Raw genomic sequence first — 115343 nt, 5'->3', positions numbered from 1 at the left:
CGCTGGCGACAGCGAGGAATATCTCGATCGATGAAAGGTCCAATGAAAAGATCTCGTTTCCGGAATTAAGACGGTAGATAATTCTCTATATAAAAATCATTATGCCAACTCAAGCCGGTTTCGGCATTGGACGAAAAAAAGCAAGCCGGGGACCGGACAAGCAAGCGATTGCCGAAAAAAGGATCGCGACGCCGAGGAAATAGCCATGCAAGCGGCGACATGCCTCTGTCGGATGGGGATTTGCGGGTTTGGGGCTGGCATGAGGTTTGCATCCGCAAGGCCATCTGCAGATCGATCGGCGACGACCCCATGTTGCACCTTGTCTTGACCTGTCTTCTCCTGAGCGTCGCTTCGGGCTTGAGCATGCGGCGTTTTCTGCTGCCGTATTTTGCAGGCGGCGACCTCGCCGAGAAATCCGCCCCAGTGACAATCGTCGCAAGCGCCGTCTTTCTGGCGGCAATCGCTTTCACCGTCTCCGATCAGGATGTTTGGGCAAAATCCGTCATCCTGATACTCGGCCTCTCGCTGGCGGCGATGTTCGACGATGCGAGACCCAGGCTGACGATTGCCCTCTCCGCCATCAGTTTGGCAGCCTATCTCGGGCTGCGTTCGATTAGCTGAGCATCCGATCTTCACGCAAACAGATCCGTGGTGATTGAACACCGCAGCTCATCGCAGGTGTCGAAGCCCAATCGAGGCGTTGCATCTACCGACGAAATTATTCGTCAACAGAGCCACATCTTACAACCTGAAACATCCCCTACCGCGGACAAGAAAGACTTCGCGCAAAACGGGAAATGATCTCCATTGAAGAATATTCACTTGCTGTTATTCTCCATCGTAGAACATTTTCCGAGACACGCCGGGATCGCAGCGGCTCCCGTGCCGCACGAATGTTCGAGTTACGCCGATGATGAGGAGGCGAGTGGCGATCATGGAGAGCGACCCGGCAGGAAAAATCTGGTCGGAGTGGTATGCGTGGCATCCTGTCTTGCCGATCGATGACACAGTGTTCTGGCTCGAGACCGTGTACCGAAGGGAAAGCCCGGAAGGTCTCTGGCAATATCGTTCGTTCCGGCCCGAGGTTGAACGCCGGCAGGCTCTAACCGACATACCGGTCTGTCCCGGCGCTTAAAACCCGATATCGATCCCTAGGTAGGATTGCGTCAACCGAGCGCCTGGCTGACGAGTGCGTAGGTCTTCGGCTCCGGCGCCACCGCCCGTCCGGCAACAGGAAGCCAAGGGCCACCGAGCGACATGGTCGTCACGATATCGTAGACAGGAAGACCGCAGCGGGAGAGGAAATCGGAAAAGGCTCCGCCCTGCTCGCGTGTGTCGAGGCGCAGGAACGCTCCTGCGTGCTCGGCTGCATGCGGGCGGGCGACGGCGATCGCGTCTGCGTCACTGCGCGCCACAACGGGACCGATGACATGGCCACGCCCGAACCGCCGGCAAAGCGAGAATGCCTCAATCCGACCGGCGCGGCTCAACACGATGCCCTTGGAATTTGCCAGAAGCCGGGCCAGGAGCAGTTTGCGATCCGTGCCGAAAGCCACGCAATCCAATTCGGCGATCGCTTCAAGATCACCAGCCTCGACGGCCCGTATCACGGCGCCGGATGGCGGCGCCACATCCGGCGGCAAGATCGCTTCGCCTTGGCATTGAAAGACGAGCGCCTCCCGAACAAAATTCAGGGACCGATAAAGACGGCGCGCTGCGCGCGTCGCATTCAGCCCGAGGTTCCGCCCGGCGACCTGATTCAGCGCGTGTCCCATCAACCATTGCCCGGCGCCATTGGCTTGAAGACGCGGCGAGGTGATGACCATACCGACCGTGGCAAATTGCGCGTCATAGGGAAACCACATGGCAGAGCCCAGGATACGGCCGATTTCATCGATCGCCACGATGCCCTGTCCGAACTCCCGCAGGAACTGCCAGTCTTCACCGCGATGCGGCCAGGCGACGGTCATCGACAGTGCATGCAACTGGTCGAGGGCAACGCTGTCGATCCCGGCGATATGCGTCTCGAAACTATCGACGAACCTGGATTCGGACATCAGTTCACTCACTCCCGCCCCTGCTGCATTTTTTGGCCAAGTCTGCGCCCGGAAACTTATCCGCCCAGACTAGAACAGATCGTTCGATACAATTCACTGGTGAAGCCTGCGCAAACACAACAATCGACCAAATCCCGATGCGCTTTCGGCAAGTAACGCCTGCGCCTCCCTCTAGACTCATCAACAGATCCAGCGGCCGGAGTCGCTGTTCACTGTGAGAGCCCGGAAATGTCGCTTCCATCAGCCCAGTTGCAAACACCTCTAACATCGCGCTGGACCGAGTTGTCGTTTCCGTCGGCGGCATGGCCGCCGTCTCGGCAGGCAGGGCATGCTTGTGAGGCCGCCGATGCAGGCCATTGAAATTCTCGAAAGGCTCGTCGGCTTCCCCTCCGTCGTCGGCACGCCGAACGGCGAGATCGTCGCGTGGATCCGGCACTATCTGCAAAGCCACGGCGCCGTCGTCACCGAGCTTCCCGGCCCGGAGGGCGACCGGTCGAACCTGTTCGCCACGATCGGCCCGAAGGAAACGCCGGGCTATATCCTCTCAGGCCATATGGACGTGGTCCCCGCTGCCGAAAGCGGCTGGACCAGCGATCCGTTCCGCCTGCGGGCCGAAGCGGACCGCCTTTACGGTCGCGGCGCCACCGACATGAAGGGCTTCCTGGCCGCGGCTCTCGCGGCCGTTCCGGCGTTGGCGGCCTCACCGCTTCGCCGGCCCGTCCACCTCGCCTTTTCCTATGACGAGGAGGCCGGCTGCCGCGGCGTGCCGCACATGATCGCGCGCCTGCCGGAGCTCTGCGCAACTCCGTTTGGCGCAATCATCGGCGAGCCGAGCGGCATGCGGGCGATCCGCGCTCACAAGGGCAAGGCCGCCGCCCGGCTGACGGTCAAGGGCCGGTCCGGCCATTCCTCGCGTCCGGACCAGGGACTGAACGCAATCCATGCCATCACCGATGTTCTGGCCTGCGCTCGCGCCGAAGCCGAACGGCTCGCCTCCGGCCCATTCGAACCTGTCTTCGAACCGCCCTACTCCTCGCTTCAGGTCGGCACGTTGAAGGGCGGCCAGGCGGTCAACATCATTCCCGACACCTGCGAAGCCGAGTTCGAAGCGCGGGCCATTTCCGGCGTCGATCCGATCACGTTGCTTGCCCCACTGCGAGTAGCGGCCGAGGCGCTGTCGCCGCTCGGCTTTCAGGTGGAATGGCGCGAACTCAGCGCCTATCCGGCGCTTTCTCTGGCCGCCGATGCGCCGCTTGCGGCACTGCTTGGCGAACTGACCGGCATCGAGCCGCTCGCTGCCGTCAGCTACGGCTCGGAGGCCGGCCTTTTTCAGCGCGCCGGCATCGATGCGATCATCTGCGGACCGGGCGACATCGGCCGCGCCCACAAGCCGGACGAATTCATCCTCGCCGGCGAACTGCGCGCCTGCCAGGCGATGGTTGAGGCGCTTGGCCGCCGTTGCACCTGATGACATCGGATCAAGGAGCCGACGCCATGACCTTTCTCTTCAATTCGGATGCGAAACGCGGCGCCATATTCGCCGAAGCCTTCGCCCGCGAACTGCCCGACATTGCTTTTTCCATGGATCCCCAGTCGGTCGAACCGGACGCCGTGCGCTACCTGATCACCTGGACCGTGCCGGAGGATCTCGCGCGCTACCGCAATCTCGAAATCCTGTTTTCGATCGGCGCCGGCATTGACCAGTTCCGCATTGATGCGGTGCCGGCATCGGTGAAGGTGGTGCGCATGGTCGAGGACGGCATCGTCAGGATGATGCAGGAATATGTGACGCTGGCCGTACTTGCGCTGCATCGCGACCTGCCGGCCTATCTCGATCAGCAGCGGCGCCGAACCTGGCAGACGATCGCTCCTAGGCAAGGCTCGGACCGCCGCATCGGCGTGCTCGGGCTCGGCATGCTTGGAAGCGCCGCGCTCGAACGGTTACAGCCCTTCGGCTTTCCGCTTTCGGGCTGGAGCCGCAGCCCGCGCGAGATCGACGGCGTCCGATGCCTGAGCGGCCGGGACGGCCTCGATATTCTGCTTGCAACCACCGACATTCTCGTCTGCCTGCTGCCGCTGACGGACGAAACGCGCGGCTTCCTGAATGCCGAGCTTTTCGCCGGACTGCCGGCCGGCGCAGCACTCATCCATGTCGGCCGCGGCGCTCAACTCGACCATCAGGCGCTCATTGACGCGCTCGACGCCGTGCATCTCTCCGGCGCCGTCGTCGACGTTACCGATCCGGAGCCGCTGCCTGCGGACCACGCCTTCTGGAACCATCCGAAGATCCTGCTGACGCCGCACATTGCGAGCGTCACCCAGCCTGAAACCGCCGCGGCGGCCGTCATCGGCAACATCAAACGGCACCAAGCGGGCCTCGATCCGATCGGCTTGGTCGATCGCAACCGCGGCTACTGAGTTCTCAACCTAGGAAAGCAAAATCATGTCCCTCCTCAAGACGATCGACACCAATCCATCCTTCGCGCCGCGCGAATCCGGCCCCCTCCCCGAACGGCTGATCTCAGGCAATCCGGCCTTCAAGACCTGGGCACAGGACGTCGCCTGCGGCGAGACGGTTCATAGCGGCGTCTGGGAAGCGACACCCGGCGAGACGCGCTCGATCAAGGGGGAGACGTTCGAGTTCTGCCATATCCTGTCCGGCCTGGTCGAACTCACGCCGGAAGGTGGCGAACCGGTGGTCTACAAGGCCGGCGACAGCTTCGTCATGAAGCCGGGCTTCGTTGGCGTCTGGAAGACGATCGAGACGGTGCGCAAGATCTACGTCACCGTGTCGTGAAGCCGACGCCGTAGATTTGACTGCGGCGGCGGCGAAAACGCAATTTATCGCCGCTGCGGCATCACCGGTCGACGCATGCTGCTCGCGTTCTCCAGTTAGGCTTGTCTCAGCCCATCCCGAGGACATGCGATGACACTCAGCTTCGATCCGAACACGATTTCCCTGCCCGTCGGACATTTCATCGGCGGCCGGCTGGTTCCGGCCGAGGCCGTCATCGACATGCATCGCCCATCCGACGGCAGGGCCTATGCCGGCTGCCCGCTGGCCGACGAGGCGCTTGTCGACCAGGCCGTCGAAGCCGCCAGGACCGCATTGAAGACGAGCAATTGGGGCGGCATGCGGCCGCGCGAGCGCACCGTGGCGCTGCAGCGCTGGGCGGACCTGATCGAAGCCGAGGCGGAGACCCTCGCCAAGCTCGAGGCGCTTTCCTCGACACGGCCCGTCGGTCATCTCGTCGCCGGCGACATCGCCGTCACCGCCGAACAGATCCGCTTCTTTGCCGAATTCGCCGACAAGGAGGGCGGCGACCTCGTCCCGACCGACGATGCGAACTTCGGTATGATCATGACGGAACCCTATGGCGTCGTCGGCGCCATCACACCCTGGAATTTTCCCTTGTCCATGGCCGGCTGGAAGCTCGGCCCGGCGCTGGCGGCAGGCAATGCGGTGGTGCTGAAGCCATCGGAAATGACGCCGTTTTCGACGCTCTATCTCGCCGAACTTTCGGTGCGGGCCGGCCTGCCGGCAGGTCTCGTCAACATCGTGCTCGGCGACGGCCCGACCACCGGAAATGCGATCACCGGACATCCGGGCATCTCCAAGGTCAGCTTCACCGGTTCGACTGCGGCCGGCGCGGCAATAATGACCAACATCGCCCGCACCGGCGTGAAGCCGATGACGCTGGAACTCGGCGGCAAGAGCCCGCAACTGGTTTTCGCCGATGCCGATCTCGAGCTTGCAGCCGGCGCAATCGCCGGCAGCATTCTCTCCAACGCCGGTCAGGCCTGCGTTTGCGGATCCCGCCTGATCGTCGAAGCGAAGGTGGCGGACGCGCTTGCAGCCGCACTCATCGAGAAGCTGGCCGCCATCCGCCCCGGCCCCACCTGGGATGAAGCGACCGATTATTCGCCCGTCATCTCCGAACGACAGATCGCCCGCATGGACGGCATCATCCGTGCCGCGATCGACGGTGGCGCCGAGTGCCTCACCGGTGGCCGCCGCCTCGACCGCGACGGTTATTTCTACGCACCGACCCTGATTTCGGGCGTGACGGCAACATCGCCGGCGGTTCTTGAGGAAATTTTTGGACCGGTGCTGACCATTCAGACTTTCGAGGACGAGGAGGAAGCGTTGGGGCTCGCCGACCATCCGGCCTATGGGCTCGCCGCCGGCCTCTTCACCCGCGATCTCTCGCGTGCCATCCGCGTGACGCGCCGCCTGCAGGCCGGCACCGTCTGGGTCAACCGCTACGGCCGCTCGCGCGACCATATCCTGCCGACCGGCGGCTACAAGCAGTCCGGCATCGGCAAGGATCTCGGCCGCGACGCCTATCTCGCCAACCGCAAGAGCAAGAGTGTGCTCATCAGCCTGTGAGGATCTGCGATGAAAACCTACAAGATCGCCCTTCTGCCCGGAGACGGCATCGGCCGTGACGTGACGGCAGCAGCCTGGGCCGTGCTCGAAAAGGCAGCTCGCCTGAACGGATTTTCTCTTGACGCAACCAGCTATCCCTGGTCCTGCGACTACTATCTGGAGAACGGCAGCATGATGCCCGCCGATGGCATCGAAACGCTCAGATCCTTCGATGCCATCCTGCTCGGCGCCGTCGGCTGGCCTCGCAAAGTGCCGGATTCCGTGTCGCTGCATGGGCTGCTGCTGCCGATCCGCAAGGCCTTCGTGCAATACGCCAATATCCGTCCGCACCGGCTGCTGCCGGGTGTGCAGGGGCCGTTGCGGTCCGATGGCTTCGACATCCTCTGCATTCGTGAAAATACCGAGGGCGAATATTCTGGCGCCGGCGGCCGCGTCCACCAGGGCACCGATAATGAGGTGGCGGTCGAGACCTCGATTTTCACCCGCAAGGGGGTCGAGCGCATTCTGCGTTTCGGCTTTGAGCAAGCACGGGCGCGACGCGGCACGCTTGCCTCGGTGACGAAGTCCAATGCGCAGAAATATTCGATGGTCTTCTGGGACGAGATCACCCAGAGGCTTTCAGCGGAATATCCCGATGTCGAAGTGACCAGCTACCATATCGACGCCATGGCCGCCCGCATGGTCATGGCGCCTGATAGCCTCGACGTCGTGGTCGCCTCCAACCTGTTCGGCGATATCCTGACCGATCTCGGCGCCGCCATCCAGGGCGGGCTTGGCTTTGCCGCCTCCGCCAATATCAATCCCGATCGCTCGGCGCCGTCGATGTTCGAACCGGTCCACGGCTCGGCGCCCGATATCGCTGATCTCGGCATCGCCAATCCGATCGCCGCCATCTGGTCGGGCGCAATGATGCTGGAGCATCTCGGAGAAACGGCTGCCGCCGCAAGGGTGATGGCATCAATCGAGGCGACGACGGCACGCGGCATCGGCGCAATTCCCGGCAAGGACAAGACCGACGCGATCACGGCATCGGTGCTTTCGGCACTTGGCTGATCAATGGAGAACAGAATGAACGGATTAAGGGATAGCAGCCTGCTTCGTGAGCAAGGGCTGATCGACGGAGAATGGCGCGGGGCCGCGGCCGGACACACGATCGAGGTGATCGATCCGGCGACCCAGCATGTGCTGGGCACGGTACCCGACATGGATGGAGCCGATACGAGGGCGGCAATCGCCGCGGCGGAAAAGGCCTTTGGTCCATGGCGCGCAAAGACCAATGCCGAGCGCGGCGCATTGCTGGAAGCCTGGCACGATCTGATGCTCGACAATATCGAGGATCTGGCGCTGATCCTCACCCGTGAGCAGGGCAAGCCGCTGACGGAAGCGCGCGGCGAAATCCGCTATGGCGCCTCGTTCATCAAATGGTTTTCCGAGGAGGCGCGCCGCATCGGCGGAACGACCATTCCCTCGCCGACGGCAGATCGGCGGATCGTCGTTCTGAAGGAGCCCGTCGGCGTGTCGGCGATCATCACGCCGTGGAATTTTCCGAATGCGATGATCACCCGCAAGGTCGGGCCGGCGCTCGCCGCGGGCTGCACCGTCGTCGTCAAACCATCGGACCTCACCCCCTTTTCGGCGCTGGCGCTCGGCGTATTGGCGGAGCGCGCCGGCATCCCCAAGGGGGTGATCAATATCGTTACCGGCATGCCGGCCGGCATCGGCGACGAACTGATGGCAAACCACACCGTCCGCAAGATCTCTTTCACCGGCTCGACCCGCGTCGGCTCGCTGCTGATGCGCGGCGCGGCCGACAGCATCAAGCGGCTCAGCCTCGAACTCGGCGGCAACGCGCCCTTCATCGTCTTCGACGATGCCGATCTCGATCTTGCCGTGGAAGGCGCAATCGCCTCGAAATTCCGCAATGGCGGGCAGACTTGCGTCTGCGCCAACCGGCTTCTCGTCCAGTCCGGCGTCTACGAGGCCTTTGCCGCCAAACTTTCCGCGCGCGTATCGGCCATGAAGGTCGGGGCCGGCACGGATGCAGGCACGGATATTGGGCCGATGATCAACAGGGCGGCGATCGAGAAAATCAAGCGTCATGTCGACGATGCGGTGGAAAAGGGAGCGAAGATCCTTGCCACCGCGGGTTCCGTGCCTGAAGGCGATCAATATGCGGTGCCGATGGTGCTCGGCGATGCGACGACCGAAATGCAGCTTGCCAGCGAAGAGACCTTCGGACCCGTTGCCCCGCTTTTCCGTTTCGACCACGAGGACGAGGCGATCCGCATCGCCAACGCCACGCCCTTCGGCCTTGCGGCCTATTTCTACACCGAAAGCCTGAAACGCTCCTGGCGTGTCGCCGAAGCGCTCGAATTCGGGATGGTTGGCCTGAACACAGGGGCGATCTCGACGGAGGTCGCTCCCTTCGGCGGCGTCAAACAATCCGGTCTTGGCCGCGAGGGCGCGCAATGCGGCATGGAGGAATATCTCGAAATGAAGAGCTTTCACATCGGCGGGCTCGCCTAACTATAGGAAAACAAAAGAGCGTCGGGACATCATCCCGGCGCTGGATGATCGGAGCGACGGTCGATGCTCCTGCTGGAGCAACTCCGACACGTCGTTTTAAGTACTCCGCAACCTTTGGCGGATGCCTGCAAAATTACGGTGCCCAAACAACACTTCTTTGACGCTGCTTTGACGGCAGGATGCTACGGCCGGTTTGCGAAGTTACGCAGAGGGATTTCAACCGGTTATGCTTCAGTTCGATCATCGCCATAGCATAGATTTACATTTCGCCATCCCGGTTTCCCTTCCCGGTTGCTTGCCAGGAGCCGAAGTTGTGGCAGACTGGCCCCTGGATGCTAGGTTTTCCGGCCGCCAAACGAGCGTATCGGAGGCAGCGGGGGCGGGGCCGGTGGATCGCATGAACAAGGAGCAATATCCGTTTCGGATGTTCCTGCTTGGGCCTTTTGCCCTTGTGGACGCCGGGGGGCGGTCGGTTACTCCGAAATCCAAAAAGGCACAGGCTCTTCTGGCGATGCTTGCATTGTCCGCCCGGGGCTCGCGCTCGAGAATCTGGCTTAGGGACAAGTTATGGAGCGATCGCTCCGACGACCAGGCGGCAGCCAGTCTACGCCAGGCGCTTTTGGACATTCATAAGAGTCTGGGGCCGGCACGTGATCTCTTGATTGCGGATAAGAATACCGTTTGGCTGGATACGGACCGACTCGTGCTGGATACCGACCTGGTGGTTCGGGCGGAGCGGTCTCCGGATCAAGTCACCGACGAATTGCTCGAAGGCATCGACATCCGCGATCCCGAATTCGAGGACTGGTTGGCGCTGGAACGGCAAAACTGGTATCGCCGCCTCGATGAAGGACAAGTCCACGATGTATTCGAGCCGCGACAGCAGCCGAGCCGCGATATCGCCAAACAATCCGCCCTGCTGCCTTTAACGGGCGCCCCGGATACATCGAGAACAGGCAAGCCCGTGGACATCGCCAGCAGCGCCCCATATGGGCGGCGGGTTGGCGGTGACTGGCAATGGATGATGGCTCTTATGTCCCCCATCATAGTGGGTGCCGGAGAGGGCGGACAAATTGCTGCGACACGGTTCCAGAACCTCATTGCAAAAGCCATCATCGATGGGCTGGGCTTTGGCGTCACCGACCTCTCCTTCACCTTGCCGCATATTGAAGAGAACGAACAGCAGATCAGCCTTCCCATATGCCTACAGCTTCGCCTGACGTTTGATGGTGACATGGTGCTGATCGAGCTGGTGATGAAGCACCTGATCAACAACCGCATTCATTGGCTGGGCAGTCAGGCAATCAACCGCACGCAGTTCGAGCGTGGCGAGTTCGGCATCGCCGCTGCGCTGATCAGCCAGGCCGTCGATCAGCTGGCCTATTTCCAGGAGATCCAGGCAACCGACAGCCGATTGTCGCAAGACGGTCTCCTGATCGACGCCGTCAATGCGATCTTTCGGCTGTCGCGCGACGACCTCGATAACGCGGAACGGCGGCTGGAAGAACAGATCCAGTATCAGCCGCGATCATCGACTTTCGCCTGGCTGTCATTCATTCGGACTTTCCAGGTCGGTCAGCGTTTCAACGCGCTGGACGCGCATCTGATCGAGGAAGCCCAGGCCTATGCACGCAAGGCGCTGGAGCTCGATCCGCAGAATTCCGTGTCGCTCGCGCTCGTCGGCCACGTGCATTCGTTCCTGTTCGGCGAATACGACTACGCGGCCGACCTGTTCGAAAAATCGATCCGCCTGAATCCGGCCTTGCCGCTCAGTTGGGACCTTTACGCGATGCTTCACTGCTATGCAGGCCAGCCCGACAAGGCGGTGGCCATGGCGCGTTGGGTACAAGAGCTCGGCGTCTACAGCCCACATAAATATTACTTCGATACGACCAAATGCATTGCCGCAGCGCTTGCAGGCGATCATGCCGCAGCCATAGCTGCAGGCGAAGAAGCCCTGCGGACACGGCCGAATTTCAACAGCCTGCTGCGCTATCTTGCCTCCAGTCATGCCCATTCCAACGATCTCGTCGGCGCGCGGCACTACCTGCAGCGTCTTGAAGCGGTCGAGGGCGGCTTCTCCATCAACGCCTTCCGCGGCAGCGGTTATCCGCTGCTCGACACAGGCGGCGGCCAGATCTTGGTCGACGGTCTGCTCAAGGCCGGCGCCAAGCTGCGCTGAACCCCGGACAATTCTTCACATCATCGCGCAAGGAGGCTGCAATGGAAGCGGACACTGCCCACGAATCGCAATCAAAATTAGTTTTATTTCTAAACAGTTATAAATTTAGGATTGAGCCGGATACGGTCCTTCCATGCGAACCGAGGGACGATGCCGGTGCTGATCCTCTCGCCGGTGCGTCGCCGGCTGCACCTGATGCAGCCTCCGAACCTGCGCTTTTCCCCGGCACGGGTGAAGATGCATCGCCTCTAGCCAGGCCCATGATGGCGACGATGGCCGTAGCCTCGGTCCTCAACAAGAGCGTGGCGAACAAGTCGGTGCTCAACAAGGCGTCGCTGAACAAAAACAAGAACAAAAATAAGAATAAGAATAAGAACAAGTCGACGATGGATGGCGGTAGCCTCGGCGTATCGCAGCTTATCCCCTCCTTCGAGCTACGCAGGCTGCACCAGCAGCCGTCACGCAACGCCTATACCGCGGCGCGGCGCTTCACCTGGGAAATGCTGGATATACTTCCGCCGCCCGGCCCCGATTATACCCGCCTCGAAACGACGGTGCTGCTCTCTATGCAACGCCGCGACCGCGAACGTGTGCGGCGGCTGCCCGACATCCAAATCGAGTCGACGATCTCCGTGGGGGAATTTACCCGCGCATTGCATATCGAGGATCTCGGCGGTTTCGAGCAAACGGAAGGGCTTTTCCAGGCGATCCTGACGGCCTGCGAATATGTCGGACTGATCTACAAGAGCCAGTTCAATCGGCTGCGGCCAAACCAGTTTGAGCCCATGCTGCGGCCGTTGCTCGCCGTGCCGGCCCACGAGTCCTATCCCAGCAACCATTCGTTCCAGTGCTTTTCGATCGCCTTGGCGTTCTCGACGATCCTGCCGGAACATCCGGCCACCGACGAGCTTGCCCGCATCGCCCAGAACGTCGCCGAAAATCGCGAATGGGCCGGCCTGCACTATCCGAGCGACACGCAGGCAGGGCGAGATCTCGCCCGGCGCTTCGCTCCCTACCTCCACGACGCCTTCGGTCCTCTGTTCCAGGCCGTACACGACGAATGGGTCTGAATTCTCCAGCTGCTGCTCAACAGGGTTACAACCATGACGGATCAAATAAAAATGCCTGAGCCCGCGCCGATCAACTACTACTATCTCTGGCACCTGACTGCTCTTGGCGTAGTCGACGCGGAATACGGATCGGCTCCGCCGGCGCCTCCAGCGCTCGATGCGAGCGCCACACGCGCACTCCCCGATCCACTCATCACCGGCACGGTCTGGGATACCATAGCTTCCGCCAGCGCTTCCGCCGGCCCGCTGCGACCAGCACGGGTCGCGCTGATCGATGTCGGCGTATCTCCCGATCATCCCAATCTGGCAACCCGGCTTGACCGGGAAGCGTCAATCGATTTGACAACCCATCGTTACGGCGCCCGCGTGCTCGAAATTCTCGATACGACCACGTCCTTTGACCGCGAGGAAAGACATGCCTTCTTTGCCGGGCTCGACATCGCTCCGCTCGGCAATATGGGCCTTTCGAACGACGACCGAGACTATCTCGGTGATCTGGTTGCCGAATACGCCGCGTCGGAGGGTGTTATGCGGCGGCTCTACAATCCGGAATCGCTGTTTGCGTCGCATGGTACCTGCTGCGCTGGGCTGATCGTCGGCGAACCCGCCGTTGTTGCGGAAGAAGGCACGTCAAGCCTTCCGCCGGAAGGAGCCTTCTACGGGAATGACGACGAGCTGCGTACGAGCGGCAATCGCAATGTCATCCCCTATTTCGGCGTTGATCCTTTCTCAAGGCTCATCTCGATCAGAACATCGTTCGAAGACGATGTCAGGCAATTCATTGCGGCCTTCCTCTATGCCTATCTTCAGAAAGCAGACGTGATCGTCTTGCCGCGCGGTCTGCCTGACCCGAAACGCAGCATCGTTGAACCGAAGAACGAGCTGAAGGCCGACCTGGAATTATGGAAAAACCAGGATGCCGCCAACCTGTTCACGCGCATTGCTCTTACTGATCAAGGTGGGCCTGAACTGGAGCCGAAGGCTGCGCAGAAAGGCTCCAATCCGGATCGCCCGTGGCATGTCCTCAAACAACTCATCCTCGCCATCAGCCGGCACATCCCGATCGTCTGCGCCGCAGGAAACAGTGGCGAGAGCCAGCTGATCTATCCAGCAAGTCTTGCCGCCGACAACAACGGCGTCATTGCAGTTGGAGCCGTTACCGTCGAAGGTTTCCGTTCGGGCTACAGCAATTACGGCGAAGGGTTGACGGTTGTCTCGCCCTCCGACGACGGGGAGGTCTTCAACAGGCATCAGTTGCGCCTCGACCGGCTTTCTCCATTTGCCGCGCAGCACGACTACAGCGCATTTCGAACACGGGAATACTACTATTCGCACTACTCGCTGCTGACGACGGACCTATCGGGGATTTTCGGCAATGATCATGGCTCCGATCCGTGGTCGGCCATCGTGCCGTTCGGAACCAATCTCGGCATCGGGGGCGGATACTACACCACCTTCGGGGGCACATCAGGCGCGGCGGCGCAGGTGGGCGGGCTATGTGCCCTGATACAGCGGGCCTACAAAAGCCGCCACAATCCCGGTGACCGCCTCTCGGGGCCTCAAGTGAAATCAATTCTGAAGACCGCATCGCGCCTGGACGCCATTGTCGCGCCCGGAACGAGGAAATTGACGGCGGATTGCATGAACGCCGAAAGCGAGGACGCCGTCGAGATGGCCTATTTCTTTGGATCGGGACTGCCAAATGCGCGGGCGGCGGTGCAGGCAGCCCTGGCCATCTGAACGCCCGGGGGATGCTATTCCGAGATTCCAAGCCCCCTTTATCGAGGGGGCTTTTTCTTTGGTTACCCTCCTTTTTACGGATTTTTAACGCGGTACTGGCGGGCGAATGACGCCCTTGGGCAATAGTGCCTCTCAACGGACGGCACATACCGTTCCCATGCTCGACGAAGCCGGCCCGAACCGGGGCATCTTCGCCCGACATGCAACCTTGATCCACCAGAAGACAAACCCACGGAGGCCTCGATGTCCGCGTCTCGCATTCAACAATTGGCAGATGAGGCGCGCTACCTGCTCAGGTGCAATCCCCTGATGGCAAGCACCGCCTCCCTGCAGCGCATCGCAACTCGCAACCTGTTAAAGCGACGCTTCCAATATGGGTGCACGCTCGCAGCTGCTTCGAAGCTTACCGATTGTTCGGCCGGGGTGGAGACGCTGTCACGATATTTTCCCGACCTTGCAGATGGCGGATACACTCGCCTGCTGGAGCTTCCCCCAGCGATCGCCGAACCGGTCAGTTCCGACCCTTATCGTTCGTCCGTGCTCGCAGCCTGGATGAGTGGGCTCGCGCGGAGTCTGGAATGGCAGGCGGGAGGCCCCGATGCGCAGATCGTCAGCGGCTATCTGCAGTCGGATCTCATCGCATCGGATTTTGAACTCGAACGTCAGCCGGCGCGCCGGCTCTCTTGCGGCATCGGCCTCGTCCGCATCGAAAGCCTGGCGCGGAGCCGCGTCATGCAGCCCCTCCTCCGCCAATGCATGCCGAATTATCACGGTTCCAACTATCCCATCACTGACGACGCGGAATTGGATCACATCGCCAATCATCTAGAGAGAGCCTTCGCGCTAATCGCGGAATTGGACATGTACGGCTATCAGCGCCTGATCGCTGGCCTGCACACGCTTCACGTTGGCGTGCGACGCGAATCGCCGTGTTCGTTCTCGAGTTCGAACGAATTGCCGGGCAGCGCGATCATCGTCCTTTCCAGAGAAAGATTGCGCGACGGCGATCATGCCGCGACCGCGGCCCAACTGCTTCACCAAGAGGGGCATATCCTGCTGGGGTTTTATACGACCTCGGCGGCGGCATCCCTGCCTGGCGAATTCCAATATGTTTCCCCATACAAGGAGGATCTACAGACGCTCGAGAGTATCCTGCACGTGGTGTACACCATTCCCTGGGAGTGCGCCTTCGGCATGGCATGCCTATCCAACGAGGTGGATCCTGAGCGCCGCGCCTGGAAGACGGCATTCATAATTACCTATGCCGCGCGGCAGGTCCCGCTCATCGATATCGCTCGGAAAGGAATCGAACGTCTCGGCGGCGATGTCCTCCTCGACCTCCCAGACATCGCCGCCATTCCTTCCTGGAGTAGCCGGATCTTGTTCCTCGTGGGCCAGTTGCTTGCCGAAGAGCCTATTGCGCACCGCCAGGCGCACTTTGCCGAGCGCCAGCGAGTTCTCGATCGCCAAGCCTGGGATATCGGACAGATGCTGCTGCGCGGCAAAGAGCCGGTCGATCCTCGAATGGGCCGGCGAGAGATCGATGACAGCGGCGACAATGTCAACCTCTGGTACGACGGCAAATTCCACGTGATCGCGAAGGCCGCCGACCATGCGATGGGCAAGGACTACGGTCGCTATGCCGAGACCATCCGCGGATATGCGCCCAGCGAGATGGAGGCGATGTGATGGTCAATGATCGGTCCAAACGATTGTCAGCGACCGCCACGGCGTCCGTCGACTTCCCGAACCTCGTCACCCACAGCCTTGGGCGGGGCGGCCGGGGGGCTCTGTTCACCGGCAATAGTGCCGATTCTGTCGAGGAACAGAGCCCCTATGTTACCCGGTCTGCATTCGTCGTCTCGTTGAAGGCTTCCGATATGCCGGCGGAGGACGAATATGACTCCGCCGCAATCGATCACCACGACGCCATCCTGACGCCTCTTTGCCATCAACACGATGTCGCACGGTTTGGCGATATCGACTTCGTCATCATCGGATGCGGCGACTTGGGCTCGCAGATCGCCATCCAGCTTGCGGCCCTCGGCGCGCGCCATTTCCTTCTCATGGATGCGGATCGTATCGACGAGAAGGATTTGAACCGTCTGCCATGGGCAAGCGAGGCGAATCTCGGCTGGCTGAAGACGGACAGGCTGGCGACCCATCTGGCCGCGGGTTTCTCGGCCTATGTCTTCGCGCTGCCGGAATTTGCGGAAGGCGCCTCGGCGCTGCGGTTAATCGCAGACTACGCTAATAACCCGTTCTTCATTTTCGCCGGCGACGATTCTCGTCCAGCCCAAGATCTCCTGTCGGCCTGCCGAGCATTGGAAGCCGGCCTGCCGCCGCATCTGCATGTGGGCCGCTCTGCAAACTATTGCATGGCAGGTCCTTTGGTCTTGGTGCATGAGGACGCTTGTTCCGTCTGCCATTGCGCCACCCAAGTCGCAACCGACGGCAGCTTTCGCACCCTGCCGGCCACCGTCGACAACCCATTGGTCGCCGGCCTTGCCGTGTCGCAGATCGCCCAAAACTGCCGTTCGAGACACTCGGTCGCCCGGGGACGCCAATGGATATTGGACCTCAAAGGCGATCAAGCCGAGCTGCACTCTCTTAAAACACCCCGAATGTAAGGTATGTCCATGATCGCGCTATTTTCCTCGGAATATTGTTGCCCCGTTGGCGCAACTGCCGGAAAGAACGATGAGCTGACGATAACCGAAGCTCTTCGTGATCCACTGATCGCCATCGTGATGCGCGCGGATGGCGTGACCTCCGAAGAATTCAAGCGACTCCTTGAGGCGGCAGCCCGCGAGCTAAAAGCCAATCTAGCGAACTCCTCCTTCCCACCAACAGGAGGATAGGCACGTGATTGTCGAAACGACACGGGAGATGGTTGACGAGCATGTGTGGCCAATCCCGGTCCAAACCATGACTCGGCATTGGCCGTCCCGCGGAGTTCAGGGGCAATGAGATTCGATATGGTGAGAAAGTTCCCAACGATAATTCTTGTTTTTGCCGAAGGGAAAGACCGCAAGGTGATCCGTACCGTTCACGAGGCTGCCCAACTGTTGCTGAAGGAATGGCCCACCGACGATGGTGAGGAATTCCTCACGGCGGTGAGAATCTGTTTGGAGGTCCTTACCGGGGAGAGCGAACCCGAGCAATTGCATGAGGCAATCGTCCGCGCGGCATATGAAGCGGGTATTGCAGCGATCACGACTGATAACCGCCTTGGCATTCTCAGGATCTATCCAGTCAGCGAGGCCAGATAGTTGACCGCCGCGCAGGCGCTCATCGCAATCCTGCCCCCATCGAGCCGTTTCGGCTGCAATCGGACTGATCCGGTCCGTTACTGGAAGCGATCGAGGGTCTTGTAATAGAGCCCGACGAGCGGCAGGAACCAAGGCTTTCCAAAATGGCCGGGAACGGCCGGCCATTCGAGCCCCTTGATCGGATTACGGTCGACCTTGCCGAGGATGGCGTCGGCCATGATCATGCCGAGATGGGTGGAGAGCTGGGCGCCGTGGCCGGAATAGCCCATGGCATACCAGACACCATCGACATAGCCGGCGCGCGGATAGCGGTCTTTGGTCATGTCGACGAGCCCGCCCCAGCAATAGTCGATTTCGACGCCGGCAAGCTGCGGGAAGATCTCAGCCAGGCTGGCCCGCAGGATGTCGCCGCTCCTTGCGTCCGATTGTTGATCCGACGTGGCGGAAAACCGGGCGCGACCGCCGAAGATCAGCCGCTTCTCGGGCGACAGCCGGAAATAATTGCCGATGTTCATCGACGTGACACAGGTGCGGTTGCCCGGCATCGTAGCGGCGATTTCGGCGTCGGTCAGCGGACGGGTGGCGATGAGGAAGCTGCCGACGGAAATGATCCGGCGGCGGAAATAATTAAAGAGCGACGGCGTATAGGCGCCCGTCGCGACCAGCACGTGATCTGCGGTGATCGTGCCGCGGGCGGTCGTCAGGCTGTGGCGACCGTTGCCCTGCCGGTGCGCGGTCACCGCCGAGCTTTCAAAGATGACGGCGCCATGGCGGGCGGCCGCCGTGGCGAGCCCGGCGACATAACGGCCCATATGCATCATTGCACTCTTCTTCGAGAGCATTGCGCCATGGAAGGGCGAACCGACCTCGCTTTTCAGGTCACTCGCCGTCAGAAGTGCGGTGTCCGGATCGACCTCTCTATGAACCGCCTCGAAATTGCGGGCAATGGCATCTAAATGCTGCGGCTTGGAGGCAAGCTTCAGCTTTCCGGCGCGGCGGAAATTGCAGTCGATCCCCTCTTCGGCGATGATCGCCTCGATCGTGTCGATGGAATCGTCGAACGCCTTGTAGAGGGCGACGGCCCGCTCCACGCCGAGTGCGGATTTAGCTGACAGGAAACTGTGGGCGAGCCCGTTGTTGAGATGGCCGCCATTGCGCCCGGACGCCCCCCAGCCGACCCGTTCGGCCTCCAGCACGACAACCTTGACGCCGGCCTTTGCAAGCTGGCGCGCCGCGGCAAGCCCGGTGAAGCCGGCGCCAATGACGGCGACGTCATAATGTCCATCGACGGGGCCTTGAGCGCCGCCGGCAAAGGGCTGGGCCGTGTCGTGCCAGTAGGATTCGAACTGCATCCGCGTGTCTCCGTCAGAGCCCGACGACACCAGGAAGGCCCGAGATGTCAGGGATTTCGACATAACCATAATAGGGATTTGCCGGCTCGTGGCCACGATTGACCCAGACCTTGTTCTTGATGCCGAGATCGTGGGCCGACATCAGGTCGTAGCGGAAGGATGACGAGCAATGCAGCACGTCTTCCGGCCCGCAGCCCAGCATATCGAGCATATATTCAAAGCCCCTGAAGCGTGGCTTATAGGACTGCGCCTGCTCGGCGGTATAGACCGCGTGGAAGGGCGCTCCCAGTTTTTCGACGTTCGACATGATCTGCGAATTCATGGCGTTGGAGAGGATCACCAAGGGGATTTCCTCGGCGACTTTGGCGAGACCGGCCGGGACATCCGAATGCGGCCCCCAGGTCGGAACCCGCTCATAGATCATCCGGGCGGCTTCATCGCGAAAGGTCACGCCGTTGCGTTTGCATGTCCGCTCGAGCGAATTGTGCACCACCTCGGCATAGGGTTTCCAGTCGCCCAGGATCTCGTCGAGCCGATAGGCGGCGAAATTCTTGATGAACTCCGCCATGCGTGGCTCGTCGAGCTCTTCGCCGTAGAGGTCGCGCGCCGCCTCCGCCATCTGAAAGTTGGTCAGCGTGCCGTAGCAGTCGAAGGTGATGTATTTCGGACGGAACGTCGTCATCTGCGTATCCTTGAACAATCGGAACTATCACAATCATAGGCACCGCTTCACCCGCCGCTCACCTGAATTGCCGGTATCGGAAGCAGAATCTATCGTATCGAAAGCAGGGTTTGGCAGAAGGTTGCGCGCTTGCCCGCCGTCAACGGCCGGCGGAGTGACGCCTTCAATCGCCGTCGTGATCGTGATGCGACGGAAGGTCGAGGCCGAACGTGTTGACGAGATCGGCCACCTGCGCCGGGCTGAGGAAACGGGGATTGAGGTTACGCAACAGCAGATAGAGCTTCGCCGTTTCCTCCAGTTCCTCGGTCGCGAAGACCGCCGCTTCCAGGCTGTCGCCAGCGACAACGGGTCCGTGATTGGCCAGAAGCACCGACGAATACTTGCCCGCCAGTCCGCGGATCGCATCGGCCACCGCCGGATCGCCGGGACGATAATAGGGCACCAGCGCGGTTTCGCCGGCGCGCATCAGATAATATGGCGTCATCGGCGGCAGGGCGGCGCGCGGATCGATCTCAGGCAGCATGGTCAATGCCACCGCGTGGGTGGAGTGAAGATGGACGATGGCGCGGGCGCTACCGCGCGTATCGTAAAGGGCGGTGTGCAGCGGAATTTCCTTGGTCGGCTTGTCTCCGGACAGGAGCCGGCCTTCGGCATCGAGCCTGGAGATCCGTGCCGGGTCGAGAAAGCCGAGCGAAGCGTTGGTCGGCGTGACCAGCCAGCCGCCATCCTCCAGCCGCAACGAAATATTGCCCGACGAACCAGGCGTCAGCCCGCGCTCGAACAGCGAGCGGCCGTATCGGCAGATTTCCTCACGCAGGCGCGCGTCGGACATGACAGTTCCTCCAATATTAGGCGGTTGCCCCTTCGATCAGTTCAAAGCCGAGATCGACGGCCTGCGGCGGCGCATTAGCGACGACCAATTGCGCGGCGATCTCCCCGGTCGCGACTCGCGGCGTTCGGATGGTCGACAACGGCTGCGGTGTTGCCCGGCCGATATCGAGGCCGTTATAGCCGAAAATGGCGAGCTTCGAGGGGATCGCGATTCCCTCGGCCAGACAATGAAAATAGCCGCCCAGCGCCATGTCGTCGTTAGAGAAATAGACCGCATCGAGATCGGTCGTCCGGGCGAGAAGCCGCTCCAGCCCCAACCTGCCATTTTCCACGGACGAAGCGCCGGCGAGAATTTCGTGGGCGACGAGCGGGGTGTCATGCCCATCGAGCGTTTCGCAAAAGCTGGAAAACCGCTTGCCGGCACGGGTATCGCGGTTCAGGTCGTGACCGACATAGCCAATTCGGCGATAGCCCCGCTTCAGCAGGAAGGCAGCGCTCTCCCGCCCGGCCGCGCGGTTCGAGAAGCCGACCGCGATATCGAGAGCATCGCCGTCGAGATCGAGCAGCTCGACAACCCTGCACCCGCTGGCGCGCAGCATCTTCACCGTACCCTCGGTATGCTCGCATCCAGCCAGCATGACCGCCGCCGGCCGCCAGGCGAGCATCGCCGCGGCAAGCGCTTCCTCCTTGCCCGGATCATAATCGGTCACGGAAAAGACCGCCTGATACCGGTTTTCCTCCAGAACGGCACTGGCACCGCGCAGCACATCGGGAAAGACAATGTTGGACAGCGAGGGAATGACGAAGGCAACGAGACGCGAACCGGTAGAGGCAAGCGTTCCCGCGATCCGGTTCGGCACATAGCCCAGCCGCTCGACGGCGGCCATCACTCGCTCCCGCGTCTTGCCGGAAAACGAACCGTGGTTGCGCAGTACCCGCGACACCGTGCTCTCGCCAACACCGGCCGCTTCCGCGACCTCGGCAAGCGTTACCGTCGGTTGATGTTTGAATTCCATCGTTGCGTTTGAACCCGACTGTTGTGGTGGTTGCCCGGCCTGCCCGCCCGATGACCACCGCGTTGCCACCATTTTTCACCGCTGTCGCCAAGAAGCAAGGTTTTTTTGGCAGCGCTACCAATTTGCTGTTGGCAGCGCTGCCAAAATGATTTAATGAGAATGGCAGCGCTGCCAAAAAAGTGGCACGGCGTGCCGCGGGAGGACCTCAAGGAGACCGCGGCAACAATCCGAGGAGAAAATCATGACGCTGCAGACGCAAGCGCCAGTTGTTGGCATACATCCCGCCCAGACGCTCGAAGACCGCGCCTATGGCAAGGTATTCTGGCGCATCGTACCCTTTTTGATGCTGTGCTACGTGGTCGCCTATCTCGACCGCGTCAATGTCGGCTTCGCCAAGCTGCAGATGTCAAGCGAACTCGGCCTCTCGGAAGCCGCCTATGGCATCGGCGCAGGGATATTCTTCATCGGTTATTTTCTGTTTGAAGTGCCGAGCAACATCATCATGAACAAGGTTGGCGCACGGGTGTGGATCGCCCGCATCATGCTCACCTGGGGCATCATTTCCGCCGCCTTCATGTTCACCTCATCGGAAACCGTCTTCTATGTGCTGCGTTTCCTGCTGGGCGTGGCCGAAGCCGGATTTTTCCCTGGCATCATTCTTTATCTGACCGCCTGGTATCCGGCCCATCGCCGCGCCAGGATCATCACCACCTTCATGTCGGCGATCCCGATCTCCGCCATTTTCGGCAATCCGCTTTCGGGTCTCCTGATGGATAGTTTTCACGGCACGCACGGACTTTCCGGCTGGCAGTGGATGTTCCTGATCGAAGCCATTCCGGCCATTCTTTTCGGCGTCGCGACGTTCTTCTACCTTGATGATACGATCCAGGGCGCGAAATGGCTGAACGATGAGGAAAAGCGCGTGCTGACGGCCAATATCGAGGCGGAGAACCGGACCAAGACGGCAAGCCCGCACAGCATCGGTGCAACGCTGACCGACCGCCGCGTCTGGCTGATGTGCCTGATCTATTTCTGCTTCGTGCTCGGGCAATATGGCCTGAATTTCTGGATGCCGACCATCGTCAAGGCCTCGGGCGTCAACGGAAACCTCAATATCGGCCTGATTTCGGCGATCCCCTATATCTGCACATTCGTCGTGATGCTGGCGCTCGGACGTTCCTCCGACAGGCTGCGCGAACGCCGCTGGCACCTCGTCGTCCCGGCCGTCATCGCCGCCGGTGGTTTCGTCGCGGCGACGATGGCAACGAGCACGGCGGTCTCGATTGCCTGCCTCTCGCTGGCGGCTGCCGGCGCCATCAGCTGCGCGCCGCTGTTCTGGTCGCTTCCGACGGCTTTTCTTGCCGGTACGGGCGCTGCCGCCGGCATCGCCTGGATCAATTCGGTCGGCAATCTCGCCGGCTTTCTCGGGCCGTTTCTGGTAGGCTATCTCAAAGACTTCACCGGCACCAACAGCGCCGGCATGTATCTCTTGGCGGCTGCCTTGGTCATTGGTTCGCTGGCCGTGTTGACGGTTCCGGCGAAAAGCGTCAATCGCTGAGCTACAGCCCCTCCGGGATGATACCCGGAGGGGCGCAGATCTTTCTCAAGAGACTGGAGAACTTCCTCATGTCACCGCTTGCTGAAAACTCGGGCTCGGCCATTGTCGCAGCCGTCATCGGTCTTGGTTCCATGGGATTGGGAATGGCCCAGTCGATGAAGCGCGCAGGTCTCGACGTCGTTGGATATGATATCACGCCGGCGGCAGTGGACCGCTTCGTCGCCGATGGCGGACGTGGCGCGGCGACCCCTGCCGCTGCGGCAAAGGACGCCGACATTGTCGTCTCCGTGGTCGTCAACGGCGCGCAGACCGAGGCCGTATTGTTCGGGCCTGAAGGCGTTGCGCATGCGATGAAGCCCGGCGCCGTCTTCGTCTCGTCGGCCACCATGGATCCCGCCGTCGCACGCGATCTGGCACAGCGGGTGGAAGCTCTCGGCCTGCATTATCTCGACGCGCCGATTTCAGGCGGCGCGGCCAGGGCGGCGCGTGGCGAATTGACGGTCATGGCATCCGGCTCCGGCCGGGCCTTCGGCACGGCGCGCCCGGGTCTCGAGGCCATGGCCGCCAAGGTCTACGAACTCGGCGACGAGGCCGGAAAAGGCGCTGCCTTCAAGATGATCAACCAGCTTCTCGCCGGCGTGCACATCGCGGCCGCATGCGAGGCGATAACGTTCGCCGCCAAGCAGGGCCTCGACCTCGACAAGGTCTATGAGGTGATCACCGCTTCGGCCGGCAACTCGTGGATGTTCGAAAATCGCGTGCCGCATGTGCTGGCCGGAGACTATACGCCGCTCAGCAGCATCGAGATTTTCGTCAAGGATCTCGGTATCGTCCAAGACATGGCCCGCTCCGAGCGTTATCCCGTACCGCTCGCGGCAGCGGCCTTGCAGATGTATCTGGCCGCCTCCGGGGCCGGCATGGGCCGTGATGACGATTCCTCGCTGGCGCGGCTCTATGCCAAGCTTTCCGGCGCTGAATTGCCCAGCTCCACCAAAGAGCCGCAGAGCCTGTAAAAGGAACGCTAGACATGCCGGTTTTCGCCGCCAACCTGACGATGATGTTCAACGAATGGGCGTTCCTCGACCGCTTCGACGCCGCAGCCGATGCCGGCTTTGCCGCCGTCGAATACCTCTTTCCCTATGAAGCCACGCCCGAGGCAATCGCCGAACGGCTTGCCCGCAACAATCTGCAGCAGGCCTTGTTCAACCTGCCGCCGGGCGACTGGGCAGTAGGCGAACGTGGCATCGCCGCCCTTCCCGGACGGTTCGATGCGCTGAAAGCGGATGTCGAGCGGGCACTGGACTATGCGGCGGCGACGGGCGTCAGACGGTTGCACCTGATGGCCGGCATCGCCGACCGTCATGACGAAGACGCCTCCTCCGCTTATCGGCGCTCCGTCACCTATGCCGCCGAACGGCTTGCGGAAAAGGGCATCGATCTGCTGCTCGAGCCGATCAACGGCCGAAACATGCCAGGATATTTCCTCAGCGACTTCGCCGCCGCCGATCGGCTGATTGCCGAATGCAGCCTGCCGAACCTGAAGCTCCAGTTCGACATCTATCACCGCCAGATCATCCATGGCGACGTCACTATGGCGTTGCGACGCCTGCTGCCGATCACCGGCCATATCCAGATCGCCAGCGTGCCGTCACGCAACGAACCGGACGGGGAGGAGCTGAACTATCCCTATCTGTTCGGCGAAATCGATCGCCTGGCTTATGACGGTTTCATCGGCTGCGAATACATCCCGCGCGGCCACACATTGGACGGTCTTGGCTGGTTCAAACCTTTTGCACGGAGCTAGACGATGGCTATTTTTCTCGGATCAATCGCTGACGACTATACGGGTGCGTCCGACCTCGCCAACACGCTGACGAAGAACGGCCTGCGCACGGTGCAGACGGTCGGCATCCCTGATCCGGCGCTGGCGCTGCCGGATGTCGACGCCGTGGTCGTCTCCCTGAAGATCCGCTCCGTCCCGGCCTCGGACGCCGTGACGGCTGCCACCAGCGCCGAGCGATGGCTGCGTCAGCGGGGTGCCGGCCATGTGCTTTACAAGATCTGCTCGACCTTCGATTCCACCGATGCCGGCAATATCGGCCCGGTCGCCGAGGCCTTGAGCGAAGCAGCCGGTGGCGGCGTCGTGCTGGTGACGCCCGCCTTTCCGGAAACGGGACGCACCGTCTATTTTGGCCATCTCTTCGTCGGCGGGCAGCCGTTGAATGAAAGCCCGCTCAAGGACCACCCCCTTAATCCGATGCATGACGCCAATCTCGTGCGGGTTCTCACCCGACAATCGCGCAACGCTGTCGGACTGATCGATCTCACATGCATCGCGGCCGGAGCCGGCGCCGTCAAGGCGAGGCTTGACACGCTCAGCAAGGCAAGTGTCACTGCTGTTATTGCCGATGCAATTTTCGAACGGGATCTTGAAACGCTCGGCGAGATCGCACTGGAAACACCGGTATCCACCGGTGCGTCCGGCCTCGGCCTTGGCCTTGCTCGCGCGCTCGTCCGCTCCGGCCGGATATCCTCCGGCGGCGCGACAACGGCGGACGCCATTCGCCCGGTGGGCGGGCTTTCCGCGATCGTTGCCGGCAGTTGCTCCAAGGCTACGCTCCATCAGCTCGACATCGCCGAACGGTCGATGCCCGTCCTGCGGCTCGACCCGGAGCGGCTGCTTGCCGGTCCCGATGAGATCGCCGCGGCGATTTCCTGGGCCGGAGAGCGCATCTCCGCCGGCCCCGTCGTGGTCGCCGCAAGCGCTGCGCCTGAAACCGTGTCCCGGCTGCAATCGCTTTATGGACGAGAGGCCTCCGGCCACGCAATCGAGACCGCAACGTCGATCATCACAGCCGAACTGGTGGAGAGAGGCGTGCGCCGCCTTGTGATCGCAGGCGGCGAAACCTCGGGCGCGGCGGTCGACAGGCTCGCCATTCCGGCATTTCTGATCGGCCCGGAGATTGCGCCCGGCGTGCCGGTGCTGCGCACGATCGGCAATGCCCAGGGCGATATGCTTCTGGCGTTGAAATCCGGAAACTTCGGAGGTGAGGATTTCTTTACGGCCGCGCTGGCGGTGATGCGCTGACAGGGCCTCGTTTCGATGAATATCGGTGGGCTCCAGCATAAGATGCGGCGGCCCATAACAGCAGCGCCATAAGATACTGCTTCAACCATGGCCTTCAGACGATCTGCCCGCCGGTGCTCCGGCAGACTGGCGGGTACGATATGAAGGACGCCCCCATGCAAACAAGTCAGATCGAAATCGTCCCGTTCGGCCCGGATCATCTGGAAGCCGCCGTCGCGCTCTCAAGACAGGCGGGCTGGCCGCATCGGACGGAAGACTGGCAGCTGGCACTCGCCTTGAGCGACGGAATGGTCGCGGTCGAGGATGGCAGGGTCGTCGGCACAGTCCTCGTCACGCCGTACAAGTGGGATTGTGCGACGATCAATATGGTCATCGTCGACGAGACGATGCGTGGCAGGGGTCTCGGCCGAAAACTCATGGACGCCGCTTTGCTGACAGCGGGAGACCGGCCGTTGAGGCTGGTGGCGACGACGGAAGGTCTGCCGCTCTATCAGAAGCTTGGCTTCCACGAGACGGGAACCGTGCTACAGCACCAGGGCCTTGGCGGAGAAATTGTCGCGCCGGCGGAAACGGAAGCCGCCACCGATGCCGACCTCGCTGGCATCGCGGAGCTTGACCGACTTGCCTTCGGCGCCGACCGCGAAGGGCTGCTCTCCTATCTCGCCGGGATCGGCGAATTCGCCGTCACTCGCCGCGACGACCGCATTTCCGGGTTCGCTTGCCTGCGTCCTTTCGGCCGCGGCGAAGTGATCGGACCGGTGGTGGCCGCCGACGTCGGCGAGGCCAGGAAACTCATCGAACATTTCATCGCCAGACGGCCCGGGCGGTTCCTCAGGGTCGACACCACCGACGAGACCGGGCTTTCCCCATGGCTCGCCGACCATGGGCTCGCCCATGTCGGCGGCGGAATCACGATGAAAAAGCCCTTCGTCCACCACGCCGCCGAACCGGCCGTCACCACCTTTGCCCTCGCCAGCCAGGCACTCGGCTGATCCGGAGATCTCCATGTACAGCAATTCTCTCATCGAACTCGATCGCGCCCACCTCATTCATCCTGTCGCCTCCTATCGAGGCCATGAAAAGCTTGGCGTGCGGGTGCTGGCCTCGGCCAAGGGCGCGACGGTCACCGACGCCTCCGGCAAGCAGCTGATCGACGGCTTCGCCGGCCTCTGGTGCGTCAATGCCGGTTACGGCCACGAGAGCATCGTCGAGGCGGCGGCCCGGCAGATGCGCGAGCTTCCCTATGCGACGGCCTATTTCGGCCTCGGCTCAGAGCCCGCGATCCGACTTGCCAGCGAACTCGCCGACCGCGCACCGGGCGATCTCAACCACGTCTATTTTACGCTCGGCGGCTCCGATGCGGTAGACAGCACGATCCGCTTCATCCGCTACTACTGGCATGCCCGTGGACAGCCTCAGCGCGATCAGTTCATCTCCGTCGAACAGGGCTATCACGGTTCCTCGACGGTCGGCGCGGGTCTGACCGCGCTACCTGCCTTCCATGCCGGCTTCGGCGTTCCATTCGATTGGCAGCATAAGATTCCGTCTCACTACGCCTATCGCAACCCGGTGGGCGACAATCCGCAGGCGATCATCGACGCCTCGCTTGCGGCGCTGAAAAGCAAGGTCGAGGCGATCGGGCCGGAACGCGTCGCCGCTTTCTACGTCGAGCCGATCCAGGGATCGGGCGGCGTTCTGGTGCCGCCGAAAGGCTGGATGAAAGCCATGCGCGAATTCTGCCGCGCGCACGACATCCTTTTTGTCGCGGACGAGGTGATCACCGGCTTTGGCCGCACCGGCCCGCTTTTCGCCTGCATCGAGGATGAGGTCGTGCCCGACTTCATGACGACCGCCAAGGGCCTGACCTCGGGTTACGTTCCCATGGGTGCCGTCTTGATGGCCGATCACGTCTATCAAACGATCGCCGAGGGCGCGGGTGCTGCCGCCGTTGGCCATGGCTATACCTATTCGGCCCATCCCGTCAGCGCCGCGGTCGGCCTCGAAGTCCTGAAGCTCTACGAAAACGGGCTTCTCGAAAACGGCGTCAGGGCCGGCGCACGGCTGATGCGGGGCCTGGAATCGCTGAGGGATCATCCGCTCGTCGGCGATGTCCGCGGCCGCGGCATGCTGGCCGCCGTCGAGCTGGTGGTCGACAAGGTGAACAAAACGCCCTTGCCGGCATCTGCCGAACCCGCCCGCCGCATCTTCGATCGCGCCTGGGAAAACGGCCTCGTCATCCGCGCCTTCGGCAATGGTGCAATTGGCTATGCTCCGCCGCTTTGCTGCACAGACACGGAGATAGACGCGATCATCGAGCGCACCCGCATCACGCTGGACGAGACGCTGGAGGATCCGGATGTGCGTCGGGCGTTGCAGGCCTGAGAATATCGGGAAACCGTCAGATTCGGTATTTTGTGCCGCCTCATGGGGTCTATTCGGCGAATCCGGCGCAGTGCAGGTGACAAACTGAAGTCAACGAAAGGCCTGGATCCCGGCAGATGCGGGCCTTCCCATAAAAGAGCGGGACAATGACCCCGCCAGCGGAACAGAATTTTCTTCTTCGAGAAGCCGAGCTCCCATCGGGGCCGAACACTGGGGAATTCACGTGAGCAAGAGCCTTTCGGAATTCAAATACATGACCTTCGACGTCGTCGGCACGCTTATCGACTTCGAGGGCGGCCTCAAGACCTGCTTCGCCGAGATCGCGGCCGAAGTCGGAAGCACAGTCGACGGCGAGCAAGCGCTTAGCCTCTACCGCGCAGCCCGCTATTCCGACCATGCCGATCTCTTTCCGGACGACCTCGTGCGCGTCTACCTTGCGATCGCGCCGAAGCTCGGCCTGCCCACTGAGCAAAAACATCGCGAACGCCTGCGGGATTCGGCGAAGAGCTGGAAGGGCTTTGCAGACAGCGCCGCGGCGCTGGCAAGTCTTGCGAAGGATTACCGCCTCGTGGCGATGACCAATGCCCGCCGCTGGGCCTTCGATTTCTTCGAGAAGGAACTCGGCAACCCCTTTTATGCCGCCTTCACCGCAGATGATACCGGGACCGAGAAACCCGATCCCGCATTCTTCGAGAAGGTATTCGACTACGTCGCCTCGGAAGGACATTCGAAGGACGACATCCTGCATGTCGCCCAGAGCCAGTACCACGACATCGGGATTTCCAGGAAACTCGGGCTGACCAATTGCTGGATCGAGCGACGACATGCCGAGAAGGGTTACGGCGGCACGATCGAACCGGCTGAGTTCACCAAACCCGATTACCATTTCACCTCCATGGCCGGCCTTGCCGATGCCGTGGCCGCCGCGCGCGCCTGACTTTGAAAGCAGATCGGGCCTGCCCGCAACGGGCAGCCCGCCACAGAAGAAAAGGGGAATGAGATGAACGACAAGATCACCAATTGGACCAGATCGGACGATGCCATGGTCGAAAGCGCCATCCGTCGTGGCGCCACTCGTCGCGAGTTGCTGCATATGATGCTTGCGGGCGGTGTGGCGCTGTCTGCCGGCGGGCTCGTGCTTGGCCGTGCCGGCAAGGCGCTTGCCGCCACGCCCGTTTCCGGCGGCTCGCTCAAAGCGGCCGGCTGGTCGTCCTCGACGGCCGATACGCTCGACCCCGCCAAGGCGTCGCTCTCCACCGACTATGTCCGGTGCTGCTCCTTCTATAACCGCCTTACCTTCCTCGACAAATCAGGCACGCCGCAGATGGAGCTTGCCGAAGCAATCGAGTCCAAGGATGCGAAGACCTGGACGGTCAAGCTGAAGAACGGCGTTACTTTCCATGACGGCAAGCCGCTGACCGCCGATGACGTGGTTTTCTCGCTAAAGCGCCATCTCGACCCGTCCGTCGGCTCGAAAGTCGCCAAGATCGCCGCCCAGATGACCGGTTTCAAGGCGGTCGACAAACAAACCGTCGAGATCACGCTCGCCAGCCCGAATGCCGATCTGCCGACCATTCTGTCGATGCATCATTTCATGATCGTCGCCGACGGCACGACCGATTTCACCAAGGCCAACGGTACCGGCGCTTTCGTCAAGGAAGTCTTCGAGCCGGGTGTTCGGTCGGTCGGGATCAAGAACAAGAATTACTGGAAATCCGGCCCGAACGTCGAATCCTTCGAATATTTCGCCATCAGCGACGACAATGCCCGCGTCAACGCCCTGCTTGCGGGCGACATCCATCTCGCAGCCACGATCAATCCGCGTTCTATGCGCCTCGTCGAGGCCCAGGGCGACGGCTTCACCGTGTCGAAGACGACGTCCGGCAACTATACCAATCTCAACATGCGCTTGGATATGGAGCCCGGCAACAAGCGGGACTTCATCGAGGGTATGAAGTATCTCGTCAACCGCGAACAGATCGTCAAATCGGCGCTGCGCGGTCTCGGCGAGGTCGGCAACGATCAACCCGTTTCACCGGCGAACTTCTATCGTGACGCAGAGCTGAAAGCGCGGGCCTTCGATCCCGACAAGGCGAAGTTCCACTTCGACAAGGCCGGCGTGCTTGGCCAATCCATCCCGATCATCGCTTCCGACGCGGCGAGCTCGTCGATCGACATGGCCATGATCATCCAGGCGGCCGGCGCCGAAATCGGCATGAAGCTCGATGTGCAGAGAGTGCCATCTGATGGTTATTGGGACAATTACTGGCTCAAGGCGCCGATCCACTTCGGCAACATCAACCCGCGGCCGACCCCCGATATCCTCTTCTCCCTGCTCTACACCTCGGACGCTCCGTGGAACGAAAGCCACTACAAGTCGGAGAAGTTCGACAAGATGCTGATCGAGGCGCGCGGCTCTCTCGATCAAGACAAGCGCAAGACGATCTATAACGAGATGCAGGGCATGGTCGCCCAGGAAGCTGGTACAATCATTCCGGCCTACATCTCGAACGTCGATGCCACGACCGCCAAGCTCAAGGGCCTGGAAGCCAACCCGCTCGGCGGCCAGATGGGATACGCTTTCGCGGAATATGTCTGGCTTGAAGCCTGATTAAGCAAAGGAGACTGGGGCTGCAGCCCGCACCCCAGTTCCTCCATCTGCATTGATGGAACTTAACTCGAACGCAAAGGGAAGACGCCCGTGAACCGCCAGGTCTTATCCCTTGTACTGAGCAGATTGTTCGTCGCCGTGATCACCCTGGTGATCGTCTCCTTCGCCGTCTTCTTCGCGACAACGCTGTTGCCTGGAGATACGGCGACGATCCTGCTCGGCCAAGCCGCCACGCCGGAAGCCGTCGAAGGCCTGCGCAAGGCCATGCATCTCGACGAGCCGGCCCTCTTTCGTTTCCTGCGCTGGTTAGTCGGACTGCTGCAAGGCGACCTCGGCACGTCCTATGCCAACGACATGCCGATCGCCGCTCTCATCGCCGGCCGCTTCGTCAACACGCTGAAACTTGCCGGCGTCACCGCGCTTTTCTCCGTACCGATCGCGCTGACGCTCGGGATCACTGCGGCGATGCTGCGCGGCACCCTTTACGACCGGATCGTCACCGTGATCACCATCGGCGTCATCTCCGTGCCGGAGTTCATGGTCGCGACCTCCGCGGCGCTCATCTTCGCCGTCTATCTGAAATGGCTGCCGGCGCTGTCCTTCGCCAATGAAGTCCACAGTCTGGCCGACCTGTTGCGTGTCTATGCCATGCCGGTGATCACTCTCACCTTCGTCGTCTCGGCCCAGATGATCCGCATGACGCGGGCGGCTGTCATCGAGACGCTCAACACACCTTATGTCGAGATGGCATTGCTCAAGGGCGCCTCCCGGCCGCGCATCGTCTTTCGCCATGCGCTGCCCAATGCGCTGGGTCCGATCGTCAATGCCGTCGCGCTTTCGCTGTCCTATCTGCTCGGAGGCGTCATCATCGTCGAGACCATTTTCAACTATCCCGGTATCGCCAAGCTGATGCTGGATGCAGTCGCCACCCGCGATCTGCCGCTAATCCAGAGCTGCGCGATGATCTTCTGCCTGGGCTACCTGCTGCTGATCACCATAGCGGATATCATCGCCATCCTTTCCAATCCGAGGCTCCGATGACCATGACCAGTTCCGAAACCACCTCCGGCCGGCTGTCCGAAACCCGGTTTGGCTATCGCTTCAACATCGTCGGCGCGATCGGCTTCACCGTCATCTTCTTATGGGCGCTCGTCGCGATCTTCGCGCCATGGGTCATTCCCTACCCCGTCGGCGAGATTATCGATCTCGACTATTTCGGCCCGATGAGCCGGGAACTCTGGCTCGGCTCCGATTATCTCGGCCGCGACATGCTCTCGCGGATTCTGATGGGCGCGCGCTACACGGTCGGTATCTCGTTGGCTGCGGTCACGATCGCATGCTTCAGCGGCGTCGTGCTCGGCATGATCGCAGCTGTCGCCGGCGGCTGGCCGGACACGATCCTCAGCCGCTTCCTCGACGCCCTCAACTCCATCCCAAGCAAACTGTTCGGCCTGGTGGTCGTCGCTGCCGTCGGCTCCTCGGTCCCGGTGCTGATCATGACGCTGTCGGTGATCTACATCCCTGGCGCTTACCGTTTCGCCCGGGCGCTCGCCGTCAACATCAATGCGATGGATTTCATCACGGTCGCGCGCATTCGAGGGGAAAGCACCCTCTATCTTATCCGCTCGGAAATCCTGCCCAATATCGTCGGACCGGTGCTTGCCGATCTCGGCATCCGCTTCGTCTTCATCGTTCTGCTGCTCTCCGGGCTTTCCTTCCTCGGCCTCGGCGTCCAGCCGCCCTATGCCGATTGGGGCGCGCTCGTGCGCGAGAACATCGGCGGCCTGCCATTCGGTGCGCCGGCGGTGATGTTTCCCTCGTTTGCCATCGCCAGCCTGACGATCAGCGTCAACCTGCTGATCGACAACCTGCCGCAGAAAATCCGCGACCGGAGTGTGTCATGAGCAATTTCATCGAAATCCGTGACCTGAAGGTCGAGGCCACCACCGATTCCGGCCGGCGTGTCGAAATCATCAAAGGTGTCAGCCTCGATGTTGCCGAGGGCGAGATCGTCGCGCTGATCGGAGAGAGCGGCTCGGGCAAGACAACCATCGCCCTGACCCTGATGGGCCACACCCGTGCGGGCTGTCGTATCTCCGGCGGCAGCGTTTCGGTCGGCGGCAAGAACATGGTCACGCTCAGCGAGAAGCAGCGCGCCAAGGTGCGTGGCACCGAAGTCGCCTATGTCCCCCAATCGGCGGCTGCCGCCTTCAACCCGGCCACATCAATCATGGATCAGGTGATCGAAGTCACGCGTATTCACCAGCTGATGTCGCCGGACGAGGCGCGTGCCCGGGCCGTCGAGCTCTTCCGGGCGTTGTCCCTGCCGGAACCCGAGACGATCGGCAGCCGTTATCCGCACCAGGTTTCCGGCGGCCAGCTGCAGCGCCTGGCAGCCGCCATGGCGCTGATCGGCGACCCGACCCTCGTCATCTTCGACGAGCCGACGACGGCGCTCGACGTCACGACCCAGATTGAAGTGCTGCGTGCTTTCAAGTCGGTCATGAAGAAGGGCGGAATAGCAGGTGTTTATGTCTCACACGACCTTGCCGTCGTCGCGCAGATCGCCGACCGTATCGTTGTCTTGAAAGGCGGAGAGACTCAGGAAACCGGGGCCACCGACGAAATCCTCAACAACGCCAAGCACCCCTATACCAAGGAGCTGCTTGCAGCCTTCGAGCCGAAGCCGCGCGGCGCGGCAGGCCCGGCCAAACCCGCGACCGCTCCCCTGCTGAGCATCGAAGATCTCGTCGCAGGCTATGGACAGCCCCAGGCTGATGGCCTGCCGCTCGTTCGCGCGGTCGAGCATGTGAGCCTGAAGGTGGAAAAGGGCCGCAATCTCGGCATCATCGGCGAATCCGGTTGCGGCAAGTCGACACTCGCCCGTACCATCGCCGGCATCCTGCCGGCCGCGGTCGGCAAGATCACCTTCGACGGCACGGAACTGCATCGCAACGCGCGCAAGCGTTCGCGTGATGAGTTGCGCGAGATGCAGATCGTCTTCCAATATGCCGATACCGCACTCAATCCGGCAAAATCGGTCGAGGACATCCTCGACAGACCTTTGGTCTTTTACCACGCAATGGATCGAAAGGCGCGGAACGCCCGGATCGATCAACTGCTCGACATGGTACGCCTGCCCCGCAACCTGCGCCATCGCCGGCCGGGCGAACTCTCGGGCGGCCAAAAGCAGCGAGTCAACTTCGCCAGGGCCCTCGCCGCCGATCCGAAGCTGATCCTCTGCGACGAGATTACCTCGGCGCTCGACACGGTGGTTGCAGCCGCGGTGATCGACCTGCTCAAGGAATTGCAGCGCGAACTCGGCCTCTCCTACATCTTCATCAGCCACGACCTCTCGGTGGTGGAGGCGATCTGCGACGAGATCGTCGTGATGTATGGAGGCAGGAAGGTCGAGGAGATCACCTCATCGACGGTGAAGGCGCCGCAACATCCCTATTCGCAGCTGCTCTTCTCATCGGTGCCCACCCTCGATCCGGCCTGGCTCGACGGGCTGCAGCAGGATCCGGAACTGGTGCGGGCCTATTGCCGGCACTGAGCGCCGATTCCACCGCGAAATTTCGAGAGTTGGGCGCTTACAAGATCAAGCGCGCACCGGGTCAGGTCGTGCTGGAAAGCCTCGACTCCGCAGCAAGAGCCCAGCAAGTGGCAGCGAACATGGCTTTGGAAGGTAAGGCCGGAATTTTGTCGCAAGTCCTTCCAACCAGTAGAAGCTTATAGTTGTAGGGAGAACAATCTGCGACAGAGACCACCCGTATCCGCGCAGGACTGGTGAGAGACTCAAAAACCTCTACGCACTTGCTGGAGTAGCTCTAATGCGGAAACAAGGTGGTCAGCGGCATATGGGCCTTGATGATCGGCGATTTCAGGACGACGAAGCTGAAATATTTGTCGATGCCGACGTCCAGGTCAGTCAGCCGCTCCATGATCGTCTGGTATTCGTCGATCCCGGCGGTGACGAATTTCAGCAGATAATCGTATCCGCCGGAGACCAGATGGCATTCGATCACCTGGTCGACTTTTTCGATCGCCGCCAGGAAGCGGGCGAAATCGATCTGCCGATGGTTTTTCAGGGTGATCTCAGTGAATACAGTCAGCGTCTGCCCCAGTTTACTGACGTTGATCTGAGCCGAATAACCTTCGATGTAGCCCTCCGACTGCAGCTTCTTCACCCGCATCAGGCAGGGGCTCGGCGACAGATTGACCAGTTCGGCGAGTTCCACATTCGTGACGCGGCCATTCTTCTGCAGTTCGTAAAGGATTTTTACGTCGATCCGGTCGAGTTTCATCTTACACGCCCTCACTTGCTGGAATCGCCAATGACGCAGCAGATTATGCTGCTTGTTCCCGACGCCAACCTTAGCACATGACGTAGACCTGTCGATCGCGTTGCGAGACAGGCCGAAGCACAAACGGCTCTGGCATCCTCCCAACGCGGAATCTTCTGCTGCCACCAACCCATCTCCGGCAAAGCCGTGGCGTCGGATCCGCTACACTACGCTAAAACGGAGACTCTCCCATGCCCGCACCTCTCAATCGCGTCGACACCACGCCGGAACTGCCTTCCACCGCTGATGTCGTGGTCATCGGCGGCGGCATCGTCGGCGTTTTTGCAGCCTATTATCTCACTCGGCGCGGATTGAAGGTGGCCCTGGTCGAGAAGGGCCTGATCGGCGCCGAGCAATCGAGCCGCAACTGGGGCTGGTGCCGCCAGCAGAATCGCGATGCCCGTGAACTGCCGATGTCGACGAAGAGCCTCGATCTGTGGGAGCGTTTCGCCACTGAGACCGGTGAGGACACCGGGTTCCGTCGTTGCGGTCTTTTCTATCTCAGCAATAGCGACGCCGAACTGTCCGGCTGGGCGCGCTGGCGCGATTTCGCCCGCTCGGTCGGCGTCACGACGCATATGCTGAGCAGCACGGAGGCAACCGAACGCGGGCATGCCACCGGCACCTCTTGGAAAGGCGGGGTCTTTTCGCCGACCGACGGGACCGCCGATCCGGCAAGCGCTGCGCCCGCCGTCGCGCGTGCGATCCTGAAGCTCGGCGGCACGGTGCATCAATCCTGTACTGCCCGCGGCCTCGACGTCGAAGGCGGCAGGCTTTCGGGCGTCGTCACCGAGCATGGTACGATCCGGACAAAGATCGCGATCCTCGCCGGTGGCGCCTGGGCCTCCTCCTTCTGCCGCCAGCTCGGCATTCGATTTCCGCAAGCCTCGATACGCTCCTCGATCCTCTCCGTATCTCCAGGCGCAAGCGGCCTGCCGGATGCCTTGCATACATCAGCCGTTTCGGTGACACGTCGCGGCGATGGTGGCTACACGCTGGCGATCAGCGGCCGCGGCCGCGTCGATCCGACGCCGCAACAGCTCCGCTACGCCCGGCAGTTCCTGCCGATGTTCGCCCGGCGCTGGCGCAGTCTCGCACCCGGCGGGTTGGAAGGGTTTCGCTCCGGCCACGAATCTCTGGCCCGCTGGCGGCTCGACAGGCCGACACCGATGGAGCGCATGCGCATCCTCGATCCGACCGTCGACGAGGCCACCATTGCGCTTACGCATGCGCGGGCGCTCGAGCTTCTACCCGCCTTGAAGAAAACCGCCATCAGCGCGGCCTGGGCAGGCTATATCGACAGCACGCCTGACGGCGTGCCGGGGATCGGCGAGATCGCCACCCTCCCGGGTTTCATCGTCGCTGCCGGCTTCAGCGGGCACGGCTTCGGCATCGGGCCGGGCGCCGGTCATCTGATTGCCGATATCGTCACAGGCGATGAGCCGATCGTTGATCCCAGGCCCTACCACCCCGACCGCTTCGGTGGATCCGCCTGGGGCAAAGTGGCTGATTTCTAGGGAGCAGTCGGCCTTTGCGCAATGTCGGCAACACGGATCGGCACGGCTTGGTACCGGTCACAGGAGCTGAGCATCACGTTTCGATTGCCACGATCACGACAAATCGGCGATCAGAGGAAGACTGATCGCTTCGGTTCCTCGCCGGCATCATTGGCAATCAAGGCGCGCAATGCTGCCGCCACAGGTGTGCCGGCGACGGCGAGATCGCGTACCGTGCTCATGTGATTGCCGTCTGCGACCTGCGATGCCCGCACGTCAAGCCCTTGGTCGGCAAGAATGTCCCTGAACGCATTTGCCTGAATTTTGAACGGACTAGTTTCCTGTTCGCCGGTCATGATAGCGACACGCGTTGCAGCATCGTGCTCGTGACGCATGGGCGTAAACCGTCGCACCTCCTCGTCGCTCAAGGCAATCTCGTCGCGCAGGAAAGACCTCTGCAGGGGTTCGAGATCGTATAGCCCGCCAAGCAGGAAAGCAGCACCTACGCCCGAAGGCGCTGGCGAGCGATGGAAGAGAAAGGTTGCAAGATGTGCACCGGCGGAGTGGCCGCTGACGGAAAACCGCTTTGACGTGGCGCCAAAACGATCGGCATGGGCCAGCAGGAATGCCTTGGCTTTCAGGACCTGACCAACCAGGACGTCCATTCTCGCCGTGGGCATCAAGGAGTAATCGACGATAGCTGCGACCGCGCCAGCGCCGGTAATGGTCTCAGCGACGCAGGAGTAGTCCTCCTTGGAGAACATCCGCCAATAGCCGCCATGGATGAACATGTGGATCGGCAAGTCCGAGCCGGCGCTATCTGGCAGGAAGATGTCGAGCGTCTCGCCAGGTCCAGCCCCGTAGGCGATGTTGGCCTCCATGGCGAGAGTGCGCCGCGTTGCAAGGCTGCGAGCTCGGATATCGCCAACGATCGCGTCGAAATCTGCGACATGGTCACGAATGCGGAACGGATCGGCGGCCACAGGTTCCTCCCTCAGAAGCTTGTGGCAATGTACTTGGCTTCCATGAACTCCGCGATACCGTGATGCTGCCCTCCTTCACGTCCGAGGCCGCTTTGTTTCACACCGCCAAAGGGGGCCGCGGGATCGGAGACCAGTCCACGATTGAGCGCAATCATGCCGGCCTCGATCTTGGAGGCGACGCGCATGCCGCGGCCAATGTCGCGGGTATAGATGTAGGCGGCGAGGCCATATTCCGTATCGTTGGCGGCAGCGATGACCTCTGCCTCGCTCTCGAAACGGTAGAGCGGCGCCACGGGACCGAAAATCTCCTCGCAGCCCATGTCGGAGGCCGGGGAAACATCGACAAGCACCGTCGGCGGATAAAAAAAGCCGCGGCCTGCCAATGATCGTCCGCCGCAGAGGACACGCGCTCCCCGCGAAATGGCGTCGGTAACAAGGCGCTCGATCTTCTCCACCGCCTTGCGCGTGATCATCGGACCACATTCGGTATCCGGATCCACACCCGGGCCGACCCTGAGGGCGGCCATGCGTCTGGTGAATTTTTCCGCGAAGACATCGTGAATACCGGATTGGACATAAATGCGGTTTGCAGCCGTGCAGGCCTCACCCGCATTGCGCATTTTCGCGACCATCAGACCCTCGATCGCCGCGTCAATGTCCGCATCGTCGAAAACGACGAATGGCGCGTTGCCGCCGAGTTCCATGGAGCAGGAGATGACATTTTTTGCCGCTTCCGCCAGAAGCGTGCGGCCGACGCCGGTCGAACCTGTGAAGGAGAGTTTTCGCACGCGCGGGTCGTCCAGCATGGCGGTGATGACAGGGCCCGGCGTCGATGTTGTCATCACGTTCACGACGCCCGGCGGCACGCCAGCCTCCTCGTAGAGAGCCGCAAGCGCATAGGCCGTCAGCGGCGTCTCGCTCGCCGGCTTCAGGATGACGGTGCAGCCTGCGGCAAGGGCAGGCGCGATCTTGCGGGTCGCCATCGCAGCCGGGAAATTCCACGGTGTGATGAGAACGCAGACGCCGATCGGCTGGTAATCGACGACGATGCGGTTTCCGCCGGCCGGGGCAAGGCCGAACTCACCAGAGATCCGCACCGCCTCCTCGGCGTTCCAACGAAAGAACTCCGCCGCATAGGCCACCTCGCCGCGCGCGTCGCGCAACGCCTTCCCGTTCTCGAGCGAAATGAGCCTGGCAAGCGTTTCGGAGCGCTCCACCATAAGTTCGAAGCAGCGGCGCAGGATCTCGGAACGCTTTCTCGGCGGCATCTCGCGCCAGCCTTCCGCCGCACTTGCCGCAGCATCCACTGCCGCCGCCGCATCCGCGACCGTGGCATCGGGCACAGAGGCAATGACCGCCTCGGTCGAGGGATCGATCACCTCGATCCGTCCCTCGCCCGCCGCAGGCCGCCAGGCGCCGCCAATATAGAGGCCGTCGGAGAACGTGCTGAGCCCAAAGGGATCGTGGTCTGGATGCGAAGAATGCTGGTTGACGTTCATGATGATTTCCAAGTCAGAGGGCGGAAGCGGCCAGATCGCCGTCATAGGCGGCGCGCACCAAGCCACGCATGGCGGCCGCATCGAAGGAGCGGGGATTATTCTTGATCAGCCGGCCGATGCCGAGCGCCTGCTCTGCGGCCCAGTCGATCCGGTCTTCCGGCAGGCCGAGCCCGGCAAGTGTCGGCGCGATGCCGATCGCGGCGAAGAGACGGCTCACCTCGCCGATCGCGGCATCGGCAACCGTTTCGTCGTCCTCCACTCCGGTGGGATCAAGGCCGAGCGCCCTGCCGACAGTGGCGAATTCCGCCGTAGCGACGCGGCGATTATAGGTCATGACATAGGGCAGCATGGTCGCAACCCCGAGGCCGTGCGGCGTATGGGTCAAGGCACCAACCGGATATTGCACGGCATGGGCCGCAGCGGTGCCCGCCGTTCCGAAGGCGCAGCCGGCAGCGAGCGCGCCCATCATCACATCGGCGCGCGCATCGATGTCGGCACCGTCGACGAAGGCCTTTTCCAGGCTCCGGCTGAGGAGCCGGATGGCATGCAGCGCGAACTGGTCGGAGAGATCGCTCTTTCCGATGAAGACATGCCGCTGCGCGAGTTCAGGATCGCCGGGGCGGCGCATGGCCGTGAAGGCTTCGATGGCATGCGTCAACGCATCCGCACCGGCAATCGCCGTGAGCCCAGGCGGGCAGGATAAGGTCAGTTCCGGGTCGCAGATCGCCGCTGCGGCGATGAGATATGGGCTGGAAATGCCAACCTTCAGGATACGATCGGGATCGGAAACTACCGCAACCGGCGTCACCTCGGAGCCGGTCCCTGCCGTCGTCGGCACGGCGATGACCGGCAGGACGGGCGCCGGCACCTTGAACTCACCGTAATAATCGGCGAGCGCGCCTCCGTGAGCGAGCAGGAGCGAAGCGCATTTGGCCATGTCGAGACAGCTGCCTCCACCGATGCCGATCACCATATCAGGCTCAAAGCCGCGCGCGGCTTCAACGCAAACCGCGACCGTATCTTGCGGCACGTCCGGCAGCGTGCGGTCATGCACCAGGACGACGATGCCGGCCGCTTCAAGCGCGGCGATCATTTCCGCGAAGACGGGTGTTGCGGCAAAACGCGCATCCGTGCAGACGAGTGCGCGCCGGCCGGTCCTGCTGGCGACGCTCGCGAGCGCGTGGCGCTGGCCGACGCCGAACAGGATTTCCCGCGGCAACCTCAGGGCGGCAAACAGGCTCATGATCTTTGTCCCTCGAAGGCCAGAATGCGCGGGCGCGAAAGCGCATTGAGGTCTTCCCAGAGGCGCTGGTCGATCTCGAGCCCATTGCGGCTTGCCGCCGCTCGCCGCCCGCGGGCACGATCGCCCGGAACGAGAACCGGTTCGCCGGCGCTGGCGGGTGGTGAAGCGCGCACGGCATCGAGATAGGTCGACAGCCGCTCCTGCAGTCCCGGCGCCAGACTGGGTTCGATCAAGATGAAGACGTCGCCTTTGTTGCACGGCGACTGGCTGTCGAGCGTGCCGCGCGCATCCGGCGCGAGCGCCGAGCCGGCAAGAGCTGCCACCAGCAGCTCCAAAGCAATGCCGAGGCCGTAGCCCTTCGCGTCGCCAAAGGGCGCAATCGCGCCGGCCTTCGCACGCCCCGGATCGGTCGTCGGATTGCCGGCCGCATCGCGCGCCCATCCCTCGGGAATGGGCCTCCCGGTCGCCGCGTGATGATGAATCCTGCCCATCGGCACGAGGCTGGTGGCCAGGTCGAGCACGAGCGGTTCCTCGGCGGTTGGCACGGCGATGGCGATGGGGTTGGTGCCGAGCATCGCGCGGGTGCCGCCGAAGGGATGGACCAGCGCCTCGCTCGACGAGAGCGCGATGCCGACGAAGCCCAGTGCGGCGATGGCCTCCACATAATGCGCGAGCATGCCGAGATGGTTGGCATTGCGCACGGCGACAAGACCGATACCGAGATCCGGAATGTGAGGCGCCAGCCGCTCGATCGCGGCCATGGCGACGACGGGGCCAAACCCCGACGACCCCTCCACCTCCAGCACCGCATCCGCGCGCCAGCGCTGCGTGCCCTTCGTCTGCGGGTCAATGACCCCACGCTCGATCCGTTCGACCAGCCGCGGAAGCCGGTACAGGCCATGCGAGGGGTGCCCCTTCATCTCCGCCGTTACCAGGACACGAGCCTGCAGCGCCGCATGGTCACGCGGTGCGCCATGCTCTTCCAGCAGGCGGGTGGCAAGTGCAAGCGCTGAGGCTTCGGATATGCGCATGATTTTTCCTCCCTATATTAAATCGTATAGGATATAGGATTGTCTTGGCCGCAGCATCGTGCTAGCGATTGAACCTGTCAAGAGGCAAGGCAGCAGATGATTTCGACGAGACCGAAGGAACCCTCGACGGGCACAACCCAGATACCGCGCGCCAACAGCCTGGCGGGCGACGTCTATGAGGCAATCTTTAATCAGCTCATGTCGCTGAAGATCGCACCGGGGGCACGCATCACGGTCGACAACCTGGTGAGGGAATTTAACGTCTCACACACCCCTATCCGCGAAGCCCTCGGCCGGCTCGAAGGCGAAGGCCTCGTCGTCAAGCAGCATCTGGTCGGCTATCGTGCCGCGCCGCAAATCACGCGCCACCGCTTCGACGAACTCTATGAACTGCGCCTGCTGCTGGAACCTGCCGGCGCTGCGAAGGCGGCCGAGGCGATGAACGACGAAAAGCTGGCCATTCTGACGGAGGCCGCCGGCGTGATGACACGCAGCGACAACAGGGACGAACGAGCGAACTATTCGGCCTTCGCCCGCAAGGATGCTATTTTCCATGACCGCATCATGGAGTTTGCCGGCAACGAGTTGATCCGCGAGATGCTGACCTTCCAGCACACGCATTTCCATATCTTCCGCCTGATGTTTCATCGCCGTGTCACCGAGGAGGCACTCGGCGAGCATCAGACGCTGCTTGATGCCTTCGCGGCGCGCGACCCCGGCGCGGCTGCGAACGCAATGCGCATCCATATCGAACATTCGCGCGACCGGCTGTTACCGGCCTTCGACGAAATCTGAGCAACCCGGCAGGCAAGGTCGTGCCTGCCCGATCTGACAATGAGGAGGAGAAACCATGCCAGGCAAGAAAATCCTGATGCTCACCGGCGATTTCACCGAGGAGTACGAAATCTTCGTCTTTCAGCAGGCGATGGAGGCGGTCGGTCACACGGTGCATATCGTGTGCCCGGATAAGAAGGCCGGCGACATCCTCAGAACGTCGCTGCACGATTTCGAGGGAGACCAGACCTACACCGAAAAACTCGGGCACAACGTCACCATCAACAAGACGTTTTCCGAGGCCGAGAGCCAGCTCGATCAGTATCACGCCGTCTACTGCGCCGGCGGGCGCGGACCGGAATATATCCGCACCGACAAGCGGGTGCAGGCAATGGTGCGTCATTTCCACGAGCAGAAGAAGCCGATCTTCACCATCTGCCACGGGGTCCAGATCCTGATCGCGGTCGACGGTGTCGTTCGCGGCAAGAAGGTTGGTGCACTTGGGGCCTGCGAACCGGAGGTCACCCTGGCGGGCGGAACCTATATCGACCTGTCGCCAACCGAAGCCTATGTCGATGGCACGATGGTTTCGGCCAAGGGCTGGACGGCGCTCGCCGCCTTTATGCGCGAATGCCTGAAGGTGCTGGGAACAGAGATCCACCACAGCTGAGACGACGGCACCAAGCAACGAAAGGCCCGGCAGGTGACATCTGCCGGGCCTTTTGCAATGGGCCTGCAATCACGCTCCGCCGCGGTTCCAGCCGCGGCCACGGTCGCCGAACATTTCATAGCCGCCATCAGTGATGGCAAGCGTATCCTCCAGCTTGATGAATCCGCGCTTCGGGTGAAGCATCGTCGTCTCGACCGAGATCACGCTCCCGGCTTCCAGCGGTTTGTCGGCATCGATGCCATCATAGGTGACGGGGTGGTTCGTCATGAGGAATGGCGCTTCGTGGGCGATGACGCCCATGCCATGGCAGAAGAAGTCGGTGAAGGCCGCCGACGGCGAGGCCTTGAGCTCGGCCTCCGCTGCCACAATCATCTCCCTGCCCGCAGCCCCTGCCCTGACCTTGGCGAAGGCCGCTTGCTGGATACATTCCACTTCGGCCAGAAGGTCCTCCAGCTCCGCATCCGGCTCGCCGAGCACACCCATGCGGCAGAGGTCACCAATATATCCGTGATAGTTGCCGCCGGAATCGATCGACAGGATCTCGCCCTCGGCCCAGGCCTGAGGCGAGCCCGCGCGGTTGTGGCTGGAGCCGAGCGTCAGGAGGCAATATTCGAAGTGCAGGCCGCGGTTCGTTTCTTCCCGGCGCAGCTGCTCGATGATCTCCATCTTTGTCGAGCCGGCGCGGGCCGCCGCGATCGTCGCCAGCATAGAGTCGGTGATCAGTTCGGAGGCGCGTCTCAGCTTTGCCAGTTCATCCGGCGTCTTGACGGCCCTTAGCCGCTCCAACACATGCGTGGCATCGACAAATCGAGCGCCATCCAACCGCGAGGCGAGCAGGTCGCGGGCGTCGGAGGGCAGGAAGGCTGGCTCGATGCCGATGCGCCCACCGGTCTTGCCGATTTTCTTCAAGTGCTCGACGGCGAGCCCGGCGGCATCCTGCGTGCCCCAGCTCGCCGTATGCACGGCGGGCGTCCAGAATGGATTGTTCTGGTGCTCCGCGCCCTCCATGCGGTTGCCCACATAGGCGGAGTGATCGGGCGCGCCTTTCTCATAAATCACCATCGGCAGGTAGCGGCTATGCCCGATCGCATCCATGGCGGCGAAGAAGATGAACTTATAGCCGCCCATGAGATATTGCGTGTTGTGTTTGGAGGTGGCGACGATGACGTCGATACCGGCTTCCTCCATGAGACGGTCGAGCTTGGCCGTATCGAACGGCGTCACGGCGGTCTGCCTTGTTTGCCCTGCATTGTCGTTCATTGTCTTTCCTCCCAGAAAATGGATGCGCCCCCTCAGAAGCCCGGCGGCAGCAGGCGGAAGTCCGGCAAATCGCGTAGCGCAAGCTCCGGCCCGCCCGGTGAGTAGACCACGAAAAGGAGCATCTTCCCGCCGCCAGTGTTCTTCGTCGAATGAAAGCGACTTTCCGGAATATAGATCGTGCAGCCGGTGGCGACCTTCTGCGTGATCGGATTACCATTTTCGTCCTCGACCATCTGCTCGCCCTCGCCGGAAATCACAAAAATGATTTCCTCCGCGCCCGGGTGATTGTGGCGGGAATGGCCCTCGCCGCTTGGCAGCTCGACCACGCCGCCGGAAAAGCGGTTGGCGCCGTTGACCTCGGGCGCCACAGTCAGCGACAGCTTGCCCCAGTCGAAGCCGAAGGCGCTCACATCCTCAGGATAGATGAAGTACTTGTTCTTTACCATGAAACGGCCTCCTCCATGCCCTTCCTTTAGACGGCCGCGCCGATGGCGAGCGCCTTGAAATCTTCCGTCTGCTTGCGAATTGCCGCCTCCGCCGGCAGGCGCTCCATCGAGCTTGCGCCATAAAAGCCGTGGCAGCCAGGGCAGCGTTCGAGAATGTAGCGCGCATCCGCCGGCATGGAGATCGGGCCGCCGTGGCAGAGCACGATGACGTTGTCACGCACCGAATGTGCCGCCTTGGCGATCGCGGCGATCTCCTCGACGCAGTCATCGAGGGACTTGCCGGATGTGGCGCCGATCGTGCCGCCGGTCGTCACTCCCATATGCGCCACGACGATGTCAGCGCCGGCGGTCGTCATGGCGATAGCCTCGCTCTCGTTGAAGACATAGGGCGTCGTCAGCAGGTCGAGCCCGTGGGCGGTGGCGATCATCTCGACCTCCAGATTGTAGCTCATGCCCGTTTCCTCGAAACTCTGCCGCATCCGGCCATCGAAGAGGCCTATTGTGGGGAAGTTCTGTACGCCGGAAAAGCCCATTGCCTTGAGGTCGGCGAGGAAGCGCGGCATCAGCACGAAGGGGTCCGTGCCATTGACGCCAGCAAGCACCGGCGTCTTTTTCACGACAGGCAACACTTCAAGCGCCATGTCCTTGACGATCTCGTTGGCATTGCCATAGGCGAGCAGTCCGGCCGCCGAACCGCGGCCCGCCATGCGGTATCGCCCGGAATTGTAGATAATGATGAGGTCGATACCGCCTGCCTCCTCGGCCTTGGCGGAGATGCCGGTGCCGGCACCGCCGCCGACGATCGGCACGCCGGCTGCGATCATGCCGTGAAATTTTTCGAGGATGGTGCTGCGCGGTATGACTGGCATCGATTTGTCTCTCAGGGGTTGGCGATGTCACGATAGGCCGCGACGGCGGCCTCGGCGAAATCTGGATCGTTGATATGGAGCGGCAGGCGAATAATACGTCGCGACACCGTCGGCTTCACCGTCGCCTCGAGCGCGGCGAAAAGCGCGGCGTCGGCTTGCGGATCGAAGAACGGACCGTCTTCGATGTCGAGGGCCGAAACGCCCTTTTCGGGAATGAGAAGGCGTACGGGGCCGTGGCAGAGATTGAGCTTGTCGCCGATCCAGCGGCCGATCTGCGCGCATTCGGCCGACGTCGTGCGCATCAAGGTGACGTTCGGGTTGTGCCGGTAAAACAGCCGGCCGGTATAACGCTCCGGGACAGTCTCCGGCGCCCAGAAGTTCACCATATCGAGCGCACCGACCGAGCCGACATAGGGCAGGCCTTTGCGAGCAATGGCGCCGAAACGGTCCGAGGTGGCGGGCAAGACGCCGCCGAACAGCAGGTCGCAGACCTCGGTCGTCGTGATGTCGAGCACGCCAGAGATGAGTTCGCTGTCGGCAAGCTTCTCCATCGCACGCCCGCCCGTGCCTGTCGCGTGGAAGACCAGGCAGTCATAGTCCGCTCGGAGGCGCTCAACTATGGCGGATACGGCAGGTGTCGTAACGCCGAACATGGTAAGCCCGAGGGCTGGTTTGGATGCAGTCACCTCAGCCGGCCGGCGGGCCATGGCGGTGATCGCCTGGGCGGCGTTGTGAAGGATGACGCGGCTCAGCCGGTTCAGGCCCGCCATGTCCGTGACCGAGGGCATCATCAAGATGTCCGAAACATCGACAAAGGGAGCCACATCGCCGGATGCGAGCGTCGAGACCATGATCTTTGGCAGACCGAGCGGCAATTGGCGCATGCCTGCGGTAATGATCGAAGTGCCCCCGCCTCCACCGATACCGATGACGCCGGCGATGTCCTGGCGCTCCACGAGGAAGCGCGCGAAGGCAATGCCCATCGCCTCGACCGCCGTTCCGCGGTCGCCGCTGGCAAGAACGGCTCCAGCCCCGTCCGGATGGCACGCCGCCACTGCTTCGGCCCTCACATCGACGGAGGTTTGAGGCTCGCGGATGCCGACGTCGACACGGACGACAGCCCCGCCCGCCGCTTTGATGCAAGCGGCCAGATAAGCAAGCTCCTCGCCCTTCGTGTCAGCCGTGCCGACCACGTAGATCTGCTTCATTTCCCCTCCGAGACCGGTTGGGTTTCCTCCCGGCATATCCCACGTCCGGGGCAAAGCGATAGGCCCTTGCAAATTTGTGAGACGTGCGTATCATAAAGACATGGATGTCTCACGTCAACAGAACGAAACAGCCAGGACCGAGCGAGGCCCGCGTGCCCGAACGCGAAAACTGATGCTCGAAACGGCAACGCGGCTCATGCAGTCCGGCATCACTCCGTCGGTAAGTGAAGTCGCCGAGGCTGCCGAAGTCTCGCGCGCGACGGCCTACCGTTACTTTCCGAGCCAGGCCGCGCTCGTGCATGCCGTGGTGGATGAGGCTCTGGGGCCGATACTCAGCTGGTCGTCGGACAGTCCGGATGCACGCACCCGCGTTGCCGACCTCTTGGCGACCGCAATGCCGCGCATCGATGAGTTCGAAGCCACCTTCAAGGCGGCGCTGAAACTTTCGCTGGACCAGTGGGCGCAGCGCCAGGCCGGCACGCTCGGCAACGAGCCGCTATTCACGCGCGGCCACCGGGTCGATCTGCTCAAGTGCGTGACGGCTCCCCTGCAGGGCACCGTGCCGCCCGAATCCCGGGAACGCCTTGCGCAGGCGCTTTCGCTTGTCTTCGGCGTCGAGGTGCTGATCGTGTTGAAGGATATCTGGGGCCTGACCTCCGAAAGCGCGCAGTCTGTTGCCGAATGGGCCGCCAGGGCGCTTGTTGATACAGCGTTACGGCAGGCGGAGAGCAAAGCATGACGTGGGGAACCTTCAAATTAATCCAACAATTGGTTGGACCAGATGAAGCAAATGTGGTCGGGATTGGCGAGCAGGAACGTGAGTTTGCCTGACAAGACCGCGCGAGCGGAGCCGCAATTGTGGGAAGGTATCCAGAAGTCTGGAAGATGAACCTTTGCTAAATGCTCTCCGAGGCTCACTCTTGACGATATTGGCGTTTGGTACTACCAGATTAGGGAATAACATTCAGGCTTGAGATCTGAAACGCGCCAGGGTCGGGGAGGACCCCAGCACGAAAATCACCCAGGAGGATCGGGAAGCCGGATCGGGAGGCCCGCGATGACGCGGGAAGCGTGCATAAATGGGAGGAAATGTTATGCGCAAAACTATGGCCGGTCTCTTTGCCGGTGTCGGATTGATGTGGGCCTGCGGAACATCCGCACAGGCCCAGGAACTGACGATTTTCTGGGCCGAGTGGGACCCGGCAAATTACCTTCAGGAACTGGCGAACGAATATGAGGCTGAAACCGGCGTAAAGGTCACGGTCGAGACCACACCATGGGCCGACTTCCAGACCAAGGCATTCACCGAGTTCAACGCCAAGGGTTCAGCCTATGACATGGTCGTCGGCGACAGTCAGTGGATCGGGGCGGCGTCAGAAGCTGGCCATTACGTCGATCTGACCGACTTCTTCACCAAGCACAATCTGACCCAGGTGATGGCTCCGGCAACTGTGAAATACTACGCCGAATATCCGTCGAACTCGAAAAAGTATTGGTCAGTTCCGGCCGAAGGCGACGCCGTCGGCTGGTCCTACCGCAAGGACTGGTTCGAAGATCCCAAGGAGATGGAGGCGTTCAAGGCCAAATACGGCTACGACCTCGCCCCGCCGAAGACATGGGCCGAGATGCGCGACATCGCCGAGTTCTTCCACCGTCCAGACCAGAAGCGCTACGGAATCGCCATCTACACCGACAATTCTTATGACGGTCTCGTCATGGGTGTCGAGAACGCGATCTTCTCCTTTGGAGGCGAACTCGGCGACTACCAGAGCTACAAGGTCGACGGCATCATCAATTCCGAGAAGAACGTCAAGGCGCTCGAATTGTATCGCGAGCTCTACGGCTTTACGCCTCCGGGCTGGGCCAAATCCTTCTTCGTCGAGAACAATCAGGCGATCACCGAGAACCTGGCGGCGATGAGCATGAACTACTTCGCCTTCTTCCCGGCCCTGGTGAACGAGGCGTCCAACCCGAACGCCAAGGTTACCGGCTTCTTTGCCAATCCGGCGGGGCCGAACGGCGAACAATTCGCAGCGCTCGGCGGCCAAGGCATATCGGTCATCTCCTACTCAAAAAACCAGGAAGAGGCGATGAAATTCCTCGAATGGTTCATCAAGGACGAGACCCAGAAGCGCTGGGCCGAACTCGGCGGCTACACAGCAAGCGCCAAGGTGCTTGAATCGCCGGAATTTCAGAACGCGACACCCTATAACAAGGCCTTCTACGAGACCATGTTCAAGGTGAAGGACTTCTGGGCAACGCCTGAATATGCCGAACTGCTGATCCAGATGAACCAGCGCATTTATCCCTTCGTCACCGCCGGGCAAGGCACGGCGAAGGAAGTGCTCGACTCTCTGGCAGCGGACTGGAACGCGACGTTCAAGAAATACGGACGCAATAAATAGCAAACGCGATCAGCGGAGGGGCTCCGTCGCCCCTCCGTTTGCATTCTGCATCTCGCGCCCAAAGGCGCGGTTCGAGAGGGCGCGGCGCCCGGAATTCACTTCGCGCATCGTGATGCCTTTTCCGGCATCCGGCGCCGACTCTCGGAGGAGGAGAGGATTGGCAACCGCAGTCATGACATCGCTAGACACGAAATCGCGTGCCGCATCCCACGGCATGAGCGACATCCGCATTCGCAATCTCTTCATTATCCCGACGATCCTGTTTCTGATCATCTTCAACATCTTTCCGCTGATCTATTCGCTCGGCTATTCGTTCACGGACTTTCGCGCCTCGACGAACGCGCCGGCCAACTTCGTCGGCCTGCAGAACTACCGCGAATTGCTGAACGATCCTTTCATCTGGTCGAATTTCGCCATCACCGCGAAATATGTGATCGTCTCTGTGACGGGGCAGGTGATCGTCGGCTTCGGCACCGCGATGCTGCTCAACCGTGACATTCCGCTGAAGGGTCTTCTGACGACGCTGCTGCTGCTGCCGATGATGCTGTCGATGGCCGTCGTCGGCCTCTTCTGGAAGCTGCTCTACGACCCGTCCTTCGGCATCATCAACTACGCGCTCGGCCTCGGCTCCTTCGAGTGGCTGTCGAATCCGGACATGGCTCTCTATGCGGTCGCAATCACGGACATCTGGATGTGGTCGCCCTTCGTGATGCTGCTGTCGCTTGCCGGCCTTTCGGCCGTGCCAAAACATCTCTACGAGGCAGCGGCGATCGACCGGGCGGGACCGTTCTATACCTTCTTCCGCATCACGCTGCCGCTGGTGGCGCCGATCCTGATGATCGCAATCATCTTCCGTACGATGGAGGCCTTCAAGACCTTTGACCTCGCCTACATTCTGACCAGCCAACCGACGACCGAGGTGATCTCCATCCGGCTCTACAAGATGGCCTTCCAGGAATGGCAGACGGGGCGTTCCTGCGCACTCGCCTACATCGTGCTCATCATGGTTCTTGCGATCACCAACATCTACGTCAAGTACCTCAACAAAGTGAAGGAGCGCTGAGATGGCTGCCGTGCAAACCCGCTCCGAACGCGCGCTGAACCGGGTGGCGATCGCCGCCGTACTGGTCATCACGCTGATCTTCCTGGCGCCGATCTACTGGATCACCTCGACGGCCTTCAAGCCGCGCAATCTCGCTACCACCATTCCGCCGACGGTGCTCTTCGAGCCGGAACTCTCGCCTTTCGTGAAGCTCTTCACCAAGCGCTCGCAACTGCGCGGGGCGCCAACCGCTGAAGAATATGCCGCCGCCCCCTGGTGGGAGCGGATGGTGTTCGACGGCGGCGAGAAGATCGTTCGCTCCGGCCGCGGCGAGGTGCAGCCCTCCGGCTATCCGAACCGCTTCATGAACTCGCTGATCGTCGCCATCACGTCCACGGTGCTGGCCGTCGGCATGGGAACCTTCACAGCCTACGGTTTCTCGCGCTTCAAAGTGAAGGGGGAGGCAGACCTTCTCTTCTTCATCCTGTCGACGCGCATGCTGCCGCCCGTCGTCGTGGCGATCCCGATGTTCCTCATGTACCGCGTCGTCGGCCTCAACGACACGCATTGGGGCCTCATCATACTCTACACTGCCTTCAACCTTTCCTTCTCCGTTTGGTTGATGAAGGGCTTCATCGACGAGATCCCGAAGGAATACGAGGAGGCCGCGCTCGTCGACGGATACACGCGGATGGAGGCCTTTTTCAAGATCGTCATCCCGGAAGCGGCCACCGGCATCGCCGCAACCGCGGTCTTCTGCTTCATCACGGCCTGGAATGAATATGCATTTGCGCTGATCATGACGAACCGGCGTGCGCAAACGGCTCCACCCTTCATTCCGAGCCAGGTCGGCTCAGGCCTGCCGGATTGGACGGTGATTGCCGCCGGCACGTTCCTGTTCCTGCTACCGGTCGCCATCTTCACCTTCCTGCTCAGGAACCATCTCCTGCGCGGCATGAGCTTCGGAGCGATCCGCAAATGACCTTTCGCGCCTTCAACCAGAAATATCTCGAACCCGGTTCGCAGTATCTCATGATCTTGGGCATCGTCGCGCTCTGCCAGCCCTGGAACCTGTTTCTGCACCGCTATGGCATGACGATGACGCTCGTCGGATTGATCGCCTTCATGGTGGCGACCAAAATCCCCCGCGACGCGCAACCAGACGAAGGCAACCATTTATGACGCAGATCGAACTTCGCGGGATTCAGAAATATTTCGGTGCCGTCCAGGTCATCAAAGACCTTAATCTCGCCATCGCCGACAATGAATTCATTGTGCTGCTTGGACAATCGGGCTGCGGAAAGACGACGACATTACGCGCCGTCGCGGGGTTGGAGACGATCGACGAAGGCGACATTCTGATCGACGGGCAGCCGGTGCAGCATATCAAGGCATCAGACAGGGATATCGCCATGGTATTCCAATCCTTCTCGCTTTATCCGCACATGACGGTCTACGAGAACATCGCCTTCCCGCTCCGCGCGACCCGGATGAGCCGTGCCGATGTCGATGCGTCGGTCCGCGATATCGCCGGTGTGCTGCGCATCACCGGTCTCCTGGCCCGCAAGCCCTCGGCGCTGTCAGGCGGCGACATGCAGCGCGTCGCGATCGGCCGCGCGCTGGTGCGACGGCCAAAGGCCATGCTGATGGATGAGCCGATCGGTGCGCTCGACGCGAAGCTGCGCGAGGAAATGCGGGCGGAAATCAAGCGTCTGCATATCAAGCAGGGTTCAACCACCATCTACGTGACGCATGACCAGGTGGAGGCGATGTCGCTCGCCGACCGCATCGTCATCATGCACGAGGGCATCCTCCAGCAGGTGGGCACGCCGGAAGAGGTTTACGCGCAACCCGCCAACACGTTCGTCGCCCAGTTCGTCGGAAGCCCGGTCATGAACATGGCGCCGGCGATCATCAGCGCAACGGGCAGCCATACCAGCGTACAGGTCGGCGACGGGACGACGGGCTTCGAGTTCCCCGCCGTGCTGGCGAACCGCCTCTCCGACGCAAGGGCCGAGAACGGCAAGCTGACACTCGGGGTCCGGCCTGAGGGCGTGCTCGTTTCACGGGAGGCCCGCGAGGGCTTCATGCCGGTCGAGGCGCATATCATCGAGCCTCTCGGCTCGCACGACATCGTGGACCTGAAGGTTGGTCACCAGATGATCAGGGCACGCACAAAGAGCGGTTTCGTGCCTGGTCCCGGCGAAGCCGTCTGGGCACGCATCGACCCCGCCCAGGCACATTTCTTCAACACCGCGACCGGCTCGTCGCTGGGGATCAGACTCTGATGGCGCATATCGAACTCAAGGGCATCACCAAGACCTTCGGCAGCCACACGGCGCTGAAAAACTTGAACATCGACATTGCTGACGGCGAGTTCTTCGTGCTGCTCGGGCAGACCGGCGCCGGCAAGACGACTACGCTGCGCCTGATCGCCGGTCTCGAGAAGCCGACCGCAGGCCAGATCTTCATCGACGGGCAGGACGTCGCCGACTGGGGTGCCGCCGAGCGCGATGTGGCTCTGGTGCTCCAGCAATACTCGCTTTACCCGCGCTATACGGTGCGGGAGAACCTGGAATTTCCATTGAAATCCCGTATCCGTCGCGTTGAGCCCGGAGAAATCAAGGAGCGCGTCGACCGCGTTGCGAAGACCCTGCGCATCGAGCATCTGCTCGACCGCAAGACGGACCGACTGTCGGGAGGCGAGATGCAGCGCGTATCGATCGGCCGGGCCATCGTGCGCAAGCCGCGGGTCTTCCTGATGGACGAACCCCTTTCGGCGCTCGACGCCAAGCTTCGCGAAGCACTTCGCACCGAGCTGAAAAACCTGCAGATGAACCTCGGCGCGACCTTCCTCTTCGTCACTCACGACCAGATAGAGGCCATGTCGATGGGCGACAAGATCGGCGTCCTGAACAATGGTCAACTGGTGCAGACGGGTACGCCGCAGGAGATCTACCGAAACCCGGTCAACACCTTCGTCGCGCGCGCGGTCGGTTCGCCGCCGATGAACCTGATTGCCGGCACGCTTGCCGGTGGCGAGGCAGTGGCCAGCGAGGGCTACCGGCTGCCCCTCGGCAACGGACACGGGATCGCGACAGACGGTCGCCCGCTCACCTTCGGCATCCGTCCCGAGGACATTTTCCTCGATAGTGGCGCGCCCGGCGAAGCACGGGTCCACGACGTGGAAAACCATGGTGTCGAAAAGATCGTGACGCTACGCACCGGCGAGAAGTTCATCCACGCGACCGTGCCGACACAGACGGCGCTTCGGATCGAGGATGAGGTTCGCTTTTCGTGGAATCCGGAAAAGGTCGTGCTGTTTGACGCCGGAAGCGGTGTAAGCTTGCGGCACGCGGGCTGACCTCAACGGTCCGAAAGATGCCAGCGGTCTCGGCGGCACGGCAGGGGCAGCCAGCGTTTCGAGTTGTCGCGACGGGGCGCTATGCGGGAAAGCGCCGGCGGTAGTGTTCTACCACTTCGGGATTGCGCAAATTGACGGGCAAGTCGCCCTTGATGACGCGCAGGGCTTCGCTCGCCGCGCCCGTTCCCATGCGCATCATGCTCTCTTCCGTCAGGCCAGCCAGATGCGGCGTGACGATGACATTGTCAAAGCCGAAATAGGGATGATCGAGCGGCAGCGGCTGCGTTGCGAAGACGTCGAGCGCGGCTCCGCCGATGCGACCATCGCGCAGCGCCTCGATCAACGCCGCATCATCGATCACCGGCCCGCGCGAGACGTTGACCAGAATGGCCGCGGGCTTCATGCGCCCGATGCGACCGGCATCGAGCAAGCCAGTGGTCTCCGGCGTCAGCGGACAACAGAGCACCACGATATCGGCCGTCGCCATAAGCTCATTGATCGCCAGGAAACGCACGCCGTCCGGCACGTTTTCCGGCGACCGGCTCGTGGCGACCACCTCCAGACCGAAGCCGTACTTCGCGATCTTGAAAATCGCCTTGCCGACATTGCCCATACCGACGATGCCCATGGTGCGGCCGGCGAGGTCGACGGCCGTGTCCGACTGGGCGCGGCCCGCCGCCCAGCCGCTCTGACGCAGTTCGCGGTCCATCAGCCGGAAGCGCCGAAGCAGGGCCAGTGTCACGAGGAAGACGTGCTCGGCGACAGTCGAAGCATTGGCGCCCGGGACATTGGCGACAAGCACGCCGGCGCGGGTCGCCGCATCCATCGGCACCATGTCGAGCCCGGCGCCATGGCGGATCGCCGCGCGAAGCGCCGGCGCATCCTCGAAGAAGGCCGGCGGGATCGGCGCGCGTACGACGACGATGCCCGCGCCGCGGCCTTCTCGCAGCAACGTTTCGGGATCGGGCGCGGAAGCGACGCGCAGATCACCCGCAGCCTCAAGCATGGACCTGGCCGCAGGGTGCAGGGGATGTGTGGAAAAGATGAAGCTCATCGGCCCTCCCGCCGGTTGCGCCTATTCGGCTGCCGTCGCTGGACCGCCGATGAGACCCTTCCAATAGCTTTCCGCACCTTGAAGATGCGCGCTCATCAGCGCCTGGGCGAGATTGCCGTCTCGGGCAAGCAGCGCCTCGTAGATGCGGATATGTTCCTCATGCGAGCGCCGGCTGCGGGCGGGATCGGCAAAATAGATCGGCAGGCGGTGCTCGCCCATGACGTAATAGACGCTGCACACCCGATGGAAGACGCTATTCTTGGTGGCCCGGACGATCTCCAAATGGAAATCCCGGTCCTCACGCGCCAGCCCCTCGCCGGCGGCAAGCTTCGCCTCGGACGCGCCGAGGATATCGCGCAAGTGCTGGTAATTCTCCTCCGTCGCCCGATCGCAGGCGAGCTCCGCCGCCTTGATCTCATGGATCTTGCGAAGCTCCACGGTCTCATAGATCAGGATGGGATCAAGCGGCACGCCGGCGCGGGCAAAAAGCGCCATTGCCTCCACGCTCGCCTCTGTGGTCGTCAGATAGATCCCCGACTTGGCCCGGCGCTCGACGATGCGCATTGCCTCCAGAATGGCCAGTGCCTCTCGAACCTGGCCCCGGCTGACGCCGAAATGCTCGGCAAGCTCTCGCTCCGAAGGCGTACGGCCGTTGCCGCTCGAGTTCGAAAAAAGATGGGCCGCGAGATCGGAGAGGAGGGAGTTTTCTTTCATCGTCACTGTCTTTGCGCGTGAGTCTCCAGGACCCGCTGATTGATCGTGAAGCCCAGGCCAGGCCTGTCCGGGATCTCTATCATACCGTCTTTCACCGACACAGTGTCCTCGACTAGATCATGGATCATCGGATTGGCGCCGAGCGAATATTCGATGATGAAGCTTGCCGGGGAGGCCGCGCACAAGTGCAGGCCGGAAAAGAAGCAGGGCGCACCGGCCCAGAGATGCGGCGCGAAACGGAGATTGAAGGCGCTGGCGAGCGAACTGATGCGCATCGCCTCCGTAATGCCGCCGCAGAAGGCAGGGTCCGGTTGGAATATGTCGGCGGCCCGAAGCATGGCAAGATCTCGGAAGGCAAAACGCGTCGCCTCGCTCTCGCCGGCAGCGATCGGCACGTTCCCAGCCGCGCGCACCTCCGCCATGCCCGGCTTGTCATCGGCAATCACCGGCTCCTCGAACCAGGCGAGGTCGCAATCGGCAACCATCTGGATGAAGCGCTTGGCATCGGCAACAGTATACGTCCCGTGCGCATCGACCATCAGGTCGACGTTAGGCCCGACCGCTTTGCGAGCCGCCCGCACGCGCGATGCCGAGACATGCAGCGCACGATCCATCGCGCCGACGCGCATCTTGACTGACTTGAAACCGCCGGCCGCGATATAGGACCGGAGTTGATCGCCGATCCGCTCCGCACTCTCCCAACCGCCCGAGGCATAGGCGGGCAACCTGTCGGCCTTGCGGCCACCCAGCAGCTTCCAGACGGGAACGCCGAGCGACTTGCCGAGAATGTCCCAGAGCGCTATGTCGACCGCGCTGATCGCCGCGACGGAAAGGCCGCGACGCGCGATCTCGGGCATGGCGTGACCCGAACGCGCCGCCGTCTCGTGGCGTACGCCGTTGTAAAGCATCTCCCATATGGTGGAGATATCGGCAGGATCGCGGCCGATGAGCTTCGGCCCCACCTCGTGGTTGATCATGTGGACCAGCGTGCCGTAGGTGCCCGCACTGCCCGCGGCATTTTTACCCTCTCCCCAGCCCACGATACCGTCGTCCGTTTCGATCCGCAGGATAGCGCTATCGAAGGTCGTCAGTCGGCCGAAGTCGCTGCGGTGTTGACGGCTGGCCTCGATGGGAATTTTGATCCACCAGGCCTCTACGGTCTTGATGCGCATGTCTCGGATCCCCTGCCCCTCACGGCCCGCGAGCCGCATGGCATATGTCTTTCCGTTCGTTACTTGATCAGCGGCAGGATCGTCTCGGCAGTGATCCGCATCTGATCGTCGTAGAACTTCTCAGTGAGAAGGCTCGAGCCGTGGTCCTGGATGAATTTCAGCTGCTCCGGGGGAATATCGACGGGGTTGCGCTCGACCATGTCCGGATATTTGGCGGCGGGCGTCCGGTCGACCGGAGCGACGAATTCGTTGGTGACGGCGCCGTCGTAACCAATCTCCTTCAGCGTGCCGATGATCTTTGGCCAGTCGAGATGGCCGAGGCCGGCGGCAAAACGATTGTTATCGGCGACGTGGAAATCGAACAGGCGCTTTCCCGCGAGCCGGATCGCTTCATACATGTCTTCCTCCTCGATGTTCAGGTGGAAGGCATCCAGGCACACCCCGCATTCGGGGCTGACGGCATCGGCGAGCGCCAGCGCTTGGGCGGCACGGTTGAAGAAATAGGTCTCGAAACGGTTGAGCGGCTCGACGGCAATGCGCACACCCCTCTTCTGCGCATGGGCAAAACACTCCTTGGTAGCGTCCACCACCCATGTCCACTCTTCCTCCTCGGTCCCATCCGGCACCACCTTGCCGACGGTGGCCGGCACCAGGGTGACGATCTCGCCATCGAGTTCGCTGACCATGGTGATGACGCTCTTGACATAGTCCACCGACTTGGCGCGCTGGCCTTCATCCCTGGCGGCAAGATTTCGCTCGCCGAGCGTCAGCGTAACGGCGCCCCAGCAGCGGATGCCATGCTCCTTCAGCAGCGCACGCGTCTCCTTGACGTCGTACTGTGCCGGTTCGCCGGATATCTCGATGCTCTCGTAGCCATATTTCTTGATGCGCTTCAACGTGACGGCGAGCGGTTCCGCCCGCATCCAGTTGTGTGTGGAAAGATGCATGAGGTTCCTCCTAGGCTGTTGCGGCCACGCTCGACAGCCGCTTGGCATCGAAACGTCACCTTATCGCTGGCCAATCCCGTTGCTGCTGCAATCTGGTTTGGCCAATTCTCGTTGTCTGAAAGATCTAACCCAATTCCCGAGCCTCTGCAAGACGGCCTTGAAACACCGATACATCCGGCGCATTCGGTTGTTTATTGCGACATTTCACCGCTTATGCACGGAATCCTGGCTCCAAGCGGCGAGCACCGCAGCTTGACCTGATGCGCAAATTTGGTATGACCAGATCTGAGGATGTTGATCGGCTTAAGCCGCCGCGCAATGGCCGCAAGGCGAAGGGGGGAGAGATGAAGATCGGGATGTGCATGTTCCTCTGGACGACAGCTGTCGGCAGCAAACACGAGGCATTGTTGCGCGATATCAAGGCCACGGGGTTTGATGGTGTCGAGATCCCGATCTTTTCGGGCGCACCCGACGACTACCGGCGGCTGGGGGCCTTGCTCGACCGGATCGGCCTAGAACGGACCGCCGTTTCCGCTATGGGCGACCCGCAGATGAACCTGATCGCCCCCGACGCCGCGACCCGCAAGCGCGGCATCGACTTCGTGAAATGGGCCATCGACTGCAGCGATGCGCTTGGGGCGACGATGCTGAGCGGGCCGCTGCATTCGACGCTCGGCAAATTTTCCGGAAGCGGGCCGAGCGCGGCGGAACTCAAGCGCTCGGTTTCCTCGCAACGCGCGATCGGCGATCATGCAGCAAAGCACGGCGTCACGATCGGGCTTGAGGCGCTCAACCGCTTCGAATGCTACCTGTTCAACACGATGGACGACCTTGGGGCCCATATCGACGCGGTCGGACACCCGAATATCCGCGCCATGTACGACACCTTCCACAGCAATATTGAAGAGGCCGATCCCATCGGCGCCTTCACACGAAACAGTGACCGCATCGTGCATGTCCACATTTCTGAGAACGACCGCGGCGTACCAGGGCGTGGCAACATTCCCTGGGCCGAGACGTTCAAGGCACTACGCGCGAGCGGCTACGACGGGTGGCTGACAATCGAGGCCTTCGGTCGGGCGCTCAAGGAACTCGCCGCCGCCACAAAGGTCTGGCGCGACTTTTCCGAGACACCGGAAGCGGTCTACCGCGAAGGCTACCGCCATATCCGCAATGGATGGCGCGCGGCGGCATGACCACAACCGATCTGCTCTTCAAGAGATTTGACCCGTGGCAACACATCGCCGCGCAGTTGGTCAATTCGATCAATGAAAGGCCGGACACCCAAAATCAAGACGTGGCAAGCCTGGATGGCTCCGAAACCGAACCGCGTCCGTCAATTGACGGACGCGGTTCGGCGGCGGGCGCCGGGAGATCAGTCTATCCGTCGGCCTTCGGCGGAGAAGAGGTGGACTTTCTCGGATTTGGGCGCGAGGTCGATTTGCTGGTCCGGCTTTAAATCCACCCGCCGGTGCAGCACGATGGTTGCCGTCTGCGTGCCGACACGCACCGAAAGATGGGTCTCCGCACCTGTCGGCTCGACAGTCAGCACGGTGGCCGGAATGCCCGTCTCTGCAATGTCGAGGTCTTCCGGGCGGATGCCGTAGGTGCGTGCCACGCTGTGGCTCAATTGCGGCGGAAGCGGCAGGGAAACGCCGCCTTCGATACGGAAGCCGCCGCCGCTGACGCCACCCTCGAAGAGGTTCATCGACGGCGAGCCGATGAAGGCGGCGACGAAGGTGTTATTTGGGCGGTCGTAGAGATCGAGCGGCTTGCCGATCTGCTCGATTCGGCCGGCGCGCATGACGACGATCTTGTCGGCCATGGTCATCGCCTCGATCTGGTCGTGAGTGACGTAAACGATGGTCGTGCCAAGGCGCTGATGCAGCTCCTTGATCTCGCTGCGCATGGTCACCCGCAGCTTGGCGTCGAGGTTGGACAGCGGCTCGTCGAAGAGGAACACTTTCGGATGGCGTACGATGGCGCGGCCCATGGCGACGCGCTGGCGCTGGCCGCCGGAAAGCTGTTTCGGCAGGCGCTCCAGCAGGGGTTCAAGTGCGAGAATGCCGGCGGCTTCGCTCACCAGCTTGTTGATTGTCGCCTTATCGCGCCCCTGCAGCTTCAGGGCAAAGCCCATATTTTCGCGCACCGTCATGTGCGGATAGAGCGCGTAGGACTGGAACACCATGGCGATATCGCGCTCCTTCGGCGCGACGTCGTTGACGACGCGACCGTCGATGCGGATTTCACCGCCGCTGATATCCTCTAGCCCCGCCAGCATGCGCAGAAGCGTGGACTTGCCGCAGCCGGACGGCCCGACGAGCGTGACGAACTCACCGTCCTCGATATCTGCGGAAACCCCGTGGATAACCGAGGCCGCGCCGTATTGCTTCTGAACCCGGTCGATTGCTACCGATGCCATTGTCTGTCCTCCCTCACAGTTTCAATTGCCAGACGCTGGCCCCGGCGACGGCGCCGGCGAGCGTTGCCGAACGTGCGGCGGCAAAGCCCGGAATGCGTTTGGACCCCGTCCAGCGGCCGTTGTCAGCGAAGACCTCGATGGAGCCGGCATCGAGGAAGATGCGCAGGCTCGACGGTTTCGCGCCAGCGGCGACGTAACGTGGCGGCGCCATACCGGTACGAACGTCGAAGACAATCGCCAGACCATCGGCATCGAGTTTAACGCCTAGATCGACATCCGGATGATCGAAGGTGAGATCGAAGGCGGCGCCCGGCTCGGTGAGATCAAGTACGATCTCGACGGCGCCGGTGCCGAGCGGCACGGTCTTGCCGGCGGCAAGCGCGGTGTCATCCAGCAACTGATGACGCAGGCTTTCGACGGCTGCGACCGGCGGGGTCAGCACGGTGTCGCCGTCGAGAAGCATGCGGCGCGGCAGGGTCATGGCCGTCGGGAAATCGTCCTTCTTGGAAAAATCCGTCCAGTTGGCTAGCCAGGCGATGCCGACCGGCTCGTCGCCATCAACGAAGGCCTGGAAGGCATAGGCATCCGAACCGAAATCCAACTCCTGCTCGAACTCCGCAGTGAAGGTGCGGCCATCGAAACCGCCGACGGTGACGGAGGTGAGGTTGCGGCGGCCGGTGGCCGGGTCGCGGCTGGTGAGCAGACCGAAGATCAGCGCCCAGCGGGTTTCTGCGTTTTTGTCGGAAAGCGGCACCATGCAGGGGCATTCCGCCGCCGTCATGCCGAAACCGTCCTCGCGATGGAGGATGCCGAGGAAGGTCCAGCCATCGGCGCCTTGCGGGTCTGCGGTTTCATAGAGCAGTACGACGCCGCCCTGCCTGTCGCGGCTGCCGAGCAGCATCTTCCAGCGGCCGTCCGGGCCTTTGAAGACATAGGGGTCGCGGAAATCGGTGGTGAGGTTCAAGCCTTCCGGGCGCAGCGGCATCACGATTTCCGACGGGCCGGCGACGATGCCGTCGCGGCTGACGGCTGAAAGCTGGATTTGCTCTTCCGGTTGCCGGTCACGCACATGCTCGGTGTAAAAGACGCGGATTTCCTCGCCCTCTGGGCCGATGCCGGGGATCGCCGAGCCAGAGAAGGCGCCGCCGCGGCCATCGTCCTTTTCCGATAGATGCGCCGCCGGAAAGAGGAACATGGGCAGATGTGTCCAGCGGACGAAATCCCTCGAGACAGCATGGCCCCAGTGCATGGTGTTCCAGCGCGGCTCATGGGGATAATGCTGGTAGAAGAGGTGAGCATTTCCGCCGAACCGTCCAAAACCGTTCGGATCGTTCATCCAGCCGAAGGGCGGGCGGAAATGATAGCTGTCGGGCACGTCGGGGGCGGCCGTGCGGGCATCGCTGTGCAAGACGCAGATGCCCTCCTTCATCACGGTTTCCGGCCGGAAGGCATAAGCGACGGAGAGTGCAGCGGTTGTCGCATCATAGGACAGCGTGGCACGACCGCCCTTCGCGAGCGTCACAGCGAAGAACTCAAATTCCCCCGTGCGGCGGGTCGAGGGCTCGCCGATGTCGTCGCCATCAACGGCGACGAAGAGCTTCGCCTCGCCGCCGGCATGGCGCGCCTTCAGCCAGAGATGCAGCACCGTGCCTTCGGGCAGCTCCGCTTCAATGGCCTGAGGTGCTGACGTTTCGGATTTTGCCTGCAGAGACATGATCAACCTTTCACGGCGGAGCCGACGAATGAACTGACGAACCAGCGCTGGAAAGCCAGATAGAGAATGAGGACCGGGATCATCATCAGCACCGAAGCGGCCATGGCGCGGTCCCAGTAGATGCTGTCCTGTCCGAAGAAGGTGGCGATGGCGACGGCAATCGGCCGAGCATAGTCGGTCTGGGTGACCAGCGTCGGCCAGAGATACTGGTTCCAGCTTTCGATGCCCATGAGGATCGAGACCGTGGCGAGCGCCGGCAGGCTGAGCGGCATGTAGATCGACCGGTAGATGCGGAAGACCGATGCGCCGTCCATTTCCGCCGCTTCATAGAGTTCTTTCGGCAGCTGCGCGAAGAACTGGTAGAAGAGGAAGACATAGAGCGGGCTTGCCACCCAGGGCAGGATCTGCACCGCGAAGGTATCCGTCAGCCCCGCCCGCGACATCATGACGACGAGCGGCATGATGATGCTTTCCTGCGGGATGACATAGAGCGCGACGACCAGCGCCAAGAGCGCCGCCTTGCCGCGCAGCGAGCCCCAGGCCAGAACGAAGCCCGCCATGGAATTGACGACCAGACCCGAGACGACTGTGGCAACGAGGATCACCAGCGAATTGAAAAGATATCGCCCATAGGCCAACTCGCCGGAGAAATGGGCGATCTCCTGGTAGTTCGACAGCGTCGGGTCGCTGACCCAGAAGGCGCGGAAGCTGCCCATGTCGGCGAGGATGCGGAAGCGGTCGTCCTTCAGGCTGGCGATCAGCAGCATGAACAGCGGCGAGATCATCACCAGCGCGATGACCAGGATGCAGAGGCTCTGCACGATGCGCAGGCCTCTCTTGCCGTTGCCCCTTGCGATTGCCAGGGAGGCGGGCTGGGTCAAAGCGAGATCAGACATCGAAGCGCCTCAGGAGTTTGCGTTGCAGGAGCGCGATCAGAAGAACGATGACGAAGAGGATGACGGACACGGCCGATGCGTAGCCGAGTTTCTGCTCCTCGAAGCCGGCGCGCACCATGTAGTGGACAACGGTTTCGGTGCTTTCGTTCGGGCCGCCCTGGGTGAGGATTGCCACCTGCGTATAGAGCTTGAAGGCCTGGATCGTGGTGATGACCAGCACGAAGACATGGGTCGGGCGAAGACCGGGCATGGTGACGTGCCAGAAGCGGCGCAGCGCGCTTGCCCCGTCGATGCGGGCTGCATCGTATAGTTCTTCGGGAATGCCCTGCAGGCCGGCGAGATAGATGATCATCTGAAAGCCATAGGCCTGCCAGGCTGAAAGCAACACGATGGAGAACATCGCCCAGTTGGGGTCGCCGAGCCAATCGATCGGCTGGATCGTGCCGCCGGAAAGGAAACCGGCGATCTGGTTGAGCGGGCCGCTCGGATACTGGAACAGCGTGCCCCAGATGACGCAGACCACCACCATGGAGGTGATCGCCGGCAGGAAGAACAGGCCGCGCAGCAGGTTTTGCATCGGCAGCTTCTGATGCAAGAGCAGCGCGGTCAGGAAGGCGAGGCCGCATTGCAGCGGCAGCACCCAGACGGTGAAGCGCGTGACGTTCCACAGCGAGGTCCAGAACAGCGGATCGGTGAAGACGCGCTCGAAATTCAGGAGGCCGACGAAGCGCACCGGCGTCGGGCGCGGCACGAGCGGCTGGTTGGTCATCGCCGTCCAGAAGGACAAGAGGAACGGCGTGATCAGGAATATCGCCATAAGCAGAAAGGCAGGCGCGATCATCGCCATTTCCTGCCAGAGCCGCTTGTTGTCGCGGCGTTTGGCCGGACGTCGCAAAGCGGGCGTGGAGGTCTGTTGCAAAGTCATTGTTTCCTCCTCATCGGTCATCCTCCCGAGATGGTTCAGGGGCCGGCAGGACGAGCCGGCCCGTCAAAACCCCTTACTGCTGCTCGTCGAAGGGCGGGTAGCCGGCGTTGTCCTCGATATCCTCGTCGATCTTCTTGGCGGCGGCCGTCAGCGCTTCCTGCGCGTCACCACCGTTGAAGATCTTGTCGACGGCCTGCATGAAGGCCGAGGTGATCGTCGGATAGGCCGGGTGCGGCGGACGGGCGATCGCGGTCTTGGAAGCCTGCTCAAAGGCGACGGCGAGCGCACCGCCTTCCGCATAGAGCGGGGAACCGGCGGCGAAGCTCTTCAAGCCCGGATAGGCGGACTGGGTCTTGGCGTACTCCCGGTACTCCTTGTCCTTCAGCAGGAAGCTCAGGAACTTGCCGGCGATCTCAGGGTTTTCCGAGGTCGCGGAAACGCCCCAGATCCAGGTCCCGTTCGGGCTCACGCCCTTGTCGCCGATCTTCGGCAGCGGCATGACGACGATATTGTCCTTCATCGCTGCCGATGCCTCCGCGTAGAACCAGTGGCCGCCCATGGCGAGCGCGGCCGGCTGTCCCTCGGCATAGAACTGGTTGGTGCCCGACGAAGTCGGTACGACCCAACCCTTCTTCACCCAGTCCTGCATCATCGTCAGCGCCTTGACGCAGGCCTCGCCGTCGAGCGTGCCGCTGGCCTTCCAGGTCTTGCGGTCAATCAGGTCGCAGCCGGCGCTTTCGAGCAGTGGGCCGTAGGCATAGGTGATCCACTCGGTCTTGATGCCGTAACCTCGGAAGGTGTCGATCGGCCACTTCACGCCTTCGAGCTTGGAAAGCTTTTCGAGATAGCCTTCGAATTCCTCGCGGGTCCAGGCATCGTCGACCGATTTCGGAATGCGGGCGCCAATGGCTTCAAGATACTTCTTGTTGCCGTAGAGCACGACCGAGGAGTCGGTGAGGCCGATCGCATAGAGGTCCTTGTCGATCGGATAGGTGCCCTGAGCGATATTCGAATCCGTCATGTCATCGAGCAGGTCCTTGTCAATGAGCGGCTTGACGGGCTGCAGATAGCCGGACCAGACATAATTGGCGAGGAACGGAGCATCGAGTTCCATGATATCGGGCAGTTGCTTGGCCATGACGGCGGCGCTGAACTTTTCGTTATAGGCATCGTGCGGCGCGTAGATCATCTCGATGTCGACATCGGGATTGGCGGCCTCAAAGCGGGCGGCAACGTCGCCATAGGCCTTCACCCAGCCAGGATCGCCCTGGTGCATGACGTGGATGACGGTCTTCGCCTCGGCGAAACCGGCGGTCGCGACCAGCGCGGCGGACGCTAGGATTGCTGAAAGTAAACGATTACCCATTGAAATGCTCATTGATATTCTCCTCCTGTTAGACACTCGATGTTCAGACGGATGCCCGTTCGACCAGATGGAACGGCAGTTTATGCAGATGCGGCGGTTCGGGCTGCTCGGCCAGGAGGATCTCCATGGCAAGGCGGCCCATGGCGCGGTGCGGCAGGGCCATCGTCGTCAATGGCGGGTCCAGCCGCGAGGCAATCTCGACCTGGTTGTCGAAGCTTGCCACCGCGATATCATCCGGAATGCGAAGGCCGGCGCGGGCAAGCGCCGCGTAGACTTCCATCGCTACGCGGTCATTGCCGCACAGGATGGCGTCCGGCCGTTGACCGGATTTCAGAAGCGCCTCTACATGAGAGGCAACAAGGCTTGGCGCGCGGTCGCTGTAGACGCTGCGGCGCACCGCCGGAAACACGCCGACGGGGTCGATGCCCGCCTCCTCAAGCGCCGCACGAAACCCCATCTCGCGTAGCGTGCCGGCGAGAATGCCCGGCAGGTTGATGAAGGCGATGCGCCGGCGGCCGGCGACGAGGAGATAACGCACGATCTCCCGCGCGCCGCCCTCTTCGTCCGGGACCAGCGCGGTGACGCGGCCGGCAGCCTCTCGGCAGTTGATCATGACGCCGACGGCGCCCGCCAACCTGTCCGGCAGGGCGACATCCTTGTGGTACATGGCGGCATATGCAACGGCGCGCGGCCGGAAGTGCTGCACCTCGTCGAGCACCGAGCCGATAGACTGGCCGCTGCGATGGTTGACCGCAAAGACCGCCATGCCGGCGCTGCGGGCCGCCCCGTCGAGGCCACGTACGATCTCGGTGGCGAAAGGCGAAGTGATGAGACCGTCGGAGACGACGCCGACCAGCGGCAGCCAGCCCTGTCGCACGCCGCGCGCCGCAAAGTTGGTTACGTAGCCGAGCTCTTCCGCAATGGCCTTGACCTTTTGGCGCGTATCGTCCGACATGCGGGCGGAGCCGCCGTGCAATGCGCCGGAAACCGTCTTTACAGAGACGCCCGCACGTTCCGCGATGTCAGAAAGAGATACAGCCACGATCGGCATCATCCTCCTTGGGTGATCGATTACCCAATAGTCGCGGCGATCGCTTTTTGTCAAGCGGCTTTTTCGCGCACTGCACGCCGGAACACGGCCTTTGCCCTATGAACATCCTTGGGATGGGCTTCTTTATGGGCACATCGGCGCATGCGATATGCGGCCGAGGGCGCATTTTCTGCGCCCTCGGCCTGTTACTCAGCCGATGGCCATGAGGCTCGCATTGCCGCCGGCGGCCGCGGTGTTGATCGACGTCGACACCTCCTCCAGCAGCCAATTCAGGCAATAGGCTTCGGGATCGCTCGCCAATTCATCGGTGCTTGCGGCCTGGACCAACAGAAGCGGACCGGGCAGTGCCGCGATCCTTTTATTGGCCGCGTGGACCCTGTCGCGATCCCCTTCGACGAGCGCACCGGAGAACGGCCCGTCCTTTTCCCAATCCGATGTCCAGGAAATCCGGCCGGCGACAGCCGCCGGAAGATCCGCCAGGACGGATTTCGATAGGGAACCCACGTCCACGACGATGTGGTTGCCGGTCGATAGGGCTGCAGCAATCTGGCGATGAAGCCCGCCTTCGGTCTGCGGCACGAGGAGAATACGACCGCGGGGATGGAGCGCGTAGAGATTGAGTTCGCCCACCGGACCGGTGAGTTCGCGTTCGAGCCCGAGCGCCGAGCGGCTCGCATATCCACGCGCCACTTCCCCCTCGCCCGACAAGCCCTTCTTGTCGAGCCAGACAATGTAGTCACGAAGGGCAAGGTCCGTATGGACGGAATCCTGCTGCGGCGGCACGGGCGCACGCTGCACCAGCCGGCCGATATAAAGCGGACCGCCGGCCTTCGGACCCGTTCCCGACAGGCCGCGGCCGCCGAACGGCTGCACGCCGACGACGGCGCCGATGATGTTGCGGTTGACATAGAGGTTTCCTGCCTTGATGCGGCTGGTCACATGCGCGATCGTTTCATCAAGCCGGGTGTGAAGCCCGAATGTGAGACCATAACCCGACGCGTTGATGTCGTCGATCAGACGGTCGAGCCCGTTTCGCTTGAAACGGATAACGTGCAGCACCGGGCCGAAGATCTCCCTCGTCAGGTCTGCCAGGGATTTGATCTCGATGATCGTCGGCGGAACGAAGGTCCCTGCCGCTGCACTTTCGGGCAGCGGCAGTTGATCCACCTTGCGGCCCAAGCCGCGCATATGCTCGATATGCTGGTCGATCTCCGTCTTTGCGCTATCGTTGATGACTGGGCCGACATCGATGCTCAGCCGGTCCGTACGGCCGATCGTCAGCTCGCGGAAGGCGCCCTTCAGCATGGCGAGGGTCCTGTCGGCCACATCGTCCTGAAGGCAGAGAACCCGGAGCGCCGAGCAGCGCTGACCGGCGCTGTCGAAGGCAGACGCAATGACGTCGGCCACCACCTGCTCGGCCAAAGCCGAGGAATCGACGATCACGCCGTTCTGGCCGCCGGTCTCGGCAATCAGCGGAATCGGCCTGCCACTCACCGACAGTCGTTCCGCCAGCTGTGCCTGGATCATCCGGGCAACTTCGGTCGACCCGGTAAACATGACGCCTGCCGTCTCCTCCGCACCGACCATGCCGGCGCCGAGACGGCCGCTGCCGGGCACGAACTGCAAAGCACCGACAGGCACGCCCGCCTCGTGCAGGATCTTGACGCTCTCCGAAGCGATGATCGGCGTGACGCCGGCAGGTTTCGCAAGCACGGGGTTGCCGGCCACCAAGGCTGCGGCGACCTGTCCGGTGAAAATCGCCAGCGGGAAATTCCACGGGCTGATGCAGACGACCGGGCCGAGCGGCGCATGCGAGGGGCCGAGCGTCTTGCGCGCCTGCTCGGCGTAGTAGCGCAGGAAGTCGATCGCCTCACGCACCTCGCCGACGGCATTGGCCGCCGATTTGCCGGCCTCGCGCATGACGATGCCCATCAGCACCTTGATGCGGGCCTGCATGATGTCGGCCGCCCGCTCCAGGCAGGCGGCACGCTCGGCCGGCGGCACGGCGGCCCATTGCGGCGCATGCTCGGCCGCCATGCGAACGATGCGCGCAGCCTCCTCGACCTTCACCTCGGTCACTGTGCCGACGACATCCCGGTGATCGGCAGGATTGAGAACATCGCGCGTCACCCCCTCCGTAGAGCCGTCGGCAAGGAGGGGAAGCGCATGCCACGGGGCAGCAGCCGTGGAGATGAGCGCCTCAGCCAAATCCGAAAGGGTGGCCTCGTTCGAGAGATCGAGACCTTCGGAATTGGCCCGGGCGTTGCCGTAAAGAGCCTTTGGTGAGGCGATCTGCGTGTGGGGCGCGCCCATAACGGGCATGGCCGCGACGATTTCCGCGGGATCGGCGATCAGCGCCTCGACCGAGACATTCGGATCGGAGATGCGGTGCACGAAGGAGGAATTGGCGCCGTTTTCCAGAAGGCGTCGAACCAGATAGGCGAGCAGCGTCTCATGCGTTCCCACAGGCGCATAAATGCGGCAGGGCCGGTCGAGTTTTTCCTTTCCGACGACCTCGTCGTAGAGCGGTTCGCCCATGCCGTGCAGGCATTGGAACTCATATTTGCCGACCGTGAAATCAGGACCCGCCAGACGATAGATCGTGGCGAGCGTCTGCGCATTATGGGTGGCAAATTGCGGGAAGACCGCATCTGGAGCGTCGAGCAGCTTGCGCGCGCAGGCGACGTAGGCGACATCCGTGTAGATCTTGCGGGTATAGACCGGATAGTCGTCGAGCCCGTCCAACTGGGCGCGCTTGATCTCCGCATCCCAATAGGCGCCCTTGACGAGACGGACCATGACCCGGCGCCCGGAGCGGCGTGCGAGATCGATGATATAGTCGAGGACGAAGGGGCAGCGCTTGCCATAGGCCTGCACGACGAAGCCCAGCCCGCTCCATCCGGCGAGATCAGGGGCAAAGCAAAGCTCCTCGAGGAGGTCGAGCGAAAGCTCCAGCCGATCGGCCTCCTCGGCGTCGATATTGAGGCCGATATCATAGGTCTTGGCGAGAACGGCCAGCGCCTTGACCTTCGGCAGCAGCTCGCTCATCACCCGGCCGGCCTGCGACCTCACGTAACGGGGATGCAGGGCCGAAAGCTTGATTGAAATGCCCGGGCCGTCGTAGATGCCGCGCCCGTCCGACGCCTTGCCGATGGCGTGGATCGCCTTTTCGTAATCCCGGTAATAACGCTCGGCGTCGGCGCCCGTCGTCGCGGCCTCGCCCAGCATGTCGTAGGAATAACGGAAGCCGCGTGCTTCCAGCGGCCGGGCGCGTTTCAGCGCCTCCGCAATCGTTTCGCCGGTGACGAACTGCTCACCCATCATGCGCATCGCCATATCGACACCGCGACGGATGACCGGCTCACCGGCGCGCGCGATCAGCCGCGTCAGCGCTGCCGACAGGCTTCGGTCGTTGACTGTCGAGGTGAGCTTGCCGGTAACGACGAGCCCCCAGGTGGCGGCGTTGACGAACATGGATTTTCCGCCGCCGATATGGGAGGTCCAGTTGCCCTCGGCGATCTTGTCGCGGATCAAGGCATCCCGGGTTTCGGTATCGGGAATACGCAGCAGCGCTTCGGCAAGGCACATGAGCGCCACACCTTCCTGGCTGGAAAGCGAGTATTCCTGTACCAGCCCTTCGACACCGGTTCCCTTGTGCTTGGCGCGCAACGCCTCGATCAGGCTGCGGGCCGTGCTGCGAATGTCATAGCGTTTTGCCTCGGAGACGCGCGCTGCTGCAACGAGCGGCGGCAGGCATTCGGTTTCCGGCCGGCGATAGGCTGCCGTGATGGCTTGGCGAAGTTCGGATTGCGGCCGGATCGGTGGGGCAAAGCCGGAAAACGGCGCGCCGTCGGTCGGATCATTGGAAGAGGCGGGGTCGATCGCTGCGTTCAACATGAAAGTACCTATCAATCGATGTGTGGTTTAACGGATAAACGAGATGCCGGGCTCGTCGTCCCACTGCGCATCGTCAGTGAAGGCGGGGCCGGAATATTCCGTCTCTCGCAGCGGGCGCGCATCCGGTCTGTCGCGCTTGAGGGTGAGCGCCGCGGCCACAGCCCTGATCGCCAGCGGCCGGTAGTGAGCGAGCAAATCCTGCGTCCGATCGTCATCCGCTTCTTTGTTATGCATGTATGATCCCCGTTTTGAGCGCGGCACCGATCCCGATTTCAGCACTCTTCTGCCCGGCGGATAATCTATCATAATCGCAAATCGCAATCTCACTTGATTTCAACAGTTTCCAGGCTGTATGAACTTATTAATCCGCGCGCGAGAGTTCAAATGGCTACTGAAACCGACATCTTTAGTGAATTGGACCAGTTCGACAGAAAGATCCTCACCGCACTCGCCGAGGACGGAAGGCTGTCGATCACGGACTTGGCCGCGCGTGTCGGATTGTCGAAGACGCCGTGCCAGATCCGCTTCAAAAGGCTGATCAGCGACGGATATATCGAAGGCTTCAAGGCCGTCCTTAATCCGTCGAAAATGCAGCTCGACCATATCGCTTTCGTCGAGGTGAAGCTTTCCGATACCCGCGAGGACGCGCTGAAAAGCTTCAACGATGCCATCAAGAAGATCAGCGAAGTCGAAGAGTGCCATATGATCGCCGGCAGGTTCGACTATCTCCTGAAGATCCGCACGCGCGATATCGGCCGCTACCGCCGCGTCCTCGGCGAGCGCATCTCGACGCTGCCCCACGTTGCCAACACCTCGACCAACGTCGCGATGGAAACGGTCAAGGAAAGCTGGGACAAGTTCGGTTCCAGTCTTTCGTGAGGGTAATGTCGTTTATCGACCCGAAGCAGTTCAGCCACCTTTCGCTTTACGCCCGCGTGCGCTCGGCTTCGCCGGCACGCTTTTGCCGTACTCGTTCCACCATGCCGTCAGAGCTTCCATCGTGGGGCCGAGGCCCCGCGCCTTCTGCGTGATTGCATATTCGACGCGCGGGGGAACCTCCGCAAAGACGGTGCGGGATACGAGGCCGTCCGCCTCCAACTCGCGCAGTTGCGCCGTCAGCATGTGCTGAGTAATGCCGGGAATAGCCTTTCTCAGTTCGCCAAACCGGTGGATCCGCTGATGGAGCAGCCACATGATTTCCAGCTTCCATTTACCGGAGAGCAGCGCGAATGCCCGACGCATCTCCTCATGCATATTGATTTCGCCATCGGCCATAGTCTGGTTTTCCATACTAGCTGCAAGTAATTCATCCTACTTGCAAAGATAGACCTTAGACGAAATTTTCCATCCGTGCATCAGGGGCGCAGTAAAAGGAGCGCCTCTCACATAGAAACCGACAGACTCGACGAGAGGAATGTTGCTGCGTGAGCAGCGACAGGATGAACTTATGCTTGAATTTTACGGATACTGGATCAGCACGGCACTTCTATCCGCGCTCTATCTCGCTTCAGCCTACATGTATGCCACAAAGAAACAGTGGGTTCGCGAGGCGCTGACGGAACTCGGATATAGGGCGAACAACCTCGTTCCGTTCATGATCATTGTTAAGATCCTCGGCCCGGTCGCGATCCTTTCACGCGTCAGCGTCCCGCTCAGCGACCTCGCCTATGCAGGCATCTTCTTTCACCTGCTGCTGTCGGGCCTCGCACATATCGGCGTTCGAAAACCTGTGGGCGCGCTGCCGGCGGCGATCGGCCTGGCGCTGCTGATCGCCTCGTTCATGACGCAGAACGACGCCCGCGACGCCCCTTCGCCTTACGTCCAGGCTGCCGTCCTCTGACGCCTCGAAGATTCCCAAGCCTTATCAAATGGAGATACACATGGGTCGACTCAATGGAAAAGTTGCCGTTATCACTGGCGCAAGCCGCGGCATTGGCCGCGCCACCGCAAAACTGTTTGCGGCCGAAGGCGCGAAGGTCGCAGTTCTTTCGCGGACCTCCGAAGGCGTCGAACGCGTTGTCGCGGATATCATCGAAGCCGGCGGCACCGCGCTCGGCGTCGTCTGCGACGTCGGTGAAGCCGATCAGATCACGGCCGCGGTGGACAAGGTTGTCGCTGCGTACGGCCGCATCGACATTCTCGTGAACAATGCTTTCGATGGTTCTGCCGTCTTGTCTTCAGTCATCGACCTTTCGATCGAGCAACTGCAACGGAACTTCGACACCGGGCCGATCGCCTATCTACGTTTCATGCAGGCTTGTTATCCTCACCTGAGAGAAGGCGGAGAAGGGCGGATCATCAATTTCGGTTCGATGGCCGGCACTGTGGGGTTGGCTGGTTACGGTCCGTACAACATGGCCAAGGAGGCGGTGCGCGCGCTCACTCGCACGGCGGCACGCGAATGGGGTGCCGACAAGATCACCGTGAACAACGTTCTGCCAGTCGCGGACACTTGGGGTGCCGCGGAAAAGGAGGTTCCTCCACCGACGAACGCGCTCGCGCGTTTCGGCTCGCCGGAAGACGACATTGCCCCGGTAGTGCTGTTCCTGGCCAGCAAGGATTCCCAATTCATCACGGGCTACAGCCTTACCCCCGACGGCGGCGCCATCATCGACAGCGCCCGGTAATTGTCGATGAGCAAGAGGCGCGACGGTTTGCGCTGCTTCGCCCGGCCTGTTTTCCGCTACCGATACCGGTAGCGGAAAGCTTCAACGAAGGCAGAGAAAGCAGGGGATGGATGGCGCCGGCTGGGGTAATAGAGATGATACCCCTGGAATGTTGGCGCCCAGTCCGCGAGCACTTCGTGCAGTTGACCGCTGTCACAATATTGCCTGATGAGGTCCCTCGGCACATAAGACAGACCCGCCCCATCGAGAGCGGCATTGATCGCCGGCCCTATGTTGCTCATCACGAGCTGGCCTTCCACACGAACGCTGAACTCGCGGCCATCTTTTTCAAACTCCCAGGCATAGAGAGCGCCTGACGTCGGAAGACGCAGGTTGACGCAATTGTGGTCCGTCAAGTCATGCGGGGTCGAAGGCACAGTGTGGACAGCAAAATATTCGGGTGATCCAACCACGGCGTAAGAGATATCGGGCCCGATGCGAACGGCCACCATGTCGCGCGCAATCGCTTCGCCGAGCCGCACGCCGGCATCGAATTGGCGCTCCACGATATTTGTGAAACCATTGTCGACGATGAGTTCCACGGTGATATCGGGGTAATTCCGTAAAAATGCCGGCAGCCTCGAACGGAAGACCAGCTCTACGGCATCATCGGGACATACGAGGCGGACTGTGCCCGAAGGCTTGTCGCGCAACGCGCCGAGGGCACTGATCCCGGCGGCGATGCTCTCGAAATGCGGCTGGATAGTTTCCACGAGGCGCGTACCGGCCGCCGTCGGGGCGACGTCACGCGTCGTGCGGGAGAGAAGCCGGACGCCGAGCCGGGCTTCGAGCGCGCTGATCGTATGGCTCAGCGCCGAGCGCGTGACTCCCAGCTTTGATGCAGCGCGCGTGAAGCTCCGCTCCTGAGCCACCTCCAGAAACGCACGCATTTCCGTGAACTCGTCGCGCCGCATTGTTGAATCTCCTTCATCACGACGTTCAGATTATAGCTTCTAGTCGAGCAAAACCAGTGCGGTTATCTATCTGGCAACGGACAGGAGAACGTGAATGACCGTCGAGTTGACATTGAATGAGACCTCACTGACGGACGACACGGCGACCTCATGGTCTGCTGTGACCTGTCTCTCACTTCTCACTTTCCTTCTGGTGGGTCTGGAATTTCTCCCTGTGAGCCTTCTGACCCCGATCGCCAGGGACCTCTCTATTTCAGAGGGGCAAGCCGGATTGGCGATCACCGTGTCGGGTGTCTTTGCGGTTATCACCAGCCTTTTCGGCAATGCCTTCCTGGCGAAGATCGACCGGAAGTCTGTCGTCCTGCTCTATACGGCGGTCCTTGTCGCATCGAGCTTGGCGGTTGCCCTCGCACCCAACTTCCTTGTCTTTCTCTTCGGACGATCCCTGGTCGGCGTTTCGATCGGCGGCTTCTGGTCGCTGTCGACGGCTATTTTGGCACGCCTGACTTCGGATCGCGACCTGCCCAAGGCCATTGCGCTTCTTCAAGGTGGCACCGCATTCGCCCTCGTCCTTGCCGCACCGCTCGGCAGTTTTCTTGGCGGGTTGATCGGATGGCGCGGAACCTTCTTCATTACCGTGCCGATCGGAATTGCCGCACTCGTCTGGCAACTGATCGTTCTGCCGAGGATGCCGGCGACATCAACCGTCTCGGTGGCCAAAATATTCGGGCTGCTACGCAATCGCACATTGGCGATAGGAATGGCGGCGACCGGCTTGGCCTTCATTGGCCAGAACGCACTGTCTATTTATCTTCGCCCGTTCCTCGAAGGCGTCACGGGGCTGGAATTGAATGTCCTGTCCATGGTGCTTCTCGGCCTGGGCGTCGGCGGGCTAGCTGGAACCTCCGTGATCGGCTTCGTCGCCCGACGCCACCTCCTCCGCGTTCTCGTAGGCCTGCCGGCCGCTCTTGCATTCCTAGCCCTGCTGCTGATCGCTCTCGGGCCGTTCGCGGCGGTTACGGCATTCCTGCTCGTCATGTGGGGATTTTTCTCGACGCCGATTCCGGTCGCCTGGAATACCTGGATGGCCGCTATCGTTCCCGGTGAATTGGAAGCGGCAGGTGGACTGCAGGTGGCGCTGATCCAACTCGCCATTGCAGGCGGCGCTTTCGCTGGCGGCATGCTGTTCGACACCGCGGGATGGTGGAGCACCTTCCTTCTGGCCGCCTGCTTTCTCGCCGGTTCGGCTGTCCTCGCCGCGCTCGCCGGCCGCCGTTCCTGAACCTTTAGAAACCTCAAAACAGGAAATCATCATGTCCCAAGGAATCCAAAACAAAGTGGTCGTCATCACCGGAGCAAGCAGCGGGCTTGGCGAAGCCACCGCGCGTCACCTTGCTGAGCGCGGCGCTTCCGTCGTCCTCGGCGCGCGGCGTAGCGACCGCATCGCCAAGCTGGCCGAGGAGCTTTGCGCCAGGGGCTACAAGGCCAAAGCAGTCCAAACCGACGTCACGGATCAACATCAAGTCAAGAAGCTCGTCGACACGGCCGTCAACGCGTTCGGTCGCATCGACGTGATGCTGAACAATGCCGGCCTGATGCCACTTGCGCCGCTCGAACGGCTCAAAGTTGACGAGTGGGATCGCATGATCGACGTGAATATCAAAGGGGTGCTCTACGGCATCGCAGCAGCGCTTCCGCACATGAAAGCGCAGAAGTCGGGGCACATCATCAACGTGTCCTCCGTCTACGGTCATGTTGTCGATCCGGGTGCCACCGTCTACTGCGCGACGAAATTCGCCGTGCGCGCCCTCTCCGAAGGGCTGCGGAAGGAAGTGAAGCCGTACAACATCCGCACCACGATCATTTCACCCGGCGCGGTGAGCACCGAACTGCTCGAGCACATCAGTGAGAAGGACATCCAGGCAGGCACCAAGGAGTTCGTCAGCAACATCGCCATCGGCGCGGACACGTTCGCCCGAACGGTCGCCTTCGCGGTGAACGAGCCGGACGATGTCGACATCAACGAAATCCTGTTCCGGCCCACGGCTCAACCTGTCTGACGCGAGGCGCGCTATGTCGATGACATCCAAGTTCATGAGCCGTCGCGCCGTGCTGGGCGGAACCTTGGCGGCCGCCGCCCTATCTCTCGTGGCGCACGGGCAGGACGAGCACGGCTCGACAGGTCATAAGGCGACAGACGTCAGGATCAGGATTGGCTTCAACAATCTAACCCTGACCGCGACACTCTCAGACAATCCGACCGCGCGCGATCTCATTTCCATGCTGCCCTTGAACCTCAAGATCGAGGATTACGGCAGAAACGAAAAGATCGTCCATCTGCCGCGCAAGCTGACCGAAGAAGGCAGCGGTGCTTTCGGCAACGAGCAGCCGGGCGACCTTTGCTACTTCAAACCATGGGGTAACCTGGCTCTGTTCCATGCGGATTACCGCTGGGACGGGCTGATCCGGCTCGGCCGCTTCGACAATGGCTTCGCGCCGTTGCTGGTGCGCGGCGAGTATCCGGTCCGCATAGAACGCATCTGACACGGTGCTTTATGGCCGGAGATGTGAACGCCTTCCTTCCAAGCATGAAAGAACCCAACAGACGATAAACTTCCGGAAACTAGAAAGCCGCGGCCGGCTCAAGCCAGCAGAGGCGCTCGACGGGGTGCCTCCGTCTATTCGATGATCTCGACGCAGAAATCTATAAAGGCCCTGACCTTAGCCGGAACATGCTGACGCGAGGGATAGAAGGCGTAGAGCGGGAATGTCTCGTCCGACCAGCCGGGAAAGAGGTTCACGAGCTGCCCATTGTTCAGATAATCCGCCATCCCGAGTGTGAAGACTTGCGCGATGCCGATCCCCGCAAGGCAGGTCGCCAAGGTCGTGCCGGCATCGTTGACTAAAATGCGGCTGCGGGTCTCGATCGAGACGACCTCGTCACCCGACCGAAGCTCCCATTCGAAAGGCCTTGCGGTCAGCGGATCCTGGAACTGGATACAGGTATGCTCGCTCAAATCCTGTGGACGGCTCGGCCAACCATGCCGCTCGATATAAGCGGGAGCCGCAATCGTGATCACGGGCGTCTGCATCAACAGGCGCGAAATAAGCGACCTCTGTGCAGGCTCGCCAAAGCGCACCGCGACGTCCATGCCATCAGCAACAAGATCACCGATCTCGTTGCGGGTGAAGATCTCGATCTGAATATCCGGGTAACGATCGAGGAAGGCGCCGAGCCGCGGGCCGAGCACAAGGCGTGAAAAATATGGGTCGACATTGACTCGCAGTCGCCCACGCACCGCCTGTCTGGCGCCAACAGCAGTCTGCGCAGCCTCTTCGATGCCGCTCAAGAGTGGGGCCACCTGTTCGTAGAATCGCGCGCCGTCATCGGTCAGCCGCATCGTGCGTGTTGTCCGATCGAGCAGCCGCAGACCGATCCGCCCCTCCAGCCGCGAAATGGCGCGGCTGACACCCGACGCCGATAATCCCATTAGCTCCGCTGCCCGCGCAAAGCTTCCGCTCTCGATAACGGCGGCCAATACGCTCACGCCATTCAATAATCGTCCGTCAAACATCGCGTATCCGTGATTTTTAGTCACCAATCATGTGACAGAAGCGCGCTTCAGTCAAAGGCTTCCGAAGGACATGATCGGCATAACAAACCGCCAACCTGCTGGCGGCGGAGCAGCAAAGGAGTCTAGCCATGTTTGTGATCAGCGGAGTAACTGGCCAAGTCGGAGGCATCGTCGCCGCGCGTCTGCTGGAGGCGGGGGTGCCGATACGCGCCGTCGCGCGCAATGCGGAGAAAGCAGCAGAATGGAAGGACAAAGGCGCGGACCTAGCCTTGGCCGAGATGACCGACGCCGATGCGCTCACCAAGGCTTTCGCCGGCGCCGACGGCGTCTTTCTGCTGATCCCGCCCACCTTCGATCCAACCCCCGGCTTTACGGAAGTGCGCGCGGTCATTGCGGCGCTGGAGACCGCGCTTCTTTCTGCTGATCCCGCCAAGGTCGTTTGCCTCTCGACCATCGGCGCGCAGGCCAGAGAACCTAACCTCTTGAGCCAGCTCGGTCTCGTTGAACAGAAGTTATCTGCCTTGCCAATGCCGATCGCCTTTCTGCGTGCCGGCTGGTTCATGGAAAACACGGCTTGGGATATCGCGCCGGCGCGCGAGACATGTGTCCTCTCAAGTTTCCTCCAGCCGCTCGATCAGCCCTATCCGATGGTTTCTGTCTTCGACGTCGGAGCCAAGGCGGCAGAATTGCTGCAGCACGACTGGGTGGGCAAGCAGGTCATCGAATTGACGGGGCCAGAGGGCGTCACGCCCAACGAAATCGCCGCTGTCCTCTCGTCCATCCTCGGAAAACCCGTCCGGGCAGAGCCGGTCGCCCGCGACACCTGGGAGCAGATTTTCACCGACCAAGGCATGCAAAACCCCCTCCCGCGGATGCGCATGATCGATGGTTTCAACGAAGGCTGGATCCGGTTCGACGGCGACCCGGTGAAGGGCACGACCACGCTGGATACAGCCATAAGCCGCCTGATTAGCGCCGGCCGATAAACAGCTTAAAGGCCGTGGAGGAGAGCAGCCACGACCTTTCTCATGCAGCCTCTGATAGGGTCGACCCAGGATTTGAACTGAGGAATTGCCCCGAAGACTACCGGAACGGACGGCAGCGCCCAGTTACTGGCTCAAACGCCATTATATGTCGGCCAGCGTGCGGCCTACTGCGGCTTTTGAATTTCACAGTAGACAATGTTGCGGTTTGAGCCGGGCCAAACAGACACCTTTACATCCGCCCCGGTCACGCTTTCACTGGCGATCAAGCCCATCTCTCGTTCTGATCGCAACAGCAGCGCCCAGTTCATGAATGTCTCCATATAGCCATCGACGTTCGTTTCCGGGGAGAAGTTTGCGAATAGGAATGTACCGCCAGGCTTCAGCATGCTGATGCACTTTCTGGTCAGCCTTACGGCTACCGCGTGCGGCAAATAGTCATAGAGGCCCGCGGCATAAACGAAATCGAACATTCCCAGCGCATGCCTTCCACCGAGCAGGGATTTGACCGACCCGTTCACCGCCTCGACGGACGTGCCGGCGAAATCGCGGGCGACGGTTCCAACGCTCATCGGGTCTTGATCCAAAGCTACCCAGCGTCTGATCGCGCCGGCGCTCAGAGCGTGCGACAACGGGCCCTCACGAAGATGCCCGGCGGCAATCGCGAGGACTTCAGTCGAACCAGGCCGGGTCGAAGCGATTTCGTCAACGCGGCGCGCCAGAATGTCTCGACGCTCCCTTACCGCGACGGATGACGAAGCATTTCGAGTGTAGGCGTAGATCGAACGTCCCAAGTCGCTCGCTGATGCGACATCGTCCTCAATCTCAGGTCTGCCGTAGATGAAGTCGAGAAGGCGTGCGTCGCCAGAATAGCCGCGCGGCTTTTCGAACGACCAGCGGGTCAATGGATCTTGATGGAGATAGTGAGCAACGGGATGGGATTGCGCGATCTGAACGAGGACGTCCCACGCCTCCGGATGAAAGCGCCGCCTTATTTGGTGTAAGGCATCAGTAAGACGCTCGATGATCGCATGAGGCTCGACGCCGGATTTGAACTGACGGAGCGACACCTCAAGGCTGAGAGCAAGCTCAGCTCTGGCAACGATCAGGTGGCCGGGATCTGGGGCAGCAACCCTCCTGGCCGACCGACGAATCTCGCCGGGCGCTACAAGACTTTCACCGTCCAAGACCAGGCTTTGTTCCATTTCGAGATCCTCTTGACATAGCGTTAAGCATAATCAACCTCGAAATAGGATGCGACTAGAATCTACACGGGATAAGAGTAATTCTACTCTTGCGGGTCAGATGCTACCCCTCTAACAAAGCTCAGCAATAAGACAAACCGGTTGCAGATTGCCGAACGCGATTTTGGAGGGCGCCGAAGTATGGCTTACTTTTCAACATACTTTAGATGGCTGTCGGGTCGGCGTCGTTGCATGATCGCGGCTTGCGCTAATGTCCAGCGCGATGAATCAGCCGCCAGCTTTTCATTCGCCGATGCCCTCAAATCTCTGAAAACCGAAAATGATGCTGTCCGAAGGCAGAGCTCACGGTGTGGTCTTTGGATGGCGGTCGCCGTTTATGTGGCCTTCGCACTTCCCGACCGCTGGCTGATCCCCGATGTCGCTTCCATGACGATCGCCGCTCGATTCGTCGTTGCGACGATCGCTCTGCTGGCGTTCGAAATCTTGCGACTGGCAAATGCGAAAACCGTCTGGCTCGACATCACATGCGCCGCTGCGCTGCTTGTGGGCTATGTAGCCTGGCTTTACCCGGCGATTGCCACCCGCGACGTCACCGCCATGTCATACTACATGGTATTCGGCGCCATCTTCATGATGGGCGCTAACCTGTTTTTCAGTTTCCCGTTTCGGCTTTCGGTGATCACCTCAGGCCTCGTTCTATGCGCGTTTTTCATTACGATCGAGGAATTCTTCCCCTCAAGCCAAACCTACAAGCTTGCCTTCGGGCTATTCTACATTTCGTGCTTCGTTTTCACGTCTTTCGTCAATTGGCGATTGAATGTGGAGCGTCGAAACGTGTTGCTCAACGCGGCAGAGGCTCGCCACCAGCACTGGGAAGCGTCCGAACGAGGAAGGTCACTGCTCGAGCTTTCACATACTGACTACCTGACAGGCATAAGCAACAGACGCGCGTTGGATCGGCGGCTCGACGAATGCTGGGCCGCCTGGAAGGATGAACGCCGCGGCTTCTCCGTGTTCCTCATCGACGTAGACTTTTTCAAACGCTTCAATGACCGTTATGGACATCAGGAAGGAGACCGATGCCTGACTGTCATCGCCAATGCGCTGAAGGCGATTGTAGAGTCGTCCGATGGCATGATCGGCAGGTATGGTGGCGAGGAGTTTATCGTGGTCATGCCGGCTGCCCTTCCCAAGGTTGCGATGGCCCTCGCCGACAAGATCAGAATGGAAGTCGAGTCACTTGCGATTGCTCACGACGAGCGACCAGATGATATGTCGACCGTAACCGTCAGCATCGGCGTCGCCTTCACCCGCGAGAAAGTTGGCGAGAAAGTCGAACGAATAGTCCGTGAAGCCGACCTCGCTCTCTACAATGCCAAAGCAAGTGGCCGAAACTGCATTCGCAGTTTTGATCCGTTTTTACCCCGCCCCGACGACCACGCTGGCAAACTCGTCCCGCTGCTGGCGGCCGCTATCGATCGCAAACTGGTCTCGCTCGTGTACCAACCGATCTTCGACGTGACCAACGGGAAAGCAAGAGCTGTCGAGGCTTTGATGCGCCTCAGAATGCCGGATGGCACCGCGGTTTCCCCGAAGACATTCATTCCAGTTGCAGAACGAAGTGGCGCTATCCTCGAATTGGGCAGGTGGGCGATCGAGACGGCCTGCCGGGATATACTGATGACCGATCGCATGGCGACGGTCAGCGTCAACGTCTCGCCGATACAGCTGCGTTCCCCCGGCTTTGCTGCCAGTGTCGCTGAAATCCTTGATCGCTGCGGGGTCTGCGGGTCGCGACTAGCCTTGGAAGTCACCGAAGGCCTGGACATGGATATGCAGGCGGAGGTGCTGAAATGCATTGCCGATCTGCGGGCACTCGGCGTCGAAATCTGGCTTGACGACTTCGGCTGCGGCTTCGCGGGCCTCTCTTGGCTGAGGGCAATCGAGTTTCAGACGGTCAAGGTCGATAGAACCTTCCTGCACGACTGCTCGAACCCACGCGGTCTGACGATGCTTCAGGACATGATTGCTCTCATCCGCAATCGCGGGAATACGATCCTGGTGGAAGGCGTCGAAACTGCAGCACAGTTTTCCCTTCTCAAGGATCTTCGCATCGACCGGGTCCAGGGCTTTCATATGGGAATGCCGGTCAGCGCTGAACTTCTGAACGCGGCGTAACTCGCATCAAAGTTTCCAGATGGCTCAGCACGTTGCCGATGATCGGTGGCGCATGACGTCTCTGCAAATCGCGAATTCGGACGGGAGCCGTATCGGCCGCGCAAGATGGAGCGGAAATTCCACGTCACGAAAGATCGGCTTGTGATCACGCCGGCCAACCTTGAAGAAGGCCGCCATTGCCGGAAGTCTTGCTTTTGGACGGATCCGGCCGTCTGATGCAGCGAGACAACGGATCGCTGAATCAGGTGAATATTCGGCGGTTGAACCTGGGAATGAGGAGCAGGATGGATCAGGCCAACAGCCAGCAAACATCGGCAAGCGAAGAGAGGGAAGCGCGCAGGCTTCAATACCTGACCTGGGAACACATAGCGTCGGATCTCGATCATCCCGCTCACCTCTCTCGCAAGGCGGAACTCAGGCGATCATGCGGCGCGGAGCTGGCCGAGACGTCCTACATCGCCGAGAATGCCGCAATCTTCACCGAAAGCCTGACGATGGGCGAGCGGTCGTGGATCGCCGGGCACGCCCTCGTTCGCGGCGATGTGATTCTCGGCGACGATTGCACCATCAATCCCTATGCCTGTGTTTCCGGCACGGTGACGTGCGGTCATGGCGTGCGGATTGCTTCGCATGCCTCGATCGTCGGCTTCAATCATGGCTTCGACGATCCGACCATTCCCATACACCGCCAGGGTGTCGTCAGCATCGGCATCACGATCGGTGACGATGTCTGGATCGGCGCCAATTGCGTGATCCTCGATGGCGCCACCATTGGAAACGGAGCGGTGATCGCCGCCGGAGCAGTGGTCACGGGGGACATTCCCGCCATGGCGATTGCCGGTGGCGTGCCCGCCCGGGTGCTGCGGAGCCGAGGCTCGGCGCCCAAAAAATCCGGCACTGGCGACATCGAAGATCAATTGGTCAGGCTCGGCCAGAAAGCGAAAGACCAATGGCCTGATATTCTTGCGCGCTGGAAAACGGACGGAGCCTATGAATCGCTGGAAGCAGACGGCATCCGCAGACCGGCGATCCGGCATCTCTGCGATGCAATCGAGATCGCTGCCGGCTTCGGCTACCTGCCGCCTTACCTCGATGCGGCGGAGACCGTCGAGCGTCTCCAAGGTCTTCAGGACCGAGAGACCGGCCTTTTCCCGGAAGAGCATGCGCGAATGCATGGCAAGGCGCTCTATAACGTCCTTGCGGTTGGCTATGCGCTTGAACTGCTTGGTTCCGGTCCACGCCAACCGGTCCATGCGGTCGAGCTCGTCGCCAGGGAGCTGGATGAATGGCTGAGCGCTCTGCCTTGGTCGACTCGGGCATGGCACGCCGGAAGCGTGGTCGATGCAATCGGAACTGCCATGTACTTCAATGCGAAGTATTTCGGCATCAGGCATTCACGGCAGGCGCTTTTCGAGTGGCTGAGCCGTAATGCCAACAGCGTTTCGGGACTATGGGGTGAACCGACCGCGGCGGAAGGATGGCTTCAACCGGTGAACGGCTTTTATCGCCTGACGCGCGGCACCTACGCCCAGTTCGGCGTGGCACTTCCCCACCCGCACGCCTCGCTCGAGACGGTTCACCTCAACTATCGCAACCACAAGGGCTTCGTTGCCTCAAAATACAATGCGTGCAACCTGCTCGATACGATACACCCTCTGCTGCTGATTGCCCGGCAGACCGACTACAGGCGGGGCGATGGCGAAGCGATCGCCCGCAAGCTCATATCAAGGGCCCTGGAGAGATGGCAGGATGGCGAAGGATTCCCATTTGCGGATGGTGGTGAGCCGAGTTTGCAGGGAACGGAAATGTGGCTTTCCGTCATTCACCTGGCGGCCGATTTTCTTGGCCTGGCAGATCGCTTCGCATTCGTCCCGAAAGGCGTTCACCGGACGGCAACCGTGGGACTGGGTTTGTGACTATGCTTCGATCACCCGTGCAGTGATGCCGTCAGCCAGGCGGCGGCAAGGTCCCGCGCATTGCTTCGCTTGGCTTTGACGGGCACGATCACGTTGTAACGATCCTCCGCCGCAAGCTCGCCGCCGCCGATCTGCACCAGGGTTCCATCCTCCAGAAAGGTGCCCACCAGCATGCGCCATCCCAAGGCGATCCCTTGGCCTGCGCGCGCGGCTGCGATGGTTTCGGTATAGTGGTTGAACCGAAGCGACGGCTTTACCTCGAGGTTGGCGCCGGTCAGCGAAAACCACTGCGCCCAGCTATACCAGGACCGATCGAGAACATCCGTTTCGATGAATTCGTCGGCGGAGCCGAGCGGGCCATCTCCGCGACGCTTGAGATAGTCGGGAGAGCAGACGGGGCAGATGACGTCGCCATGCGAGGCGATGACGGTGCTATCGCTGAAGGGAGGCACACCATATCGAATTGCCACATCGACTTCTCCGTCATCGAGAGCGATCGAGCTGTCCTGGGATATCACCCGCACCAGGATGCCGGGGTTCGCACGGCGAAATTCGGCCAGCCGCGGCAGCAGCCAGAAAGAAGAGAATGCAACGGTCGCCCCTATGGTCAACACGTCCTGGCTGCGCGACTGGAGCGCTTCCACGCTCTCGGCAATATCGGCAAAGCTCTTGGCCAGCGTGGCTCCGAGGTTGATGCATGCCGCCGTCGGCTCGATCGCTCGATGCTTGCGCACGAATAGGGGCAGGCCGAATTCCTCCTCCAGCAAGGCAATCTGCCTGCTGACCGCCGCCTGGGTGACACCCAATTCGGTCGCAGCCGTGGTGAAGCTCTTCTTTCTGAGCACCGCCTCCAGGGTTACCAATGCCGTCAACGACGGGATCCGTCTTCTAAAGTGCATCACAGAACCCCTTATCGCATGATAAAAACTCATGCGAACCTAATTTTTTATGCCGTTGAAACAACGCAACTGCAAGAGCAATTTGGGGAAACTCTCGCATAAGAGGTTCTGATGCTAAACAAGCTCCCATCTTCCATTTCCGCCCTTCTCGACGCTCGTGCCAATGGTCACTCTCTGCCGGCCGGCCTTTACGTCAGGGAAGACGTGTTCGAAGCAGACATCGACGTCTTCTTCCACAATCACTGGATTTGTGTCGGTCTCGATTGCGATGTTCCCGAACCCGGTGACGCCACCGTGATCGATATCGGCAAGACGAGCTTGATCCTTCTGCGTGACGACGACGGAGAAATTCGCGTCCTGCACAATGTCTGCCGCCATCGCGGCTCCCGCCTTCTCGATCCGGGCAAGACGATCGTTTCAAAACTCGTCTGTCCCTATCACACCTGGACATACGAACTGACGGGTGAGCTCAGCTACGCGCCTCACATGGGCAAGGACTTCGACAAGGAGTGTCGGAGCCTCAAGCCCGTCACTTTCAAGTCGATCGGCGGGCTGGTTTATGTCTGTCTCTCCGACAATCCGCCCGAGGACATTGCCATCCTCGAACAGGCCGTGACCGAGCGCCTCGCCCCCTACGACATCCGAAACGCAAAGGTTGCCTTCCAAACGGATGTCATCGAGGATGGCAACTGGAAGCTGACGATGGAAAACAATCGCGAATGCTACCATTGCTCCGCGAACCATCCGGAGCTTTGCGTCTCCTTCGTCGATCTCGACTTCGGCTTCGACCCGGAGACGCTGAGCCCGGAGGATCGCGAACAGGCCGAGGAACACTTCAGGCTGTATGAAGAGCAGACGAAGGCGTGGGAGTCTGACGGCTTCCCCTCGGCTGCCATCGAGCAGCTCGCCGACTGCGCCACCAACTTCCGCACCCAGCGGCTGATCATCGCAGGCGCCGGCGAATCCCAGACCCACGACGCCACCGCCGCATCCTCCAAGCTTCTTGGGCACATGACCCGCAAGGATCTCGGCGACACGCATCTTTGGGGCCACAACAGCTGGAACCACTTCATGGGCGACCATGCCGTGGTGGCAACCGTCATCCCGCTCTCGGCGGGCAAGACGCTGGTCAGAACCAAGTGGCTGGTCCACAAGGACGCCGTCGAAGGCGTGGATTACGATCTCGACAAGCTGACGGATGTCTGGGTCGCGACGACGGACCAGGACGCCGATCTGGTGGCGCGCTCCCATGCAGGCACTCTCGACCCGGCCTATCAGCCAGGCCCCTACTCCCGCTTTTCCGAGACGAACCTCGACAAGTTCGCCAGCTGGTACATCGATCGGATGCGCGCCCATGGATACTAGGAGCCCGCAGATGCCCGTAGCCAGGGCCGCCCTTCACGACGTCTGGAACCCGGAAGAAGACGACGCGCTCGTCTGCCTCGACGTCCAGCAGGAGACGCATGACGTCAAAACGTTCACCTTTGCCTCGCGTGAGGGCAAGCGGTTCGTGTTCAAGGCAGGGCAGTATTTTCTGTTCGACCTGGAACATAATGGAGACGCTGAAAACAGGTGCTACAGCATCTCCTCCTCGCCGCATCGGACGAACGCCTTCTCCGTGACGGTGAAGCGCGTCCCCGGCGGAAAGATCTCCAACTGGCTTCATGACACCCTGGTTCCCGGCGCGACCGTCAAGGCGAATGGACCGCTCGGCCACTTCGTCAGGCCCGAGACGTCGGGACGCAAGCTTCTGCTTTTGTCCGGCGGCTCCGGCATTACCCCCGTCATGTCCATTCTGCGTGAGATCGCCGACAGTTGCGAACCTGCCGACGTCGCCTTCATGCACGCCGGCCGGACGCCGCAGGATCTGATCTTTCGCGACGAACTGGCCTGCATCGCCCGCAGGCTGAAAGGCCTTCGCCTGCATTTCCTCCCGGAGACCGTGGCCGGCGAGCCGTCCTGGCCCGGTCTGACCGGCCGTATTTCGAAGGACTACATGCGGCTTGCGGTTCCCGATATCGCCGAGCGAACTGTGATGTGCTGCGGCCCCGCCCCGTTCATGGCCGCCGCGCGCGGCATTGCCGCCGAACTCGGCGTACCCGGCTCGAACTACCTGGAGGAAAGCTTCGACGCCGCGGTCATCGACGAACCCGAGATCCCCGTGGTTCAGGAGGCAGCTGCCAAGGTCTTTCAGGTCACCTTCTCGAAGCAGGCGCGCAGCATCGACGTCTCCGGCGACCAGAGCGTGCTCTCTTGTGCGAAAAAGTCAGGCGTCAGGATCCCGTCGTCCTGCGCAAACGGTGTCTGCGGCACCTGTAAGTCGAAGCTTACGTCAGGCACGGTCGACATGAACCACAATGGCGGAATTCGTCAGCGGGAAATCGACGCCGGCTTCTTCCTGCCCTGCTGCTCCAAGCCGCTCAGCGATCTGATCATCGAACGCTGAACATCCGGGGCGTCGTTCACCGCAACAAGGACTGACTGAGATGCTGCGAGAGGAAAGCGATTCCGCCGAGCCGACCGGCTCGAATATCTTCAAGGACGCGCGAAAGCAGGCATACCTCAACCCTGAAGGAGCCGACCGGCCTCTTATCAGTCCTGTGCCGGCTACGACGCTCGATCGGGTTCGCCGCTATCGTCTGGAGCGCCTGCGCGGGAAGATGCGCGAATGGGACTGCGGCGCCCTGCTTCTCTATGATCCCGTCAACATCCGATATGCCTTCGATTCATCGAATATGAGCATCTGGACGATGCACAACGCCTCGCGCTACGCTCTGATCCTCGCCGATAGGCCGGCCATACTTTTCGAATTCGAAGGCGCCGAACACGTCAATGACGGGCTTCCCGGCATCGACGAGATCCGGCCGGCGAAGTCATGGATATTCTTCACATCAGGGAACCTTATGGAACCCCGACTGAAAACCTGGGCGGACGAGGTCGCGGACCTCGTAAGCCGCAATGGCGGCAACAAACGCGTGGCGGTGGACAGGCTTGAACCGGCGGGCGCGTTCGAATTGCGGGAACGCGGCTTCATGCTCTTAGACGGCCAGGAACTGGCCGAGCGGGCGCGATCCATCAAGAGCGCCGACGAGATCGAGCTGATGAGATGGACGATCCGTGTCTGCGAAGCAGGCATGGCGCGGATGTACGAGGTATCCGAGCCGGGCCGCACCGAAAGAGAGATCTGGGCCGAGCTTCACTTCGAAAACGCACGCAGCGGCGGCGAGTGGCTGGAGACCAAGCTTTTGACCGCAGGCCCGAGAACAAACCCCTGGTATCAGGAATGCTCGGACTACGTCATCAAACGCGGGGAGATGATATCCTTCGACACCGATATGATCGGACCCTACGGCTATTGCGCCGACCTGTCGCGTTCGTGGACAGCGGGACATGTGGCGATGAGCGCCAAGCAGAAGGAACTCTACGCCGCTGCCAGGGATCAGATCGAGCACAATCTCGCCGTCCTGAAGCCCGGCATGACGTTCGAAGAGTTCAATGCGCTGTCGTGGCGGATTCCGGAGAAATACCAACCTTATCGATACACGCTTGCTTTGCACGGAACCGGAATGGCGGACGAATGGCCGGGGATCCTTCTGCATCCGGATTTCGACCCTGATTTCAGCGGCATCATCGAGGAGAACATGGTTCTCAACGTCGAAAGCCTGATTGCCGAAGCCGGATCCGAGAGCATCAAACTGGAAACCCAGGCTCTGATCACGGCACGGGGAGCCGAGCGGCTGGACACGTTTCCGTGGGAAGAGATCTGAATAAGCCCAGAGCATGATGCCGAAAAGTGTGATCGGTTTTCGTACGACATCATGCTCTAACTATATAATTTAGAACAGGATGATTGAGGCCGACCCGGCCTAAATCATCCTGTTCTAGTGCGCTCTCGAAGCAGCACGATGCTGTGACGGCGTCTGCCCGAATGTGCGCTTGAAGGTTCTTGTGAACTGCGAGGCATTTTCAAAGCCGACATCCAGCGCGATCTCGATCAGAGGCGCCTTCGACTGGGCAAGGATCGATTTCGCCCGCTCCATGCGAACACGATTATAGGCCTTGGCCGGAGACATCCCCGTCTTGTCGATGAAGATCCTCTCCAGTTGCCGCCTCGACAGGCCAACTGTGGAGGCAAGCTTCTCGATCGACATGCTGCCGTCGACGAACTGTTCCATCGTGATCATCGCCGCTTTGACGCGGGCATCGTCATAATCGTCATAGAGCGGACGCCGGGGCTGGACGTCCGCAGCTGCGCGGGCTCTCTCGATCTGCAGCACCTCAAGTGCGTTTCGTTCGGCGTCGCGGCTGATGTATTTCCTGACCAACAGCGCGGCCATGTCTGCTGAACTGCTGCCGCCGGCGCAGGACCCACGCTGGCGATCGAGATTGAAGAGCCGGTCGGAACGAACGTTGAGATCGGGGAAGCGCTCCCGGAACTCCTTGTAGTGCAGCCAGCTTACACAGGATTCATGCCGCTTCATCAGGCCCGCCGCGGCAAGGATGAACGACCCCGTGCACACGCCGATCAGCGGCACCTTCTTGGCGTCCGCCTGCTTGAGAAAGGCGATGGTCTCCTGGTCGACGGGGTTTTCCACCGTCAGCAGACCGCCGACGACGACGATGTAATCGAAGCGCGACGGGTCGACGAAATCCGACGTCGGCGCGACTTGGACACCACAGCTCGCGGTGATCAGGTGCCTCGTGCTGCCAATCACCTGCCAGTCGGCAAGGACTCTTCCGGAACGATCCTGCTCGTCGCTGGCGAGCCGCAGCGTGTCCACGAAGAGGGCGAAGGCGGACAGCGTGAACGATCGCGCCAGAACGAACCCGACCTTGAGCCGGCTGGCCGACTTCGCAGCGTCATCTGCCTGGCGATGCTGATCGGGTCGCATACTCATCTCCCTGTCGCCTGTAAGAGCGTGCTCATCGAATCCGAAAGACATGCGCTAGCGGATCATGATCGTCAATGAAAATGGGTTTGTCCAATGTTTCCCTTGGCTTCGATCCGGCTAGCCCGGGCGGCCGGCAGGCCGGCGCGCGGCCATCACGGAATATCTCTATATCCCGATAGCGGCAGTTTTGCTGGGGAGCACCGCGTCGGCGCTCCCCAAGGTCAAATCACGCGGCCAGGACGCCGCTCTTCTTGGCCATCCAGGTTGCGATGTAGTCCATCAGGCCAGGGTTTAGGCAATCGTAAGGCTCGAGGCCGGACGTCCTCAGTTGCGCCCTGACAGCGTCCATCTTTGCGGGGTCGAAACCGCTTTCGATGATCGACGACACGAAGGCCGCAAAACCCGGCTTCGCCCAGCCGCTTTCCTGAAAGCGTTCCGGATGGACGAACGACAGTCCCTGGAACGGATGTTCGCGCACGACCGGCCCATACATATGCACGCCGCATTCCTTGCAGGCGTGGCGCTGGATCAAGGCTGTGGAATCGACGACGGCGAGCTTGTCGCCATTCTCCTGAACTTCGACGCTTTCGGTCGGCGCAACTGCCACGACCGAAAAGACTGCGCCCTCGGGCTTCCAGCACTTCGTGCAGCCACAGGCGTGATTGTGGGCGATATCGCTTTTGATCCTGACCTTCACCGGGTTGCTTGCGCATTTGCAGACGAGCGTCCCGCCTGCGAAAGCAGCGTCAGTCGCCCGAAAGCCTGAATCCACTGCCGGATGTATGGCTATGCTGGTCATGGGTTTCTCCTCCCCTTCTGGGCCGTTTGCGATATGCCCGGCCAAGCTCTGCAATCAGTCTCCCAACCTTCGCGCGTGCCAGCGCAGATGGTCTTCCATGAAAGTCGAAATGAAGAGGTAGGAGTGGCCGTAGCCTTCCTGCATGCGAAGCCGCAGGCTGATGCCGGCCGTCTCGCAGGCTTGCCTGAGCTCTTCGGGGCGCAATCCGTCCTCCAGGAAACTATCCGCCGTCCCCTGGTCGACGAGGAATTCCGGGAACCGGTGCCCGTCTTCGATCAGCGAGCAGGCATCATATGCTCGCCAGCGCGCTTCATCGGCGCCGAGGTATTTCCGGAATGCCGGCTTTGACCAGCCGGAGACCGAGGGATGGCTGATCGGCGCGAAGGCCGAGCAGCTGCCGAAGCGTCCGGGGTTCTTGAGCGCAATGGTGATCGCGCCATGTCCGCCCATCGAGTGACCGAAGATTCCCTGTCGGTCCATGTCGACCGGAAATTCGGCTTCGATAAGCTTCGGCAATTCATCGACGATGTAGCTGTACATCCGATAATTCTGCGCGAACGGCGGCTCAGTGGCGTCGACGTAAAAGCCGGCTCCCTTGCCGAACTGCCAATTATCAGGTTCATCCGGGACGGCCTCGCCCCGCGGACTGGTGTCGGGGCAGACGATGATCATGCCGAGTTCTGCGGCAAGACGCCGATACTCGCCCTTTTCCATGACGTTCGCATGGGTGCAGGTCAGGCCGGAAAGGTACCATAGAACCGGCAGCTTCCGTGCTTTGGCCTGCGGCGGCAGGAATACCGCAAAGGTCATGTCGCAGTCGCAGGCTTCCGAGCGACCAACGTAGACGCCCTGGGTGCCGCCATGAGAATTTTCGGTCGAGATCGTCTTCATGGCTCAGTACACGACCACGCCGCGGATGCTTTCGCCCTTGTGCATCAGCTCGAAGCCCTTGTTGATGTCTTCGAGCGGCATGGTGTGGGTGATCATCGGATCGATCTGGATCTTGCCCTGCATGTACCAGTCAACAATCTTCGGCACGTCGGTGCGGCCGCGCGCGCCGCCAAACGCCGTGCCCATCCAGTTGCGGCCGGTAACCAGCTGGAACGGACGGGTGGAGATTTCCTGGCCGGCGCCGGCAACGCCGATGATAATGGACTTGCCCCAGCCGCGATGGGAAGATTCCAACGCCTGGCGCATCACCTTGGTGTTGCCGGTGCAGTCGAACGTGTAGTCGGCGCCGCCGATCAGGTCGCCGTGGCGCTTGGTCAGATTGACGAGATAGGGCACGATATCGTCGCCGACTTCCTTCGGATTGACAAAATGGGTCATGCCGAACTTTTCGCCCCAGGCCTTGCGGTCAGGGTTGATGTCGACGCCGATGATCATGTCGGCGCCGGCAAGACGCAGGCCCTGAAGCACGTTGAGGCCGATGCCGCCGAGACCGAAGACGATGGCGGTCGCGCCCATCTCCACCTTGGCGGTATTGATGACGGCGCCGATGCCTGTCGTGACACCGCAGCCGATGTAGCAGATCTTGTCGAATGGCGCGTCGGGATTGACCTTGGCAAGGGCGATTTCCGGCAGCACGGTGAAGTTCGAAAAGGTCGAGCAGCCCATATAGTGGTGGATTTTGTCCTTGCCGATCGAGAAGCGGCTGGTTCCGTCCGGCATCACGCCCTGGCCCTGGGTCGCGCGGATCGAGGTGCAGAGATTGGTCTTGCGCGAGGTGCAGGAATAGCATTCGCGGCATTCCGGGGTATAGAGCGGAATGACGTGGTCGCCCTTCTTCACCGAAGTGACGCCGGGGCCGACATCAACGACGATGCCGGCGCCCTCATGGCCGAGGATCGCCGGGAAGAGGCCTTCCGGATCGGCGCCCGACAAAGTGAAATCATCGGTATGGCAGATGCCCGTCGCCTTGACCTCCACCAGCACTTCGCCGGCCCGCGGCCCCTCCAGCTGCACGGTCATCACTTCGAGCGGTTTTCCTGCCTGTGTGGCCACGGCGGCGCGAACGTCCATTTTGATATCCTTCCTCTTAAATTGAATTCTGATGCTGCATATTCCGATCGACCGGCTCTCGCCGATCTGCTTCGCTGCGGTCCCGCCAAGACTTCAAGCTCTCGCCTTCGGGCTTTTGTTCATCTCGGGCCCATTGTCGCCAAGGAACCCATCACGTCTCCCGCTCAACCTGGCACCAGACCGCAAGCAGCGGCCGGGCTGTGCATCTTATCGCGAAGGATTGCCCCGCGTCGTTTGCAAAGACCGTCCCGATACCGGCAGAGAACCACTGGGAATCGCCGAGGCGGATTTCGCCCGGCGAAAGCAGAATGAAGGCACGGGGCTGCGACTGAACATGATCGGGGAATCTTGTGTAGCGATCCATGTAGATCACGCCGACCCTGAGATCGGCGCGCTCCTCCATGCCGCCGGGTCCCACCAACACCGCATGGGAATGCGTATTGCCAAAATTCAGGCTTGCGAACGGACCGGAGCGGCCGCGTCTCCAGAGCAGCTTATCGGCGAGACTCTGGAACTGGCCGGCGATCGCCTCGTATTTCCGCCCCGATTTTGCAAGATGGCCGATGGCGTCTTCCAGCCCTTCGGGCGCGCCGGGAAGAGGCCCGCCCTCCGGACGCACCTTGCCGGTCTTGAGCAGCCTCTGGAGAACCTTGCCCGCGACGAAACTGGCGACGGCGGGAGCCTCCGCCGACAGCATCAGGCCGCCGACATCATTGAGGAATTCCTGCAGCGGCCGAGAGCGCCGCTCTCTGCCGATGTCGTGCAGCCGTATGTATGCCGGCTTCTCGTCATCGTTGAGAAGAAGGTCGGCACCAGGTTTGATTGGACGTCCCACGACGCGCGCCACGTTCGGTCTCCCCGGTTAGAGCGCCTTTTGCAATTCCGGCAAGGCGTCGAAGAGATCGGCGACCAATCCGTAGTCGGCGACCTGGAAGATCGGCGCCTCCTCGTCCTTGTTGATGGCGACGATCACCTTCGAATCCTTCATGCCGGCCAGATGCTGAATGGCGCCTGAAATGCCGCAGGCAATGTAAAGCTGCGGCGCCACCACCTTGCCGGTCTGGCCGACCTGCCAGTCGTTCGGCGCATAACCGGCGTCGACGGCGGCTCTGGAAGCGCCAACGGCGGCCCCGAGCTTATCGGCAAGCGGCAGGATGACCTCCCTGAATTTTTCCGCCGAGCCGAGTGCCCGGCCGCCGGAGATGATGATCTTGGCAGAGGTCAGCTCCGGCCGGTCGGAGGCCGACAGCGCATCGCCGACGAAGGTCGACAGCCCCGGATCGGAAACCGCCGGGATCGCCTCGACGGTGGCCGAGCCGCCTTCCGGTGTAGAGGCAAAGGATGCGGTGCGCACGGTGATCACCTTCTTGGCATCGCTCGCCTGCACCGTCTGAATGGCATTGCCGGCATAGATCGGCCGCTTGAAGGTATCTGAGGAAATTACCTCGATGATCTCGGAGACTTGAGCGACATCGAGCAGGGCAGCGACGCGCGGCAGCACATTCTTGCCGACCGAGGTGGCGGCAGACAGGATCGTGTCGTAGCTGCCGGCCAGCGAGACGATCAGGTCGGCGAGCGGTTCGGCCAGATTGTTGGCGAGTTCGTCGCTTTCGGCCAGCAGCACCTTGGAGACGCCGGCAAGTTTTGCCGCCTGTTCGGCAGCGGGCTTGGCAGCCTTGCCGGCAACGAGCACATGAATATCGCTTGCCTGTTCCTTGGCGATCTTTGCGGCTGCCGTCAGCGCCTTGGCGGTCTGGTCGGACAGGCTGGCATTGTCGTGGTCAGCCAGAAGAAGAATGGTCATGATGATGGCTCCTGTTCCCAGCTGATTACAGCACGCCGGCTTCGTTTTTGAGCTTGTCGATGAGTTCGGCGACCGACTTGACCTTGACGCCGGCCTTGCGGCCCGACGGCTCCTCGGTCTTCAACACCTTGAGACGTGGCGTCGTGTCGACACCGAAGTCGCTCGGCGTCTTCTTGTCGAGCGGCTTCTTCTTCGCCTTCATGATATTCGGCAACGAGGCATAGCGCGGTTCGTTCAAGCGCAGATCGGTGGTGACAACAGCAGGCAGCTTGATCTCGATCGTCTGCAGGCCGCCATCGACTTCGCGGGTGACGGTCGCTTTGCCATCACCGATCTCGATCTTCGAGGCGAAGGTCGCCTGGGCAATTCCCATCAATGCCGCCAGCATCTGGCCGGTCTGGTTGCTATCGTCGTCGATCGCCTGCTTGCCAACGATGATCAGCCCCGGCTGTTCGGCGTCGGCGACAGCCTTCAAGATCTTCGCCACAGTGAGCGGCTCGATTTGATCGTCGGTCTCGACCAGGATCGCCCGATCGGCGCCCATCGCAAGGGCGGTCCTCAGCGTCTCTTCGGCCTTGGCCGGGCCGATCGAGACGACCACCACTTCCTCGCACTTGCCGGCTTCCTTCAGCCGCAGCGCCTCTTCCACCGAGATCTCGTCGAACGGGTTCATCGACATCTTCACATTGGCAAGCTCGACACCCGTGCCGTCCGGCTTCACCCGGATCTTCACGTTGTAGTCGACAACCCGTTTGACTGGCACGAGTATCTTCATGGGCAACCCCCCTTTATTTCTAAACTGCTGGCCGTTCGGCAAGTAATGCCCAGAAGGCGAAGAGCGGCGTGGCGAGCGACTTCATGGCATGCTTGATGTCGGGGACATTGTAGAGGGATCCGCCGATACCAGGCGAAAACCAGTCCCCTTCCCCCTGCTGGAACTCTCCCTCGGACAGTACGAGGTAGACCTCCTCTGGCGCATGAACGTGGTCGGGATAGCGCACCTGAGGCGCCATCAACGTCACGCCGACCCATAGGTCGCTCCTCTCCTCCAATCCTCCCGGGCCGATGATCATCGCATTGGCATGCCCATCGACAAAATTGTCGCTGGCCGTGTGGTCATACTTGCTGCGCCGACGCCATTCAAGCATTGGCTCGATGCCTTTGAACCCGTCGATCAATCGCGTCAGCGAAGGATAGGCCGTATCGATCGAGAGCGCCACATCAAGCTGAGCGCAAACGGGCAACCGGCTTCCCTCCCCCACGCGCGCAGCCCCCGGGCGCTCCAGCGCTGCAAAAATCTGACGGATCGAGCGGCGGGCTTCCGGGGCCTTGGCGAACTGATCGAAAGCCACGAAAGTCGCGTCCAGGAAAACCTGCAGGCTTTCATTGCGTAAACTCATGTCATCACCTCCCGAGACGATCGGCTGGCAAGCGGTCCGCTCTTGCGATCAGATATCTTTCGCAATGCGCAGCCCGTCATAGACGGCGGCATGCGTGTTGCGTGCGGCGACCGCATCGCCGATCCGGAACAGCTGAAACTTGCCATCAGGATTGCGAATGACGGACTGAGGTTCTCCGGAAAGAAGCTGATCGTGCGACATCTCGCCGAGATTGCTCGAGCTGGGCTTCAGTTCGAAATAGAGCTCGTCGAGCGGAATGGTTCCATGATTGACGACGATCTGGTCGAAGCTGTGCTGCCTGGCGATCCCGCCGTAATCGCTGCCGACATGGGCGACGAGTTGGTTGCCGCTCTTCTCGACGGCTTCGAGACGGTAGGTGACGGTGAAGGTCACATCGTGCTTCTGAAGAGACCGCATATAAGGCACCAGGTTCATGGCCATGACCTCGGGCGCGAAGGACCGGTCCGGCGTCATGATCTCGACCTTGGCGCCGGCCTTGGCAAGAAACTCCGCTGCCTGAAGGCCGGCATGATCGCCGGCGTCGTCGAAGATCAGCACGTTAGTTCCAGGCTTCACGTCGCCGGAGATGATGTCCCATGACGAGACCACCAGGTCGTTGCCGCTGGCGAGAACCTCGGTATGCGGCAAGCCGCCGGTCGCGATGATGACGACATCGGGGTTCTCGGCCTGGATGGTATCGGCTTCCGCCCAGGTGTTGAAGTGGAAGGTGACATCGTATTTCTCGCACTGGCTCATGCGCCAGTCGATGATGCTGATCATTTCCCTGCGGCGCTCGCTCTGGGCGGTGAGGCGGATCTGGCCGCCGGGATTGTTCGCCGCTTCGAAAACGACGACCTGGTGGCCGCGTTCTCCGGCGACGCGGGCCGCTTCCAGACCGGCCGGTCCGGCGCCGACAATGACGACCTTTTTCTTGGCCTCAGCTTTCGCCACGATATGCGGCATGGTCAGTTCGCGGCCGGTGGCGGCATTGTGAATACAGAAGGCGGCCCCGCCCTGGTAGATGCGATCGAGACAGTAATTGGCGCCGACGCAGGGACGAATATCGTCTTCCCGCTTTTCGATGATCTTGCGGACGATATGGGGGTCGGTCATGTGGGCGCGGGTCATGCCGATCATGTCGACCTTGCCGGAGGCGATCGCGTGGCGCGCAGTGGCGACGTCAGGAATTTTCGCCGCATGGAAGGTCGGGAAATCGGTTGCGGCGCGAATTTCGCCGGCGAAATCGAGATGCGGCGAATTCGCCATGCCCTGGATCGGGATTACGTCGGTGAGACCCGCATCGGTATCGATGTGACCGCGGATAACGTTCAGGTAATCGATCAGGCCGCTTGCCTTCAGACGCTTGGAGATTTCGATGCCGTCGCCCTTGCCGGTACCGCCGGGAAGACATTCGTCGGCGGTGTAGCGCACGCCCAGAATGAAGTCGTTCCCCACCCTTTGCCGGATCGCCTTGAAGACGTCGAAGCAGAAGCGCAAACGGTTGTCGAGCGAGCCGCCGTAGGGACCGTCGAGCTCGTTGGTGAGCGGAGACGTGAACTGATCGATCAGGTGGCCGTAGGCTTCCAGTTCGACACCGTCCATGCCGCCTGCCTTCATGCGCTCGGCAGCGTCGGCGAAATCCTTGATGATGCGCTCGATGTCCCAATCTTCCATCTTCTTCGGGAAGGCGCGGTGGGACGCCTCGCGCTGATGCGACGGCGCCACGACAGGCAGCCAGTCGCCCTTGTCCCAGCGCGTGCGCCGGCCGAGATGAGTGAGCTGAATCATGATCGCCGCACCCTCTTCATGCACGGCGTCGGTCATTTCCCTGACCCAGGGTACGATCTCGTCCTTATAGGCGAGCAGATTGTTGAACACCGGCGGGCTGTCTCTGGAAACCGCAGCCGAGCCGGCCGTCATCGTCAGGGCCACCCCCCCCTTTGCCCGCTCCACCGTATAGGCGCGATACCTCTCCTTCGGCATGCCGTCTTCCGGATAGGCCGGTTCGTGGGAGGTCACGATGATACGGTTGCGTAGCGTCAGATGCTTGAGCTGGTAGGGTTGAAGAAGGGGATCGTTCGACATGGGCCGTGGTTCCGGATTAAAAACGTCAGGGCAGACGCTAAGCATAATGTACATATGTGTCAACATTGAAAACAACTGGGTCGTTGTTTTCGACACTGATGTACATTTTTCTTGTGCGCGGCTTGATAATTTGATAGGAGATAGCCCATGGATCAGGCTTTGAACGACACTGGCTGGCGCGGATCACAGGAGGGATGGCTGGAAGCAGCTTACCACTCGCTGCTGGATTCCGGCGTGGATTCGGTGAAAATTCTGCCGCTGGCGAAGAAGCTCAATCTCTCGCGCACGAGTTTCTACTGGTTTTTCAAGGACCGGGAAGAGCTTCTGGCCGGGCTCGTGGCGCGCTGGCGCGACAAAAACACCGGCAACATCGTCAAGCAGTCCGAAGCCTACGCGGAATCGCTTGCCGAGGCGATGCTCAACGTCTTCGACTGCTGGCTCAACAATGATCTGTTCGACGCCAGGTTCGAATTCGCTGTGCGCAGCTGGGCGCTGCAGTCCGACGAGATTCTCGCCGAGGTCCGGCAAGCCGATCAACTCCGGCTTGATGCGCTCAAGCGGATGTTTATCCGGTTTGGGCTACCAGAAGCGACATCAGATGTCCGAGCGCGAACAACTTACCTCGTGCAGATCGGATATATCTCCATGCAAGCCAAGGAGGAACTCGCCGTCCGCATGAAACGGATTCCCGAATATATCGCGATCTACACCGGCGAAGTGCCGCAGCAGAGGGAGCTCGATCGCTTCTTCTCGCGGCATGGCTACAGGCCGGGTTAGGGAAGGCCGGGATGAGCGTTTCCTTGAGGATCGGTATCATTGGCGGCGGCGGCTGGCTGGGCGGAGCAATCGCCGGCGCGATCCTTGATGCTGGCCTGGTCGAACCTCGAAATCTCTCCCTCTCCTATCGCAGCGAGCGGCCGCGCCGTTTCCCGAATTCTTTCCTGACTACCGACAATCAGGCGCTTGCCGACCGCTCGGACGTGATCGTCCTCTCCGTCCGTCCTGATGACTGGCATGCTCTTGATGTCGATGCCGGCGGCAAGCTCATCATCTCAGTCATGGCGGGCATCCGTCTGGACGCACTTTCCGAGCGCCACAACACCGGCCGCGTTATCCGCGCTTTGCCCAATGCCGCCGCCGAAGTGGCCAAGTCCTATACGCCGTGGATTGGCGCGAGCGATGTCAGCGAAGACGACCGGGCGCTTGTCCGCACGGTTTTTCAGGCATGCGGATCTGAGGACGAGGTCGCAAGGGAAAGCGACATTGATTACCTCACCGGTCTTTCCGGGTCCGGACCGGCATTCCCGGCGCTGCTCGCCGCCGCCATGATGCGCGACGCCGTCGCAAATGGCCTGCCGGCGGAGATTGCGCGCCGTGCCGTGAACACGGTGATCACAGGCGCCGGCCGCCTGCTGGAGCGCCGCGACGAATGTCCCGATGACGTCGTTCAAGCCTTTGTCGGCTATCGCGGCACCACTGCGGCAGCCATCGAAGGCATGCGCGCTGCGGGGTTCGACGCTTCGGTCGCAAAGGGGCTATCGGCAGCATTCAAGAAATCGGTGAGTATGGGAGACGCTTCCTGACAACCGTTGGAGTGGGTCCTGCGGCGCCCCGCTCAGCAAAACCGGCCGCTAAATAGAGGGAACGAGAATGAAAAAACTATTCGCATCGACATGTCTGACGTTCGGCCTGATCGGCGGGGCGTCTTTCGCCAGCGCCGCCGAATGCGGCACTGTCACCATCGCCAGCATGAACTGGCAGAGTGCAGAGGTTCTCTCCAACCTCGACAAGTTCATCCTGAACGAAGGTTATGGCTGTGAGGCCGAAATCACCGTCGGCGATACCGTCCCGACGATTACCTCGATGGCCGAAAAGGGCCAGCCTGATATCGCGCCGGAAGCATGGATCGACCTGCTGCCCGATGTCGTCAAGAAGGGAACGGAAGAAGGCCGGATCGTCCAGGTCGGCTCTCCGCTGCCCGATGGCGGCGTGCAGGGTTGGTGGATTCCCAAATATCTGGCCGATGCCCATCCTGATATCAAGACCATCGGCGATGTGCTGAAACATCCGGAACTCTTCCCCGCTCCTGAGGATCCGAAGAAGGGCGCCATCTACAACGGGCCGCAGGGCTGGGGCGGCACCGTGGTGACCACGCAGCTCTACAAGGCCTTCGAAGCCGACAAGGCCGGCTTCACCCTCGTCGATACCGGCTCGGCTGCCGGCCTCGATGGTTCGATCTCCAAGGCCTACGAACGCAAGGAAGGCTGGGCCGGCTATTACTGGGCGCCGACCGCGCTGCTCGGCAAGTATGAGATGGTCAAGCTGGAAGCCGGCGTGCCGAACGATGCCGCAGAATGGAAGCGCTGCAATACCGTTGCCGATTGCCCCGATCCGAAGCCGAACGCATGGCCGGTCGACAAGATCGTCACCCTCGTTGCAAAGCCTTTCTCGGAAAAGGTCGGCCCTGAAGTCATGGACTACCTGACGAAGCGCTCCTGGAGCAACGAAACGGTCAACAAGCTCATGGCCTGGATGACCGACAACCAGGCGACCGGCGAGGACGGTGCCAAGCACTTCCTCAAAGAAAACAAGGACCTCTGGACCAAGTGGGTTTCGCCTGAGGCAGCCACGAAGATCGAAGCTGCTCTTTAACGCCGACTACTGCGGTGCGCTTAATGCGCACCGCCTCTCGCTGCCGATAAAATCAAAAAGACTGCCACGGCTCTTTGAAGAAAAGGGGAACCGAATGGAATGGTTTTATAAATTCCCGCATATGGATGACGACGCCCTTCGCAATCTGAAGAAGGCGATCGATGACGGTTTTCGCGCATTTACCCGCAGCTACGGCGACGCGATCGAAAGCCTCTTCTCCCCGCTGCAGCATTTCCTGATCGCCGCCGACCGCTTCATGACGCAGACGCCGTGGCCGATCATTACGGCAATCATCCTTGTCATCGCATGGTTTGCGAGCCGCAGCCTGAAGATCGTCCTCGGCTGTCTCGTCACGCTGCTGCTGATCGGCTATTTCGACATGTGGGACGATACGATGCGGACGGTCTCGATGATCTTCGTCTGTACCGTGCTCTCCATCGCCATCGGCATTCCGATGGGGATATTGATGGCGCGTTCCGACCGGCTGCAGCGCGTTATCAATCCGATCCTCGACGTCATGCAGACCATGCCGAGCTTCGTCTATCTGATCCCTGTCGTCATGCTGCTCGGCATCGGCAAGGTGCCGGGACTGATTGCCGTCGTCATCTACGCCATCCCGCCGATGATAAGGCTGACCGACCTCGGCATCCGCCTGGTCGACAAGGACGTGCTCGAGGCAGCCGATGCGTTCGGAACGTCGAGTTCGCAGAAGCTGTTCAAGGTCCAGCTGCCGCTGGCGCTTCCCACCATTATGGCCGGCATCAACCAGACCATCATGATGGCGCTTGCCATGGTCGTCGTCGCTTCGATGATCGGCGTCCAGGGCCTTGGCCAGCCGGTTCTGAAGGCGATCGCCAACCAGTACTTCACCCTGGGTATTTTCAACGGCCTTGCCATCGTCGGCATTGCCATCATCTTCGACCGGGTCAGCCAGGCGTATGGCAAACGGCTCCAGAAGCATCGGGAGATCGTCCATGGCTGATCAACGTTTCGGCGGCATCAAGATCCGCCATCTCTACAAGATCTTCGGTCCCAATCCCGGCGCTCATGTCGATGCCGTCAAAAAGGGATTGTCGAAGACCGAGCTCAACGAAAAGCACGGCCACGTGCTCGGCCTGAAAGATATCAATGTCGAGATACCTTCGGGCCGCATCCAGGTCATCATGGGCCTTTCGGGTTCGGGCAAGTCGACGCTCATCCGCCATATCAACCGTCTGATCGATCCAACCGCCGGCGAAGTGCTTGTCGACGGCGTCGATGTCGTGAAAATGAACGAGACCGACTTGCGGACGTTTCGCCGGCACCAGACGGCAATGGTGTTTCAGAAGTTCGCGCTTCTGCCGCACCGGAACGTTCTCGACAATACCATCTTCGGCCGCGAGGTGCAGGGCATGGAGCGCTCGAAAGCCGTCGACGTCGCCATGGGCTGGCTGGAGCGGGTGGGCCTGAAGGGCTTCGAGAGCAAATATCCCAACCAGCTCTCGGGCGGCATGCAGCAGCGCGTCGGGCTGGCGCGAGCCCTCTCGAACGATGCGCCGGTTCTGCTGATGGATGAGGCCTATTCGGCGCTCGACCCTTTGATCCGCACGGATATGCAGACGGTCCTTCTCGACATTCAGAAGGAGATCAAGAAGACCATCGTCTTCATCACCCACGATCTCGATGAAGCCCTTCGGCTGGGCGACCAGATTGCGATCCTGCGCGATGGCGAAGTCATCCAGCAGGGCACCAGCCAGGACATCGTTCTGCGTCCGGCAGACGCCTACATCGCCAACTTCGTCAAGGAGGTCAATCGAGGCCGGGTCATCCAGGTCGATGCCGTCATGACACCCCTGCATTCCGGTGCGGTCCCAGGCGGATTGACGATTGCATCCGGCGCGACCGTTGAAGACGCCGTCCGGATCCTGGCATCGGCGGCGCACGACGATGCCAGGGTGGTTTCACCATCCGGGGAAGCATTGGGGCTTGTCACCTTCCGCCAGCTCGCGGGCGCGATGGTGAACTCGCAGGAGGTGGCTCCCCGACGCGACAGCGCCCTCTCGGTCGCACTTTGACGCTCCAAATGCGGCCGTCTTTCAGTCTCGTTGGCGAGGCACATCGCCATCTCCGGAACTGAGAGGTCGGCCGCCTGACGCCTGGGGATCACCATGCCGAAACTCTTCCCGCGTCTGGTTTCGCCGATCGGCCCGCGCGGGCGCGGACCTTGAAGATGCTGGGTCAATGGCGTCACCTTATGCCGTCTATGAGGGCGGACGAGCCGCATTGGAGCTGTGATGACCGGGCAGAAGATGAGAATGCCGATCGACGAGCTCCGCCAACTGGCGCTCGAAGCCTGCCTCGCCTGCGGCGGCAGCCCGGCAATGGCGAAGGCGCTCGTCGATGCAACGCTGTCGGCCGCCTGCTTCGGGCGCACTGAGCTCGGTTTTCCGCATTTCGTCGATTATCTCACCAGCCTGCGCGACGGGCGGATCAATGGAGACGCCAAGCCCCGCTTCGACCATGTGCTGCCGGCCCTGATCCAGGCCGACGCGGATGGCGGCATAGCGCAGCTCGGGTTTGACCTTATTTACGACGACTTCACGACACGCGTGAAAACCTTCGGCATATCCGTCCTCACACAAAGAAACAGCTATACCGCCGGGGAATTGGGATACTACGTCCGGCGTCTCGCTCAGGACGGGTTGATATCCATCGCCGCCGCCAACGGACCGGCCTTGATGGCAGCCGCCGAGGGCGGGGAGCGCGTCTACTGCACCAATCCGCTCGCTTTCGGCGCACCCCTGCCGGAACCCTGCCGCCCCTCGTCATCGACCAGGCGACGAGTGCTACGGCATTCATAACCCTTGCCGAGGCGGCAAAGGCGCAGTCGCCGATCGCTCACGGCATGGCCATCGACGAGACCGGCGCCATCACCACCGATCCGGTCAAGGCGATGCTTGGCGCTCTCCTGCCCTTCGGCGGCTATAAGGGCGGCAATATCGCCCTTATCGTCGAGATGCTCGCTGCGGGTCTTTCCGGGGCCGCCTGGTCGCTCGATGCCGGCCACTTTCTCTCGGGCGAGCACCCGGTGAATGCGGGAATGACCGTGATCGCGCTATTCCCGGCGGCCGTAGATTCGGACTTTCCGGAGCGCGCCAAGGCCCAATTGGAACGGCTGTGTTCCAAGGGAGTCCGTATCCCCGGGAACAGAGCGAAGTCCGCAAGCGTCGTGGAAACCGATAATCTCGACGTCGACATCGGCGTGTTGGAAACGATCCGTCGCTTGTGCCTTCGGTGAGAAAATCATTGCTCAGCTCAAAGAACGAACGCATCGCGCCCGACGGCATCATGCCGGCGTCCCGTCGTTCGTGCCAAATGAGAAACTAAAGATTTCTATCCACTTTGCGCAGTTGCTTGCGCGGAACAGGCGGCTTCGGCGGCGCTGGTTCATATACATTTTGCGCAAGATCAGTCCAGACTGCGTCACGAAAAGCCGGTTGGCCGACAATATCGGGACCCGACAATTGCTCCATAGCTAGGGAACAGTAAGATGAAAGCCGACCAAGACCATGATGGTTTGCGGTCCCAAAGCCAAGCCCGTCCATCCCATCACCCCCAACAGGATGGAAGGGATCGTACATACGCACTCCATCCCGTGCGTATGCCTGCATGTCGCCTGCCGAGGGCCCTCTTTAAGCGGTCCACTAAGAACCTTCGGCAGGCGACTGCGCGGCTCTCGAATGGGGCGTTCACTATAAGCTTCAGATGATGTGCATCCGGCAAGATCGCTGCGGGTAAATCTGTGGCGTGGCGGATACAGCTGTAAAATCATTCCTTTAGCGTAGTCGTTTTATCAGCGCGTTATCACCATAACCGGCAGCGTGACGTCTTGCCTATTCCGGCAGGTTCTGTCAGCTCCTGTCGTCTGGGCGACAATTCTGCGCTGGATGGGACGATCGACAATGCGTTCAGGAGGTTGGACTTTTTGACGCCTGCAACGCCAAAAATCGGCCTGCTTCAGCTGCCGCACGCCTCTGATCTCGATGCCGATATCACGCAGAGAACCACCTACTCCGCTGCAAGCTGCTGCACTTTATCCAACAATCGTCTAATATACCTCCAAGCTCCGCTCATCCATTCCCGTCTGCGGGCTCTGATGAACCGCCGCGGCGCAGGACGACCACCCATGGCGACCGGCAAGACTGGCAGAGGCACGTGCACCAATCCGACACCCGCGCCGGCCGCGCGTCGCGCTGGCACTTGCGAGCGGTGGAGGAGCGCATGCCGAAAGCAGCCGCATCGAACAGTGGGAGCAGCATGACTGAAAATAGCCCTCCCCCATTTTCATTTCGATTTAGTGGTTCGTCCTTCGACAACATGGTCGAAACGCTGGGCGGCGCTTTTGGCGCATTTGATGCCGAGCCCGTCGGCCGCGCCAAGGACTTCCATTGGGGACTGGATTTCTCCGTCTGTGACAAAGCCGTCCTGCTTACGGGTTATCACGAGGCGGAGTTTCAGTTCAATATCGAGCCGACCGTCGATACGTCGGAGTATCTGTCGATTGTCGTGCCGCGCAGCGGCGGCATGGGCGTGGCCTATGGGTCCCGCATCGCCGAGGCCGGACAGGGAAAATTGCTTCTTTATAACAATTTCGAGCCCGACAGCGTCATCATGCACGGGCAATCGAACGTCATCGATGAATTGCTGATCAACTGGCCTGTCATCCTCCAGACGATCGGCCAGACTTTCGAGATGCCGTTCAGCGGCTCCCTCGACCTGCTGCCCGAACTGGATCTGTCCAGGCCGGAAGGCCGCCTTATCAGCAATCTCACGGAAACGATCATCTCGGGCATGCGCGACGATGGCCCCTTGCTGCAGTCGCCGATCGCCATGGCGCATATGACGCAGGCGCTGGCCGATCTGGTCGTGCGCCTGGTGCCGCACCGGCTGTCGCATTTCCTCGAGAATGGCCCCGCCCTGATCGCTCCCCGCCATGTCCGCAGGGCGATCGAGTTCATGCACGCCAATATCGATCAACCGATCACCATGCCGAAGGTGGCCGAAGCGGCCGGCGTCTCCAGCCGGGCACTCGAAACCGGTTTTCGTGCATTCAGGGGAACCTCTCCCGCGGCCTATCTGCTGACGCTTCGGCTGCGCGCCGCGCGCCGAGATCTGCTCGATCCCGAGAGCAGGGAGACCATGAAGGCCATCTGCCTCAAATGGGGCTTCTTTCATTTCGGCCGGTTTTCCGCGGTCTATAAAACCACATATGGAGAATACCCCTCCGACACCAGGAAGCGCGTGATCCATCGATAATGGCCGTGGCTTACGGTGAAGAGGCGGTTGACCCGTCACTGACGCAGGATGTTTACGCCCCGCCCCGCGGCGGCAAGGTGTAATGCACTCTCATTGTCCTCAGATCCCGCTTCACGATCTGCAGCACCCCTTCGCGTTCCGCCAGGACGTTGAGTTCCCTGAGCACGAGAGAATGCGCGATCCCCAGCAGGCGCGCAAAGGCGCGGCTGTCACGCGCAATCCCCAGTTCCGCGGCGACAAGGAGACCGGCCTGTATGGATGTCAGCCTGATCTCCCTGCCTTGCGCCGCGGCGACGAGGGCAAGAAAACGATCAGCGTCGGAGGCCTCTTCGCTCACGCGGTTTTTCGCCGGCGGAAGGACACCATGATGGATTTCGAGGTGGGCGTATCGCTTTCCCTGCCCGCGCTGCCAAGCGGCACGAGCACGTTCAGTTCGGGATAGTAACCCGCGATGCTTCCTCGCGGAATGTCATAGGGCACAAAGCGGAAATTCTCGGCGATACGCTCGATACCGTCATCATGCTCACCGACCACGTCGACGCGGTCACCGGCCTTGGCATTCATCGCCTCCAGGTCGGCTGGATGAATGAAGATGACCTGCCGCTCCCCGTAGACGCCGCGGTATCGGTCATCGAGACCGTAGACCGTCGTATTGTATTGATCGTGCGACCGGAACGTCTGCAGAGCGAAACGCCCCTCGCCTTTTCGCGCCCGCTGATGCACCGTCTCGTCAGGAAGCGCCTCCGAAGAGAACGATGCCTTGCCTGCCGGCGTATCCCACGCCCGATGGGCGGCGGTGTTGCGCAGGTGGAAACCGCGCGGCTTGCGCAGGCGCGTATTGTAATTTTCGAAGCCTGGGATGGTCGCCTCGATATGATCGCGGATGCGGTCGTGGTCGTCTGCAAGCTCTGCCCAGTCGACCACGGCAGAGCCGACGGTCGCTTGTGCAATGCCGGCAATGATGGCGACTTCCGAGAGGAGATGCGACGAGGCCGGACGATTGATGCCGGCAGACCCATGCACCATGCTCATCGAATCCTCGACGCTTATGAGCTGTGAGTTGCCTGCCGCGTTCAGATCGATCTCGGTGCGCCCGAGGCACGGCAGGATGAAGGCCGTTTCGCCGGGCATGAGATGCGAATGATTGGGTTTGGTCGCGATATGCACTGTCAGCTTCAGCCGCCGCAGCGCCTTTTCGACGAGTGCGCTGTCGGGCGTGGCGCGGGCGAAATTGCCGCCAAGGCCGATGAAGGCCTCAGCCGAGCCGTCGAGCATTGCTCCGATCGCGGCAAGGACATTGTGGCCATGTTGGCGGGGAACGGTGAAACGGAAATGCTTCTCCAGCGCATCGAGAAAATCGTCCGATGGCTTTTCGTTGATGCCGACCGTGCGGTCGCCCTGCACGTTGGAGTGGCCGCGAACCGGGCAAAGGCCGGCCCCCCGCCGGCCGATATTGCCGCGCAGGAACATGAAGTTGGCGATCTCGCGGATCGTCGCCACGGAATGCAGATGCTGGGTCACGCCCATCGCCCAGGTGCAGATGACCCGCTCGGCGTTGATATAGACATCGGCCGCCCGTTCGATCTCCTGCCGGCTCAGTCCCGATTGGTCCTCGATCTCTGCCCAGTTCGTCGCCTCGACCGCTGCCCGGTATTCTGCAAAACCCGCACAGTGTTCGGCGAGAAATGCGTGGTCGAGAACGGAGGGCAGGCCGGCGGCGACCGCTGCTTCTTCCGCGCCCAGCACGGCCTTCGCCATCCCGCGCACCGCGGCCATGTCGCCGCCGAGCTGCGGCTGCAGGTAGAGGCTCGCGATATCCGTCGAACCGCCGCGCAGCATCTCGACCTTGTCCTGCGGGTCGGAGAAGCGCTCCAGGCCGCGTTCGCGGATGGGATTGAAGACGACGACGCGTGCGCCGCGGATCGCCGCCCGGCGCAAGTCGCCGAGCATCCTCGGATGGTTGGTGCCCGGGTTCTGCCCGATCACGAAGATCGCGTCGGCCTCTTCGAAATCCTCCAGCAGGACGGTACCCTTGCCCACACCGACCGCCTGACGCATGGCAATGCCGCTCGCCTCGTGGCACATGTTGGAGCAGTCGGGAAAATTGTTGGTGCCGTAGACGCGCACGAACAGCTGGTACAGGAAGGCGGCCTCGTTGCTCGCCCGGCCCGACGTGTAGAATTCCGCCCGGTTGGGGCTATCGAGACCCCTCAGAATGCTGCCGATCTCGGCAAAAGCATCCTCCCATGCGACCGGCAGGTAACGGTCGCTCGCCGCATCGTAGCGCATCGGATGCGTGAGGCGGCCATTGAGTTCCAGTTCATAATCCGTCAGCTGGCGAAGCTGCGATACAGTCTTTTCCGCGAAGAAAGCGGGCGTGGCCCGCTTCTCCGTCGCCTCCCAGGCGACGGCCTTCACGCCGTTCTCGCAGAACTCGAACGACGATCCGTGCTCCGGGTCGCCCCAGGCGCAGCCTGGGCAATCGAATCCATCCGGCTGGTTCGCCTTCAGCATCGCCCGCGCCCCTGAAATGGGCATGCCGCTTTGAAGCAACCGCTTCCCACAGCTCTTCAAAGCGCCCCAACCGCCGGCTGCCGCCGATTTCTTACCAATGAATTTTGTGTCCATGCGCCCTGTATTGTCGAAGCGGGGAAAACATCAAGAGCGCGCGGACGATGGTTCGATAGGAAAAACCTATCAAGGATCCGTCTAACCGACGTCCTTCATGGTCTGCCGCTCGTCGGGCGAATGTGCCAGGATGCGATTGCGACCTTGCATCTTGGCGTCGTAGAGCGCGGCATCGGCCTCGGTCAGGAGGCGGTTCGGGTTTATCCTCAGGGTGGCTCCCGTCGCGCAGGATATGCCGATGCTGGCCGTCACCCGTCCGAATTCGCTGCCGGAATGAACGATATTTTCCTGGCTGAGGAGACGCGCGAATTGCTCGGCAACGATCATTGCGCCTTTCGCACTGGTTGCGGGGAGCAGAACGACAAATTCCTCTCCGCCGTAGCGTGCGACGATGTCTGCCGGGCGGCTTACCGACTGGCGCAGACACCTGCTGACGACACGCAGGCATTGGTCTCCGGCGGGATGACCATAGGTGTCGTTATAGGCCTTGAAGCGGTCGATATCGACCATCAGAAGGCTGAACGGCGTGTTTTTCCTGGCGCTGCCTGCGGTCTCACGTGCGAAAGCTTCGTCGAAGGCCCGGCGATTGACCATGCCGGTGAGCCCATCTGTCTCAGCGAGGTTCTTCAGCTGTTCCGCCGAAAGCCTGAGCGCGATTTCCGCCTGCTTGGTCGCTGTGATGTCTGAGACAACGGCCATCGCCGTGCCGTCTTCCGCTAACCTTGTCCGGATGCTGCGCCAGTCGCCATTGTGAAGCTGAACCTCTTCGTCCTTGTTGCTATGCAACGTAGCGGCGGTGGCCTTGACCCACTCTTCACGGTCATTTTCCGGGATCCCGGTGCGCTCGCCCGTTTCGGCGACGCGGCGAAGGATGTCGCTGATATGCGCACCAACCACGCGGGCGTCCCCGGATAGCGGAAAGGCGGTGCGATACTGGTCGTTACAAAAAACGAGAAAACCCTTGCTGTCATACATGGCGATGCCATCGGACATGCCAGCCATCGCATGCGACAGCAGGTTCTTGCTCTTGCGCAATTCCCGCTCCAGAGCAGTCCGCTCAGTCACGTCACGCGTGACGCCGGCAAGGCCGATCACCCGCCCCTGCCTATCCTTCAGCGGCACCTTGGAGGCAAGCAGGTATCTGTCTTCAATACGCTCGACGGAGTCGATCAGGGGCACCCCCGTGTCCATGACCTGCTGTTCGAGATAATAAAATTCTTCGGCGCGCGGCCGCGATATAAGATTGAAATCCGACAATCCGGTCATCTCCGCCGTGGTTCTGAAACGAAAAAGGCGGATCATATTTTCATTGACGGTGATGAACCGGCTGTTTCTGTCCTTCACGTAGAGATAGTCGGGCGACTGCGAAAACGCGGTCACCAAGATGCTCCGCTCCAGCTCCCATTGCTGCGTCTTCAACAGAACGAAACCACACAGCGCCGTCGCCAGGCAATTCAATACCGTCATCGGCAGACCGATCATGGCCAATACGCGGGCGTGCACCAGTGTGGGAAGCACCGCCATCAATACGATAAGTGCGGCGCCGAGCGCGAGGCTCAGCAGCGCAACGTGCATGAGCTCGGGAGATCTCTTCCGGATCCAGACGTTGGCAGCCAGGCCGATAGCGGTCGCGACAGCAATTGCGATCAGACCGTCGATCATTGCCGTGCCGCCGACACAGAAGCGGAAGACCATTGCCAGCGACGCCGCAAGAGCCGCTGCGATCGGTCCGCCAAACATGCCCGCCAAAGCAAGCGGCGAAAAGCGCATGTCGATATAGATGCCGGGATTGACTTCGACGGCCAGCAATATGGACCCGATGGAGGCACCGCCGGCTATGATTCCGAAAGCGATTTTTTCCTGTGTGACCGAACGACTCTGAAATTGGATCGAGAAATGTGCCCAGAGCGAAATCGCCAGGCACACGAATGACAGGTTGCCACCGAATTGCGTCCAGATGCCATTCACTGCGTTGGATCCACCTTCCAATACGTCATCCGAACCAATCATAGGGCAATACTGGTTTGGGCTTCGTTAAACTAAAGACCCATCAGGGCATATTCTTTCGCAGATGCGTCGCCAGGACGGCCGGCAGCAATGCGACGACAGGAAAAGCGGGCGGCCGCCACAACGACGAGGTCAGGTTCAACGGCTAGCAGCCGATGCATAAGGCGTATGTAACAACGGCATCCTCTGTGTCAGGACTCATAGCCCAATGACGCAATACAGCGTTATCGGAATAAGTCTGCGCGATCGGGTCACTCATTGCGAGCAGCCATCCATGCCGTCAGCAACCGGCTGCCGACGGCATCGTCCGCCACTTCTCTTCTATTTGCAGATCGCCGCCTCCAAAAAACCGCGCATCGCCTCGCCATAAGGCGGCCGCATCATGTATTCCGCTTCCACCATCCTGCTCTGGTGATAGACGGCGCGCGGATGCGAGAAGGCGAGGAAGCCGAACTTGCCGTGATAGGCACCCATGCCCGAATGGCCGACGCCGCCGAAGGGCAGGCCTTCCGCCGTGACGTGGCTCATGCAGTCGTTGACCGTCACCCCGCCGGAAGTCGTGTTGTCGAGGACGCGGGCCTCCTCTTGCTGATCCTGGCTGAAGTAATAGAGAGCGAGCGGGCGCGGCTTGGCATTGATACGATCGATGACGTCGGCGATATCGCGATAGGGAAGGACCGGCAGCACGGGTCCGAAGATTTCCTCCTGCAGCACGCGCATCTCTTCCGTGGGGTCGAGGATCAGGGTCGGAGGCATGCGGTGGGCCGATTGCTGGGAGAAATTCTCTGCCGCCGGGTTGATCTCGACGACACGGGCGCCTTTGGCCCTGGCATCGTCGATCAGGCCCTGGATGCGGGCGTGATGGCGGGCATTGACGATCGAGGTGTAATCAGGGTTTTCCTTCAGCGCCGGATACATCGCGCCGACCGCCGCGACCGCGTGGCCGGCAAAGGCCTCGACGCTTTCCTCGGGCACATAGACATGGTCCGGCGCCAGGCAGATCTGACCGGCGTTCAGCGTCTTGACGGTCATGACGCGGCGCGCCGCGTCTGCGAGGTCGGCCGAGCGGCCGATGATGACCGGCGACTTGCCGCCGAGCTCGAGCGTCAGCGGCGTCAGGTTTTCTGCCGCCGCGCGCATGACGTGATGGGCGATCGCGGTTCCGCCGGTGAAGATCAGATGGTCGAAGGCAAGCGATGTAAAGGCCGTGCCCGTGGCCGGTCCGCCCTGAACGACGGCGATTTCCGTTTCGTCGAAGGCGCCGGCAATGAGGTCCGCCATCAAGGCTGCCGAAGCCGGCGTTACCTCCGACGGCTTGATCATGGCGCGGTTGCCAGCGGCGAGAATGCCGGCAAGCGGCGCAAGGGCGAGCTGATAGGGGAAATTCCACGGGCTCAGGATTCCGACAACCCCCTTTGGCTGATAGACCACTTCGGCCACCGCGTCCGGGAACAATGCCTCGTGCTGTTCGGGCTGCAGCCACTCGGCAAGATGGGCCTTGGCATATTTGAGCGAACCGACGCAGGTAAAGACGTCGAGAAGCAGGCTCGCCTCGGCGCTGCGGCTGCCGAAATCCTCCGACAGGGCAGCGGCAATCGCATCCTTATGGTCGACGAGAAGGGCGATGACGCGGTCGATGCGATCGAGACGGGTCTCGATGCTCGGCGGCCCTTCCCTCAGGAAAGACGCCCTTTGCCGGCCAAGCAGCGCCTTCATGACATCAAGGCTGGTATCGGTGGCGATTGGGGTGACGGTGTTCATTGTTTCCTCCCTTGAACGGTGTCAGACGGCCGGCTGACGCACGACCGGTTTCAGCACGATGCCCTTTTCGGAATCCTCGACCGCCTGGTTGATGTCGGCGAAATCATAGAAGGTGATCATCCTGTCGAAGGGGAAGCGGCCCTGCCGATGCAGATCGATCAGCAACGGGATCAGCACGTCGGGATTGGAATCGCCCTCGACGATGCCGCGGACCCGGCGCCCGCCGGACAGGATATGGGTGAGGTCGAGCGTCAGCGTCGCGCCATGGGGCGAGGCCCCGACAATGCCGCAAGTGCCGCGCGGCGCTAGCACCCGCACGCACTGGTCGATGACGGCGGGCACACCGGAGGCATCGATCGAATAATCGACGCCGGCGCCGGTCAGCGCCATGATCGCGGCGACCGCGTCGCTCGCCTTGCCGTTGACGATGTCGGTCGCGCCGAGTTCCGCTGCAAGTGCCAGCCGCGTCTCGTTGACGTCGACGGCGATGATCCGTGACGCGCCGACGATCCGCGCCGCCATCACGGCAGCAAGACCGACGGAGCCCATGCCGAAAACCGCGAGCACTTTTCCCGGTTCGACCTTCAGCGCGTTCATGACCGCGCCGGCGCCGGTCTGGATGCCGCAGGCAAGCGGCCCGAGCAGCGCCAGATCCGCATCCCCAGGCACTTTCACGATGTTGCGTTCGTGGCACAGTGCGTGGCTGGCGAAGGAGGATTGCCCGAAAATATTGCCGTGAACCCGCTCTCCCTCGCATGAGAGCCCGCTCGAACCGTCAGCGCGCGCACCGAAGAAGTTGCGCGGGAAGAATTCGTGGCAATAGGTCTCCTCATGATCGTTGCAGCTCGGGCAATGACCGCAGGAATTGAAAGTCATGACCACGTGATCGCCGGGCTTGACCTTGGCAACGCCCGCTCCAACACGCTCGACAATGCCGGCGCCCTCATGACCGAGCACGACCGGCTGCGGCACCGGCAGATGCTGGTCACGCATGACGATGTCGGTGTGGCAAACCCCTGTTGCGACGACGCGAACCAGGATTTCACCCTGGCGCGGCTCCTCCAGATCGAGCCTTTCCAGCGAAAACGGCATATGCGGCGCACGCGCCACCGCGGCATGGATCTTCATTGCTTTCCTCCTCCCGATGATCGGCTCGCGAACGGCCCGGCGAACCGGGTTCGTCCTCAGCGGCCGCGCTTGTAGGCGCCGAGGCCCGGCTGATAGGTCTTGTCGTCGAGGAACTGCTTCAGCCCCTCGTCACGCCCCTTGGTCTTGTCGAGAAACAGCATCTGTTCCAGCTTGGCGTAGATGTAATCGTCGGCGAGATCCCAGGGCAGGTCGCGCACGCGCTTGTAGGTGTCCTTGGCGGCCTTCAGCGTCACCGGGTTCTTTTCGAGCAGGCTGGCGCAGATCTTGCGGACCCGGGTTTCCAGCTCCGCCAGCGGCACCGCCTCGTTGACGAGACCCATTTCCGCAGCCTTGCGCCCGCCGAACAGTTCGCCGGTCATGATGTAATAGAGAGCATCGCGATGGCGCATCACTTCGGCGACCGCACGGGTGACATTGCCGCCCGGCAGAATGCCCCAGTTGATCTCGGAAAGGCCGAAATTCGCCTCCTCGGCGGCGATAGCGAGATCGCAGGAAACGAGCGGCGTGAAGGCGCCGCCGAAGCACCAGCCGTTGACCATGGCGATCGTCGGCTTTTCGAAATACATCAGCCGGCTCCACCAGCCGCCGGATTGCCGCCGCGCCTTCAGCGTGGCATCGCGCGGCTTGTCGTCATTGTCGCGGAAATACTCCTTCAGATCCATGCCGGCGGACCAGGATTCGCCGGCGCCGCGCAGGACGAGAACGCCGCAGCGCTCGTCGCCCTCGAGCTCGTCGAGCACTTCGAGCATCCTGATATTCAGGGCCGGATTCATCGCATTGCGCTTTTCCGGACGGTTGAGGGTCACGAAGGCGATACCATTATCGAATTCGACCAGAACCGGCGATTGCATATCGGTCATGAGGTTACTCCATGGGTTTCGGCGTGAATGCCGGGGGGCCGCGTCACAGGGCCTGTCGTTGAAGGGTTTCGTCGGAATGGAACTGGCGCAGGACATGTTTCTGCACCTTGCCGGAGGCGGTGCGGGGAATGGCCTCGACGAAGAGGATGCGCGCCGGACGCTTGAAGGCGGCGAGCCTTGCCGCGCAATGGCCGGCGATCTCATCGCCCGTCGCCACGGCACCCGGCCGCACCACCACATAGGCGACACCGCATTCGCCCCATCGGATATCGGCAATGCCGACGACCGCAGCGTCGAGGATATCGGGATGACTTGCGAGTGCTGCTTCGACCTCGGCGGGATAAACATTCTCGCCGCCGCTGATATACATGTCCTTCAGCCGGTCGACGATGCGATAGAAGCCGTTCGCTTCGCGCCGGCCGAGATCTCCGGTGCGGTACCAGCCGTCGGTGAAGGCGGCAGCGGTTTCCTGAGGCTTGTTCCAGTAGCCAGGCGTCACCGCCGGCCCGCGCAGCCAGAGTTCACCGATCTCGCCTTCATCAACCTCGCGGCCATCCTCACCGACGATACGAATGTCGAGCAATGGCGCGGGCAGACCGACGCTGCTTGGATTGTCCTGCACGGCGCGCCGATCGATCGGCACGTGCAGCACCGTTCCCGCCTCGCTCATGCCGTAACCATTGACCAGCGCAACGCCGTCATCAAGATAGCTTTCGATCAGCGCCTGCGTCAGCGGCGCGCCGCCGACGAAGAGCGCATGCAGGCCGGCCAGAGCCGCGGCGCTATAGGCGGGATCGTTGCGCAAGGCGAGCGCGATTTGCGGCACGGCGAAATAGTGGGTGACGGCACGCTGCCGGTCGGCAAGGGCGGCGAGTGTGCGCGCCGGTGTGAAGCGGTCGGAGACGACGAGCGTGCCGCCCAGCATCAACGTGGTGCGCGCCACCGCGATCAGACCGATCGTATGGAAGAATGGCAGGTCGCACAGGGCGACGGATTTTGGTCCGATCTCTCCGACGACGGAAAAGTTGATGGCGGCAAAGAAGGCGTTGCGGCGGGTGATGACGACGCCCTTCGGCTGTCCCGTCGTGCCCGAGGTGTAGAGAAGGACGCAGGGTTCGTCGGCATCGACGGACACCGGAGCGGCCGGAAGGCTCGCCTCGATCCGCGCGGCGAGCCCTCGGGCCGGACCGTCAGCCGTCGATATCACCGCCATCTCCGGATCGGCGCCCGCAAGGCTGGCGACGGTTGACGCAAACTCTTCGTCGTGAACGAGCAGGGCCGGCGCGCAATCGGCAAGGATCGGTCGCAGCTCGGCGGCGTTGAGGCGCCAGTTGAGCGGCACGTAGATGGCGCCGGCACGCTGGCAGGCAAAGGCAAGCACGATCGAATCCATGGAATTGCGCGCCAGCATGGCGACACGCGCCCCGTCGCGGCGCGCTCCGAGCGCCTCGCTCAGCAAGCCCGCGCAGCGGGCGATCCGCGCATCGAGTTCGGCATAGGTGAGCTGCCGGCCGGTAGCGATCTCGAACAGAGCCGGACGGCCTGGTGCGACGCGGGCGCGGTAAAGGATCGGATCATCCGTCACCAGTCCGCAATCCGCCGACGAAGCCATCCCGGAAATGGAATGCGCCATGTTCTCCTCCCATGCCCACCGCTCCCCGCAGCAGGCATCATATTTGTATGCAACACATACTAATATCTTTTTCCTGTGATGCAAGAGGCTGTTTAAGGCAAATCCGATTTGCTCCAATGGCACGGGGAAATCCGCACGACGGATATTGACTAACCTGCTGATTTTGATGGTTATGACCCTTGATGAGGCGAGAACGAACGATGAGCACAAAACCAACGCAGGACGATTTCGAGGGCGAAGATGCTCCCGCGACGCCGGGCCTCGACGTCGGCCGGCTTGGCGATCTGCTGGGATTTCATCTGCGCATGGCGCATGTCGCAGTCTATCGCGACTTCGCCGAAACCATGGCGGCGCTGGCGCTGACGCAGAAGCAGCTGGCGGTGATGGAACTCGTCGCCGGCAATCCGGGCGCATCGCAGATCGACCTTGCCAACACGCTCGGCACCGACCGGGCGACGATGATGGCCCT

At 61.5% G+C, this 115343-nt stretch carries 104 protein-coding genes and 1 pseudogene (2 of these 105 cut by a window edge); 57 read left to right on the top strand and 48 right to left on the bottom strand.

Going from position 1 to position 115343, the window contains the following annotated elements:
• A protein-coding gene (locus tag HFO71_RS21785; protein ID WP_131641319.1) for a LysR substrate-binding domain-containing protein crosses the window boundary here: on the bottom strand, positions 1 to 43 show its 5' end (the start). It extends 863 nt beyond the left edge of the window; the window shows 43 of its 906 coding nt (coding positions 1-43); its start codon is at positions 41 to 43; its stop codon lies beyond the left edge, outside the window.
• Between the two features lie 266 nt (positions 44 to 309).
• Between HFO71_RS21785 and HFO71_RS21780 the strand changes: the two genes are divergently transcribed.
• Positions 310 to 621, top strand: a complete 312-nt coding sequence (locus tag HFO71_RS21780) for a hypothetical protein (RefSeq protein WP_077977047.1) — start codon at positions 310 to 312, stop codon at positions 619 to 621.
• A 289-nt stretch (positions 622 to 910) separates the two neighbouring features.
• Positions 911 to 1135 carry a hypothetical protein gene (locus HFO71_RS35875; protein ID WP_041472584.1) on the top strand — a complete coding sequence of 75 codons (225 nt, stop codon included), beginning with the start codon at positions 911 to 913 and terminating at the stop codon, positions 1133 to 1135.
• Between the two features lie 31 nt (positions 1136 to 1166).
• Here the strand turns inward: HFO71_RS35875 and HFO71_RS21775 are convergent, their stop codons facing one another.
• Positions 1167 to 2057: a GNAT family N-acetyltransferase gene (locus HFO71_RS21775; protein WP_206111759.1), complete on the bottom strand. Its 891-nt coding sequence runs from the start codon at positions 2055 to 2057 to the stop codon at positions 1167 to 1169.
• A gap of 346 nt (positions 2058 to 2403) precedes the next feature.
• On the opposite strand from HFO71_RS21775, the gene argE reads away from it, so the two are divergent.
• From argE to HFO71_RS21710, 13 genes are all read left to right on the top strand, one after another.
• Entirely contained in the window at positions 2404 to 3525 is a 1122-nt protein-coding gene (gene argE / locus HFO71_RS21770; RefSeq protein ID WP_221980039.1) for an acetylornithine deacetylase, read from the top strand.
• A gap of 26 nt (positions 3526 to 3551) precedes the next feature.
• Positions 3552 to 4475: a 2-hydroxyacid dehydrogenase gene (locus HFO71_RS21765; RefSeq protein WP_221980042.1), complete on the top strand. Its 924-nt coding sequence runs from the start codon at positions 3552 to 3554 to the stop codon at positions 4473 to 4475.
• Between the two features lie 25 nt (positions 4476 to 4500).
• Positions 4501 to 4854: a cupin domain-containing protein gene (locus HFO71_RS21760; RefSeq protein WP_221980044.1), complete on the top strand. Its 354-nt coding sequence runs from the start codon at positions 4501 to 4503 to the stop codon at positions 4852 to 4854.
• 129 nt (positions 4855 to 4983) lie between these two features.
• Positions 4984 to 6447, top strand: coding sequence for an aldehyde dehydrogenase family protein (locus HFO71_RS21755; RefSeq protein WP_221980046.1), 1464 nt, complete (start codon positions 4984 to 4986; stop codon positions 6445 to 6447).
• 9 nt (positions 6448 to 6456) lie between these two features.
• Positions 6457 to 7500 carry a tartrate dehydrogenase gene (locus HFO71_RS21750; RefSeq protein ID WP_132612071.1) on the top strand — a complete coding sequence of 348 codons (1044 nt, stop codon included), beginning with the start codon at positions 6457 to 6459 and terminating at the stop codon, positions 7498 to 7500.
• 15 nt (positions 7501 to 7515) lie between these two features.
• Positions 7516 to 8973 (top strand): NAD-dependent succinate-semialdehyde dehydrogenase, encoded by a 1458-nt coding sequence (locus tag HFO71_RS21745; RefSeq protein ID WP_206989282.1) that lies wholly within the window; start codon positions 7516 to 7518, stop codon positions 8971 to 8973.
• Between the two features lie 226 nt (positions 8974 to 9199).
• Complete coding sequence (locus HFO71_RS21740; RefSeq protein ID WP_221980047.1) at positions 9200 to 11155, top strand: SARP family transcriptional regulator; 1956 nt, start codon at positions 9200 to 9202, stop codon at positions 11153 to 11155.
• Between the two features lie 41 nt (positions 11156 to 11196).
• Positions 11197 to 12225, top strand: coding sequence for a phosphatase PAP2 family protein (locus HFO71_RS21735; RefSeq protein ID WP_168285911.1), 1029 nt, complete (start codon positions 11197 to 11199; stop codon positions 12223 to 12225).
• A 33-nt stretch (positions 12226 to 12258) separates the two neighbouring features.
• On the top strand, positions 12259 to 13965 hold the full coding sequence (locus tag HFO71_RS21730; RefSeq protein ID WP_168285912.1) for a S8 family serine peptidase: 1707 nt from the start codon (positions 12259 to 12261) through the stop codon (positions 13963 to 13965).
• A 243-nt stretch (positions 13966 to 14208) separates the two neighbouring features.
• A complete protein-coding gene (locus HFO71_RS21725) occupies positions 14209 to 15654 on the top strand; it encodes an aKG-HExxH-type peptide beta-hydroxylase (RefSeq protein WP_221982450.1) in 1446 nt (481 codons plus the stop codon).
• Positions 15651 to 16595 carry a ThiF family adenylyltransferase gene (locus tag HFO71_RS21720; protein ID WP_077976843.1) on the top strand — a complete coding sequence of 315 codons (945 nt, stop codon included), beginning with the start codon at positions 15651 to 15653 and terminating at the stop codon, positions 16593 to 16595. Before HFO71_RS21725 ends, HFO71_RS21720 begins: the two co-directional genes overlap by 4 nt.
• Before the next feature lie 9 nt (positions 16596 to 16604).
• Positions 16605 to 16826, top strand: a complete 222-nt coding sequence (locus HFO71_RS21715; protein ID WP_003549783.1) for a hypothetical protein — start codon at positions 16605 to 16607, stop codon at positions 16824 to 16826.
• Positions 16827 to 16931: 105 nt separating this feature from the next.
• Positions 16932 to 17237, top strand: a complete 306-nt coding sequence (locus tag HFO71_RS21710; RefSeq protein ID WP_027664660.1) for a DUF982 domain-containing protein — start codon at positions 16932 to 16934, stop codon at positions 17235 to 17237.
• 77 nt (positions 17238 to 17314) lie between these two features.
• On the opposite strand, the gene HFO71_RS21705 is transcribed toward HFO71_RS21710, so the two are convergent.
• The 4 genes from HFO71_RS21705 to HFO71_RS21690 form a co-directional block, all read right to left on the bottom strand.
• Complete coding sequence (locus HFO71_RS21705; RefSeq protein ID WP_168339463.1) at positions 17315 to 18589, bottom strand: NAD(P)/FAD-dependent oxidoreductase; 1275 nt, start codon at positions 18587 to 18589, stop codon at positions 17315 to 17317.
• A gap of 13 nt (positions 18590 to 18602) precedes the next feature.
• Positions 18603 to 19271, bottom strand: coding sequence for a haloacid dehalogenase type II (locus HFO71_RS21700; RefSeq protein ID WP_077976841.1), 669 nt, complete (start codon positions 19269 to 19271; stop codon positions 18603 to 18605).
• Between the two features lie 163 nt (positions 19272 to 19434).
• Entirely contained in the window at positions 19435 to 20103 is a 669-nt protein-coding gene (gene otnC / locus HFO71_RS21695) for a 3-oxo-tetronate 4-phosphate decarboxylase (protein ID WP_113547351.1), read from the bottom strand.
• 16 nt (positions 20104 to 20119) lie between these two features.
• On the bottom strand, positions 20120 to 21118 hold the full coding sequence (locus tag HFO71_RS21690; RefSeq protein ID WP_077976839.1) for a LacI family DNA-binding transcriptional regulator: 999 nt from the start codon (positions 21116 to 21118) through the stop codon (positions 20120 to 20122).
• A 241-nt stretch (positions 21119 to 21359) separates the two neighbouring features.
• On the opposite strand from HFO71_RS21690, the gene HFO71_RS21685 reads away from it, so the two are divergent.
• The 11 genes from HFO71_RS21685 (at position 21360) to HFO71_RS21635 (ending at position 34313) form a co-directional block, all read left to right on the top strand.
• Positions 21360 to 22676 carry an MFS transporter gene (locus HFO71_RS21685; RefSeq protein WP_132612085.1) on the top strand — a complete coding sequence of 439 codons (1317 nt, stop codon included), beginning with the start codon at positions 21360 to 21362 and terminating at the stop codon, positions 22674 to 22676.
• 68 nt (positions 22677 to 22744) lie between these two features.
• The gene (gene ltnD, locus HFO71_RS21680) at positions 22745 to 23689 is read left to right on the top strand and encodes an L-threonate dehydrogenase (RefSeq protein ID WP_168285916.1); all 945 of its coding nucleotides are present in this window, start codon (positions 22745 to 22747) and stop codon (positions 23687 to 23689) included.
• Between the two features lie 14 nt (positions 23690 to 23703).
• A complete protein-coding gene (gene otnI / locus HFO71_RS21675; RefSeq protein WP_168285917.1) occupies positions 23704 to 24480 on the top strand; it encodes a 2-oxo-tetronate isomerase in 777 nt (258 codons plus the stop codon).
• A gap of 3 nt (positions 24481 to 24483) precedes the next feature.
• Positions 24484 to 25764: a 3-oxo-tetronate kinase gene (otnK, locus tag HFO71_RS21670; protein ID WP_168285918.1), complete on the top strand. Its 1281-nt coding sequence runs from the start codon at positions 24484 to 24486 to the stop codon at positions 25762 to 25764.
• A 155-nt stretch (positions 25765 to 25919) separates the two neighbouring features.
• Positions 25920 to 26756, top strand: a complete 837-nt coding sequence (locus HFO71_RS21665; protein ID WP_168285919.1) for a GNAT family N-acetyltransferase — start codon at positions 25920 to 25922, stop codon at positions 26754 to 26756.
• Positions 26757 to 26769: 13 nt separating this feature from the next.
• On the top strand, positions 26770 to 28146 hold the full coding sequence (locus HFO71_RS21660; RefSeq protein WP_077976833.1) for an aspartate aminotransferase family protein: 1377 nt from the start codon (positions 26770 to 26772) through the stop codon (positions 28144 to 28146).
• Between the two features lie 223 nt (positions 28147 to 28369).
• A complete protein-coding gene (locus tag HFO71_RS21655) occupies positions 28370 to 29083 on the top strand; it encodes an HAD-IA family hydrolase (RefSeq protein ID WP_077976832.1) in 714 nt (237 codons plus the stop codon).
• A gap of 63 nt (positions 29084 to 29146) precedes the next feature.
• Positions 29147 to 30757, top strand: coding sequence for an ABC transporter substrate-binding protein (locus HFO71_RS21650; protein ID WP_168285921.1), 1611 nt, complete (start codon positions 29147 to 29149; stop codon positions 30755 to 30757).
• Positions 30758 to 30847: 90 nt separating this feature from the next.
• Positions 30848 to 31798: an ABC transporter permease gene (locus HFO71_RS21645; RefSeq protein WP_017956789.1), complete on the top strand. Its 951-nt coding sequence runs from the start codon at positions 30848 to 30850 to the stop codon at positions 31796 to 31798.
• Positions 31795 to 32661, top strand: coding sequence for an ABC transporter permease (locus HFO71_RS21640; protein ID WP_077976830.1), 867 nt, complete (start codon positions 31795 to 31797; stop codon positions 32659 to 32661). The genes HFO71_RS21645 and HFO71_RS21640 overlap by 4 nt, the downstream gene beginning before the upstream one ends.
• Positions 32658 to 34313 carry an ABC transporter ATP-binding protein gene (locus tag HFO71_RS21635; protein WP_221988409.1) on the top strand — a complete coding sequence of 552 codons (1656 nt, stop codon included), beginning with the start codon at positions 32658 to 32660 and terminating at the stop codon, positions 34311 to 34313. Before HFO71_RS21640 ends, HFO71_RS21635 begins: the two co-directional genes overlap by 4 nt.
• Positions 34314 to 34587: 274 nt before the next feature.
• Here the strand turns inward: HFO71_RS21635 and HFO71_RS21630 are convergent, their stop codons facing one another.
• Entirely contained in the window at positions 34588 to 35064 is a 477-nt protein-coding gene (locus HFO71_RS21630) for an Lrp/AsnC family transcriptional regulator (RefSeq protein ID WP_025397104.1), read from the bottom strand.
• Between the two features lie 230 nt (positions 35065 to 35294).
• Between HFO71_RS21630 and HFO71_RS21625 the strand changes: the two genes are divergently transcribed.
• Complete coding sequence (locus tag HFO71_RS21625) at positions 35295 to 36620, top strand: NAD(P)/FAD-dependent oxidoreductase (protein ID WP_077976828.1); 1326 nt, start codon at positions 35295 to 35297, stop codon at positions 36618 to 36620.
• Positions 36621 to 36730: 110 nt separating this feature from the next.
• Here HFO71_RS21625 and HFO71_RS21620 read toward each other — a convergent pair whose 3' ends face one another.
• Genes HFO71_RS21620 through HFO71_RS21605 form a run of 4 tightly spaced genes read right to left on the bottom strand, consistent with a single transcriptional unit; the run spans position 36731 to position 41355 of the window.
• Positions 36731 to 37582, bottom strand: a complete 852-nt coding sequence (locus HFO71_RS21620; protein WP_131661121.1) for an alpha/beta hydrolase — start codon at positions 37580 to 37582, stop codon at positions 36731 to 36733.
• 11 nt (positions 37583 to 37593) lie between these two features.
• The gene (locus HFO71_RS21615) at positions 37594 to 39081 is read right to left on the bottom strand and encodes an NAD-dependent succinate-semialdehyde dehydrogenase (RefSeq protein ID WP_077977045.1); all 1488 of its coding nucleotides are present in this window, start codon (positions 39079 to 39081) and stop codon (positions 37594 to 37596) included.
• 13 nt (positions 39082 to 39094) lie between these two features.
• Positions 39095 to 40324, bottom strand: coding sequence for an iron-containing alcohol dehydrogenase (locus HFO71_RS21610; protein WP_077976826.1), 1230 nt, complete (start codon positions 40322 to 40324; stop codon positions 39095 to 39097).
• Positions 40321 to 41355, bottom strand: coding sequence for an Ldh family oxidoreductase (locus HFO71_RS21605; RefSeq protein ID WP_077976825.1), 1035 nt, complete (start codon positions 41353 to 41355; stop codon positions 40321 to 40323). The genes HFO71_RS21610 and HFO71_RS21605 overlap by 4 nt, the downstream gene beginning before the upstream one ends.
• Positions 41356 to 41451: 96 nt before the next feature.
• Here HFO71_RS21605 and HFO71_RS21600 point away from each other — a divergent pair, with 96 nt between their 5' ends.
• On the top strand, positions 41452 to 42150 hold the full coding sequence (locus tag HFO71_RS21600) for a GntR family transcriptional regulator (protein WP_027664640.1): 699 nt from the start codon (positions 41452 to 41454) through the stop codon (positions 42148 to 42150).
• Between the two features lie 55 nt (positions 42151 to 42205).
• Positions 42206 to 42799, top strand: coding sequence for a DJ-1/PfpI family protein (locus HFO71_RS21595; protein WP_025397097.1), 594 nt, complete (start codon positions 42206 to 42208; stop codon positions 42797 to 42799).
• Positions 42800 to 42868: 69 nt separating this feature from the next.
• On the opposite strand, the gene HFO71_RS21590 is transcribed toward HFO71_RS21595, so the two are convergent.
• From HFO71_RS21590 to HFO71_RS21575, 4 genes are read right to left on the bottom strand one after another with little or no spacing between them, the layout of a single operon-like run.
• Positions 42869 to 44059: a M24 family metallopeptidase gene (locus HFO71_RS21590; protein WP_131661122.1), complete on the bottom strand. Its 1191-nt coding sequence runs from the start codon at positions 44057 to 44059 to the stop codon at positions 42869 to 42871.
• A 32-nt stretch (positions 44060 to 44091) separates the two neighbouring features.
• A complete protein-coding gene (locus HFO71_RS21585; protein ID WP_131661123.1) occupies positions 44092 to 44505 on the bottom strand; it encodes a cupin domain-containing protein in 414 nt (137 codons plus the stop codon).
• A gap of 26 nt (positions 44506 to 44531) precedes the next feature.
• Positions 44532 to 45374, bottom strand: a complete 843-nt coding sequence (locus HFO71_RS21580; RefSeq protein WP_131641348.1) for a phosphoenolpyruvate hydrolase family protein — start codon at positions 45372 to 45374, stop codon at positions 44532 to 44534.
• Positions 45375 to 45385: 11 nt separating this feature from the next.
• A complete protein-coding gene (locus tag HFO71_RS21575; protein ID WP_077976822.1) occupies positions 45386 to 46582 on the bottom strand; it encodes a Tm-1-like ATP-binding domain-containing protein in 1197 nt (398 codons plus the stop codon).
• Positions 46583 to 46682: 100 nt separating this feature from the next.
• Here HFO71_RS21575 and HFO71_RS21570 point away from each other — a divergent pair, with 100 nt between their 5' ends.
• From HFO71_RS21570 to HFO71_RS21540, 7 genes are all read left to right on the top strand, one after another.
• Positions 46683 to 47321, top strand: a complete 639-nt coding sequence (locus HFO71_RS21570; RefSeq protein ID WP_077976821.1) for a TetR/AcrR family transcriptional regulator — start codon at positions 46683 to 46685, stop codon at positions 47319 to 47321.
• A 355-nt stretch (positions 47322 to 47676) separates the two neighbouring features.
• Complete coding sequence (locus HFO71_RS21565; RefSeq protein ID WP_017956805.1) at positions 47677 to 48987, top strand: ABC transporter substrate-binding protein; 1311 nt, start codon at positions 47677 to 47679, stop codon at positions 48985 to 48987.
• Between the two features lie 157 nt (positions 48988 to 49144).
• Complete coding sequence (locus HFO71_RS21560) at positions 49145 to 50050, top strand: carbohydrate ABC transporter permease (protein WP_077976820.1); 906 nt, start codon at positions 49145 to 49147, stop codon at positions 50048 to 50050.
• Position 50051: 1 nt separating this feature from the next.
• The gene (locus HFO71_RS21555; protein ID WP_077976819.1) at positions 50052 to 51011 is read left to right on the top strand and encodes a carbohydrate ABC transporter permease; all 960 of its coding nucleotides are present in this window, start codon (positions 50052 to 50054) and stop codon (positions 51009 to 51011) included.
• A complete protein-coding gene (locus HFO71_RS21550) occupies positions 51008 to 51211 on the top strand; it encodes a hypothetical protein (protein WP_077976818.1) in 204 nt (67 codons plus the stop codon). The genes HFO71_RS21555 and HFO71_RS21550 overlap by 4 nt, the downstream gene beginning before the upstream one ends.
• Entirely contained in the window at positions 51208 to 52317 is a 1110-nt protein-coding gene (locus HFO71_RS21545) for an ABC transporter ATP-binding protein (RefSeq protein ID WP_077976817.1), read from the top strand. Before HFO71_RS21550 ends, HFO71_RS21545 begins: the two co-directional genes overlap by 4 nt.
• Entirely contained in the window at positions 52317 to 53393 is a 1077-nt protein-coding gene (locus HFO71_RS21540; RefSeq protein ID WP_018072902.1) for an ABC transporter ATP-binding protein, read from the top strand. The genes HFO71_RS21545 and HFO71_RS21540 overlap by 1 nt, the downstream gene beginning before the upstream one ends.
• A gap of 79 nt (positions 53394 to 53472) precedes the next feature.
• Here HFO71_RS21540 and HFO71_RS21535 read toward each other — a convergent pair whose 3' ends face one another.
• The 4 genes from HFO71_RS21535 to HFO71_RS21520 are packed head-to-tail and all read right to left on the bottom strand — an operon-like array spanning position 53473 to position 57280.
• Positions 53473 to 54447, bottom strand: coding sequence for an NAD(P)-dependent oxidoreductase (locus HFO71_RS21535; protein WP_221988408.1), 975 nt, complete (start codon positions 54445 to 54447; stop codon positions 53473 to 53475).
• Between the two features lie 21 nt (positions 54448 to 54468).
• Complete coding sequence (locus HFO71_RS21530) at positions 54469 to 55161, bottom strand: FadR/GntR family transcriptional regulator (RefSeq protein WP_131662633.1); 693 nt, start codon at positions 55159 to 55161, stop codon at positions 54469 to 54471.
• Positions 55162 to 55163: 2 nt separating this feature from the next.
• Positions 55164 to 56333 carry a mandelate racemase/muconate lactonizing enzyme family protein gene (locus HFO71_RS21525; RefSeq protein ID WP_077977044.1) on the bottom strand — a complete coding sequence of 390 codons (1170 nt, stop codon included), beginning with the start codon at positions 56331 to 56333 and terminating at the stop codon, positions 55164 to 55166.
• A 59-nt stretch (positions 56334 to 56392) separates the two neighbouring features.
• Positions 56393 to 57280 carry a sugar phosphate isomerase/epimerase family protein gene (locus HFO71_RS21520; RefSeq protein WP_077976813.1) on the bottom strand — a complete coding sequence of 296 codons (888 nt, stop codon included), beginning with the start codon at positions 57278 to 57280 and terminating at the stop codon, positions 56393 to 56395.
• A gap of 344 nt (positions 57281 to 57624) precedes the next feature.
• Between HFO71_RS21520 and HFO71_RS21515 the strand changes: the two genes are divergently transcribed.
• On the top strand, positions 57625 to 58476 hold the full coding sequence (locus tag HFO71_RS21515; protein ID WP_077977043.1) for a sugar phosphate isomerase/epimerase family protein: 852 nt from the start codon (positions 57625 to 57627) through the stop codon (positions 58474 to 58476).
• 179 nt (positions 58477 to 58655) lie between these two features.
• Here HFO71_RS21515 and HFO71_RS21510 read toward each other — a convergent pair whose 3' ends face one another.
• From HFO71_RS21510 to HFO71_RS21475, 8 genes are all read right to left on the bottom strand, one after another.
• On the bottom strand, positions 58656 to 59702 hold the full coding sequence (locus HFO71_RS21510) for an ABC transporter ATP-binding protein (protein WP_168285925.1): 1047 nt from the start codon (positions 59700 to 59702) through the stop codon (positions 58656 to 58658).
• Positions 59703 to 59715: 13 nt separating this feature from the next.
• On the bottom strand, positions 59716 to 61416 hold the full coding sequence (locus HFO71_RS21505; RefSeq protein ID WP_077976811.1) for a beta-fructofuranosidase: 1701 nt from the start codon (positions 61414 to 61416) through the stop codon (positions 59716 to 59718).
• 2 nt (positions 61417 to 61418) lie between these two features.
• Positions 61419 to 62312, bottom strand: coding sequence for a carbohydrate ABC transporter permease (locus HFO71_RS21500; protein WP_077976810.1), 894 nt, complete (start codon positions 62310 to 62312; stop codon positions 61419 to 61421).
• Complete coding sequence (locus HFO71_RS21495; protein WP_077976809.1) at positions 62305 to 63237, bottom strand: carbohydrate ABC transporter permease; 933 nt, start codon at positions 63235 to 63237, stop codon at positions 62305 to 62307. The genes HFO71_RS21500 and HFO71_RS21495 overlap by 8 nt, the downstream gene beginning before the upstream one ends.
• A 73-nt stretch (positions 63238 to 63310) precedes the next feature.
• Complete coding sequence (locus HFO71_RS21490) at positions 63311 to 64603, bottom strand: ABC transporter substrate-binding protein (protein ID WP_132612181.1); 1293 nt, start codon at positions 64601 to 64603, stop codon at positions 63311 to 63313.
• Between the two features lie 43 nt (positions 64604 to 64646).
• Positions 64647 to 65657, bottom strand: coding sequence for a LacI family DNA-binding transcriptional regulator (locus HFO71_RS21485; RefSeq protein WP_132612183.1), 1011 nt, complete (start codon positions 65655 to 65657; stop codon positions 64647 to 64649).
• A gap of 186 nt (positions 65658 to 65843) precedes the next feature.
• A complete protein-coding gene (gene putA, locus HFO71_RS21480; RefSeq protein WP_221988407.1) occupies positions 65844 to 69551 on the bottom strand; it encodes a trifunctional transcriptional regulator/proline dehydrogenase/L-glutamate gamma-semialdehyde dehydrogenase in 3708 nt (1235 codons plus the stop codon).
• A 27-nt stretch (positions 69552 to 69578) separates the two neighbouring features.
• Complete coding sequence (locus tag HFO71_RS21475) at positions 69579 to 69785, bottom strand: hypothetical protein (protein WP_077977041.1); 207 nt, start codon at positions 69783 to 69785, stop codon at positions 69579 to 69581.
• Positions 69786 to 69935: 150 nt separating this feature from the next.
• Between HFO71_RS21475 and HFO71_RS21470 the strand changes: the two genes are divergently transcribed.
• Positions 69936 to 70430 (top strand): Lrp/AsnC family transcriptional regulator, encoded by a 495-nt coding sequence (locus HFO71_RS21470; protein WP_077976806.1) that lies wholly within the window; start codon positions 69936 to 69938, stop codon positions 70428 to 70430.
• Positions 70431 to 70460: 30 nt separating this feature from the next.
• Here HFO71_RS21470 and HFO71_RS21465 read toward each other — a convergent pair whose 3' ends face one another.
• Positions 70461 to 70841 (bottom strand): winged helix-turn-helix transcriptional regulator, encoded by a 381-nt coding sequence (locus HFO71_RS21465; protein ID WP_077976805.1) that lies wholly within the window; start codon positions 70839 to 70841, stop codon positions 70461 to 70463.
• Between the two features lie 157 nt (positions 70842 to 70998).
• Between HFO71_RS21465 and HFO71_RS21460 the strand changes: the two genes are divergently transcribed.
• Positions 70999 to 71391, top strand: coding sequence for a DoxX family protein (locus tag HFO71_RS21460; protein ID WP_077977040.1), 393 nt, complete (start codon positions 70999 to 71001; stop codon positions 71389 to 71391).
• A 40-nt stretch (positions 71392 to 71431) separates the two neighbouring features.
• A complete protein-coding gene (locus tag HFO71_RS21455; RefSeq protein ID WP_077976804.1) occupies positions 71432 to 72178 on the top strand; it encodes an SDR family NAD(P)-dependent oxidoreductase in 747 nt (248 codons plus the stop codon).
• A gap of 56 nt (positions 72179 to 72234) precedes the next feature.
• Here the strand turns inward: HFO71_RS21455 and HFO71_RS21450 are convergent, their stop codons facing one another.
• Complete coding sequence (locus HFO71_RS21450) at positions 72235 to 73131, bottom strand: LysR family transcriptional regulator (protein ID WP_077976803.1); 897 nt, start codon at positions 73129 to 73131, stop codon at positions 72235 to 72237.
• 94 nt (positions 73132 to 73225) lie between these two features.
• Between HFO71_RS21450 and HFO71_RS21445 the strand changes: the two genes are divergently transcribed.
• The 3 genes from HFO71_RS21445 to HFO71_RS21435 are packed head-to-tail and all read left to right on the top strand — an operon-like array spanning position 73226 to position 75675.
• Positions 73226 to 74413 carry an MFS transporter gene (locus HFO71_RS21445; RefSeq protein ID WP_132612101.1) on the top strand — a complete coding sequence of 396 codons (1188 nt, stop codon included), beginning with the start codon at positions 73226 to 73228 and terminating at the stop codon, positions 74411 to 74413.
• Between the two features lie 31 nt (positions 74414 to 74444).
• A complete protein-coding gene (locus HFO71_RS21440) occupies positions 74445 to 75191 on the top strand; it encodes an SDR family oxidoreductase (protein ID WP_077976801.1) in 747 nt (248 codons plus the stop codon).
• Positions 75192 to 75204: 13 nt separating this feature from the next.
• Positions 75205 to 75675, top strand: coding sequence for a cyclophilin-like fold protein (locus tag HFO71_RS21435; protein ID WP_131641364.1), 471 nt, complete (start codon positions 75205 to 75207; stop codon positions 75673 to 75675).
• 134 nt (positions 75676 to 75809) lie between these two features.
• Here the strand turns inward: HFO71_RS21435 and HFO71_RS21430 are convergent, their stop codons facing one another.
• On the bottom strand, positions 75810 to 76706 hold the full coding sequence (locus HFO71_RS21430) for a LysR family transcriptional regulator (protein WP_077976799.1): 897 nt from the start codon (positions 76704 to 76706) through the stop codon (positions 75810 to 75812).
• 128 nt (positions 76707 to 76834) lie between these two features.
• Between HFO71_RS21430 and HFO71_RS21425 the strand changes: the two genes are divergently transcribed.
• A complete protein-coding gene (locus HFO71_RS21425) occupies positions 76835 to 77692 on the top strand; it encodes an NmrA family NAD(P)-binding protein (RefSeq protein WP_077976798.1) in 858 nt (285 codons plus the stop codon).
• A gap of 164 nt (positions 77693 to 77856) precedes the next feature.
• On the opposite strand, the gene HFO71_RS21420 is transcribed toward HFO71_RS21425, so the two are convergent.
• A complete protein-coding gene (locus HFO71_RS21420) occupies positions 77857 to 78894 on the bottom strand; it encodes a class I SAM-dependent methyltransferase (RefSeq protein WP_077976797.1) in 1038 nt (345 codons plus the stop codon).
• Positions 78895 to 79074: 180 nt separating this feature from the next.
• Between HFO71_RS21420 and HFO71_RS21415 the strand changes: the two genes are divergently transcribed.
• Positions 79075 to 81072 (top strand): putative bifunctional diguanylate cyclase/phosphodiesterase, encoded by a 1998-nt coding sequence (locus HFO71_RS21415; protein ID WP_077976796.1) that lies wholly within the window; start codon positions 79075 to 79077, stop codon positions 81070 to 81072.
• A gap of 284 nt (positions 81073 to 81356) precedes the next feature.
• On the top strand, positions 81357 to 82988 hold the full coding sequence (locus HFO71_RS21410; protein ID WP_077976795.1) for an acyltransferase: 1632 nt from the start codon (positions 81357 to 81359) through the stop codon (positions 82986 to 82988).
• Between the two features lie 11 nt (positions 82989 to 82999).
• Here HFO71_RS21410 and HFO71_RS21405 read toward each other — a convergent pair whose 3' ends face one another.
• Positions 83000 to 83887: a LysR substrate-binding domain-containing protein gene (locus tag HFO71_RS21405; protein WP_077976794.1), complete on the bottom strand. Its 888-nt coding sequence runs from the start codon at positions 83885 to 83887 to the stop codon at positions 83000 to 83002.
• Between the two features lie 111 nt (positions 83888 to 83998).
• Between HFO71_RS21405 and HFO71_RS21400 the strand changes: the two genes are divergently transcribed.
• From HFO71_RS21400 to HFO71_RS21390, 3 genes are read left to right on the top strand one after another with little or no spacing between them, the layout of a single operon-like run.
• Positions 83999 to 85252: an aromatic ring-hydroxylating oxygenase subunit alpha gene (locus tag HFO71_RS21400; protein ID WP_077976793.1), complete on the top strand. Its 1254-nt coding sequence runs from the start codon at positions 83999 to 84001 to the stop codon at positions 85250 to 85252.
• A 10-nt stretch (positions 85253 to 85262) separates the two neighbouring features.
• Complete coding sequence (locus tag HFO71_RS21395; RefSeq protein WP_221988406.1) at positions 85263 to 86333, top strand: FAD-binding oxidoreductase; 1071 nt, start codon at positions 85263 to 85265, stop codon at positions 86331 to 86333.
• A gap of 40 nt (positions 86334 to 86373) precedes the next feature.
• Positions 86374 to 87654: a M24 family metallopeptidase gene (locus tag HFO71_RS21390; protein ID WP_221980072.1), complete on the top strand. Its 1281-nt coding sequence runs from the start codon at positions 86374 to 86376 to the stop codon at positions 87652 to 87654.
• Positions 87655 to 87768: 114 nt separating this feature from the next.
• Here the strand turns inward: HFO71_RS21390 and HFO71_RS21385 are convergent, their stop codons facing one another.
• The 9 genes from HFO71_RS21385 to HFO71_RS21345 form a co-directional block, all read right to left on the bottom strand.
• Positions 87769 to 88779, bottom strand: coding sequence for a GlxA family transcriptional regulator (locus HFO71_RS21385; RefSeq protein ID WP_077976790.1), 1011 nt, complete (start codon positions 88777 to 88779; stop codon positions 87769 to 87771).
• A 226-nt stretch (positions 88780 to 89005) separates the two neighbouring features.
• Positions 89006 to 89578, bottom strand: coding sequence for an S-(hydroxymethyl)glutathione synthase (gene gfa / locus HFO71_RS21380; RefSeq protein WP_132612109.1), 573 nt, complete (start codon positions 89576 to 89578; stop codon positions 89006 to 89008).
• Between the two features lie 54 nt (positions 89579 to 89632).
• Positions 89633 to 90469 carry an S-formylglutathione hydrolase gene (gene fghA, locus HFO71_RS21375; protein WP_077976788.1) on the bottom strand — a complete coding sequence of 279 codons (837 nt, stop codon included), beginning with the start codon at positions 90467 to 90469 and terminating at the stop codon, positions 89633 to 89635.
• 3 nt (positions 90470 to 90472) lie between these two features.
• Entirely contained in the window at positions 90473 to 91600 is a 1128-nt protein-coding gene (locus tag HFO71_RS21370) for an S-(hydroxymethyl)glutathione dehydrogenase/class III alcohol dehydrogenase (RefSeq protein WP_132612111.1), read from the bottom strand.
• Positions 91601 to 91751: 151 nt separating this feature from the next.
• Entirely contained in the window at positions 91752 to 92447 is a 696-nt protein-coding gene (locus HFO71_RS21365; protein ID WP_132612113.1) for a dimethylsulfonioproprionate lyase family protein, read from the bottom strand.
• A 15-nt stretch (positions 92448 to 92462) separates the two neighbouring features.
• A complete protein-coding gene (locus HFO71_RS21360; protein WP_132612115.1) occupies positions 92463 to 93404 on the bottom strand; it encodes an electron transfer flavoprotein subunit alpha/FixB family protein in 942 nt (313 codons plus the stop codon).
• A 25-nt stretch (positions 93405 to 93429) separates the two neighbouring features.
• Positions 93430 to 94179: an electron transfer flavoprotein subunit beta/FixA family protein gene (locus HFO71_RS21355; RefSeq protein ID WP_132612117.1), complete on the bottom strand. Its 750-nt coding sequence runs from the start codon at positions 94177 to 94179 to the stop codon at positions 93430 to 93432.
• 19 nt (positions 94180 to 94198) lie between these two features.
• Complete coding sequence (locus HFO71_RS21350; protein WP_132612119.1) at positions 94199 to 94804, bottom strand: dimethylsulfoniopropionate lyase; 606 nt, start codon at positions 94802 to 94804, stop codon at positions 94199 to 94201.
• A 48-nt stretch (positions 94805 to 94852) separates the two neighbouring features.
• Entirely contained in the window at positions 94853 to 96889 is a 2037-nt protein-coding gene (locus HFO71_RS21345) for an NADH:flavin oxidoreductase (RefSeq protein ID WP_132612121.1), read from the bottom strand.
• A gap of 147 nt (positions 96890 to 97036) precedes the next feature.
• Here HFO71_RS21345 and HFO71_RS21340 point away from each other — a divergent pair, with 147 nt between their 5' ends.
• From HFO71_RS21340 to HFO71_RS21310, 7 genes and pseudogenes are all read left to right on the top strand, one after another.
• The gene (locus tag HFO71_RS21340) at positions 97037 to 97666 is read left to right on the top strand and encodes a TetR/AcrR family transcriptional regulator (RefSeq protein ID WP_011649280.1); all 630 of its coding nucleotides are present in this window, start codon (positions 97037 to 97039) and stop codon (positions 97664 to 97666) included.
• 11 nt (positions 97667 to 97677) lie between these two features.
• Positions 97678 to 98472, top strand: coding sequence for a pyrroline-5-carboxylate reductase family protein (locus tag HFO71_RS21335; RefSeq protein WP_132612123.1), 795 nt, complete (start codon positions 97678 to 97680; stop codon positions 98470 to 98472).
• Between the two features lie 67 nt (positions 98473 to 98539).
• Complete coding sequence (locus tag HFO71_RS21330; RefSeq protein WP_020047352.1) at positions 98540 to 99541, top strand: ABC transporter substrate-binding protein; 1002 nt, start codon at positions 98540 to 98542, stop codon at positions 99539 to 99541.
• Between the two features lie 94 nt (positions 99542 to 99635).
• Complete coding sequence (locus HFO71_RS21325; RefSeq protein ID WP_064246514.1) at positions 99636 to 100523, top strand: ABC transporter permease; 888 nt, start codon at positions 99636 to 99638, stop codon at positions 100521 to 100523.
• Positions 100516 to 101595, top strand: coding sequence for a quaternary amine ABC transporter ATP-binding protein (locus HFO71_RS21320; RefSeq protein WP_132612125.1), 1080 nt, complete (start codon positions 100516 to 100518; stop codon positions 101593 to 101595). Before HFO71_RS21325 ends, HFO71_RS21320 begins: the two co-directional genes overlap by 8 nt.
• Before the next feature lie 219 nt (positions 101596 to 101814).
• A pseudogene (locus HFO71_RS21315) lies at positions 101815 to 102818 on the top strand (Ldh family oxidoreductase).
• Between the two features lie 1019 nt (positions 102819 to 103837).
• The gene (locus HFO71_RS21310; RefSeq protein WP_168341106.1) at positions 103838 to 104836 is read left to right on the top strand and encodes an AraC family transcriptional regulator; all 999 of its coding nucleotides are present in this window, start codon (positions 103838 to 103840) and stop codon (positions 104834 to 104836) included.
• A 52-nt stretch (positions 104837 to 104888) separates the two neighbouring features.
• Here the strand turns inward: HFO71_RS21310 and HFO71_RS21305 are convergent, their stop codons facing one another.
• From HFO71_RS21305 to HFO71_RS21275, 7 genes are all read right to left on the bottom strand, one after another.
• The gene (locus HFO71_RS21305) at positions 104889 to 105173 is read right to left on the bottom strand and encodes a hypothetical protein (RefSeq protein ID WP_077976778.1); all 285 of its coding nucleotides are present in this window, start codon (positions 105171 to 105173) and stop codon (positions 104889 to 104891) included.
• On the bottom strand, positions 105170 to 107464 hold the full coding sequence (locus tag HFO71_RS21300) for an FdhF/YdeP family oxidoreductase (protein WP_221980584.1): 2295 nt from the start codon (positions 107462 to 107464) through the stop codon (positions 105170 to 105172). The genes HFO71_RS21305 and HFO71_RS21300 overlap by 4 nt, the downstream gene beginning before the upstream one ends.
• A gap of 81 nt (positions 107465 to 107545) precedes the next feature.
• Positions 107546 to 109474: a diguanylate cyclase gene (locus HFO71_RS21295; protein WP_221988405.1), complete on the bottom strand. Its 1929-nt coding sequence runs from the start codon at positions 109472 to 109474 to the stop codon at positions 107546 to 107548.
• Positions 109475 to 109792: 318 nt separating this feature from the next.
• A complete protein-coding gene (locus HFO71_RS21290) occupies positions 109793 to 111232 on the bottom strand; it encodes a coniferyl aldehyde dehydrogenase (protein WP_221988404.1) in 1440 nt (479 codons plus the stop codon).
• A 21-nt stretch (positions 111233 to 111253) separates the two neighbouring features.
• A complete protein-coding gene (locus tag HFO71_RS21285) occupies positions 111254 to 112360 on the bottom strand; it encodes an NAD(P)-dependent alcohol dehydrogenase (protein WP_132612139.1) in 1107 nt (368 codons plus the stop codon).
• Positions 112361 to 112416: 56 nt separating this feature from the next.
• A complete protein-coding gene (locus HFO71_RS21280) occupies positions 112417 to 113241 on the bottom strand; it encodes a p-hydroxycinnamoyl CoA hydratase/lyase (protein ID WP_131661134.1) in 825 nt (274 codons plus the stop codon).
• A gap of 43 nt (positions 113242 to 113284) precedes the next feature.
• On the bottom strand, positions 113285 to 114874 hold the full coding sequence (locus tag HFO71_RS21275) for an AMP-binding protein (protein ID WP_131661135.1): 1590 nt from the start codon (positions 114872 to 114874) through the stop codon (positions 113285 to 113287).
• Positions 114875 to 115074: 200 nt separating this feature from the next.
• On the opposite strand from HFO71_RS21275, the gene HFO71_RS21270 reads away from it, so the two are divergent.
• On the top strand, positions 115075 to 115343 hold the 5' portion of the coding sequence (locus tag HFO71_RS21270) for a MarR family winged helix-turn-helix transcriptional regulator (protein ID WP_077976771.1). The gene runs 217 nt beyond the window's last position; only the first 269 of its 486 coding nucleotides appear in the window; its start codon is at positions 115075 to 115077; the stop codon falls past the right edge of the window.

This window comes from Rhizobium laguerreae (assembly GCF_019778565.1).
Taxonomy (GTDB): Bacteria; Pseudomonadota; Alphaproteobacteria; order Rhizobiales; family Rhizobiaceae; genus Rhizobium; species Rhizobium laguerreae.
This window is presented reverse-complemented; position numbering and strand designations above follow the sequence as displayed.

Excerpts from the sequence above, each read along its gene's own strand:
- HFO71_RS21780 (WP_077977047.1), top strand. The coding sequence starts at position 310 with ATGTTGCACCTTGTCTTGACCTGTCTTCTCCTGAGCGTCGCTTCGGGC.
- HFO71_RS35875 (WP_041472584.1), top strand. The coding sequence starts at position 911 with ATGATGAGGAGGCGAGTGGCGATCATGGAGAGCGACCCGGCAGGAAAA.
- HFO71_RS21775 (WP_206111759.1), bottom strand. The coding sequence starts at position 2,057 with ATGTCCGAATCCAGGTTCGTCGATAGTTTCGAGACGCATATCGCCGGG.
- argE (WP_221980039.1), top strand. The coding sequence starts at position 2,404 with ATGCAGGCCATTGAAATTCTCGAAAGGCTCGTCGGCTTCCCCTCCGTC.
- HFO71_RS21765 (WP_221980042.1), top strand. The coding sequence starts at position 3,552 with ATGACCTTTCTCTTCAATTCGGATGCGAAACGCGGCGCCATATTCGCC.
- HFO71_RS21760 (WP_221980044.1), top strand. The coding sequence starts at position 4,501 with ATGTCCCTCCTCAAGACGATCGACACCAATCCATCCTTCGCGCCGCGC.
- HFO71_RS21755 (WP_221980046.1), top strand. The coding sequence starts at position 4,984 with ATGACACTCAGCTTCGATCCGAACACGATTTCCCTGCCCGTCGGACAT.
- HFO71_RS21750 (WP_132612071.1), top strand. The coding sequence starts at position 6,457 with ATGAAAACCTACAAGATCGCCCTTCTGCCCGGAGACGGCATCGGCCGT.
- HFO71_RS21745 (WP_206989282.1), top strand. The coding sequence starts at position 7,516 with ATGAACGGATTAAGGGATAGCAGCCTGCTTCGTGAGCAAGGGCTGATC.
- HFO71_RS21740 (WP_221980047.1), top strand. The coding sequence starts at position 9,200 with ATGCTTCAGTTCGATCATCGCCATAGCATAGATTTACATTTCGCCATC.
- HFO71_RS21735 (WP_168285911.1), top strand. The coding sequence starts at position 11,197 with ATGGAAGCGGACACTGCCCACGAATCGCAATCAAAATTAGTTTTATTT.
- HFO71_RS21730 (WP_168285912.1), top strand. The coding sequence starts at position 12,259 with ATGACGGATCAAATAAAAATGCCTGAGCCCGCGCCGATCAACTACTAC.
- HFO71_RS21725 (WP_221982450.1), top strand. The coding sequence starts at position 14,209 with ATGTCCGCGTCTCGCATTCAACAATTGGCAGATGAGGCGCGCTACCTG.
- HFO71_RS21715 (WP_003549783.1), top strand. The coding sequence starts at position 16,605 with ATGATCGCGCTATTTTCCTCGGAATATTGTTGCCCCGTTGGCGCAACT.
- HFO71_RS21710 (WP_027664660.1), top strand. The coding sequence starts at position 16,932 with ATGAGATTCGATATGGTGAGAAAGTTCCCAACGATAATTCTTGTTTTT.
- HFO71_RS21705 (WP_168339463.1), bottom strand. The coding sequence starts at position 18,589 with ATGCAGTTCGAATCCTACTGGCACGACACGGCCCAGCCCTTTGCCGGC.
- HFO71_RS21700 (WP_077976841.1), bottom strand. The coding sequence starts at position 19,271 with ATGACGACGTTCCGTCCGAAATACATCACCTTCGACTGCTACGGCACG.
- otnC (WP_113547351.1), bottom strand. The coding sequence starts at position 20,103 with ATGTCCGACGCGCGCCTGCGTGAGGAAATCTGCCGATACGGCCGCTCG.
- HFO71_RS21690 (WP_077976839.1), bottom strand. The coding sequence starts at position 21,118 with ATGGAATTCAAACATCAACCGACGGTAACGCTTGCCGAGGTCGCGGAA.
- HFO71_RS21685 (WP_132612085.1), top strand. The coding sequence starts at position 21,360 with ATGACGCTGCAGACGCAAGCGCCAGTTGTTGGCATACATCCCGCCCAG.
- ltnD (WP_168285916.1), top strand. The coding sequence starts at position 22,745 with ATGTCACCGCTTGCTGAAAACTCGGGCTCGGCCATTGTCGCAGCCGTC.
- otnI (WP_168285917.1), top strand. The coding sequence starts at position 23,704 with ATGCCGGTTTTCGCCGCCAACCTGACGATGATGTTCAACGAATGGGCG.
- otnK (WP_168285918.1), top strand. The coding sequence starts at position 24,484 with ATGGCTATTTTTCTCGGATCAATCGCTGACGACTATACGGGTGCGTCC.
- HFO71_RS21665 (WP_168285919.1), top strand. The coding sequence starts at position 25,920 with ATGCAAACAAGTCAGATCGAAATCGTCCCGTTCGGCCCGGATCATCTG.
- HFO71_RS21660 (WP_077976833.1), top strand. The coding sequence starts at position 26,770 with ATGTACAGCAATTCTCTCATCGAACTCGATCGCGCCCACCTCATTCAT.
- HFO71_RS21650 (WP_168285921.1), top strand. The coding sequence starts at position 29,147 with ATGAACGACAAGATCACCAATTGGACCAGATCGGACGATGCCATGGTC.
- HFO71_RS21640 (WP_077976830.1), top strand. The coding sequence starts at position 31,795 with ATGACCATGACCAGTTCCGAAACCACCTCCGGCCGGCTGTCCGAAACC.
- HFO71_RS21635 (WP_221988409.1), top strand. The coding sequence starts at position 32,658 with ATGAGCAATTTCATCGAAATCCGTGACCTGAAGGTCGAGGCCACCACC.
- HFO71_RS21630 (WP_025397104.1), bottom strand. The coding sequence starts at position 35,064 with ATGAAACTCGACCGGATCGACGTAAAAATCCTTTACGAACTGCAGAAG.
- HFO71_RS21625 (WP_077976828.1), top strand. The coding sequence starts at position 35,295 with ATGCCCGCACCTCTCAATCGCGTCGACACCACGCCGGAACTGCCTTCC.
- HFO71_RS21615 (WP_077977045.1), bottom strand. The coding sequence starts at position 39,081 with ATGAACGTCAACCAGCATTCTTCGCATCCAGACCACGATCCCTTTGGG.
- HFO71_RS21610 (WP_077976826.1), bottom strand. The coding sequence starts at position 40,324 with ATGAGCCTGTTTGCCGCCCTGAGGTTGCCGCGGGAAATCCTGTTCGGC.
- HFO71_RS21605 (WP_077976825.1), bottom strand. The coding sequence starts at position 41,355 with ATGCGCATATCCGAAGCCTCAGCGCTTGCACTTGCCACCCGCCTGCTG.
- HFO71_RS21600 (WP_027664640.1), top strand. The coding sequence starts at position 41,452 with ATGATTTCGACGAGACCGAAGGAACCCTCGACGGGCACAACCCAGATA.
- HFO71_RS21595 (WP_025397097.1), top strand. The coding sequence starts at position 42,206 with ATGCCAGGCAAGAAAATCCTGATGCTCACCGGCGATTTCACCGAGGAG.
- HFO71_RS21590 (WP_131661122.1), bottom strand. The coding sequence starts at position 44,059 with ATGAACGACAATGCAGGGCAAACAAGGCAGACCGCCGTGACGCCGTTC.
- HFO71_RS21585 (WP_131661123.1), bottom strand. The coding sequence starts at position 44,505 with ATGGTAAAGAACAAGTACTTCATCTATCCTGAGGATGTGAGCGCCTTC.
- HFO71_RS21580 (WP_131641348.1), bottom strand. The coding sequence starts at position 45,374 with ATGCCAGTCATACCGCGCAGCACCATCCTCGAAAAATTTCACGGCATG.
- HFO71_RS21575 (WP_077976822.1), bottom strand. The coding sequence starts at position 46,582 with ATGAAGCAGATCTACGTGGTCGGCACGGCTGACACGAAGGGCGAGGAG.
- HFO71_RS21570 (WP_077976821.1), top strand. The coding sequence starts at position 46,683 with ATGGATGTCTCACGTCAACAGAACGAAACAGCCAGGACCGAGCGAGGC.
- HFO71_RS21565 (WP_017956805.1), top strand. The coding sequence starts at position 47,677 with ATGCGCAAAACTATGGCCGGTCTCTTTGCCGGTGTCGGATTGATGTGG.
- HFO71_RS21555 (WP_077976819.1), top strand. The coding sequence starts at position 50,052 with ATGGCTGCCGTGCAAACCCGCTCCGAACGCGCGCTGAACCGGGTGGCG.
- HFO71_RS21550 (WP_077976818.1), top strand. The coding sequence starts at position 51,008 with ATGACCTTTCGCGCCTTCAACCAGAAATATCTCGAACCCGGTTCGCAG.
- HFO71_RS21545 (WP_077976817.1), top strand. The coding sequence starts at position 51,208 with ATGACGCAGATCGAACTTCGCGGGATTCAGAAATATTTCGGTGCCGTC.
- HFO71_RS21540 (WP_018072902.1), top strand. The coding sequence starts at position 52,317 with ATGGCGCATATCGAACTCAAGGGCATCACCAAGACCTTCGGCAGCCAC.
- HFO71_RS21535 (WP_221988408.1), bottom strand. The coding sequence starts at position 54,447 with ATGAGCTTCATCTTTTCCACACATCCCCTGCACCCTGCGGCCAGGTCC.
- HFO71_RS21530 (WP_131662633.1), bottom strand. The coding sequence starts at position 55,161 with ATGAAAGAAAACTCCCTCCTCTCCGATCTCGCGGCCCATCTTTTTTCG.
- HFO71_RS21525 (WP_077977044.1), bottom strand. The coding sequence starts at position 56,333 with ATGCGCATCAAGACCGTAGAGGCCTGGTGGATCAAAATTCCCATCGAG.
- HFO71_RS21520 (WP_077976813.1), bottom strand. The coding sequence starts at position 57,280 with ATGCATCTTTCCACACACAACTGGATGCGGGCGGAACCGCTCGCCGTC.
- HFO71_RS21515 (WP_077977043.1), top strand. The coding sequence starts at position 57,625 with ATGAAGATCGGGATGTGCATGTTCCTCTGGACGACAGCTGTCGGCAGC.
- HFO71_RS21510 (WP_168285925.1), bottom strand. The coding sequence starts at position 59,702 with ATGGCATCGGTAGCAATCGACCGGGTTCAGAAGCAATACGGCGCGGCC.
- HFO71_RS21505 (WP_077976811.1), bottom strand. The coding sequence starts at position 61,416 with ATGTCTCTGCAGGCAAAATCCGAAACGTCAGCACCTCAGGCCATTGAA.
- HFO71_RS21500 (WP_077976810.1), bottom strand. The coding sequence starts at position 62,312 with ATGTCTGATCTCGCTTTGACCCAGCCCGCCTCCCTGGCAATCGCAAGG.
- HFO71_RS21495 (WP_077976809.1), bottom strand. The coding sequence starts at position 63,237 with ATGACTTTGCAACAGACCTCCACGCCCGCTTTGCGACGTCCGGCCAAA.
- HFO71_RS21490 (WP_132612181.1), bottom strand. The coding sequence starts at position 64,603 with ATGGGTAATCGTTTACTTTCAGCAATCCTAGCGTCCGCCGCGCTGGTC.
- HFO71_RS21485 (WP_132612183.1), bottom strand. The coding sequence starts at position 65,657 with ATGATGCCGATCGTGGCTGTATCTCTTTCTGACATCGCGGAACGTGCG.
- putA (WP_221988407.1), bottom strand. The coding sequence starts at position 69,551 with ATGTTGAACGCAGCGATCGACCCCGCCTCTTCCAATGATCCGACCGAC.
- HFO71_RS21475 (WP_077977041.1), bottom strand. The coding sequence starts at position 69,785 with ATGCATAACAAAGAAGCGGATGACGATCGGACGCAGGATTTGCTCGCT.
- HFO71_RS21470 (WP_077976806.1), top strand. The coding sequence starts at position 69,936 with ATGGCTACTGAAACCGACATCTTTAGTGAATTGGACCAGTTCGACAGA.
- HFO71_RS21465 (WP_077976805.1), bottom strand. The coding sequence starts at position 70,841 with ATGGAAAACCAGACTATGGCCGATGGCGAAATCAATATGCATGAGGAG.
- HFO71_RS21460 (WP_077977040.1), top strand. The coding sequence starts at position 70,999 with ATGCTTGAATTTTACGGATACTGGATCAGCACGGCACTTCTATCCGCG.
- HFO71_RS21455 (WP_077976804.1), top strand. The coding sequence starts at position 71,432 with ATGGGTCGACTCAATGGAAAAGTTGCCGTTATCACTGGCGCAAGCCGC.
- HFO71_RS21450 (WP_077976803.1), bottom strand. The coding sequence starts at position 73,131 with ATGCGGCGCGACGAGTTCACGGAAATGCGTGCGTTTCTGGAGGTGGCT.
- HFO71_RS21445 (WP_132612101.1), top strand. The coding sequence starts at position 73,226 with ATGACCGTCGAGTTGACATTGAATGAGACCTCACTGACGGACGACACG.
- HFO71_RS21440 (WP_077976801.1), top strand. The coding sequence starts at position 74,445 with ATGTCCCAAGGAATCCAAAACAAAGTGGTCGTCATCACCGGAGCAAGC.
- HFO71_RS21435 (WP_131641364.1), top strand. The coding sequence starts at position 75,205 with ATGTCGATGACATCCAAGTTCATGAGCCGTCGCGCCGTGCTGGGCGGA.
- HFO71_RS21430 (WP_077976799.1), bottom strand. The coding sequence starts at position 76,706 with ATGTTTGACGGACGATTATTGAATGGCGTGAGCGTATTGGCCGCCGTT.
- HFO71_RS21425 (WP_077976798.1), top strand. The coding sequence starts at position 76,835 with ATGTTTGTGATCAGCGGAGTAACTGGCCAAGTCGGAGGCATCGTCGCC.
- HFO71_RS21420 (WP_077976797.1), bottom strand. The coding sequence starts at position 78,894 with ATGGAACAAAGCCTGGTCTTGGACGGTGAAAGTCTTGTAGCGCCCGGC.
- HFO71_RS21415 (WP_077976796.1), top strand. The coding sequence starts at position 79,075 with ATGGCTTACTTTTCAACATACTTTAGATGGCTGTCGGGTCGGCGTCGT.
- HFO71_RS21410 (WP_077976795.1), top strand. The coding sequence starts at position 81,357 with ATGGATCAGGCCAACAGCCAGCAAACATCGGCAAGCGAAGAGAGGGAA.
- HFO71_RS21405 (WP_077976794.1), bottom strand. The coding sequence starts at position 83,887 with ATGCACTTTAGAAGACGGATCCCGTCGTTGACGGCATTGGTAACCCTG.
- HFO71_RS21400 (WP_077976793.1), top strand. The coding sequence starts at position 83,999 with ATGCTAAACAAGCTCCCATCTTCCATTTCCGCCCTTCTCGACGCTCGT.
- HFO71_RS21395 (WP_221988406.1), top strand. The coding sequence starts at position 85,263 with ATGCCCGTAGCCAGGGCCGCCCTTCACGACGTCTGGAACCCGGAAGAA.
- HFO71_RS21390 (WP_221980072.1), top strand. The coding sequence starts at position 86,374 with ATGCTGCGAGAGGAAAGCGATTCCGCCGAGCCGACCGGCTCGAATATC.
- HFO71_RS21385 (WP_077976790.1), bottom strand. The coding sequence starts at position 88,779 with ATGCGACCCGATCAGCATCGCCAGGCAGATGACGCTGCGAAGTCGGCC.
- gfa (WP_132612109.1), bottom strand. The coding sequence starts at position 89,578 with ATGACCAGCATAGCCATACATCCGGCAGTGGATTCAGGCTTTCGGGCG.
- fghA (WP_077976788.1), bottom strand. The coding sequence starts at position 90,469 with ATGAAGACGATCTCGACCGAAAATTCTCATGGCGGCACCCAGGGCGTC.
- HFO71_RS21370 (WP_132612111.1), bottom strand. The coding sequence starts at position 91,600 with ATGGACGTTCGCGCCGCCGTGGCCACACAGGCAGGAAAACCGCTCGAA.
- HFO71_RS21360 (WP_132612115.1), bottom strand. The coding sequence starts at position 93,404 with ATGACCATTCTTCTTCTGGCTGACCACGACAATGCCAGCCTGTCCGAC.
- HFO71_RS21355 (WP_132612117.1), bottom strand. The coding sequence starts at position 94,179 with ATGAAGATACTCGTGCCAGTCAAACGGGTTGTCGACTACAACGTGAAG.
- HFO71_RS21350 (WP_132612119.1), bottom strand. The coding sequence starts at position 94,804 with ATGAGTTTACGCAATGAAAGCCTGCAGGTTTTCCTGGACGCGACTTTC.
- HFO71_RS21345 (WP_132612121.1), bottom strand. The coding sequence starts at position 96,889 with ATGTCGAACGATCCCCTTCTTCAACCCTACCAGCTCAAGCATCTGACG.
- HFO71_RS21340 (WP_011649280.1), top strand. The coding sequence starts at position 97,037 with ATGGATCAGGCTTTGAACGACACTGGCTGGCGCGGATCACAGGAGGGA.
- HFO71_RS21335 (WP_132612123.1), top strand. The coding sequence starts at position 97,678 with ATGAGCGTTTCCTTGAGGATCGGTATCATTGGCGGCGGCGGCTGGCTG.
- HFO71_RS21330 (WP_020047352.1), top strand. The coding sequence starts at position 98,540 with ATGAAAAAACTATTCGCATCGACATGTCTGACGTTCGGCCTGATCGGC.
- HFO71_RS21325 (WP_064246514.1), top strand. The coding sequence starts at position 99,636 with ATGGAATGGTTTTATAAATTCCCGCATATGGATGACGACGCCCTTCGC.
- HFO71_RS21320 (WP_132612125.1), top strand. The coding sequence starts at position 100,516 with ATGGCTGATCAACGTTTCGGCGGCATCAAGATCCGCCATCTCTACAAG.
- HFO71_RS21310 (WP_168341106.1), top strand. The coding sequence starts at position 103,838 with ATGACTGAAAATAGCCCTCCCCCATTTTCATTTCGATTTAGTGGTTCG.
- HFO71_RS21300 (WP_221980584.1), bottom strand. The coding sequence starts at position 107,464 with ATGGACACAAAATTCATTGGTAAGAAATCGGCGGCAGCCGGCGGTTGG.
- HFO71_RS21295 (WP_221988405.1), bottom strand. The coding sequence starts at position 109,474 with ATGATTGGTTCGGATGACGTATTGGAAGGTGGATCCAACGCAGTGAAT.
- HFO71_RS21290 (WP_221988404.1), bottom strand. The coding sequence starts at position 111,232 with ATGAACACCGTCACCCCAATCGCCACCGATACCAGCCTTGATGTCATG.
- HFO71_RS21285 (WP_132612139.1), bottom strand. The coding sequence starts at position 112,360 with ATGAAGATCCATGCCGCGGTGGCGCGTGCGCCGCATATGCCGTTTTCG.
- HFO71_RS21280 (WP_131661134.1), bottom strand. The coding sequence starts at position 113,241 with ATGACCGATATGCAATCGCCGGTTCTGGTCGAATTCGATAATGGTATC.
- HFO71_RS21275 (WP_131661135.1), bottom strand. The coding sequence starts at position 114,874 with ATGGCGCATTCCATTTCCGGGATGGCTTCGTCGGCGGATTGCGGACTG.